This window comes from Myxosarcina sp. GI1(2024), assembly GCF_053543375.1.
Map to the genome: position 1 here is coordinate 56,866 of NZ_JBKGTY010000010.1, position 115,343 is coordinate 172,208.

100 protein-coding genes, 1 tRNA gene, 6 pseudogenes and 1 riboswitch (2 of these 108 only partly in view) are annotated in these 115,343 nt (G+C 41.8%); of the genes and pseudogenes, 55 read left to right on the forward strand and 52 right to left on the reverse strand.

All coding sequences use genetic code 11. The features are described from left to right. From ACLFKQ_RS25475 to ACLFKQ_RS25490, 4 genes are all read right to left on the reverse strand, one after another. A protein-coding gene (locus ACLFKQ_RS25475) for a TonB-dependent siderophore receptor (protein ID WP_449002481.1) crosses the window boundary here: on the reverse strand, positions 1–704 show its 5' portion. It extends 586 nt beyond the left edge of the window; the window shows 704 of its 1,290 coding nt (coding positions 1–704); the start codon lies at positions 702–704; the stop codon falls past the left edge of the window. An 18-nt stretch (positions 705–722) separates the two neighbouring features. Beyond that, positions 723–1,364, reverse strand: coding sequence for an AMIN domain-containing protein (locus tag ACLFKQ_RS25480; protein WP_449002482.1), 642 nt, complete (start codon positions 1,362–1,364; stop codon positions 723–725). Between the two features lie 154 nt (positions 1,365–1,518). Continuing rightward, the gene (locus tag ACLFKQ_RS25485; protein ID WP_449002483.1) at positions 1,519–1,923 is read right to left on the reverse strand and encodes a helix-turn-helix transcriptional regulator; all 405 of its coding nucleotides are present in this window, start codon (positions 1,921–1,923) and stop codon (positions 1,519–1,521) included. Between the two features lie 57 nt (positions 1,924–1,980). Continuing rightward, complete coding sequence (locus ACLFKQ_RS25490) at positions 1,981–2,532, reverse strand: hypothetical protein (protein WP_449002484.1); 552 nt, start codon at positions 2,530–2,532, stop codon at positions 1,981–1,983. A 169-nt stretch (positions 2,533–2,701) separates the two neighbouring features. Here ACLFKQ_RS25490 and ACLFKQ_RS25495 point away from each other — a divergent pair, with 169 nt between their 5' ends. Together ACLFKQ_RS25495 and ACLFKQ_RS25500 are read left to right on the forward strand one after the other, a co-directional pair. Next, positions 2,702–3,748, forward strand: coding sequence for a FecCD family ABC transporter permease (locus ACLFKQ_RS25495; RefSeq protein WP_449002485.1), 1,047 nt, complete (start codon positions 2,702–2,704; stop codon positions 3,746–3,748). 113 nt (positions 3,749–3,861) lie between these two features. Beyond that, positions 3,862–4,737 (forward strand): ABC transporter ATP-binding protein, encoded by an 876-nt coding sequence (locus ACLFKQ_RS25500; RefSeq protein WP_449002486.1) that lies wholly within the window; start codon positions 3,862–3,864, stop codon positions 4,735–4,737. A 112-nt stretch (positions 4,738–4,849) separates the two neighbouring features. Here ACLFKQ_RS25500 and ACLFKQ_RS25505 read toward each other — a convergent pair whose 3' ends face one another. Continuing rightward, positions 4,850–5,173 (reverse strand): ATP-binding cassette domain-containing protein, encoded by a 324-nt coding sequence (locus tag ACLFKQ_RS25505; protein ID WP_449002583.1) that lies wholly within the window; start codon positions 5,171–5,173, stop codon positions 4,850–4,852. Between the two features lie 79 nt (positions 5,174–5,252). Beyond that, on the reverse strand, positions 5,253–6,320 hold the full coding sequence (locus ACLFKQ_RS25510; protein WP_449002487.1) for a DUF3616 domain-containing protein: 1,068 nt from the start codon (positions 6,318–6,320) through the stop codon (positions 5,253–5,255). 428 nt (positions 6,321–6,748) lie between these two features. Between ACLFKQ_RS25510 and ACLFKQ_RS25515 the strand changes: the two are divergent. From ACLFKQ_RS25515 to ACLFKQ_RS25530, 4 genes and pseudogenes are all read left to right on the forward strand, one after another. Further along, a pseudogene (locus tag ACLFKQ_RS25515) lies at positions 6,749–7,096 on the forward strand (transposase); the annotation flags it as partial. Positions 7,097–7,192: 96 nt separating this feature from the next. Then, positions 7,193–8,651, forward strand: a pseudogene (tnpC, locus tag ACLFKQ_RS25520) (IS66 family transposase). Positions 8,652–8,766: 115 nt separating this feature from the next. Further along, positions 8,767–9,447: an HAD-IA family hydrolase gene (locus ACLFKQ_RS25525; RefSeq protein ID WP_449002488.1), complete on the forward strand. Its 681-nt coding sequence runs from the start codon at positions 8,767–8,769 to the stop codon at positions 9,445–9,447. Between the two features lie 3 nt (positions 9,448–9,450). Beyond that, on the forward strand, positions 9,451–10,353 hold the full coding sequence (locus tag ACLFKQ_RS25530) for an alpha/beta fold hydrolase (protein WP_449002489.1): 903 nt from the start codon (positions 9,451–9,453) through the stop codon (positions 10,351–10,353). Positions 10,354–10,465: 112 nt separating this feature from the next. Here ACLFKQ_RS25530 and moeB read toward each other — a convergent pair whose 3' ends face one another. The 5 genes from moeB to ACLFKQ_RS25555 all read right to left on the reverse strand — a co-directional run bounded on the left by moeB (position 10,466) and on the right by ACLFKQ_RS25555 (position 17,144). Continuing rightward, positions 10,466–11,638: a molybdopterin-synthase adenylyltransferase MoeB gene (gene moeB, locus ACLFKQ_RS25535; RefSeq protein WP_449002490.1), complete on the reverse strand. Its 1,173-nt coding sequence runs from the start codon at positions 11,636–11,638 to the stop codon at positions 10,466–10,468. 366 nt (positions 11,639–12,004) lie between these two features. Further along, a complete protein-coding gene (locus tag ACLFKQ_RS25540) occupies positions 12,005–13,093 on the reverse strand; it encodes an ABC transporter substrate-binding protein (RefSeq protein WP_449002491.1) in 1,089 nt (362 codons plus the stop codon). A gap of 51 nt (positions 13,094–13,144) precedes the next feature. Further along, entirely contained in the window at positions 13,145–15,607 is a 2,463-nt protein-coding gene (locus ACLFKQ_RS25545; RefSeq protein ID WP_449002492.1) for a TonB-dependent siderophore receptor, read from the reverse strand. Between the two features lie 203 nt (positions 15,608–15,810). Then, positions 15,811–16,827 carry a helix-turn-helix transcriptional regulator gene (locus tag ACLFKQ_RS25550; RefSeq protein ID WP_449002493.1) on the reverse strand — a complete coding sequence of 339 codons (1,017 nt, stop codon included), beginning with the start codon at positions 16,825–16,827 and terminating at the stop codon, positions 15,811–15,813. 134 nt (positions 16,828–16,961) lie between these two features. Beyond that, positions 16,962–17,144, reverse strand: coding sequence for a hypothetical protein (locus ACLFKQ_RS25555; protein ID WP_449002494.1), 183 nt, complete (start codon positions 17,142–17,144; stop codon positions 16,962–16,964). Between the two features lie 302 nt (positions 17,145–17,446). Here ACLFKQ_RS25555 and ACLFKQ_RS25560 point away from each other — a divergent pair, with 302 nt between their 5' ends. Beyond that, entirely contained in the window at positions 17,447–19,240 is a 1,794-nt protein-coding gene (locus ACLFKQ_RS25560; protein ID WP_449002495.1) for an ABC transporter ATP-binding protein, read from the forward strand. Here ACLFKQ_RS25560 and ACLFKQ_RS25565 read toward each other — a convergent pair whose 3' ends face one another. Next, positions 19,241–19,828: a Uma2 family endonuclease gene (locus ACLFKQ_RS25565; RefSeq protein WP_449002496.1), complete on the reverse strand. Its 588-nt coding sequence runs from the start codon at positions 19,826–19,828 to the stop codon at positions 19,241–19,243. A 201-nt stretch (positions 19,829–20,029) separates the two neighbouring features. Here ACLFKQ_RS25565 and ACLFKQ_RS25570 point away from each other — a divergent pair, with 201 nt between their 5' ends. From ACLFKQ_RS25570 to ACLFKQ_RS25580, 3 genes are all read left to right on the forward strand, one after another. Continuing rightward, positions 20,030–21,025, forward strand: coding sequence for a helix-turn-helix transcriptional regulator (locus tag ACLFKQ_RS25570; RefSeq protein ID WP_449002497.1), 996 nt, complete (start codon positions 20,030–20,032; stop codon positions 21,023–21,025). 190 nt (positions 21,026–21,215) lie between these two features. Beyond that, the gene (locus tag ACLFKQ_RS25575; RefSeq protein ID WP_449002498.1) at positions 21,216–23,744 is read left to right on the forward strand and encodes a TonB-dependent siderophore receptor; all 2,529 of its coding nucleotides are present in this window, start codon (positions 21,216–21,218) and stop codon (positions 23,742–23,744) included. Positions 23,745–23,855: 111 nt separating this feature from the next. Then, entirely contained in the window at positions 23,856–24,869 is a 1,014-nt protein-coding gene (locus ACLFKQ_RS25580; protein WP_449002499.1) for an ABC transporter substrate-binding protein, read from the forward strand. Between the two features lie 58 nt (positions 24,870–24,927). On the opposite strand, the pseudogene ACLFKQ_RS25585 reads toward ACLFKQ_RS25580, so the two are convergent. Continuing rightward, positions 24,928–25,097, reverse strand: a pseudogene (locus ACLFKQ_RS25585) (DUF4351 domain-containing protein); the annotation flags it as partial. Between the two features lie 120 nt (positions 25,098–25,217). Here ACLFKQ_RS25585 and ACLFKQ_RS25590 point away from each other — a divergent pair. From ACLFKQ_RS25590 to ACLFKQ_RS25615, 6 genes and pseudogenes are all read left to right on the forward strand, one after another. Continuing rightward, positions 25,218–25,842, forward strand: a pseudogene (locus ACLFKQ_RS25590) (IS1 family transposase); the annotation flags it as partial. Positions 25,843–25,998: 156 nt separating this feature from the next. Beyond that, positions 25,999–27,030, forward strand: coding sequence for an AI-2E family transporter (locus tag ACLFKQ_RS25595; protein WP_449002500.1), 1,032 nt, complete (start codon positions 25,999–26,001; stop codon positions 27,028–27,030). Between the two features lie 308 nt (positions 27,031–27,338). Beyond that, a complete protein-coding gene (locus ACLFKQ_RS25600; RefSeq protein WP_449002501.1) occupies positions 27,339–27,842 on the forward strand; it encodes an HdeD family acid-resistance protein in 504 nt (167 codons plus the stop codon). A gap of 180 nt (positions 27,843–28,022) precedes the next feature. Further along, positions 28,023–30,026: a hypothetical protein gene (locus ACLFKQ_RS25605; protein WP_449002502.1), complete on the forward strand. Its 2,004-nt coding sequence runs from the start codon at positions 28,023–28,025 to the stop codon at positions 30,024–30,026. Further along, complete coding sequence (locus ACLFKQ_RS25610; RefSeq protein ID WP_449002503.1) at positions 30,023–31,693, forward strand: hypothetical protein; 1,671 nt, start codon at positions 30,023–30,025, stop codon at positions 31,691–31,693. The genes ACLFKQ_RS25605 and ACLFKQ_RS25610 overlap by 4 nt, the downstream gene beginning before the upstream one ends. Before the next feature lie 119 nt (positions 31,694–31,812). Beyond that, entirely contained in the window at positions 31,813–31,947 is a 135-nt protein-coding gene (locus ACLFKQ_RS25615) for a hypothetical protein (RefSeq protein ID WP_449002504.1), read from the forward strand. Positions 31,948–32,141: 194 nt separating this feature from the next. On the opposite strand, the gene ACLFKQ_RS25620 is transcribed toward ACLFKQ_RS25615, so the two are convergent. Next, positions 32,142–32,214 (reverse strand) — tRNA-His (locus ACLFKQ_RS25620). A gap of 295 nt (positions 32,215–32,509) precedes the next feature. On the opposite strand from ACLFKQ_RS25620, the gene ACLFKQ_RS25625 reads away from it, so the two are divergent. Together ACLFKQ_RS25625 and ACLFKQ_RS25630 are read left to right on the forward strand one after the other, a co-directional pair. After that, positions 32,510–32,881, forward strand: a complete 372-nt coding sequence (locus ACLFKQ_RS25625; RefSeq protein ID WP_449002505.1) for a DUF4359 domain-containing protein — start codon at positions 32,510–32,512, stop codon at positions 32,879–32,881. A 107-nt stretch (positions 32,882–32,988) separates the two neighbouring features. Next, positions 32,989–33,363 carry a phosphomannose isomerase type II C-terminal cupin domain gene (locus tag ACLFKQ_RS25630; protein WP_449002506.1) on the forward strand — a complete coding sequence of 125 codons (375 nt, stop codon included), beginning with the start codon at positions 32,989–32,991 and terminating at the stop codon, positions 33,361–33,363. Positions 33,364–33,381: 18 nt separating this feature from the next. On the opposite strand, the gene cutA is transcribed toward ACLFKQ_RS25630, so the two are convergent. Together cutA and ACLFKQ_RS25640 are read right to left on the reverse strand one after the other, a co-directional pair. Next, on the reverse strand, positions 33,382–33,708 hold the full coding sequence (gene cutA, locus ACLFKQ_RS25635; RefSeq protein WP_449002507.1) for a divalent-cation tolerance protein CutA: 327 nt from the start codon (positions 33,706–33,708) through the stop codon (positions 33,382–33,384). A 45-nt stretch (positions 33,709–33,753) separates the two neighbouring features. Further along, the gene (locus ACLFKQ_RS25640) at positions 33,754–34,692 is read right to left on the reverse strand and encodes a helix-turn-helix domain-containing protein (RefSeq protein ID WP_449002508.1); all 939 of its coding nucleotides are present in this window, start codon (positions 34,690–34,692) and stop codon (positions 33,754–33,756) included. A gap of 344 nt (positions 34,693–35,036) precedes the next feature. On the opposite strand from ACLFKQ_RS25640, the gene carA reads away from it, so the two are divergent. Beyond that, on the forward strand, positions 35,037–36,173 hold the full coding sequence (gene carA, locus ACLFKQ_RS25645) for a glutamine-hydrolyzing carbamoyl-phosphate synthase small subunit (protein WP_449002509.1): 1,137 nt from the start codon (positions 35,037–35,039) through the stop codon (positions 36,171–36,173). A 60-nt stretch (positions 36,174–36,233) separates the two neighbouring features. Here the strand turns inward: carA and ACLFKQ_RS25650 are convergent, their stop codons facing one another. After that, positions 36,234–37,106, reverse strand: a complete 873-nt coding sequence (locus tag ACLFKQ_RS25650; protein ID WP_449002510.1) for an AraC family transcriptional regulator — start codon at positions 37,104–37,106, stop codon at positions 36,234–36,236. A gap of 137 nt (positions 37,107–37,243) precedes the next feature. On the opposite strand from ACLFKQ_RS25650, the gene ACLFKQ_RS25655 reads away from it, so the two are divergent. Then, a complete protein-coding gene (locus ACLFKQ_RS25655) occupies positions 37,244–37,498 on the forward strand; it encodes a hypothetical protein (protein ID WP_449002511.1) in 255 nt (84 codons plus the stop codon). A gap of 235 nt (positions 37,499–37,733) precedes the next feature. Here ACLFKQ_RS25655 and ACLFKQ_RS25660 read toward each other — a convergent pair whose 3' ends face one another. Continuing rightward, the gene (locus ACLFKQ_RS25660; protein WP_448998174.1) at positions 37,734–39,059 is read right to left on the reverse strand and encodes an ISNCY family transposase; all 1,326 of its coding nucleotides are present in this window, start codon (positions 39,057–39,059) and stop codon (positions 37,734–37,736) included. 170 nt (positions 39,060–39,229) lie between these two features. Here ACLFKQ_RS25660 and ACLFKQ_RS25665 point away from each other — a divergent pair. The 4 genes and pseudogenes from ACLFKQ_RS25665 to ACLFKQ_RS25680 form a co-directional block, all read left to right on the forward strand. After that, a pseudogene (locus ACLFKQ_RS25665) lies at positions 39,230–40,372 on the forward strand (MATE family efflux transporter); the annotation flags it as partial. A 255-nt stretch (positions 40,373–40,627) separates the two neighbouring features. Next, entirely contained in the window at positions 40,628–41,140 is a 513-nt protein-coding gene (locus tag ACLFKQ_RS25670; RefSeq protein ID WP_449002512.1) for a GNAT family N-acetyltransferase, read from the forward strand. A 256-nt stretch (positions 41,141–41,396) separates the two neighbouring features. Further along, positions 41,397–41,717 carry a hypothetical protein gene (locus tag ACLFKQ_RS25675; protein WP_449002513.1) on the forward strand — a complete coding sequence of 107 codons (321 nt, stop codon included), beginning with the start codon at positions 41,397–41,399 and terminating at the stop codon, positions 41,715–41,717. 459 nt (positions 41,718–42,176) lie between these two features. Continuing rightward, a complete protein-coding gene (locus tag ACLFKQ_RS25680) occupies positions 42,177–42,506 on the forward strand; it encodes a hypothetical protein (RefSeq protein ID WP_449002514.1) in 330 nt (109 codons plus the stop codon). A gap of 218 nt (positions 42,507–42,724) precedes the next feature. On the opposite strand, the gene ACLFKQ_RS25685 is transcribed toward ACLFKQ_RS25680, so the two are convergent. After that, a complete protein-coding gene (locus ACLFKQ_RS25685; RefSeq protein ID WP_449002515.1) occupies positions 42,725–43,075 on the reverse strand; it encodes a GNAT family N-acetyltransferase in 351 nt (116 codons plus the stop codon). Between the two features lie 34 nt (positions 43,076–43,109). Beyond that, complete coding sequence (locus tag ACLFKQ_RS25690) at positions 43,110–43,742, reverse strand: alpha/beta hydrolase (RefSeq protein WP_449002516.1); 633 nt, start codon at positions 43,740–43,742, stop codon at positions 43,110–43,112. 249 nt (positions 43,743–43,991) lie between these two features. On the opposite strand from ACLFKQ_RS25690, the gene ACLFKQ_RS25695 reads away from it, so the two are divergent. Further along, on the forward strand, positions 43,992–44,888 hold the full coding sequence (locus ACLFKQ_RS25695; RefSeq protein ID WP_449002517.1) for a TIGR02587 family membrane protein: 897 nt from the start codon (positions 43,992–43,994) through the stop codon (positions 44,886–44,888). A gap of 5 nt (positions 44,889–44,893) precedes the next feature. Beyond that, the gene (locus ACLFKQ_RS25700) at positions 44,894–45,274 is read left to right on the forward strand and encodes a TIGR02588 family protein (protein WP_449002518.1); all 381 of its coding nucleotides are present in this window, start codon (positions 44,894–44,896) and stop codon (positions 45,272–45,274) included. A 26-nt stretch (positions 45,275–45,300) separates the two neighbouring features. Here ACLFKQ_RS25700 and ACLFKQ_RS25705 read toward each other — a convergent pair whose 3' ends face one another. Continuing rightward, positions 45,301–47,622, reverse strand: coding sequence for an IMS domain-containing protein (locus ACLFKQ_RS25705; RefSeq protein WP_449002519.1), 2,322 nt, complete (start codon positions 47,620–47,622; stop codon positions 45,301–45,303). A 333-nt stretch (positions 47,623–47,955) separates the two neighbouring features. On the opposite strand from ACLFKQ_RS25705, the gene ACLFKQ_RS25710 reads away from it, so the two are divergent. From ACLFKQ_RS25710 to minE, 4 genes are all read left to right on the forward strand, one after another. Beyond that, entirely contained in the window at positions 47,956–49,281 is a 1,326-nt protein-coding gene (locus ACLFKQ_RS25710; RefSeq protein WP_449002520.1) for a four-carbon acid sugar kinase family protein, read from the forward strand. Positions 49,282–49,422: 141 nt separating this feature from the next. Then, complete coding sequence (gene minC, locus ACLFKQ_RS25715; protein WP_449002521.1) at positions 49,423–50,376, forward strand: septum site-determining protein MinC; 954 nt, start codon at positions 49,423–49,425, stop codon at positions 50,374–50,376. 20 nt (positions 50,377–50,396) lie between these two features. Then, entirely contained in the window at positions 50,397–51,194 is a 798-nt protein-coding gene (gene minD / locus ACLFKQ_RS25720) for a septum site-determining protein MinD (protein WP_449002522.1), read from the forward strand. Between the two features lie 119 nt (positions 51,195–51,313). Continuing rightward, a complete protein-coding gene (gene minE, locus ACLFKQ_RS25725; RefSeq protein ID WP_449002523.1) occupies positions 51,314–51,688 on the forward strand; it encodes a cell division topological specificity factor MinE in 375 nt (124 codons plus the stop codon). A 206-nt stretch (positions 51,689–51,894) separates the two neighbouring features. Here minE and groL read toward each other — a convergent pair whose 3' ends face one another. Both groL and ACLFKQ_RS25735 read right to left on the reverse strand, forming a co-directional pair. Next, positions 51,895–53,571, reverse strand: a complete 1,677-nt coding sequence (gene groL, locus ACLFKQ_RS25730) for a chaperonin GroEL (RefSeq protein WP_449002524.1) — start codon at positions 53,569–53,571, stop codon at positions 51,895–51,897. Positions 53,572–53,746: 175 nt separating this feature from the next. Continuing rightward, positions 53,747–53,961 (reverse strand): annotated as a pseudogene (locus ACLFKQ_RS25735) (chloramphenicol acetyltransferase); the annotation flags it as partial. 172 nt (positions 53,962–54,133) lie between these two features. On the opposite strand from ACLFKQ_RS25735, the gene ACLFKQ_RS25740 reads away from it, so the two are divergent. Then, a complete protein-coding gene (locus ACLFKQ_RS25740; RefSeq protein ID WP_449002525.1) occupies positions 54,134–54,856 on the forward strand; it encodes an SIMPL domain-containing protein in 723 nt (240 codons plus the stop codon). On the opposite strand, the gene ACLFKQ_RS25745 is transcribed toward ACLFKQ_RS25740, so the two are convergent. Both ACLFKQ_RS25745 and ACLFKQ_RS25750 read right to left on the reverse strand, forming a co-directional pair. Beyond that, positions 54,853–55,986, reverse strand: a complete 1,134-nt coding sequence (locus ACLFKQ_RS25745; protein WP_449002526.1) for an aldo/keto reductase — start codon at positions 55,984–55,986, stop codon at positions 54,853–54,855. The genes ACLFKQ_RS25740 and ACLFKQ_RS25745 overlap by 4 nt on opposite strands. A 147-nt stretch (positions 55,987–56,133) precedes the next feature. Then, entirely contained in the window at positions 56,134–56,631 is a 498-nt protein-coding gene (locus tag ACLFKQ_RS25750; RefSeq protein WP_449002527.1) for a bifunctional nuclease family protein, read from the reverse strand. Positions 56,632–57,176: 545 nt separating this feature from the next. Here ACLFKQ_RS25750 and ribE point away from each other — a divergent pair. Beyond that, positions 57,177–57,893, forward strand: a complete 717-nt coding sequence (gene ribE, locus ACLFKQ_RS25755) for a riboflavin synthase (protein WP_449002528.1) — start codon at positions 57,177–57,179, stop codon at positions 57,891–57,893. Here the strand turns inward: ribE and ACLFKQ_RS25760 are convergent. The 9 genes from ACLFKQ_RS25760 to ACLFKQ_RS25800 form a co-directional block, all read right to left on the reverse strand. After that, positions 57,862–58,845, reverse strand: a complete 984-nt coding sequence (locus ACLFKQ_RS25760) for a DNA polymerase III subunit delta' (protein ID WP_449002529.1) — start codon at positions 58,843–58,845, stop codon at positions 57,862–57,864. The two genes, ribE and ACLFKQ_RS25760, sit on opposite strands and share 32 nt — an antisense overlap. Before the next feature lie 3 nt (positions 58,846–58,848). Beyond that, positions 58,849–59,292, reverse strand: a complete 444-nt coding sequence (locus ACLFKQ_RS25765; protein ID WP_449002530.1) for an FHA domain-containing protein — start codon at positions 59,290–59,292, stop codon at positions 58,849–58,851. Positions 59,293–59,500: 208 nt separating this feature from the next. Then, positions 59,501–61,888, reverse strand: coding sequence for a heavy metal translocating P-type ATPase (locus ACLFKQ_RS25770; RefSeq protein ID WP_449002531.1), 2,388 nt, complete (start codon positions 61,886–61,888; stop codon positions 59,501–59,503). Positions 61,889–62,215: 327 nt separating this feature from the next. Then, complete coding sequence (psbA, locus tag ACLFKQ_RS25775) at positions 62,216–63,298, reverse strand: photosystem II q(b) protein (protein ID WP_449001246.1); 1,083 nt, start codon at positions 63,296–63,298, stop codon at positions 62,216–62,218. Positions 63,299–63,500: 202 nt separating this feature from the next. Further along, on the reverse strand, positions 63,501–64,409 hold the full coding sequence (locus ACLFKQ_RS25780; protein ID WP_449002532.1) for a DMT family transporter: 909 nt from the start codon (positions 64,407–64,409) through the stop codon (positions 63,501–63,503). Between the two features lie 201 nt (positions 64,410–64,610). Then, complete coding sequence (locus tag ACLFKQ_RS25785) at positions 64,611–65,672, reverse strand: ATP-binding response regulator (protein WP_449002533.1); 1,062 nt, start codon at positions 65,670–65,672, stop codon at positions 64,611–64,613. Between the two features lie 67 nt (positions 65,673–65,739). Then, a complete protein-coding gene (locus ACLFKQ_RS25790) occupies positions 65,740–67,029 on the reverse strand; it encodes an ATP-binding response regulator (RefSeq protein ID WP_449002534.1) in 1,290 nt (429 codons plus the stop codon). Next, positions 67,016–67,447 carry a response regulator gene (locus tag ACLFKQ_RS25795; protein ID WP_449002535.1) on the reverse strand — a complete coding sequence of 144 codons (432 nt, stop codon included), beginning with the start codon at positions 67,445–67,447 and terminating at the stop codon, positions 67,016–67,018. Before ACLFKQ_RS25795 ends, ACLFKQ_RS25790 begins: the two co-directional genes overlap by 14 nt. A gap of 20 nt (positions 67,448–67,467) precedes the next feature. Continuing rightward, complete coding sequence (locus tag ACLFKQ_RS25800; RefSeq protein ID WP_449002536.1) at positions 67,468–70,299, reverse strand: PAS domain S-box protein; 2,832 nt, start codon at positions 70,297–70,299, stop codon at positions 67,468–67,470. A 652-nt stretch (positions 70,300–70,951) separates the two neighbouring features. Here ACLFKQ_RS25800 and ACLFKQ_RS25805 point away from each other — a divergent pair. After that, positions 70,952–71,800, forward strand: coding sequence for a DUF2267 domain-containing protein (locus ACLFKQ_RS25805; protein WP_449002537.1), 849 nt, complete (start codon positions 70,952–70,954; stop codon positions 71,798–71,800). 172 nt (positions 71,801–71,972) lie between these two features. On the opposite strand, the gene argJ is transcribed toward ACLFKQ_RS25805, so the two are convergent. Beyond that, positions 71,973–73,214, reverse strand: a complete 1,242-nt coding sequence (gene argJ, locus ACLFKQ_RS25810) for a bifunctional ornithine acetyltransferase/N-acetylglutamate synthase (protein WP_449002538.1) — start codon at positions 73,212–73,214, stop codon at positions 71,973–71,975. Between the two features lie 70 nt (positions 73,215–73,284). Next, positions 73,285–73,430: riboswitch (cobalamin riboswitch) on the forward strand. 31 nt (positions 73,431–73,461) lie between these two features. Here argJ and ACLFKQ_RS25815 point away from each other — a divergent pair. From ACLFKQ_RS25815 to ACLFKQ_RS25840, 6 genes are all read left to right on the forward strand, one after another. Then, positions 73,462–74,142 carry a HupE/UreJ family protein gene (locus tag ACLFKQ_RS25815; RefSeq protein ID WP_449002539.1) on the forward strand — a complete coding sequence of 227 codons (681 nt, stop codon included), beginning with the start codon at positions 73,462–73,464 and terminating at the stop codon, positions 74,140–74,142. A gap of 56 nt (positions 74,143–74,198) precedes the next feature. Beyond that, positions 74,199–75,233: a cobalamin biosynthesis protein CobW gene (cobW, locus tag ACLFKQ_RS25820; RefSeq protein WP_449002540.1), complete on the forward strand. Its 1,035-nt coding sequence runs from the start codon at positions 74,199–74,201 to the stop codon at positions 75,231–75,233. A gap of 116 nt (positions 75,234–75,349) precedes the next feature. Continuing rightward, positions 75,350–75,889 (forward strand): COP23 domain-containing protein, encoded by a 540-nt coding sequence (locus ACLFKQ_RS25825; protein WP_449002541.1) that lies wholly within the window; start codon positions 75,350–75,352, stop codon positions 75,887–75,889. A 55-nt stretch (positions 75,890–75,944) separates the two neighbouring features. Then, complete coding sequence (locus ACLFKQ_RS25830) at positions 75,945–76,979, forward strand: S1 family peptidase (protein ID WP_449002542.1); 1,035 nt, start codon at positions 75,945–75,947, stop codon at positions 76,977–76,979. 173 nt (positions 76,980–77,152) lie between these two features. Continuing rightward, entirely contained in the window at positions 77,153–79,033 is a 1,881-nt protein-coding gene (locus ACLFKQ_RS25835) for a GUN4 domain-containing protein (protein ID WP_449002543.1), read from the forward strand. 19 nt (positions 79,034–79,052) lie between these two features. Beyond that, positions 79,053–79,475 (forward strand): secondary thiamine-phosphate synthase enzyme YjbQ, encoded by a 423-nt coding sequence (locus ACLFKQ_RS25840; protein ID WP_449002544.1) that lies wholly within the window; start codon positions 79,053–79,055, stop codon positions 79,473–79,475. A 77-nt stretch (positions 79,476–79,552) separates the two neighbouring features. On the opposite strand, the gene ACLFKQ_RS25845 is transcribed toward ACLFKQ_RS25840, so the two are convergent. From ACLFKQ_RS25845 to ACLFKQ_RS25880, 8 genes are all read right to left on the reverse strand, one after another. Beyond that, positions 79,553–79,741, reverse strand: coding sequence for a hypothetical protein (locus ACLFKQ_RS25845; protein WP_449002545.1), 189 nt, complete (start codon positions 79,739–79,741; stop codon positions 79,553–79,555). Positions 79,742–80,026: 285 nt separating this feature from the next. Further along, positions 80,027–80,581, reverse strand: coding sequence for a sulfotransferase (locus tag ACLFKQ_RS25850; RefSeq protein WP_449002546.1), 555 nt, complete (start codon positions 80,579–80,581; stop codon positions 80,027–80,029). A gap of 66 nt (positions 80,582–80,647) precedes the next feature. Then, entirely contained in the window at positions 80,648–81,298 is a 651-nt protein-coding gene (locus ACLFKQ_RS25855; protein ID WP_449002547.1) for a glycosyltransferase, read from the reverse strand. Continuing rightward, a complete protein-coding gene (locus tag ACLFKQ_RS25860; RefSeq protein ID WP_449002548.1) occupies positions 81,258–81,485 on the reverse strand; it encodes a hypothetical protein in 228 nt (75 codons plus the stop codon). The genes ACLFKQ_RS25855 and ACLFKQ_RS25860 overlap by 41 nt, the downstream gene beginning before the upstream one ends. Further along, entirely contained in the window at positions 81,482–81,631 is a 150-nt protein-coding gene (locus tag ACLFKQ_RS25865; RefSeq protein WP_449002549.1) for a hypothetical protein, read from the reverse strand. Before ACLFKQ_RS25865 ends, ACLFKQ_RS25860 begins: the two co-directional genes overlap by 4 nt. 287 nt (positions 81,632–81,918) lie before the next feature. Beyond that, the gene (locus ACLFKQ_RS25870; protein WP_449002550.1) at positions 81,919–83,208 is read right to left on the reverse strand and encodes a polysaccharide pyruvyl transferase family protein; all 1,290 of its coding nucleotides are present in this window, start codon (positions 83,206–83,208) and stop codon (positions 81,919–81,921) included. Positions 83,209–83,222: 14 nt separating this feature from the next. Continuing rightward, positions 83,223–84,722 carry a lipopolysaccharide biosynthesis protein gene (locus ACLFKQ_RS25875; RefSeq protein WP_449002551.1) on the reverse strand — a complete coding sequence of 500 codons (1,500 nt, stop codon included), beginning with the start codon at positions 84,720–84,722 and terminating at the stop codon, positions 83,223–83,225. A gap of 245 nt (positions 84,723–84,967) precedes the next feature. After that, the gene (locus ACLFKQ_RS25880) at positions 84,968–86,236 is read right to left on the reverse strand and encodes a flavin monoamine oxidase family protein (protein ID WP_449002552.1); all 1,269 of its coding nucleotides are present in this window, start codon (positions 86,234–86,236) and stop codon (positions 84,968–84,970) included. Between the two features lie 396 nt (positions 86,237–86,632). Between ACLFKQ_RS25880 and ACLFKQ_RS25885 the strand changes: the two genes are divergently transcribed. Beyond that, positions 86,633–88,426, forward strand: a complete 1,794-nt coding sequence (locus ACLFKQ_RS25885) for a carbohydrate-binding protein (RefSeq protein WP_449002553.1) — start codon at positions 86,633–86,635, stop codon at positions 88,424–88,426. Positions 88,427–88,644: 218 nt separating this feature from the next. Here ACLFKQ_RS25885 and psb35 read toward each other — a convergent pair whose 3' ends face one another. Next, positions 88,645–88,830, reverse strand: a complete 186-nt coding sequence (gene psb35 / locus ACLFKQ_RS25890) for a photosystem II assembly protein Psb35 (RefSeq protein WP_449002554.1) — start codon at positions 88,828–88,830, stop codon at positions 88,645–88,647. Positions 88,831–89,166: 336 nt separating this feature from the next. Between psb35 and ahcY the strand changes: the two genes are divergently transcribed. The 3 genes from ahcY to ACLFKQ_RS25905 all read left to right on the forward strand — a co-directional run bounded on the left by ahcY (position 89,167) and on the right by ACLFKQ_RS25905 (position 92,803). After that, positions 89,167–90,444: an adenosylhomocysteinase gene (ahcY, locus tag ACLFKQ_RS25895; RefSeq protein WP_449002555.1), complete on the forward strand. Its 1,278-nt coding sequence runs from the start codon at positions 89,167–89,169 to the stop codon at positions 90,442–90,444. Between the two features lie 146 nt (positions 90,445–90,590). Further along, complete coding sequence (locus tag ACLFKQ_RS25900) at positions 90,591–91,217, forward strand: exopolysaccharide biosynthesis protein (protein WP_449002556.1); 627 nt, start codon at positions 90,591–90,593, stop codon at positions 91,215–91,217. Positions 91,218–91,312: 95 nt separating this feature from the next. Further along, a complete protein-coding gene (locus ACLFKQ_RS25905) occupies positions 91,313–92,803 on the forward strand; it encodes a DEAD/DEAH box helicase (RefSeq protein WP_449002557.1) in 1,491 nt (496 codons plus the stop codon). Between the two features lie 418 nt (positions 92,804–93,221). Here the strand turns inward: ACLFKQ_RS25905 and ACLFKQ_RS25910 are convergent, their stop codons facing one another. Beyond that, the gene (locus tag ACLFKQ_RS25910; protein ID WP_449002558.1) at positions 93,222–94,472 is read right to left on the reverse strand and encodes a pre-peptidase C-terminal domain-containing protein; all 1,251 of its coding nucleotides are present in this window, start codon (positions 94,470–94,472) and stop codon (positions 93,222–93,224) included. Between the two features lie 144 nt (positions 94,473–94,616). Between ACLFKQ_RS25910 and ACLFKQ_RS25915 the strand changes: the two genes are divergently transcribed. The 3 genes from ACLFKQ_RS25915 (at position 94,617) to ACLFKQ_RS25925 (ending at position 97,235) form a co-directional block, all read left to right on the forward strand. Then, entirely contained in the window at positions 94,617–95,309 is a 693-nt protein-coding gene (locus tag ACLFKQ_RS25915; protein WP_449002559.1) for a phosphate ABC transporter permease, read from the forward strand. Between the two features lie 100 nt (positions 95,310–95,409). Then, positions 95,410–96,813: an S-layer homology domain-containing protein gene (locus ACLFKQ_RS25920; RefSeq protein WP_449002560.1), complete on the forward strand. Its 1,404-nt coding sequence runs from the start codon at positions 95,410–95,412 to the stop codon at positions 96,811–96,813. Between the two features lie 20 nt (positions 96,814–96,833). Then, positions 96,834–97,235: an ExbD/TolR family protein gene (locus tag ACLFKQ_RS25925; protein WP_449002561.1), complete on the forward strand. Its 402-nt coding sequence runs from the start codon at positions 96,834–96,836 to the stop codon at positions 97,233–97,235. A 27-nt stretch (positions 97,236–97,262) separates the two neighbouring features. Here the strand turns inward: ACLFKQ_RS25925 and sbcC are convergent, their stop codons facing one another. Together sbcC and ACLFKQ_RS25935 are read right to left on the reverse strand one after the other, a co-directional pair. Next, positions 97,263–100,286 (reverse strand): exonuclease subunit SbcC, encoded by a 3,024-nt coding sequence (gene sbcC / locus ACLFKQ_RS25930; RefSeq protein WP_449002562.1) that lies wholly within the window; start codon positions 100,284–100,286, stop codon positions 97,263–97,265. Positions 100,287–100,430: 144 nt separating this feature from the next. After that, the gene (locus ACLFKQ_RS25935; RefSeq protein WP_449002563.1) at positions 100,431–100,751 is read right to left on the reverse strand and encodes an HTH domain-containing protein; all 321 of its coding nucleotides are present in this window, start codon (positions 100,749–100,751) and stop codon (positions 100,431–100,433) included. A gap of 281 nt (positions 100,752–101,032) precedes the next feature. Between ACLFKQ_RS25935 and ACLFKQ_RS25940 the strand changes: the two genes are divergently transcribed. Continuing rightward, positions 101,033–101,500: a DNA phosphorothioation-associated protein 4 gene (locus ACLFKQ_RS25940; RefSeq protein ID WP_449002584.1), complete on the forward strand. Its 468-nt coding sequence runs from the start codon at positions 101,033–101,035 to the stop codon at positions 101,498–101,500. A gap of 336 nt (positions 101,501–101,836) precedes the next feature. On the opposite strand, the gene ACLFKQ_RS25945 is transcribed toward ACLFKQ_RS25940, so the two are convergent. Both ACLFKQ_RS25945 and ACLFKQ_RS25950 read right to left on the reverse strand, forming a co-directional pair. Beyond that, positions 101,837–102,591 (reverse strand): IS5 family transposase gene (locus tag ACLFKQ_RS25945; protein ID WP_448998612.1). Its coding sequence is split into 2 segments (ribosomal slippage): positions 101,837–102,268 and positions 102,271–102,591, totalling 753 coding nucleotides; the frame shifts between segments, so codons are not numbered across the junction. A 326-nt stretch (positions 102,592–102,917) separates the two neighbouring features. Then, positions 102,918–103,730: a nuclear transport factor 2 family protein gene (locus tag ACLFKQ_RS25950; RefSeq protein ID WP_449002564.1), complete on the reverse strand. Its 813-nt coding sequence runs from the start codon at positions 103,728–103,730 to the stop codon at positions 102,918–102,920. A gap of 349 nt (positions 103,731–104,079) precedes the next feature. On the opposite strand from ACLFKQ_RS25950, the gene ACLFKQ_RS25955 reads away from it, so the two are divergent. Together ACLFKQ_RS25955 and glnT are read left to right on the forward strand one after the other, a co-directional pair. Next, complete coding sequence (locus ACLFKQ_RS25955; protein ID WP_449002565.1) at positions 104,080–105,408, forward strand: hypothetical protein; 1,329 nt, start codon at positions 104,080–104,082, stop codon at positions 105,406–105,408. A 231-nt stretch (positions 105,409–105,639) separates the two neighbouring features. Continuing rightward, positions 105,640–106,944, forward strand: coding sequence for a type III glutamate--ammonia ligase (gene glnT, locus ACLFKQ_RS25960; protein WP_449002566.1), 1,305 nt, complete (start codon positions 105,640–105,642; stop codon positions 106,942–106,944). 296 nt (positions 106,945–107,240) lie between these two features. Here the strand turns inward: glnT and ACLFKQ_RS25965 are convergent, their stop codons facing one another. The 3 genes from ACLFKQ_RS25965 to ACLFKQ_RS25975 all read right to left on the reverse strand — a co-directional run bounded on the left by ACLFKQ_RS25965 (position 107,241) and on the right by ACLFKQ_RS25975 (position 109,801). Beyond that, a complete protein-coding gene (locus ACLFKQ_RS25965; protein WP_449002567.1) occupies positions 107,241–108,374 on the reverse strand; it encodes a tetratricopeptide repeat protein in 1,134 nt (377 codons plus the stop codon). Between the two features lie 217 nt (positions 108,375–108,591). Further along, positions 108,592–109,251, reverse strand: coding sequence for a phycobilisome degradation protein NblB (nblB, locus tag ACLFKQ_RS25970; RefSeq protein ID WP_449002568.1), 660 nt, complete (start codon positions 109,249–109,251; stop codon positions 108,592–108,594). An 85-nt stretch (positions 109,252–109,336) separates the two neighbouring features. Beyond that, complete coding sequence (locus tag ACLFKQ_RS25975) at positions 109,337–109,801, reverse strand: CBS domain-containing protein (RefSeq protein WP_449002569.1); 465 nt, start codon at positions 109,799–109,801, stop codon at positions 109,337–109,339. Between the two features lie 378 nt (positions 109,802–110,179). Here ACLFKQ_RS25975 and ACLFKQ_RS25980 point away from each other — a divergent pair, with 378 nt between their 5' ends. From ACLFKQ_RS25980 to cysK, 6 genes are all read left to right on the forward strand, one after another. Beyond that, positions 110,180–110,311 (forward strand): hypothetical protein, encoded by a 132-nt coding sequence (locus ACLFKQ_RS25980; protein WP_449002570.1) that lies wholly within the window; start codon positions 110,180–110,182, stop codon positions 110,309–110,311. Positions 110,312–110,473: 162 nt separating this feature from the next. After that, the gene (locus tag ACLFKQ_RS25985; RefSeq protein WP_449002571.1) at positions 110,474–111,868 is read left to right on the forward strand and encodes a cobyrinate a,c-diamide synthase; all 1,395 of its coding nucleotides are present in this window, start codon (positions 110,474–110,476) and stop codon (positions 111,866–111,868) included. A gap of 581 nt (positions 111,869–112,449) precedes the next feature. Next, complete coding sequence (locus ACLFKQ_RS25990) at positions 112,450–112,842, forward strand: response regulator (protein ID WP_449002572.1); 393 nt, start codon at positions 112,450–112,452, stop codon at positions 112,840–112,842. Between the two features lie 88 nt (positions 112,843–112,930). Further along, on the forward strand, positions 112,931–113,617 hold the full coding sequence (locus ACLFKQ_RS25995) for a Crp/Fnr family transcriptional regulator (RefSeq protein WP_449002573.1): 687 nt from the start codon (positions 112,931–112,933) through the stop codon (positions 113,615–113,617). 410 nt (positions 113,618–114,027) lie between these two features. After that, a complete protein-coding gene (locus ACLFKQ_RS26000; protein WP_449002574.1) occupies positions 114,028–114,744 on the forward strand; it encodes a Crp/Fnr family transcriptional regulator in 717 nt (238 codons plus the stop codon). A gap of 90 nt (positions 114,745–114,834) precedes the next feature. Then, positions 114,835–115,343: the 5' portion of a cysteine synthase A gene (cysK, locus tag ACLFKQ_RS26005; protein WP_449002575.1), read on the forward strand. It continues 460 nt past the right edge of the window; 509 of the gene's 969 nt are visible here — the first part of the coding sequence; the start codon lies at positions 114,835–114,837; its stop codon lies beyond the right edge, outside the window.

Here is a 115,343-nt window from a genome sequence, read left to right on the forward strand (position 1 = left end):
TGCTCTCTGGGGATTTCGCCGTTCGGATTATCTAAAGATGTACCTTCTGTACCCGCAGCAGGTAAACCAACTCTCTGAGGTGTTCGACTATCGAGATATTGCCCTTCAAAACTAAGTTTAGTTCTCTCGCCAATTTTCCAGCTAATAACTGGTGCGACAGCTAATTGAGTCACATCTACATCATCTACATCATCTACATCATCTACATCGAAAAAGGTATCGGAATAGTCAACAGAAGCATTAAGACGATAGCTAGCCGTCTCATTTTCATTGAGTGGACTCGAAAAATCTAATGCGCCTTCTACAGTATTAAAACTGCCATAGCTAGCGGATAATTCATAAAAAGGAAATGACAGAGGTTGTTTAGTGACAATATTGACAATGCCCCCTGGAGAAATTTGACCCCCAATTACCGAAGCAGGTCCCGATAAAACTTCTAGTCGCTCGATATTACTCAAATCTCTCGGTGGTGAGATGAAAAGCGATTCGGGAATTCCATTCCGCAAAAAGTTTGAAGAGACATTAAAACCACGAATAAATACATTGTTAAAGTTCGATCTCGGCGCACCATTACTAACTACACCTACGGCATTTCTGGATAGAGCCTCACGTAAGTTCACTACTCCCTGGTCTTCAAATATTTGACGGGGTATGACTTGAACTGTACCTGGTGTATCAATAATCGGCGTGTCGATACGAGTCACACCCGCATCGGGAACAAATTAATCACTGCCTTCTTCTGCTTGTCCTGTAGCAATGACTTCAATTTCTTGATCTGGCTCTTGTTCTGCCGTTGTCCCATCGGGAGTGATGCTTAATACCAAGTCATCTCTTCCTGGTACTATTTCTGCGCTTGGTGTCTGGTTTGCTCCTGTAATCCTGACTCGGATGCTATTTTCATCGGCTTTGTTAACTGTAATCTTGCTAATTCCTGGTGCGGGGTTAGTTTCTGTTACCCCATTCCTAATCGAGAATGCCAAAGTAGCATCGAGGATATCAATTACTAAATCATTTCCTTCTGACAAAATCAACGGTACTAACCGTTCACTTCCCGCTACTGTTTTTAGAACCAACTCTAATCCCGACTCGGTGGGATTAATCTGCACACTCGTAACCCGCGTCACCTCGCCTTGTGCCATTAAATCCGCAGCCGTACCCCTGAGAGGATTTTGCTCTGAGTTGACCAAAGATGGCTGAATGGGGGAATGGGGGAATGGGGGATTAGGGGATTTCTCTACCAGAGCCGTCCTCCTTGTCTCCCTTGTTCCCCTTGTCTCCACGTCCAGAGAAACCTCTGCACTAACGGGACAAATCCAAACCAAACTCGAAACACCCACAACAGATAACAATACCGATAATTTCATTCTTGCTCCTCAAACCAAGCGAATAACCGCCTTATTTAGAAATATTCTTAATAACTTGATGAGGAGTAATGTATTAAAATCGATTTTAGCCTGTCTATCCAAAAACGGGATTTTTTTTAACTAAACAGTCATCGTAACAATTATTAATTTATATTTATGGTAATTTTTCACCTGTCATACATTGACTAGGGGTGATGCCAAACTGATGTTTAAAAGCAGTACTAAAATAACTTAAATGAGAATAACCAACCAAATTAGCGACTTCGCAAATAGAATGTTTTCTCTCTCTTAACAGCAGTTTTGCTTGTTCCATCCGCAACGAAGTCAAATAGCCAATAACGGTCATGCCAAAAAGTTGCCGAAAACCACGGCGTAGGGTGCTTTCGCTCAGTCCGACTTGTTCGGCTAATTCTGAGATTGACGGTGGATTTTCTAATTGATTCGCCAAGATGTCTCTAGCTTGATAGATGCGATCGATACTTTGAGGTTTAAATGTTGTTTTGAGTTCATCTGGTTTTGATTCTGTCAATTGAGCTAGCTGCAACGCTAATAATTCCAAAACCTTACCTTCTAAATACATTCGAGCGATCGCACCTTGATAAGGATGATGGAATATCTATCCGACTATTGTTTGCATCTGGGACATTATGCCCCCTACATTCAAGTGAAATCGTGAGGGATTTTCGTCTTCTATTAACGATTGCAACTGTTTTGGTATAGTACTTAATTCTGTAACCAAGTTTCTAACAGTGCTTATATCTATTTCCATTCTAAGCATTTGTAAGTGATCGCCTTGCCAATACCGTTCGATCTCTTCAATGTCAGGTAAACAAAATAAATAGTTCCGCCCTTTTGTTTCCGCGTATTCTGGCGCAACACCATCAATACCAGGACAGATAACGCTATGATAACCGCTTAAATAAAATTTAGCGATGAGAATAGAGCGATCTCCGTGTTTTGTTAACTTATTACAATCAAGGAATATTTGTTCGTCTACAACCTCTAATTTAATTCCCGATAACAAATTTGCATCATACTGCTGCCCTTCATCCCACTGATTTCTAATAGCTTTAACTAGATCGAATCCGCGAATGTTGGTTTCTATCTGTTCGTAAGATAGAGTTTCTCTATAGAGGCGATCGTATTCTGCGTCGGTATATACTTTCATCTAGCTAAACTAAATCAAAACTTAATTATAAATCTTCTCATTAAACAGGTAAAATACGAAAGCAGTTGAGCAGAGGAAGCAGAGGAGACAAAAAATAATTAGTAATGAGTATATAGTAATGAACCATTAACAACGAACCATAAGCCAAGAGCTACAAGCAACTAACAAAATGACAAAACAATGGTTAATTATTCGCCCACCAGCATTACCAATATCGTTTCATCTAGATCGCCGAGTACCAGGAATTTTATTAATTCTCGCTCTAGTAACTATAGTTGCAATGATAATTAGCGTCGGCTATGGAGAGTATCCCGTTTCACCTCTAGATGTAGTTAAGACTTTATTGGGTTTGCCTACAGCGAATGGGGATTATGCCTTTATTATTAATATCCTGCGTTTACCAAGAACCATTGTCGCTTTTTTAGTCGGCGTAGGACTGGCGATCGCGGGAACGATTACCCAAGGCATTACTCGCAATCCTTTAGCAGCTCCTGGTATTATCGGAGTCAATGCAGGGGCGACTTTAGCTGCTGTTACCTTAATTATTTTAATGCCTAATGCTCCCCCATCTCTACTTCCTTTTGCTGCTTTAATAGGTGCGCTGACGGTTGCCATCTTAATCTATCTCTCGGCTTGGCAAGGTGGTAGTTCTCCCGTGCGGCTAATTTTGGTTGGTATTGGCTTTAGTTTAATTGCTAATGCCTTAACGAACATTATGATTACTTTTGGCGAGATAAATACGGTTTCTCAGGCTTTGGTTTGGTTGGCGGGTAGTGTTTACGGACGTACCTGGTCGCAAGTTTTGGCTTTGCTTCCCTGGATTGTTATTTTTGGTGTGATCGCTTTAGTTTTAGCCAGAGAATTAAATACTTTAAATTTGGGAGACGAAGTGGCACGCAGTTTGGGTAGTCGGGTCGAGTGGCAGCGAGGTTTATTGCTTTTGACCGGTGTAGCTCTAGCAGGAGCTTCGGTAGCTACCGCAGGTGCAGTTGGTTTTGTTGGCTTGATGTCACCTCATTTAGCAAGACAGTTAGTAGGAACTGCCCACCAAGGACTTTTGCCCGTGTCGGCAATGATGGGAGGAATGCTGGTAGTAATTGCCGATTTATTGGGAAGAGTATTGTTCGCACCTTTAGAGCTTCCCTGCGGGATTATTACCGCGGCTATCGGTGCGCCATATTTTGTATATCTATTAATCAGTAATCGAAAACAATGAATACTTAATGTGATCGGCAAAGCCAGCCTCCCTCAGAGCATTGATTTTCATTGATTGTTTTCAAACGTCGTTTGGCTCCTAATTTATCGGTAAAAATTTTATTTTCAAAACTTATGTATCGCGAGCGAAATAATAATTCCCAGTCTCCCAATCATCCCTTAGCAACCAAACAGCTTACCCTTGCCTATGATGGTGTGCCAATTATTCGAAACTTAAATTTAGCAATTCCCGCTCAGAAAATAACCGTACTGGTAGGTGCTAACGGTTGTGGTAAGTCTACCCTTTTACGAGGACTGGCAAGACTATTAAAACCAAAAGTAGGAAAGGTTTACTTAGATGGCAAAGCGATTTCTCAACTCTCGGTCAAAACTGTAGCCAAAAAGTTGGGAATGCTGCCTCAAAGTCCTATCGCTCCAGAAGGATTAACCGTAAGAGATTTGGTGGCAATGGGTCGCTATCCCTACCAAAACTGGTTGCAGCAGTGGTCTACTGAAGATGAAGCAAAAGTAGCAGAAGCCTTAAAAATTACTACCATGACCGAATTAGCAGACCGCAGTTTAGATAGCCTTTCTGGAGGACAAAGACAAAGAGCCTGGATTGCAATGGTGTTGGCTCAGGATACAGATCTTTTATTGCTAGACGAACCGACAACTTTCTTAGATTTATCTCATCAGGTAGAACTCTTAGATTTGCTGGACGAACTGCATAAAAGCCAAGGAAAAACTATCGTCATGATTTTGCACGATCTCAATCTCTCTTGTCGCTATGCCGATTATTTGGTAGCCGTAAGGGAAGGAAAAGTGTACGCTACGGGAACTCCAGAACGGGTAATGACAGAAGAGATGATAAGGGAGGTGTTTGACTTAGAATGTCGGATTGTCCCCGATCCTCTAACAGATACTCCTATGTGTATCCCAATGGGGCGTAGAATATTGAGAAAACAGAAGGGCAGCAAAGCTGAAGAGCAGAGGAGATCGAAAAGTATTTAGTTTAGTAGGAATTCGTTAAAGATTGAGATGGTTTTGGGAACGGAGTTGATTTTGCTAGGAACGTTATTGTTAGTGCAATAGTTCGTCAGATGGATTGATTTTATTAGTTAGATTAGAAAATAAGCGATCGCCACCAGTTTGTAACTCCCAATAACTCTAGCGTCGATAAAATCGCTGCATCCTCAATAGTAGAACCAAAAAAAGTCAGATTATCACGAATGCTGGCTTGAAAAAGCTGCACATTTTGAGTTACTATTGCTATCCGTTGACGCAACTCCGATATAGACATTCGAGCGATCGCCACATTTCCTAAATGGATCGTTCCTCGAGGGACATCATAAAATTTTAGCAAAAGCCGAGCTAGGGTAGTTTTTCCACTGCCAGTATGTCCTAGTAGTCCTAGTATTTTTTTATTTGATGGCTGCTTAATTTCAATCCTGTTTCAAAGTTCTACTCCAATTAAGTTGACTTTTCATCTTTTATTTCCTAACAAGTCTAATGTTTACCTGTCAAAATTACAGTTGGAAAACATCGACAAAGACACTTCGTTCTCCCCTAACTCTTTTCGGATTGGGAGAATCGTAAAAAATCATTAAGCTGTCTTTTTCCTCTAAATATGAATATAAAGCCAATCCTTCAGCGTGATCGTAGCCGATGGTAAAGGGTAGATCGAATAAAGGAATTAGTCCCTCTTCATCTTGGTGGTAAATCCCACTTTCAGAATATTGTAGAACGTCTTTCCAGCGAAATAGCTGCATTTCCCCTTCTAAATCCATAGTGGGACCCGCTAGAATAATCAAGTCTCGATCCTGAAAACATATTTCTCTGATGCCCAAACCGTTGAGGTCGAGAAAATGCTTTTTATATTTTGTGTCTTCGTCGCCAATGGTTTTAAATGTAAGAACTCCTGGTTCCCTTGACTCAAATTCCATCTCCAAAATAATTGCCCATCCTCGCAGTACGGGACCGCGCAAACCAACAAACAAGCGATCGCCTCTAACAGCTAGACCTTCTATGTCCAAACCATTGTCTTTAGAGGGAATACCTGCAGTAATAAACGATTTGAGATGAACGTCTTCTTGAAGAACTTCGAATAATAAGTTGCGGTTATCGATAGTTTGCAAACAAGCTGCGGTTAGAGGTTCGCCATCTTTTAAAGTACAGGATTTGACCAACTTCCCATTAATTACAGGAATTCTGGCAAAAATGAAGCGATTGAGGTCGGTAGTAACCGTTGCCAATCTTTCTAAGTCTGTATCTTTACCTTTTGGCTTTTTGCGCTTGGTGCTATGGGAACCAGTAATCCATAAATATCCTTCTGCAAAATCCATTCCTTCGATATCGATTTCATCATCGGTGTTGAACAGTTCTACATAATCTTGTAGTAAAAAACGTTGATGATTAACATAGCTATACCTGCCAACCGGCGAAAGACGTTCGATACCAATCATTTCATCAGAACCCACCCACAAATTACCATCGGGAGTAAAAGCCGCAGCGGAAACATCGCAGATAATATCTTCTGCTTTATCCTCGAAATTAAGTAAAATTCGGGTAAGTAAAAAAGCTTCTAATGAATTCATGACAATTGGTTCGACAAGTCAGTTTATCTTAAATATATAATTTAATAAAAATTTTCTTTAAATAAATCTATCTTGCAATATATAGTTAAAAAATATAAGCTTAATTTATCTTTTTAAAAGCTTTATCACTTAAAATTTAAGCTCGACCGTAAATCAACTCAAGCATAATTGGCAAACTATTGTAAGCCAAATTCCTAGGAATAATCGAATAGAATGAAGTATTTGCTTGACACTCATAGTTTACTTTGGACGATTTTTGAACCAGATAAACTCTCGGCAAAGGCTCAAGAAATAATGCTCGACCCAAGTAATATTATTTGTGTTAGTTTAGAGGTTATTTATAAAGTAAATATAAAAAGGTGTTGAAGTTAGGGATTATTGGTTTTAAATCAAACAGAGAGAGTGTATTGTAGTTTAGCCCTGTAGTGATGAAAAGCAGTTATCCGAGTGATTTAAGTGACGAGGAATCGAAGATTATTGCCCCTATGCTTCCCCCAGCCAAACCAGGAGGAAGACCTCGAACCACAGGCATAAGACAAGTGTGTGATGAAATTTATTATCATTTAAAAACCGGATGTCAGTGGGAATATCTTCCTCAGAATTTCCCTCCTGCTTCAACTGTATATAGCTATTATCGAAGATGGCAAAAGAAAGGAATTTGGGAAACCATCAACCAAAAAATGAGGGAATTAGTTAAAGAAAAAGAACATAAATCTCGACAGTCTACAGTAGCGATCGCTGACAGCCAATCCGTCAAAACGACGAAAAAAAAGGGCGGAGAAAGTTAATACTATTGAGGTTCTTAAAAAGCTGCGGTAAGGATTCAGGTATCAGGGTTGACAAAAAGGAAAAAGAGATTAAAGTAGCCAATAATGAGCGAAGCTAATCACCCCTTCAAAGCCGAAGAACTGCGCCAGTTGTCCAATGAGAAACTGGCAGAAATCGTGACTACCCAACAAAAGCTGATTGAGAAGCTAGAAAAAAGAATAGAACAACTGGAACAGAGCCTCAACCTCGACAGCCAAACCTCATCGAAACCCCCTTCAACTGACTTGCTGAAAAAAAGCGAGAGAAAACCAGAAGTAGGGTTGGAAGAAGCCAAAAAAGAGACAAAAAGAAAACCAGGAGGACAACCAGGACATCAAGGGAAGACGAGAAAAGGATTTGGGCGTGTAGACCGCTACGAAGTATTGAAACCGACCATCTGCTCCAACTGTGGAAATCAACAATGGAAGACTAAGGGGGTACGAGTAGATACTCAACAGGTAGCCCAGTTGGTGGCAAAACCGATACAAGTCGTAGAGTACCAACGTCATCACTGTCAATGCGGCAAGTGTGGAGCAATAGAGGCAGCTCGACGGTCTCCCACAATGATTCCAGGTCAAGACTTGGGAGTCAGACTACAGGGGTTACTTTCCTGGCTGGGAAACTATGCTCATATGTCCTATGCTAAACAGCAAGAACTGTTGTGGGAACTGGGAGCAATAGAAATTAGTAGGGGAACTTTAGTTGCCACCAATGAACGAACGAGTACAACAAGCGAGTATCAACAGTGTTGAAGGGTTGAAAAAGTCGATTAATTCAGAGCATCCTCCTCTACATTGTGACGAAACCCCCTGCTCAGTTAAAGGAGTCAAAGAATGGCTCTGGGTTTTAGCTGGGTCAGAGTTCTGCCTGTTTCATGCCGGCGATACTAGAAAACGCAGAGAATTGGAAGCTGTATTAGGAGTATTCTATGATGGAGTTTTGATTAGCGACGATTTTAGTGTCTACAACGGCTATTCAGTAGCAGGACAACAAAAGTGTTTGGCTCATCTACGTCGTCATTTTCAAAAACTGTTAAAGACTAAAGGGGTAGATAACCAAGAAATTGCTACCACCTTTCTGTCTCTAATTGATGAGGCATTTAAGCAACATCGGGTTTGGCGACAGACCCATCAGGAAAGCCACTATCGAGATTGGGCAGAGGATTTCCGAAGGCGAGTGACTAGCGCAATTAAGACTTGGCTCAAGAATGCTGGTCATGAAGCTGGAAAACTGCTACGTTCGCTGCGTGATAAGGCGGAGCAATGGTGGTATTTTCTGACACATCCTCAGATACCCCCCGACAATAATCTAGCTGAACGATGTTTGAGAACTGCTGTAACCAAGCGGAAAGTTTGTGGTGGCTCTCGTTCCATCGAACGGTTTCAACATACAGCCAACCTGCTGAGTGCAATTCAATCTTGTCGTTTGCAAGGACGTTCGGTGATTACTTTTTTTCAACAGACTTTACAAGCTACAGTTGGACATTGTTCTTATCCTTCTCTTATTCCTCATGCTTGCACCTGAATCCTTACATAAAAACTTAAACGCCAGCTCGAACTGTTTACAATACTAAGTATAATTATAATAAATTTATAAATCTTAGTTTACTTATCTCTTACCAAGATACCAATTATTTATAATGACTGGCAAGTTAGTTTTATTCGACTTTGATGGCACGATCGCCGATACCTATCAAGCAATTGCCGATATTATCAATCAACTATCTTCAGAATTTGGCTACAAGCCTGTAGATCGAGAAGAACTATTACTATTAAAAAATCTCAGTTCTCGAGAAATAGTTAAAAAAACTGAAGTTTCTTTATTTAAAATACCTTTTTTAGTCAAGCGAGTCCGCAGAGAATTAGCTAAAGAAATCGCAGAACTCAAGCCGATTGTAGGAATCGATACAGTTTTATTCCAATTAAAAGCTTGTGGTTACCGTTTGGGCATAGTTACTTCCAACGATAGAGACAACGTTGAAATATTTTTAGCTAAAAACAATTTAAGTTCTTTATTCGATCTTATTTATTCGAGTACATCCATTTTTGGCAAACATCGAGTCATCAATCGCATTACCAAGCAAAATAAATTAACTAGAAATGAAATTATTTATGTAGGAGATGAAACCCGAGATATCAGAGCCGCAAGAAAAAGCCGTATTGGTATTATTGCAGTAACCTGGGGATTTAACTCTGGCGAAATATTAGCCGAATTTCAACCAGACTTTTTAGTCAATCGACCGCCAGAAATCGTCGATATTCTCGCTGCTTGTCATCGCTCCAAACAGGAGCGAATTTCTTTAAAAGTTCCAGTCAACTAAAATATGAGTTTAGGAGATAACCATCCTGATTTTTTTTTACTATTCGCTCAACATGGCTGGGCAGATACTGGCAGAGATATCGGACAACTGGCACAGACTCTAGCTACTAATAAAACTCGCACGATCGTTCCTAGTTTAAATTGGTGGCAAACTTCGATTAGAATCGAGCCATTAATTAAAAGTGTCGAAAAAATTGCTGCTGGCGAGCTCGATAAATATCTGCAAACTCCAATTAGAATCATCGGTCATTCGATGGGAGGTTTGATTTGGCTAGAAGTATTAAAACGCCATCCAGAATGGCACCATCGAGTACATTCTCTAGTGGTTATGGGTTCCCCTATTAGTGGTGCAGACTTGGCGCGTACGATCGATCCTTTTGGGATTGGAATTGCCATTGCTGGAGATTTAGGCAGAAATCGCCGCGCTGTCGCCGAACAAATTGCTTGCCAGATTCCTACTCTCTCCATAGCTAGCGATCTGGGTTGGGGACATGATGGTATGGTAGCTATCGAAAGCAGCAAATTCGCCTACTCTAAATTCGTGCTGTTGTCGGGAATCGGTCATGCCGCTCTTAAATGTCATTCCGCAGTAGTACCAATTATTCAGGAATTTTGGGCTAATCCCCAGGTATCGCCATCGCCATCAGATAATTTGGTTAACAAGATTATCCATCGTTTACGCTTAGTTCCGGGAATGACCGATGCTAGCTATCAAGACTTCGGGCGATCGCAAGTTGCGCTCTCTTTTGGCGATGACATTACGATTCGCACTTGGAAAAATCTCCTCGGCATCAACCATGTCTATGTTGCTCGGGGTGAGAAATGTCTGTATGCAGGTTATGTTGGTTGGATAGAAGCTAGTATTTTACGCCAGACAATAGATCGCATAGAGCGAGAATTAGCTTGAGGTGGCTGTACTGAAGTAATCACAAAAACCAGAAAAGGAGGCGATCGCGGCAACTGCGTCCGCAAGCCTCCTTTCTTGACTAATTAAATTAATTTAATAATTGAATATTGCGTTAATATTGCGGAATGCTAGGGTCGATTTCCTGACTCCAGGCGGTAATACCACCTTTGACATTGGTCCCTTCGATACCTGCTTGTTTGAGAATATTAAGAGCTTTTGCCGATCGCCCTCCTAGCTTGCAATGAGCTACTAAATGATGACCGTTAACTAGTTCTTTGATTTTGGGGATACCGCTACCGTCTTCGATTTCCGATAGGGGAATTAAAACCGAACCAGCAATTCGTGCAATTTCGTATTCGTTGGGGTTGCGTACGTCCAATAAAACAAAATCGTTACTGCCGCTATCTATCAGTTGTTTTAACTCCCGTACGGTCATTTCGGGAATTGCCGTTTGTTCCTTGGCGGCAGCAGCTTGTGCTTGAGGAATACCGCAGAACTGTTGATAGTCGATCAGCTTCTCAATAACCGGACGATCGGGATTGGGACGCAGTCTCAGTTCGCGAAATTTCATCTCCCAAGCATTGTAAAGCAGCAATCTGCCACTGAGAGTATTTTCCGCACCTAGAATAATTTTAATAGCTTCTGTGGCTTGAATCGTGCCGATAATGCCGCAGAGAACTCCTAAAACTCCGCCTTCAGCACAGGAGGGAACCATTCCCGGTGGTGGTGGTTCGGGATACAAATCCCGATAGTTAGGACCTTCTCGATAGTTAAAGACGGTTGCCTGCCCTTCAAAACGAAAAATCGAGCCGTAGACGTTGGGTTTATTTAGTAAAACGCAAGCATCGTTAGTTAAATAGCGGGTAGGGAAATTATCCGTACCATCAACTATAACGTCGTATGGTTCGAGAATATCGAGAGCGTTAGCAGAAGTTAGGGCAGTTTCGTATAAGTCTACCTGACAGCTAGGATTAATACCTAAAATCCGCTCTTTTGCCGATTGAATTTTAGGTTTACCTACCCAAGCAGTGTTGTGAATGATTTGTCGTTGTAAATTGGAACTATCGACAATATCGAAGTCAATGATACCAATTCTGCCAATTCCTGCTGCGGCAAGATACAACAGTAGAGGAGAACCCAATCCTCCCGTACCAATACACAAAACACTGGCGGCTTTGAGACGTTTTTGTCCTTCTAAGCCTACCTCCGGCAAAATGATATGGCGAGAGTATCTCTGATAGTCCTCTTTGGTAAGTTCGATTGCTTCCAAATTGGGATTGAGCATAATTAATGATGAGAAAATGCGATCGCTGTTTGATTAACTAACGACGAACTGTTTAGCGCGATCGATTAGAGTAATCGATTTTTGTTCGCCGCTTGATATACTCAGACCGATTTTACACCGAGTAAGTCCCTAATTATATAAAATTTCTGCCAACGTCTGACAACGTTTTAGAAAATTTTTTATGTCGCACAGTTGCGATCGCATTTTGACTGTATGGTGTTTTTTCGTTGCCGCTCTAAATATAGCTAGATTCTGAATTGCCTGTGAAGAGAATTTTAGGGTAGTGCTAGACAAATAATCATGCATTGTAATTGTGTATAAAATATCAAATCGCACCGATATGATTCTCCAATGACCACATTACCACTAATTTAATAACTGTTCTTGCAGGCGATCTAGAAAAATTTCTGCACCAATAGGTCCTGATAAGGCTCGGCAGAGATAGGTACTGGTAAAATAGATGCGATCGCTTTTACTGGCTGGTAGAGATTGAGCGATCGCATTACTGTGCCACTGCTGTTTAATCGCAGCTATTTGATGGTTGACTAAATCCCCTTCTACATTACTAAAGTCTCGGTTATATCCTTGCACGATAATCAGATCGGCAGCTAATTGTGGTAACATTTCCAGTGATACTTTACCCCCTTGAGCTTCTCGTCTTGAGGAGTTAGGAGGAAAGACGATTTGAAAGCCGATGTCTGCCAGTAACGCGCTACAGTAGCTGTCGTGATTATAGGGATCGATCTGCACTCCTTGTTCTAATTTTTCCGAACCTAATAGTAAGACTTTAGGATATTTAGTGACAATGGGTTGTAAGGCTTGCTTTGCTCGAGCAATTTTTTCTGAATGTTCTTTAATTACTCGTTCTGCCTGTTTCGACTTATCCACGGCCAGAGCGATCGCTCTTATTTGTTCCTGCCATTCGTCATCTACTGCATAGGTAAAGAGCAAAGTCGGTGCAATCTGGGAAAGCAGCTCGTATTCGTCTTGGTTTGAAGACACGCCTCCTAAAATTAAATCTGGTTGTAGTTGGGCGATAGTTTCCAAAGCAGGATCGTCGGTCGAACCAGTATTTACAGGCTGGTTGGTAATTTTTTTACCCAAAAGGTTGGTAATTTTTTTACCCAAAAAAGGAATTTGTTGACTGGTGCGATCGAATTTACTTGCAGGTAAAGAAAAATAATCGGCATAACCTACCGGCTGTATCCCTAAAGCTAATAGTAGCTCTAACATATTAGGACCGAGCGCGACAATTTTCTGAGGGCGATCGCAGATTTTAGTTATGCCGCGATCGTGTTGTACGGTTTGACAATTAGTCGAAGAGGATTTTACAGCAGAATTGGTATTGCTACAGGCTAGAGTAAAGCAAGTGGCGATCGCGCTCAGGATCTTTAGTTTCAATACCTGCTTCAATCTTGCTTTCCACCAACTGCTGGAATTAAAGTTAGCTATCATACTAAATCTGTTCAAAGGTTTTAAATATCTTCTCGTCTTCAACTGCTCAAGTTAAAACTCAATCGAAATCGAACCCAACACGGTAAACGGCTCGCCGCGGTCGTTCCCTCTAACTCTTACGGTAGAAGCACCTGCTATATAGTTCACATCGAATATATTTTTAAAATTAAGTGCCGCACGCCAATTATTGCGCTCGTAAAACACAGCCGCATTGGTCAGAAAGTAACTATCTAACTCAAAAGAATTATCTAAATCCCCCTGTCTTTCCCCAACAAAATTAAAACCCAATCCCAAACCGAGTCCTTGAAGATTGCCTCGTTGAATTTCATAGGTCGTCCACAAACTACCACTATGTTCGGGTGCGTTATTAAGTTGATTGCCGACTTCAAAAACATTGTCCTCGGTAACTTTGGCATCTATATAAGCATAGGAAGCAATAACATTCCATCCAGGCAGAATTTCGCCAACCACATCTAGTTCGATTCCCTGGCTTTGTTGTTCTCCTACTGGGACAAAAGAAAAAGGATCGTTAGGATCTTCAGTCGCTACATTTTGCTTAGTAATGTTGAAATAAGCTAAAGTCGCGAATAAATTGCCTTCCAAAAACTCAGACTTGATTCCCACTTCAAAGCCTTTGCCTTCTTCAGGCTCTAGAGGCTCTCCCTCGCTATTAGTTTCAGGGTTAGGGAGAAAAGATTGTGAGTAGCTGGCGTAGAGCGAGAGTGTTTCAATGGGTTTGTAAACTATTCCCACGCGAGGAGTAAGAGCATCATTGTTATCGCTAATTTCCGTTAGTTCTAAATTGTCCGTAACGATTTGCTCTACGGTGTCGTAACGCAACCCTGCTAAAAGAAAGAAATTATCGCTAAAAGAGACTCGATCTCGAGCAAAAATTCCCAGTCGGCGCGTTTCGGTTTCGCGATCGCTAATTAGAGGTAAGGTATCGAAGTCTGGTCTGGGGAAAGTGCCGTATACGGGATTAAACAAATCTAATTCTAAAGAAGTCTCTGCATCTAGTCTAATTAGATCGTTGTAGTTATCTTCGGTTAAATTAAGATCTAAGCCAAATAATACCTCGTGGTTAACTATTCCCGTGGCAAACTCTCCCTCGGCACTGGTTTGTAAAGAATAACTCTCTCCTTCTTGGGGTTGGGTAGCCCAAAAGCGAAATACAGTAGCCGTTTCTTCGTCGATTTCAACAGGAAAAGCCACTTCTAATAGGGCATTTTGTTGAGTATAGCTAAAAGCGTTGCGCAATTTCCACTTATCGTTAAACCGATGCTCTAAGTCATATCCAGCACTGAGAAACTCTTCCTCGCCAAAATCATCGGGTTCGTTGGTAATGCGATCGAAGCGAATATCGGCAATTTCGTTACCAATAGCAGGAATACCAAAACTGGGTGGGCGAGTTTCGTCAAAGTATACTAACTCAAAATCGATCTCGGTGCGATCGCCAATTTTCCAAGTCACTACGGGTGAAATAAAAAACCGTTCGATATCTTCGTCAACATCCTGAATATCGTCACTGCTACGATATAGGGCATTAAGACGATAAAGCAGGTTGCCATCTTCCGTCAACGGTCCCGAAAAATCGATACTGGGACTGAAAAAATCGCGGTTACCAAACTGCGTTTGAATTTCATAAAAAGGCTCGGATGTGGGTTTCTCGGTCACAATGTTTATCAAACCCCCAGGTTCGATCTCGCCATACAAAACTGAGGCTGGTCCTTTTAATACTTCCACCCGTTCTAAGTTTGCCGTCTCTGGAACGACATCCGCACCGAACTGCCTGAAACCGTTACGCAAAATTGGAGCCTCATCAAAACCGCGAATACTAAACTGCAAATTTCTTCCTAAATCCGTACCGCCAAAAGTAACTCCACTAACGTTACGCAGGGCTTCATCGAGGCGAATAACCTGTTGGTCTTCTAATACTTCTTGGGGAACTACCTGAATCGATTGCGGGGTATTGAGTCTGGAGGTATTGATTCGCGTAGCAGAAGTGACATCGGGGACAAAATAACTCTCGTCCTCTCCTTCACCCGTAGCGATAACCTCAATTTCTTCATCCGCTTCGGTTAGTGTGATACTTGCTTCTGGAGTGACGCTCAATACTAAATTTTCCTGGGATGGTGTGACTTCAGCAGCAGGTACTCGATCTTTTCCAGTAATAGTTATCCGAATGTTGTTGTCATCTATTTGCCTAGCGCTAATTCCTGTAATTCCAGGTGCGGGGTTAGTTTCTCTAAAATTATTTCCAGTTGCTAAATCTAGCTCTGCGTCTGTAAGTTCGATAACTAAATTATTTCCTTCTGTCAGTATCAAAGGTATTAATTGTCGCTTGGAATCATTTTCTACGATTAGCCGTAAACCATTGTCGGTATTGTTTAGCCTGATGTTGGTAATTTTGAGATTATTGTTTTGAACCAGTAAATCTGGATTCATAACTGCTGGTTTATTGTTTCGAGCTGCCGATTGCGCGATCGGCTCTGCCGCTTCGCTTCGCGAAATCACCCTCTGAGACCACAAACAAACAATTAAAACGATTGATAAGCTAAAATTAAACTTATTTTGGAGCAATTTCCCTCTCCTGACCGATAAAAAATAATTGCTAAAAATTCTCATTTTCAACCATAGAGAGGAGTCTACGTATTTTTAGCGAATTAAATCTACCCCAAGAGGACAAGTTTCAACCCCTGAAGGACAAAACCCAAAGTTTACAGGCTTGAATTTCCCAAACTACAGGCTTTTGGCGTAATGCCAAATTTTTGTTTGAAGGCTGCTGCAAAATGACTTGCATTGGCATAACCTACAGCAGAAGCTACCGATAATACATTTAATTTACCTTCTAGCAATAAGTCACGCCCCACCTCCATCCGATAGTCACGTAAATAAGCAAATGGTGTAGTACCGAACAATTGTCGGAAGCCCTGCTTGAGTTTCATATGATGGAGTCCTACTTGCCGTGCCAGATCAATTAAAGACGGTGGTTCGGCGATATTATTAATTAGAATTTCTTTTGCTTGGTAAATCTTGTCAATTTCACCAGCTTTTAAGTTAGTAACTGCCATTCTATTGGTTTCAGTTTCTAAAAGCTGAGCTAGCTGTAAAACCAATAGTTCCAAAGTTTTGCTTTCTAAATACATTCGCTGCAACATTCCTCGGTATGGCGTTAATGTAATTTGTCGCAAAACTGTTTGCATTGCTGGTGAAATTTTTCCTACAGGCAAATGAAAAATATCAGACTTACTTTTTTCGAGCAAAGATTTGAGGATTAAGGGTGCGGTTTTTAAATCCCGACAAAAATTACTTAAAAAAGAAATATTAATATAAATAGTAATTAGATCGATCGCTTTATCTGGAAAATATTGTTCGATTTCTACAATATTTGGCAAATAAAATAAATAGTTGTACCCTTCAATTTCGGCGTAGTTTTCTGCTACTCCTTTTAGTTTAGGACAGATTACTCGTTGCTTGCCAGAGAGATAAAATTTAGAGGCTAAAAAATTAAAATCGCTGTGATCTACTTCACAATTAATTTGCCTCAAACAAGTAGCATTAGTAATTTTTAAAAATAGTCCTTGACTCAGTTGTATTTCTTTATTTATACATTGATAAGAACTATGTTGCAGCTTGTCAATGCGATCGAATCCATCAATTTTATCTCTTGTTTCTCTTTTTCCTCCCGTATTTAAAGTTTGCTCTAATAGTTGCTCTTCTGTAATTATTTTCATTTGTTAGCAATAGATAATAACCTCTTAAAGTTTAAGCCCTGGCTCTATTAGCATTTAATTTTAAAATTAAATGCAAAATTTTAGCAACAAATTTCTTTGAGAAAAGTAAATACCGAAAATAACTTGACTGGTCGCTAGTAGTGCATTACACAAGCATAGCCTGGGATAGAATACTGGCGATCGGGAGCGAGTGCCATAGCTAATTCTAAAATAGAAGGAGGATTTTCTAATCGCGATCGCTTCTGCGATTTCCAATACTCAACTCCACCCCAGGTAACAATTCCATAAGGTGGATATATCCATATTGCCCTAGGCATTTTAGTGGTTCGAGCAGGATTTCGTAATTATCGAGGACTAAATTACAGTTACGGGATTGGCAGTTTTCTTGGCAAAAAGATAATATTCTGCATCAGAAATAGTAAAAGTCATAGAAAAGCGATTAATTTAACAGCAAGCTATTGAGATAAATATTTAATAATTATAAGATGTACTCGCTCTCGAAATTTTCAAACTTTTATGGAAGATAAATTATTGGTTGCTAACCGACTACCTCACCGATAAAACCAGACAATCCTCACCCCTAGCTATAGAATTCATTGTTAATGCTTCTACACTCATCGTGAATTTTTCTATTTGGCATACTATTTGGCATCTAATTCGCTATGCCCAACGGCTGTATTGGGTAGATACGATTCTGTGGCTATTCATCGCCGGATTGCCAGCTATTCCAGGGATTATTATTCGCGAATTCTTCAATACTCTTACTGCAAAATCTGCGGGTTTACTTTCGGTTTGGGAATGGATTGCCTTATTTCTAGCCATTGGATTAGCTCACATTGTGGCTATCTTTACAGGGCGCATTACTAAGACTCAGCATCGTTTTATCATGAGTGCTCTCGTTCGGCACAACTTGCTCAGAGGATTGATGAAGCGTCCAGGAGCAGAGCCGTTAATGGATAATAAGGAGGGTAATAGCTCTGTTTCCCCAGGGGCTATAATCAGCTTTTTTCGGGATGATGCTCAACAGCTTGAAAATAACGTGGTGGGGACAAATGAAATTGCTGGCGAGGGAATATTTGCTTTTGGTTCGCTGATACTGTTATTTAGTGTTAACGCCAGGATTACTTTTTTGGTATTTTTGCCTTTAACACTAATCGTAATTATCCTCCAGCGTATTGGCGATCGCCTCAAACGCTATCGTCGTGACAGCCGTCAGGCAACACAACAGGTTACTAGCATGTTGGGAGAGATGTTTTCAGCCGTACAAGCGATTAAAGTAGCTAATGCAGAAACGAGCGTTTTGAATCGTTTGCGCCAAACCTGCGATCGCCGTCGACAGTTAACGATCCGCGATCGCTTACTAACGGCAATTTTAGAATCGAGCTTTGAGAATCTAGTCAGTATCGGTACTGGAGTAATTCTGTTATTTGCAACCCAATCGATGGAATCTCCTAATGATAGTTTCAGGGTTGGTGACTTGGCTTTATTTGTTTATTATCTCTCCTACATCACTAATTTCTTCGCCTTTGGAGGAGAATTTTTCACCCAAACCAAACAAAGTGAAGTGTCCGTAGAACGCCTGGCAGGATTAATCGCTCGCGAAGCCTCAGACATTTCTGCCCACCATCCTCTTTATATCAAACCTATTGTCGGAAGAACTCCAAAACTACCTCAGATCGAATCTTCGACAACTTCAGAGTCAGATCGTTTACAAAATCTCACGGCACTAAACCTAACCTATTACTATCCAGGAACAGATCGAGGCATCACCGATGTTTCACTGCAACTCGAACGGGGTAGTTTTACGGTTATTACGGGACAAGTTGGTTCTGGCAAAACTACTTTATTGCGAGTGCTAATGGGATTGTTGCCCAGTCAGTCGGGAGAAATCTACTGGAATGGACAGCAGGTGGATAACCCCGATCGCTTTTTTGTCCCGCCTCGTAGTGCCTATACGCCTCAAGTACCACAGCTATTTAGTAACACGCTGCGAGAAAACATTTTACTAGGACTAGAAACAAGTCATGAGCAATTAGAACGGGCGATCGCTCTTGGCGTCTTTGAAGAAGATCTTGCCGCTATGCCCAATGGACTCAATACCCCCATTGGCGTAAAAGGGATGCGTCTTTCGGGTGGACAACTACAACGGGCTGCCACTGCCCGAATGTTAATTCGCCAACCTGACCTACTGGTATTCGACGACCTTTCTAGTGCTTTAGATGTGGAAACCGAACAAAAACTCTGGTCGCGCCTCTTCTCAATTCACTCATCTAACCCTAACTGGACTCCAACCTATCTCGTCGTCTCTCACCGCCCTACAGTCTTGGAAAGAAGCGATCGCATTATTTTACTCGATCGCGGTAGGATTGAGATGACGGGTACTTTTGAGGATTTACCAGCAGCATATTTTTAATTAGTAAGCAATCTCTCCTCCTCGAAGAATTTGCTCTGCGGTTATTTTCAGAGTCGGAAAGGTTTTTGAAGTCAAGTGTTCATCTCTTTGATAAACTGCTTCCTCATACAACCCATTTACCAGAGTCAAAACTACTACCTGAGAGCGTTCTGGATCGACAATCCAATATTCAGCAATTCCTCGTGCTGCATATTCCGATCGCTTGTATCTATAGTCTCGGTCTTCGTTTTCTTTCCCAGATGAGACTACTTCCACCACCAATACAGGGGGCAACATATCTAAGGTAATTGTTCCCCGTCGCGATTGTCGCAATGCCAGGCGTAATTCTTCGCTCAACACCATTAAGTCGGGAACTCTGGTTGTTGCTCGAACTCCACTCACAACTATTTCAATTCCCTTGCAGCGAATGAGACGACTAGAAACCACCTTCAACAATTCTGCAAATAAATATGAGGCAATCTGGTTATTAAAATCCCACTCAGGTGGCATTTCTCTAATTTCTCCATTGACCAACTCATAACACCGATCGCTGCTGTCACTGTAGTTAAGATATTCTTCTAGGGTGAACTGCCGACTGGTTGTGGTCATTTTATATTTTTATTCCCAGATATACTTGTCAACAATTTTAGCGTATGGACAGAGGTTATCTTTACAGCAGATAGACCTCAGCTTATTGGCGGGCGATCGCCTTGCCAATCATGCGCTCTTTTTGAGTATATTGATAATTATTAGCAATTTAAAGTACTGTCGAAAAAGTGTTGCTATTTGCTACTTAAATTTATCGCTCTTATGACAATTACAATATATGGTTCGGATTATGACGCGCTTTGGCAGGAGGCAAATCCATCTTCTCAAAACATAAAGTCTGCGGATTTTTCCGAAACATTACAGTTAGTTCCAGAATGTCTAGGACAAGGGTATATTCAGTCGATTAATTTGCACGGCATCGAGCTATCACTCTTCAACTATCAGCTTCATGAGGATCTATTCATAATCAGGAAAGATGAAAATGAATCCGATATCACCCGTGAGTTTGGCTTTCATTTATCGGGCGATCGCTATGGCAAGCGTACGGGAGAAAACTTTGTTCAGTGGGGAAGTTTTGACGAACCAGATGAATACGTGCTGATTACATATGCTAACGATCCTTTACTAAAGGTGGATATTCATTTAGAGTCTGCTAATGAGTTGGTTCAATCAGTCGCGGAAATTTTGGAAGAATTGCCAGCAAAAACCCGCCAGCGGATTGGCGATCGCAACAGTTTATGTGAAATCGGTCACATTACTCCTGCCATGCAATCCGCATTGAGGCAAATTTTTAATTGCCCATTTCAGGGAAAAACCAAACAAATTTATCTAGAGAGTAAGTGTCTGGAACTGATTACTTTAAAATTAGAGCAGCTTAAACAAAGCGATCGCTCAACACAAAAGTTATCTTCCCTCAAATCAGACGATATCGATCGCATTCATTGGGCAAAAGCCATTCTCACCGCTAACTTTGATAATCCACCATCACTAATCGAATTAGCGCGACAGGTAGGATTAAACGATTGCACCCTTAAACGAGGATTTCGCGAAGTATTTGGCACTACTGCCTTTGGCTACCTACACGACTATCGCCTAGAACAAGCCTTACAGCTTGTAAGAGAACGTCGTCTGAAGATCTCAGAAATTGCCCACAGCGTGGGTTTTGCAAGCTATACCTCTCTCTCTAAAGGGTTTCGCAAAAAGTACGGCGTTTCCCCCAAACAATATCAAATGGGATGTGCGCTTGAGGAAAATTAACCTGCATTTTAGCCTATATGCGCCACCAGAACCCACGCTGAATAATAATTACCTTTGGGTCATATTTTAATTCCGTTTGGGCTACATTTAGTGTTTTGACCTAACTCCCCTTCTGATACGATTTCTCTATTAAGAATTTATAGCAATAGATGGAAAAGGTTTTGCCTTTACGTAGAAGGTGTGTGGAGTTATGGTGAATCGACTGCAACGGTTATTTGTATTGACGGGTTTATTATCGCTGGTTGCAATGCCAGCAGTAGGGGCAGAGGCGGTAGGGGCGAACGGTCGTTCGTCCTTACAGGAGGATAGGGATAAGGATCTGGTTGCCCAAGGGGTGACACGGGTTACGGGGGTAGAACTTAATCAAACTGAGTCAGGATTGGAGTTAGTCTTAGAAACGGTGGCGGGAAGTGAGAGATTAGTGCCGTTGATTCTGCCTCAAGGGAATGATTTGGTAATCGATATTCTCGATGCGACTTTGGCTTTTTCGATTAGGAATGGCGTAACCGAACTCAATCCCGCTCCAGGGATTAGAAGGATTACGGTCAATAATGCCGAGGAAAATAGTATTCGAGTTAGGATGACGGGAGAGAACCAAGCACCAAGCGCGGAAGTAGTACCAGGAAGAGACGATCTAGTTTTAAGCGTCACACCTGATGAGACGACGGCAGAGCAAGAACCAGATGAGGAGATTGAAGTTATTGCCACGGGTGAAGCAGAAGATGATGATTATTATGTTCCCGATGCCACAACTGCCACGCGAACTGATACACTGCTACGGGATATTCCTCAATCGATTCAGATCGTACCCCAAGAGGTCATTGAAGACCAAAATATAACTCGGATTGGTGATGCTTTACGTAACGTATCGGGGGTGACACCTCAAAGAGATTTTGGCAATATAACCGATCGCTTTAGTATTCGCGGGTTTGATGATTCTATAACCCTGAGAAACGGATTTAGATCGGGATTACGAAGTGGTGGTTTTACAGCAGTTACCATTCCTCCTAGTACAGTAGAAAGGATTGAAGTTCTTAAGGGTCCTGCTTCGGTATTATACGGTCAGGTAGAACCAGGAGGAATTATTAATTTTGTTACTAAAAAGCCTCTGCGAGATCCATTCTATAATTTGAAATTTACTGCGGGGAGTTTTGGTTTTATCGAACCAGCCATCGACCTCGCGGGACCTTTGACTGAAGACGAAAAGCTAGCTTATCGTTTTAACTTTTCCTATCAAAATGGCGGTAGTTTCCGAGATTTTGTCGATTCGGAAATTTTAGCTATTGCCCCTGTTATTAACTATGACTTCAACGATGCTACCAGCTTAACCTTTGAATATAATTATATAGAGTCCAATCAAACTTTTGATGATGGTTTACCTATCGATCCTGTTGTGTTTGAACTACCTAGAGAACGATTTTTAGGCGAACCAGATGATTTTTTTGATACTACTACCCACAGTTTCTATCTAACTTTAAACCATAGATTTAACGAGAATATCCAGCTGCGTAGTGGCTTTGCTGCGGAAATCACAGACAGTTCCTTAACTGCTTTTCGCCCCAATGAATTCGACCCAGAAAGCGATCGGCTCACGAGATTTTTCTCCGATCGTGAGACCTTTAGCGATAACCTTTCCTGGCAAACAGATTTAATTAGTGAATTTAAGACTGGTTCGGTGGAACATCAGCTATTAGCAGGATTTGAGCTAGCCCAGATTAATTTTGGTACTGATAACGCTGATCTTTTCGACCCCGAAAATCAACCTTTTGCGATTAATGTGTTCGACCCGCAATATGGCGCACCAATCCCTAGCCCCGATAGTCGTAATGACCTTTTCGACCGCGACCGTACAGCTAGTAACTTGGGTTTTTATCTGCAAGACCAAGTTACGTTGTTGCCCAATCTCAAACTTTTAGCAGGTGGTAGATTTGATTTTGTCACCGATGAAAATGAACTTGATTCAGTATTTGATGGCGAACCTTTTATTGAAGAGAGCGAATTTGACAGTGAAGCCTTTTCTCCTCGTGTGGGTTTAGTCTATCAACCCATCGAACCAATTTCTCTCTATGGCAGTTTCAGTCGTTCCTTTATTCCCAATGCCGATATAACTAGCGATGGGGAAACAATCGAGCCAGAACGGGGTACGCAGTATGAAGTAGGGATTAAAGGAGAATTTGGCGATTTTTCTACTACCCTAGCTGCTTACGAAATTACTAAGACTAATATTACCCGAACCGATCCTGACAATCCCGATTTTTCCATTCCCATTGGAGAAGTCAAAAGTCGCGGAATTGAATTAGACGTGGCAGGAGAACCTGTAAGTGGCTGGAATATTATTGCTTCTTTATTCTTTAACGACGCTTTTATCTCTGAGGGAGATGAAGATAATCCTGAAGATGACACTTTAATCAATGCTCCTGGTAGCGGTGCTAGTTTGTGGACGACTTATGAAATTCAACAGGGTAGTCTACAAGGTTTGGGTTTTGGTGCGGGTTTATTTTATGTAGGGGATGTAGAAGCAGAAATCCCCAATGATTTTGTCGTACCTTCCTATGTACGCGCCGATGCCAGTCTTTTCTACGATCGCGATAACTGGCGAGTTCAACTTAATTTTAAGAATCTGTTTGACAAGGAATATTTTGAATCCTCACAGAATACTAGTTTAATCTATCCTGGTGTGCCGTTTACGGTCTTGGGTACAGTGTCAATAGAGTTTTAATCAAAGTCTATAAGCTTTAAGCACAGCGCGTACGCGCAGATCGTCGTAAGACGACTGGGACGCGAATGCGTCCGTGGCTATAAGCTTCCCATCACCCCGTCTCCTCTGCTCATGTCTAAGCTATACCGTTTATTAATTATAGGAATCTGTACCGTCATCTTAATTGTGGTTTGCGATCGCCCTCCAAACTCTCCTACCAGCAATCCTATTACATCTGTTAGTTCAGAATCCTGTCGTTTGGTCAAGCATGAGATGGGAGAAACAGAAATCTGCGGTCAACCACAGAAAGTAGCAGCTCTCAGCCCTCATATTTTAGATAGTATGTTGGCACTAGGAGTACAGCCTGCTGCCTATGCCGAAGCCAAGGATGTAAAAATTCAAACTTACGATAATCCCACAGAACAAATTCCCTATCTTGGCAAATGGGTAACTACACAGCCATTAGGTGTCGGCGATCGCTATTCTCCTTCTCTCGAACGTCTTACTCTTGTCCAACCAGATTTAATCTTGGGAGAAAAGTGGGCTAATGAGGACGAGTATTCCTTACTGACTCGAATTGCCCCCACTTTACTATTTAGCGACCAAAGTGCAGATGGACAATATTCTTGGCAGCACGATATCAAAGGAATTGCTAAAGCTTTAGGAAAAGAAGCCCAGGTAGAAGAATTGTTAGTAGCATTCGAGCGGCAAATCGCTCAAGCCCGTGCAGCATTACAACCCGTGTTGCAAGCCTATCCTCGTGTATTTTTAATTAGTTCTAATTTGACTACTTATATCAACTCACAACCAGAAAGCACTACAGCCAGATTATTACAAGAAATTGGTTTTGAAGTAGTTGCGCCAGAGGGTACACAAGGTGAGACTGAAATCTCTCTGGAGATGTTACCTAAGATTGAAACTGATATCATCATTGTTCTGTCTTGGAGTGATGAAAGTTTTTATAATCCTGAATCTGTCTTACGAAAAAAATGGGCGAAAAATCCTTTACTTAACTCCATGCAAATTTTTCAGCAAGGTCGAGTATTTTTTGTAGACTTTTACCTCTGGGGTAGTGTTACTCGTGGACCTTTGACTGACCGACTAATTTTAGAAGCATTGCCAGATTTGCTGTTGGATAGCAAGTAGCAACAGTTAGAGCAATAGCTTGATAGAGATTCGTACTGTCCCAACTGTTTTCACTGTCCTAACTGACTTCCCTCAACCAAGCTTCTAGATCTGCCATCTCTTGAAAATCCAACAAAGCTTCACCGAGATTTTCTATTTGTTCTAAGGAGAGATTTTTTCAATTTGCGCGATCGCATCTGATGGTAATTCTCCTATCTTTCGAGTTAAGAGACGTAGAATGAGCGATCGCAATTCTGTAAGTCTTATTTATTTTATCTATTGCGGTTTTGGTAAATACTTTCTCTTAATTGCATCGTCTGAATAATGGATATATAAAATTAGATTTAAAGGCATAGGGACTATTGCTATTTGCTCTTAGAGAAGATTCCGTTAGCTGGTATTGCTCGTGTTCTCAAGATTTCCGAACCTTGGCTACAAAACCATATGAATGGGAAATATGACGCTGTTCCTAGACAAGTGGCAGTACAACCCAAGCCAAAAGGGCGTCTAACCGTTCAGATGGATGAACACTGGTCATTTGTGAATGATAAGGGCAATGAACAATGGGTGTGGCTTGCTCTGGATGTCGTCACTCGTGAAATTGTAGGTTGTTACATTGGCGAGCGCTCTAGAGAATCAGCGCCAGCTCTTTGGCGAGCGCTACCTGCTGTTTATCGACAGTGTGCAGTATTTTATTTTATAGTGATTTCTGGGTTTCTTATCCTGTAGCTTTTCCCAGCAATCGTCATCGAGCAGTAGGAAAAGCGAAACAATCGCTCATGGGGGAAACCCCCATGAGCGATTGTTTCAAGAAGAAACTGGCTTAACAAGCTATATAGAGCGATTAAACTGCACTTTACGACAACGGGTATCACGACTGGTCAGAAAAACTCTATCTTTCTCTAAGAAGCTAGAAAATTACATTAGTGCAATCTGGTATATTATTCATCATTACAATGCTTCTTTACCTGTGCATTCATCCTTTCCTTTTTAGGACTACCAATATTTATTTAAGGTAAGAAACAGCTCTATATAATCACTTCATACCGTACTGTAAAAATAATCTACTTGCTCATTCGAGCAAATTTCAACTCACTTCAACAATCTGACCGGCAAAGTTCAATTACCAGAAAAATAAGGATATCGTGGCATGAAGTTTAATGATTGGCTTGGATTGCTTAGTCTAGTTGCTTCCATAATCATTCTTTGGCAGTTTCGACAAATTTTGTTGTTAATCTTTACAGCAGTCGTTCTGGCAACAGCTCTGAATAGTTTAGTGCGATTGCTGGTGAGAAAGTTTAATTTAAGTAGGAATAATAGTATTCTTGCTACTTTAGTTTTAGTATTTGTAATCTCTATACTTTTAATTATTTTTATCATTCCGCCTTTTGTCGGTCAGTTTCAGGAACTGATTCAATTAATTCCCATTGGATTTAGACAACTGTTGCAGTGGGGTAACAGCTTTAAAGAAAATCCACCCCTATGGTTTCCGGAGTTTGATTCAGAATTGCTACCAAACTTTTCTGAAATTGCTCAACAACTACGCTCTCTAGCTCCAAAAGTATTCAGCAATTTTTTAAGTCTCTTTTCTAATTCAACTGCGGTTATCTTGCAATTATTGCTGGTTTTGGTACTAACGATAATGTTTTTAGTCGAACCCTTGGCGTATCGTAATTTACTGTTGCAGTTGTTACCTGCTTCTTATCGAGAACGAGCACGGGAAATTATCAGCATGAGTGAAGTCGGTCTGCTGGCTTGGCTCAAAGGAGTGGGAATTAAATCACTCTTTGTTGCTGTCCTGTGTGGCTTCGGATTGTTGTTCCTGAGAATTCCCTTCGTCTTTGCCCATACAATCTTAGCTGGAATTTTTAATTTTATTCCCAACATTGGACCAACACTCAGTGCAGTGTTTCCCATTGCGGTCGCCCTGCTCAGTTCACCAGGTCAAGCCCTCGCGGTGCTAGTCTGGTATACTATCATTCAACAGGTGGAAACTTACTGGTTGGGTCCGATAGTGATGAAAAAACAGGTAGACTTGTTACCAGCAGCCACACTTATTGTCCAAATTTTTTTTACTACCTTTTTCGGTTTTCTAGGTTTGGCTTTGGCTCTTCCGCTATCAATTGTAATCAAAACTTGGTTTCAAGAAGCCTTAATTAAGGATTTTTTAAACAATAAGTAAAAACTCAACTGTCAGACACATTTTTTTAGTGAGAATGCGCTCTTATAGATTAAGTTAATCCGATCTGATGCACGAGGACGAAGTGCAAGTGTAGCTACTATTAATCAAACCCTCTTTTCTGTATAATTTTGCAAACTTATAGTCGTTCTAATTAATTTCCATATGTTTTCGAAAAAATTGAACAACTATGATAGATAAATGATGAATGGTTAAAAATACTACTAATAAACCTATGGTTTCTATTTGGAATAACAGCTTATAACCTATTTTTTGTCTGGTAAAGTGAAACAATTCACCCATAAGCACTCATGAATAATCCCAATAATCGACCAGTTGAAGATTTCACAACCTGGATTTTTATCCTTGGGGTTTTGCTGATTCTGTTGGGGTTAGGAGCCATTGTCCTACCGTTGTTAGCACCAGAGGCTGTAGGATTAATCCTAGCCTGGGTCTTTCTTATTAGTGGTTTGATTCGCATTGTCTATGCATTTCAATCGCGTCCAAGTCCCGGATTATGGCTTAAACTCAGCACTGGTATTCTGAACGAGGTTGCTAGTCTCTTGCTCTTCACTAAGCTAATACAGCCATACCTCTCTTTATCAATGTTACTGGGGATTATTATTCTCGCCAAGGGACTGCTGGAAGTAGCTATGGTTTCTAGTTTGCGCCCCGGCTCTGCCCGCAATTGGATGCTGATGAGCGGAGTGATTTCGATTGGCTTAGGAACTCTTTTTATTGTTAATCGAAAATTGGGTGCAGCTTGGTTATTGGGTCTGTTAGTTGGGGCAAGTTTAATAGTCAGTGGAATCTGATTCATTATATTACCACTGGAGTTTCGGCATTCTAGATCTCGTAACCATAAGCGAAGAAGCTGATGAATCGGTTCTCATGACTTTTGTTCCAATACTAGATAAAATTAGCGATTTTAAAATTTTGAAGCAAAATAATCTCAGCATAATGACTATAGTGTATAGTGGCACTCGTGAGAGAAGATGATAGAAAACTTTTTTCAGCAGTTTTGGCATTCGATCGCAGAGGTGCTTACTCTCAATCCAGAGATTTATACTAAACTTACCGAATCACCTTTTAGCAGAACCATAGCATTGCTTATCGTCCTGGCGGCTGGTCTATCTCAAGCGATCGGTCAGAGCTTTGTTTTGTTCGTTAATCGCGTTAAGCCACTGCGGTTTTTCCTCTGTTTGGGGGTTGCTGCGTTTCTGTTTGCTTTTACCTATATCTTTTGGGCGTGGAGTGTTTGGTTGGTCGGACACTTCATTTTTAGAGCCCAGTTGCAGTTGCTTAGCGTTATGAGTTGGGTGGCACTCAGCTATGTCCCACAGTTGTTTGGTTTTCTGGTCGCCCTGCCCTACTTAGGTATTCCCATCTCAGTAGTGATTTCCATCTGGAGTCTGCTGAGTCTGGTTGTCGGCTTGCAAAATCTTGGCAGCCTGTCTCTCTGGATGGCATTCGCCTGTTCTGGTTTAGGTTGGGTGGTACTGCAGCTTTTACAGCGGACAGCAGGTCGCCCGCTAATGGCTATGGGACGTTCGCTGAAGCACCTGTTTGCGGGTACGAATTTGGTTGTCGAGCGGCAAAGTTTGGCTGAAGTGATTAGAGCTGGAAATCCACAAGTAGCAGAGTTGATGGACTGGGATTGGGTTAATGCAGCAGCGACTCAGTTACACTCGAAACCCACTCGCCACATTCTTAAGTTTTTGGCGATCGCCGCGATCGCGTTTATCGTTATTGGGTCGATCTTCACTTCTCAGGGATGGTTGACATTTTGGTTCGAGGCAATGTCTAGAACGGTTCGATTGACGCTAAACTTAGTTGCAATTAGTCTGATTGCCCTGCTGATCTCGATTCTTTTGACTCCCCTAGAAGCATTGAGCTGGTGGGCGGGTTGGAAAGAACCAGGACCCCTCAACCCGGGTATTCCCGTACGATCGCCCTTGCCAGATACTGAGATCGCCTGCTACGTAATTTATCTCGATGGCATTAACCAGGGAGCCTATGCCTGTTTACCAGAAGTCGATCGCTTCTTGGACGAGCTAGTGGAGACATTGCCGCCCAATGTGTTGGTGGTCAAAGGCATCATGCCATATTCGGTGAGCAATCGACCACTTTCTCAAGCTCGTCCTTCTGGCTTTTTGTGGCGAATTGTAGAATCATTAACGCAGAAAAACCCCAATAACCCCATCGGATTCGCGATCAATCTTCGCAATGTGTTTGCCGTTGCGGTTTCTGCCGACCGCCGTTACGGTCCCCTGAATAATCTAGGACTCGCTCGAGTATTGCTTAACAGTCTCGTACATCACGGATACCAGACGGGAAGTCAAACACCAATTACCCTAATTGGCAACAGTGGAGGAGGACAGATGGCAATGGGCGCCGTAACCTATTTGCGAGAGGCGACCCAGACTTCGATTGAGGTCATTTCCATTAGTGGCGTGATCGCCGGTAACACGGGAGTGATGGAAACCGAACATTTATACCATTTGGTCGGAGCTAAAGATCTGGTCGAAAAGCTAGGATCGATTTGTTTTCGGTCTCGGTGGGCACTTGCCCTTTCTTCGAACTGGAACCAAGCCAAGCGACGAGGTAAAATCAGCATCATTCCTTTAGGACTGGTGGGTCACAATGGTCAGTCTGGTCCCTTAGGAGCTGATGCCTATTTAGAAGATGGTCGCAGTCACTTACAGCAAACACTCAATCTAGTTACCGGAATTTTGCTCAAGGATTGGGCTCTTAGTGGACTCAATCCTGCCGATATCTTTCGAGTCAGTAACTATGAGAGATATCAAGCCGCTCCATTTAATCGACCTGAATACTATCCCATTCGACAATCTATCTCCTCGGAACTGTACTGCCCTACCCATACTTGGCTGGGTCGGCTGATTTTACCTAGACTTGAGGAGCGTCATCAGGGACAGGGGTGCGTCTGGAATTCTATCACGCTCCTCAGAACTACAATGCCTTGGTGGGGCGAGTTGTGAACCTACGGTGGAGTGACGACCCTAAGGTGCAGTCCTACGTTCAGTTAGTCACCTACGACGTACATTTTGAAAGTCAAGTGCGTCTCAGTCAGCGACAGGGAAACATTCACCCAGAGCGACTCAACCACTGGCAAAAAGTAGACCCTCTAGAATCTCTTGCCGGGGCTCATCCTCAAGATGACGTTGTGGTGGCACTCAAAGAACCTATAGAGGTGCTAGATCGCAAGTTGAATGAACCGACACTGCTCATTCGTTCCGATCCCCTTCAAATTTCAGGACGGTATTACGGATTAGTAAAAATACGAGAGCCTCTGGGAGAGGAACGGTTTCGGGTACAGCACTACTGTCGAGAGTCTCAGGAATTTGATGGAGCATTGTCAGTGGTTTACCTTCCCACCGCGATCGCCAATCGTGATGGCATCTTACCGGCTTCCAACAATCGGCTCGAGCAGTCTCCTGCCAATGAGTCCGGATGGTATATTTTTGGTGCCCAAAATGTTGACGGCGAATTTGTGGTACAAGCTCTCGCCCCCTATCGGCTCTTTGCTCTACAACCAGATCTGGTGATTTGCGGCAAGAAAGCAACCCTCAGATACATCAACTTTGACTACTGGAAAAATGTGGTAGCTCAAAAAGGAAAGCTGACGACGGCACTGTTGTTACCGAATGCAGAAAAACGAGCTACAGTTCCTTCTAATTTAACCCAACCCAATTCATCACAGCCGAGTAAAGAGGGCTGGTCTGAGGATGTGAGTCAAATTTTTCCAGAGGGAACGCGCACTCTGCTAATGCATGTTTATGGTGGAATTGGCGGTGAGAAACGAGAACCGGCAGCGGTGACTCCTATTTTCTTTGGTCACTTTTCCTATGGAATTGCGCGCGTCGTGAGAGAACCGTTAACAGAACCGTTAACAGATAAGTTGCGTTTCGAGATTGAATACCGTCAGATCTATACTCACAACACCGATGGAATTATTTCTGGAGCCAATTGCTGGACGCGCTATATGGGCGATCGCCAGTTTGGGTGGTTGGGCACGCGTCCGATTTCCGAGATTGCGATTGCATTTCCCCCTTTGACTGAAGACTACAATTTTGATGGAGTAGTCTTTTCTCCATTCGAGTATTTGATTCGCGAGTTAGATGTGATGGCGGCTCGATATCGGATTGGTGACGGTACGGGGACAACCATTGTAAGTCCTGTCAATTCCTGCGTGCAAGATTCGAGTCAGGCACTTTACAGCTCTCTCAAGCGGATGATCGCTGAGTTTCAACTCAACCCCCTAATGTTGAGGTGGCTACGAGAGCATCCTAACCACGAACAGACCCACCGCTTTCAGTTATTGTCCAATCTAGTCAGTACACTTGAAGCTAATCTGGTTCCTTTTGGATTAATCCGTCGTGATTGGAAGTATGGGGATCTAAACCTAGGAAGATTTCCTGGAGAAACTCCAGGTAAAACGATGATTAATGCTTTGGCCAGTTGGCGAACCCTATTGCCGCGTCTGACCAACGACGTAATCGCCACGATCTTCTTGCAGCTGGGAGCGACCCTGTGGGTAATTCGTACCAATCAAGTAGGCGGATACGATCGAGAGATAGAACCTATTGCACCTACTGATTTTGGATTTCGGATACCTAATGTTGTTTCTAGATCTATCCTTAAATAGGGCTGGAAAGGCAGAATAACTTAAAATACAAAAAAATTAAATCACCTTTAGAAAGATGCTGCCAAAAAACTAACGGGCTCGATAAAGAGGATTTTTATGGTAAACTGACCGAAGATTATTTGAGTAGCTCACCACGTAAAGCAGAAACTGAATTAGGATGGTCGAGAAAGGCGAGCGTTACTAGACTAAAAGAATTAGAAATTGACATAGTTTGTGTAGATAACTATCAAGCAAGAGGAAGAAAAAAAACCTAGTAATTACTACCCCAATTAGAAAAAGATATTTCTGTAGCTAATAGACAATCATTCTCAGGCAGACCCCAAATTCAAGTCAACTCGTCACTACCACTTCAATGACAACAATGTCTCTCCAAGAATACAATTTGGCTCGATGACAATAGTTTGTCTCTAATGATATTTAATGTGTCACTGTACAGGAAGAAACTTAGGGCGAACGATGGGACTTGAACCCACGAATGGTGGGACCACAACCCACTGCCTTAACCACTTGGCTACGTCCGCCGCGTTACTGAGTTATTATAACATAACTTAAGGCAGTAAATTCAGGTATTGGCGAGCACAGTCAAGAATTTATCAGTCGTTTTGTTCTGGCTTGGGCACAGTGAACCAATGGTTATAAAAGGACGCGATTTTGGGTTGTGGAGCAAGTCCAGAGGACTTGGCTTCTTCCGACAGCAGCCCGCGAAGCGGGCAAGCGTCGCTACGCTAGAACAGTCTTCGAATAGGGCAACGCCTTTGTACAGAGTAATCATTAACTTAGTTTAAAATTGTAGGTAAAAATTTCGAACTTATATAGATGAATTCACGGTTAATTAGTATTGCTGGAATTGTTAGCATTGGGCTTGGCGCGATCGCATTTTTAACTAATCCACAACAACAAGATTACCGAGAATATGCCGCTCATACTCTCAATGCCCATCTTAAAGAATTTTGCCAACAACCTAACAATGTAGCTGGAGAATGGTTGCAAAATCATTGTTATACCTTAGTAGATACAGCCCGTCCCTATTTAGCTGCAACCATCGATACTCACACTTTAAGACATAATTTTTTCTTATTTAGTATTTATCAAACTAACTTACCAATACCCGCACCTATAACCAGTTATCAAGTTGAGACTATCGGTATATTTAATAATTTTTATGTCTACAAAGCAGAAGAACTGTAAGTTTCCAATCGGTCGCAAGGGATTTTTAAAATCAAACAAAAATAAGATTAGACTGGGTATAAAAGAACCAACTTAAAAATTCATATCACTATTTTTTAAAACCGATTATGAGCGAACAAAGCAGCGTTCAAAACGAGCCCTCTACTGCCAAAACCGAACGTACGCGTACTCCACCTTGGGGAAAAGTTACGATGTTAGAACAAGGAGAATACTATCGAATTAACCGTATCGAAGTGAATCCAGGACAGCACATGAGTACCCAAATGCACTACCATCGTAGCGAACACTGGGTAGTAGTATCTGGTACTGCCAAAGTAACCTGCGATGGTAAAGAAAAGTTGTTGATGCAGAAACAGTCGACTTATGTTCCCATGAATACCCGTCATCGGGTAGAAAATCCCGGGGTTATTCCTTTAGTGATGATTGAGGTGCAAAACGGGGAATACTTAGGAGATGACGATATTATTCGGTTTTCTGAATAAACCAGATTAACGATAGGTTTAGGTAAGACTATTTGTTATCCATTCGAGATAAGGTTGCGAACCAACTATTATCGGTACGGCAATTATTTCAGGCACTTCATAAGAATGAAGTGTTTTTATTTTAGTTTCTAGCTCATCGAAAACGGCTAAATTAGTTTTGATAGTTAATTGCCATTCGCGATCGCGCTCGATTTTTCCCTGCCAAGTATAGATAGAATCGATGGGAAAGATATTGACACAGGCGGCTAATTTTTCAGCTAATAAAGTGCGAGCGATTGTTTCTCCTTCTTCAGGAGAACTAACTGTAACTAGGACTATGCCGTATTGGGGAGAGTTAGAGGACATGGGTTAACTTAGCCGTTGATAGCTACCGAACATTGATTGGTAAGATTACAAAGCGTAAATTTGTCCGTCGAATAACAGGCGAGTAATTCCTTTAGCCTGCAACTGATGAGAAGTTTTCTGGAACATTTTGCCATCGGGAACCTTAATCACCCGTTCGCGACGATGGGAAAAACGCTTGGCGATGCGATGATTGTCAAATATGGGCAGAGTTTTTTGTCGAACTTCAGTTTCGGGAATCGAGCCTAAATCGCCAAAGTCTTCTAATGGTTTGACGATTAATTCCGCAGCGCGATCGATTACTAAATAGCAGATTTTGGGAAAAGCAGCCTCAGTCAGCGGTAAGATTTCTAATTCTAGTCCAGATTTAGCTGGGCGATAGGGAAGCTCGTCGTCTAGATTGTCTTCTTCATCCTCATCTTCTTCATCTTCATCTTCATCTTCTTCGATATCAATTAGTTCTTCACCAATCATTTCGCTGAGTGCAGCCACATCTACACCATCATCTTCATCATCGTCTTCAACTTGCTGACTTTTAAGCACGAGGAGATCGCTAGCTTTTGCCGATATTCTCTCTGGTTCTGGAATTACTTTGACTGGAGTTTCTTTTTCGGCAACCTCCTTGGCAACTGCTGAAGAGCGACGACGTTTGGTTTTATCTGTACCCAATTCCGATGCTGAATCTTCTGCAACCTTTACTTTCTGAGATGAGCTGAGATCGGCAACAACTTCTGATGGAGAGTCTCTAATTTCAGCTGCTTTTTTAGCAGCAGTACTGGATTTATCACCTCTAGGAGTACGCGCCAACCGTTTTTGTTGAATTAGTTCTTCGTATTCGGATTTAGATAATTTGTTTTTCAGAAAGCGACTGATAGTAGAGCTGCTTACCCCAAATCGATCTGCCAAAGTAGAAGTAGTGGCTTGAGAATCTCGATAAAGCTGAAGAATTTCTTGCTTATCATCTTCTGTTAGTTTTCTGGGACTCATGCTTTCTCTATCAACCTATCCGTTTATTATGCCAGCTATAATCTCCTCAGTTGAGGAAGCGCAGTCTAGTTACTCACCCAGTAAGCGATTTTACCTAGATAATTTTTGGCACTATTTTATATTTTATCTTGTCAAACTAAGGTTGGTAACTTCAAATACAGTCAAAACTATAATTTTGTTGCTAATTTTATAAATCGTTGTCAGACTTCAGCCAATAACTGATAAATTGTTCTCTGGTTGAATAAATCTAGCTTTACCTATCTATCGGGGAAAATAGACCGCGCTTGCCGTGGCTGCCGAACCCGAAGTCAACTACGTACACTATCACTATTTGATATTTCACTATGCTTCAAGGCAAAGCCAAGCCAGCAATACTAGTCTTAGCCGATGGCACAGTTTATCGAGGTCGGTCTTTTGGTGCCAAAGGAACGGCAATTGGAGAAGTAGTGTTTAACACGGGAATGACCGGATATCAGGAAGTCATGACCGATCCGAGTTATTCTGGGCAAATCGTGATTTTTACCTATCCCGAATTAGGCAATACGGGAGTAAATCCGGAAGATGAAGAATCAAACGGGGTTCAAGTCAAGGGGGTAATCGCCCGTAATGTTACTTATCGTCCGAGTAACTGGCGTTCTACCCAGTCTCTACCTGACTATCTCGTAGGACAAAATATTCCTGGCATTTACGGGATTGATACTCGTGCTTTGACTCTTAAAATTCGTTCTTCAGGGGCGATGAATGGCGGAATCTCTACAGAAATTTTAGAACCAGACCGCTTACTGGAACGGGTAATGGCAGCACCAGACATGAAGGGGCTAAATTTGGTTCAACATGTCACCACCAAAGATATCTACGAGTGGTCGGAAACTACTGATGCTAGTTGGGAATTTGCTCCTAAAGATCCCAGGGACACGCTGTTAACTGTAGTGGCGATCGACTTTGGCATCAAACGCAATATTCTACGCCGTCTGGCTAGTTATGGTTGTCGCATAATAGTGGTTCCAGCTAACACCCCTGTTGACAAAGTACTCGCTTATAATCCCGATGGAGTTTTTCTTTCTAACGGTCCCGGCGATCCAGCCGCAGTCAGTGACGGTATTGCTACTACCAAAGAATTATTAAAGGCGGGTAAACCTACTTTTGGCATCTGTATGGGACATCAAATTTTAGGTTTATCTTTGGGTGCAGAAACTTTTAAATTAAAATTCGGTCATCGGGGTTTAAATCAACCCGCAGGTTTGGAAAGACAGGTAGAAATTACCAGCCAAAATCACGGATTTGCGATCGCTTCTGAGTCTTTAGGTGCAGACGTAGAAATTACTCATCTCAATCTTAACGACAAAACCGTAGCTGGTCTGCGTCACAAAACTCTGCCTTTTTTCTCGGTACAGTACCATCCAGAAGCGAGTCCTGGTCCTCACGATGCGGACTATTTATTCGAGCGGTTTGTTAAGCTGATGCGGGAAAATAGCAAGTAAATGCCGTTAGTCCTTATGAGGTTATTAGACAGCTTATTCACTGACCCGTGGTGCGACCGCTTAGTTCGTGCGGTAGGCTTTTGGGGTTACTCCTGTAGCTTGTCGAAATTGTCTGGTGAAGTGACTCTGGCTAACGAAACCGCAAGCTAGAGCAATCTCAACTAGAGATTGGTTTGTCTTCTTCAATAGCTGCTTTGCCCGTTCAACCCGCTGTTGTAGCAGATATTGATAAGGCGATAACCCCATCGATTGCTTAAATAAACGACTGAAATGGGACTGGCTCATTTCAACTAATTGGGCAAGATCGGCAAGCTTAATGTCTTGGTCTAAAGTGTCATCAATGTAGCGTATAACCTGAAGCAACTTGCGATCGCCCAGTCCTCCCTTGAACTGAACAATATGAAGGGAAGTAGTAGAGTAATCCTGAAGCAAATTTATCACCAGAGCATTTGCTAATGACTCAAAGTAAAGTTGCCCCATCCGTCCACCCTGATGCATTTCAATTTGCAGTAATCGCAAAAGTTTCTCTAATTGTGGATCTCGAACTTGAAACACAGGTATCATTTCTACTCTATCTCGGTTTAATTTGAAATTCTCTTCAGCAATTTTTTGAAGAAAGGATGCGGAAATTTGTACATATAAATAGTGATGTCTATCTTCAGCGAAATAGCTGCTGGGGATACTCGCTGGTGTAATGCAAAGATCACTCTGATAATACATTCCAACATGGTGATTCTCGCCCATAGTCTCATGGGTTCGATGAGGTTTTGTAGTAAGGATTAAAACAACAACTGGATCGACTTCTGCTTGAAATTTCATGCCTCCAGATGGTTGCTGATACTCCTTAACAACAAGTGACTCCCAGCCCAAGTTTTGACTAGAAGCAACTGGTAAGTTTAGATGCTGGTCGTTTGCAGAATGAGAAGCTGACATCAGAAGATCGCCTTCTACAGAACTGAGAGCAGGATTTTGAAAATTTCAGAAGATTTTGATATCCCAAACTGTTAGGTGTCCTTAATCTGTAAGGAGAATAGATGAATTACAGATTATAGTAACGGAGTTTTTTGAGTATGACTATTCCCAATGCTCAGCAAATGGGCATTCGCACAGAAGTGAAAGCATTTCTACAACTGGCAGTACCCCTAGCCAGTGCTCAAGTGGCTCAGATCGCAACGGGAGTTGCCGATACCGTGATGATGGGGCGCTTGGGGCGCGAAATTTTAGCGGCTGGAGCATTATCCTCAATTACCTTCTTCTCAATCGTTGTAGCGACAAGTGGGATATTAATGGGTGTCACTCCCAGCAATTCTCATTTTGAAACCTGAACGGAAGAAAATAGAGGGTAAAAGATAAAAATTGGGAACTTGTTCGCGAAACTTTTTCGCGAACAAAGTCGAAGAGTTAATTGATTGTGAGTCAAAGTAAGCTCCGGAGCAGCTATCATCCCTGAGCAAGTTCGTTTTGAGCCATGAAAAAGCCAAGTAATACTTGGAACAACCAGCTATTACTTTGTAGAGCTATAAGGGGCGCGAATTGGTTCAGGTTCAACAGTCGCGAAATTTAGCTAGAGTTAACCCCGTCAGGTGCTTTTCCCTCCCTCAGCATAAACTCGAACAAAGTCTGCCAACTCTCAAACCATAAATATCTGGTCAGTGCCCGAAGCTCGTTGAAGAAGGTTTGGCGAGTAACCAACATGGAGCGAACGGCACGATAAGTGATGTGGATTAAATCCAGAGTGGTGTGGAAGAGATAGGCTAATAAATTAAGGCAAAATAGAAGTTCTGCCTGGTGGTTTTGACCGTGACCAAAATTATGTTCGAGATGATAAACCTTAGTTTTGAGAATATTATTCCCTTCATTTTCTACCTTCCAGCGTGCACGAGCAGCAGTGACAATCTCGGACACATTCTGGGCATGAATTTCATGGCAAGTAGCAAAGGCATTGTAGTATAGAGTTTTCTGGTTGCTGGTATCTGTTACCGTCACCTCACACCAGTTTACGTCCAGGGCTGGTTGGGTGGCTCTGAGGGGAATTTTATTCACAAAACGATAGTGATCAGACAAACGCTTTCGTCCATGGAACTCAATCTCGGTCAGAGTTTGCACTTCACCGACTCGTTCGAGGTAATCCACCCAGTCATAAACTTCTGGATGGGAGCTTCGCTTACAGACGAAGATAAAATGATAGCCATGGTTCAAAGCCTTTTCACAGATGGGTTGGTTACAGTAGAGGTCATCCCCAAGTAAAGTTACAGGCGGGTCTTGTGGCTCACAGGCATGGGCAGCAATCCAACGCTTGGCAGCAGCGTTTTCACAATCTTGTTTGTCGTGACCATCTTGGGGAGTGATGAATTCAGGTTCTAAACTGATGACCTGTGGTCGTCCTGGAGCCACTAATACTGGTGTTACAGCAGCGTGAAAATAGGTGGTGCTGCCGTTTTTATGTGTCTGATGGCAACAGTGACAGCAGTGAATCTTCTTGGACGAGAAATATTCAGTGCCATCGAGAGTCAGTAAAAATTCTCCACCAAAGCACTGATAGGGCTTGAGATTTCCCGTTTTTGACAAACCGTCATAGACGGAGCGAAAGACCCCAAACACCGTTGAAGCTGGCACCGGGTCGAGCAGGGTACGAATCTGATTATCACAGGGGATGCGCTCGATCCCAAACAGACTAGCCGCATTATCTCTCCCTTTCTGGGTTTTCATCAAGCGTTGATGGTCTAAAAATGACCTCGATTGCATGAAAAAGACCGAAAAAGCACTTTTTATCGCTTCTTCAACCCTATATTTGGTGTTATTGCCCTGTTTTCTTTCATCGGGCAGCTCATCTAACTCGTCGGTTAGCATCGATAATAATTCAGGCATCCCTATTGCTAAACCCATGTTGCCACTCCAGCGAAGGTTAATGCCTTTTACTTTAAGCTAATTGCCCCTTCTTGTTTTAGTTCTCTATGTTGAATAGAGAACTAATTCCCAATTCTTCTGCTTGTAACGATTCTGGACTGGGTTTCAATGTCATGAAATCTTAAAATGAGAATTGCTGTGTCACTCCGTTAGTGGCAGCAGCATATGGTGCAGGTAACAAGGCTCGTATTGAACAAATTACTCGGCAGGGGTTGTGGCTATCACTGCTTTTGGCAATTCCAATGATGATTGCAATTGCCCATTTTGATAATCTAATGAGCCGACTAGGGTTAGATGCAACTACAGTAGACCTGGTAACCACATACCTTGATATCGTACTTTGGGGGCTATTTCCAGCTTTAGGCTTCGCTATGTTGCGAGGTGTAGTTTCAGCCCTGTCTCAAGCACGTCCCATTTTCTGGATTGTAGCCGTAGGAACAGGCTTTAATGTTTTAGGCAACTATGTTTTGGGCTTTGGTGAATTCGGATTTCCCCGCTTAGAGTTGACAGGGCTGGCTTTGGCTACTGCTTTGACCTGGTGGGGAATGTTTGGTGCACTAATTCTATGTCTTTTGGTTAGTCAGTACTTCAAAACCTATCAATTCTTCTCATGTTTGAATCAGGTTAAGCCTCAAATGCTTTGGCAGATAGTCAACCTCGGATTGCCTATTGGAGTTTTTTCTGCTCTGGAAATTGGTGTATATACAGCCGTGAGTTATCTGATGGCAGCCTTTGGGACTGATGGATTAGCCGCGCATCAAATTGTCTTTCAAACCATCAATTTAATTTATATGGTGCCACTGGGTATGTCGTTTGCAGCAACGGCTCGAGTTGGTCAGTGGTTTGGACAACAGCACGTATCAGGCATCCGTCAAGCCGGGCTTGTGAGTCTTGGGACTGGAACTGTGTGGATCATTGCGATTGTGGCTGTGCTTTTACTATTCCCACGACAAATCATTGGGTTATATATTGATGTGGCTGCACCAGAAAACGCTTCTATCGTATCGCTCGCTGTTTCCATAATGCGCATTGCAGCGATCTCCCATCTCTTTGATGGAATGCAAAAAATCGCGTATGGCGCGTTGCAAGGTTTACAAGATACCCGTGTGCCAATGGTATTTAGTTTCCTGTCCTACTGGTGTATAGCTTATTGGTTGGCATTTAGATGGAATTTGGGTGCTGTTGGTTTGTGGCTGGGACTCTTCATTGCAGTGGCGATCGCGGCAGTGGTTTTTATTTGGCGATTTCAAACGCTAACATTGAATCGAAGCCGAACCGAGTGTCTTCGTTAGGTAAAGTGCGATCGCCGATTTTGTAGGGTGGTTCCCCACTACAACTCCTAATTACTCCGCCGACAAACTCCTAGGAACGCACAGATTTCTGGACTTTAAGTAAGCGACGCAGTCTAACGTTATGTTGCAAGGTTATCAGTAGGGGCATTGTTAAAAAGTTACTTGCTAGTGCTTCGGATCAATCTAGCGAAAGTTTTGGATAAGACTGCTCTTTGAATTCGTATATTGGTATTCAACCTCTAACTCAAGTAACAAATGTTGTCTATTTCAGTGCGTCAAGCTACTCTAGAAGATATTTCACTGGTTTCAGAAATTCTGTGTGAAGTTGCTTTGTGGCTTGAACAGCAAAACATGGCGCTATGGGGAAAAGCAGAGGTGTCGCCAGAGGTTGTTTGTCAAGACATCGAAGCTGGTTTGTTCTACATCGCGTTTTATGAAAGCACTGCTGCTGGTGTTGTGAAGTTTCAGACAGAAGATCTATTATTTTGGTCAGACGTTCCACAAGGAGATTCAGCTTTTATTCATCGTCTAGCTGTGCGGCGAAGCTTTGCAGTTGGTTTAGTTTCAACGGCATTAATGAAGTGGGCGGTCGATCATAGCCGAAAACTGGGCAAGCGATACTTACGTCTAGATTGTGCAGCAGATCGTTCGCGTTTACGCTTGGTATATGAAAGATTTGGGTTTCGACATCACAGCGATCGACAAGTTGGGCGTTACTACTCAGATCTTGCACCTCATCAGAGAAAAATCAAAACCAAGTTCATTTAACCAGGGTCTAACTACCTCTAACTGATTCAAAAGAGAGAGAAGTAAAATATGAGGTAGCAGTAAAATTAATGCTTGTTGTGCTGAGGAGAACCAGTCTAAATTATCATAATCTCCTAAATATAAATATATCCAGTATGATAATAAATAGGAAACAAAAGAAAGAATTAACCAGCGATAAACTCCAAGTAAAGTCTTTTGTCCAAAACGATAGCGAGCAGAACGGATTCAAAGCACAATTGCTCTGTTACGGGAACAATTGTCAAAAATTGAAGCAGAGGGGGTTGTCGCACCACCTGGATGTTATGTGGCACGATATCAAGCTAAAGGAGCTAAACATTATTATTGGTATTATCAACTCAAAGCAACTACCACCATTTTCCCCAAAACTAATAAAAAGAATGAATATTCTCAGTTTCAACACTTAGGAAAAGCAGGAAGTCAAGCACACATAGATGGCGTTTTAGCCGTAGTTAGATGGGTTCAAATTGATGAATTGACTAAAGCCATAGATGGACTAAATGAAAGTTGGTCAGATTTATATAGCAATGAAGAAAAAGTTGGTCATCGGGTTGAATAAATCATCCTTGCTTCAGAGTTTTTATTAATCTTTGAGCTAAGTTCTCTTGTTTTAGTAGAGAACTAGCTGCTATCCCCTCTAAACAACAACTTCAGCTATCCATTTTCCTACCAACTTTTTTTGGTGCAAGATCTGAGTACTACATTGCGCGTTACGAGTACGAGGTTTGAATTGCCCTGTTAGTTGTTGCAACATAATGGGAGCGTTATAATGAATGTTTTAAATTATTTCTAATTCCCATAATCTCACTCCTCGATATTACATCCAAAACCTATACTAATAAGGGGTTTAAGGAAAATACGACCTTTTAATTCGCGAATCGTTGCCATACCCCTCGTTACGTCAATTTCAACCCGACATACTCTAAGATGAAGATGTCATTACCATTGATGGCAATAGAGTCTGCCAATTTAAATAAGATTGCTATATGATGCGATATAGTTTGAAATTCTTCATTGTATGAAATTTTATTCAGTAATATCATTGACGGCGATCGCGGCTAGTAGTTTGTTGGTAGGGCAAAATCCTCCCGATCCTAGTTTTGTCGAGCAATATCCTCCCGAATTTATTAGAAATTATTCCCAAGAGTGCGTTCGCACCTCAATAGCAGAAGGTTTAGAAGAAGCCGAAGCCAACAAGTTGTGTGACTGTACCCTCGACAAATTTCAACAGCAGTATACTCTCGAAGAATTTAAAGAACTGACTATCGCTTCCAATACAGACCAAGTCTCTCAAGATGCTCTAATCGAAACAGGACAGGTTTGTTTTGAAGAACTTTTGTATGAATGAGCCATAATTACTAAATAGTCTGTCAAATTTAAATTGCTAGATTAAAACAAGTAAAACAAGCAGAGGAAAAGAAAAAAATACTTATTAAATTTTGTCTCTCAATTAATTTTGACGCTCTAGTAGTAATCTAAAACTACTATTCTTTAGCAGTATCAATGTCGCTGTCATCATAGATCCACATTGCTCTGACACCTCTTGAATGCTTAAAACCAAGTTTTTCATAAAATGGAACGGCACTTTACTATTGCTAGCAAGATTTGCTGATGAAAATCAACATAGCGGCTTTGAAGGCGTTTTACGATTTCTGTTCCTATGCCGTTATCTTGATATGAGGGCAAAATCAATAAGTGAGAATAATAAACAACTAATGCTCCATCTGAAATAGCGTTACCAAGCCCAATAAGCGAACTGTGATGCCATGCTGAGATGACTGTTTGAGAGTTTGAAAGAGCGAATAACAGTGCATCTGGCTTTTCTGCCGATGACCATCCACATTGGGAATAAAGATTAATTACCTGTTCGCGAGGCAATTCTGCTTCATCTCGATACTCAATTTCTTTAATAACCATTGATACTCATACAAAATCTTTTAAATCACTTTAACTACCTTTCGCCAATTTTTGACAGAATAAACTGCCGCACCAACTCAATAGCTGGAGGTTGTATTTCGTGTCCCATCTCGAATTCTCGATACTGAACGGAAACGCCAATTTTAGTCAATTTGTCTCTAGCTTGCTGGGCGGCAGACAAAGGCACTACAGGATCCTGTTTGCCATGTATTATCAAAACCGGAGGATAAGAAGCAGTAGTCGTGCCTTGCGGTTCGTAATGAAGATAACCGCTAAGACTGCAGATAGCAGCTAGAGGCAAGCTTAGACCTACATCTAAACTCATGGCTCCCCCTTGAGAAAAACCTGCCATAATCGTCCGATTTAAAGGAATATCAGTGGCATTTTCCAAAGACAACAACCACTGGCGTAACATTTGTCTGCTGTTTGCCAACCCGTCAAACTCTTCACTTTCCAAAGCATACCAGGCTCTACCACCTGGTACTAGTTCGTGCTTGTAGGGAGCATTGGCAAATAAATAGCCAAACCCAGGCAAGTTGAAAATTTGCGCTAAGGGAGCTAAATCGTGGTAATTCGCGCCCCAACCATGAAGCATTACTAATAGGTGGGTTAAATTGCCTTGAGGGGGCATTTGGGAAATGGCACTTAAGGTTTTTGTATCAGTCATATATCTTAGGTAAGAGCGATCTCAAAGCTCGGTACAAATAATGGCACAAATACCTTCTATCGAGTAGCCTATCTTGTATCATCTCCTTAACCTACGATAGTAACAACAGCAACACTTAGAATTAGAAGCAGTTTTTGTGAAGTTGGGCGGGATCGCGCTAGTCTGACGGTAGTTGAGATCGAACTAAGTTTAAATTACAATCAAAAATTAATAAATTAATCAAAATTTTATCAACCAACAAATAATTAAATGACATCAAAACGCCCCGACCAAATAAAACCTGCTGATGGTTGGTCGGAAGAATTGGGGGAATTAATTAGCGGCGCATCTGGGGGATTTTTGTTCGGCATTCCTCTAATTTATACAATGGAAGTCTGGTTTATTGGTTCTTATCTGCGACCGCCAATCTTATTGGGAATCATTTTGATTACCTTTGTGGTAATATTGTTACTCAATCAAGTTGAAGGTTTTCGCCGTTACCAACGCAATGGCAAGTTTTCGCCGGTCGCCGAAAGTATAGAGGCTCTGGCAATCGGTATTGTTTGTGCCACGATAATGTTAATCGTCTTACAACGTATCGATTTTACTACCTCACTAACTGAAGCATTAGGAAAAATTGTTTTTGAAGCAATGCCTTTTTCTCTGGGCGTAGTTCTGTCCCGTTCTATTTTGACTGGAGAGGTAACCAAAAATAACAATCAGAAATCTTCCGCCAAATCTAGCTCTAGCGATCGCCACAAATTGTCTTGGTTCGATACTCTAGCCGATCTTAGTGCCACGCTAATTGGAGCATTTATTATCGCTTTTAATATCGCTCCTACTGATGAAGTTCCCTTTCTAGCGGCTGCGGCTACTCCTTTTCGGTCGATTCTAATTATTTTTGTCTCTTTGTTAGTTTCCTATGGCATCGTGTTTGCTTCGGGTTTTACCAATCAAGCAGAAAGAAGACAACAACAGGGATTATTTCAAAAACCTCAGAGCGAAACAATTGTTTCTTATTTGGTTTCTTTACTAGCATCAGTAGTAATGCTCTGGTTTTTTCAAAGACTATCTTTTCAAGATCCTTGGACTCTATGGCTGCGCTACAGCATAATATTAGGCTTGCCTGCCAGTATTGGTGGGGCGGCGGGACGTTTAGCCATCTAAATTAAATGAAATCAATTAACTCTTTGCACCGTTCGACAGCCGAGAAAATTAGCTTTAGTATTGCTTTATTTGTTCTGAGCCTGGTTGTGGCTTTACTAATTTTTAGTTGGATAAATGGGGAAGACAATCCGCCAATTTTAGAAGTTAGCATCGGTACTCCAATTAGAGAGGTAAACCAGCAGTATTACGTTCCTTTTGAAGTTACCAATACAGGAGGACAAACGGCTGAATCGATAGAAATAATTGCCGAATTAGAGCGCGAAAGGGGTACGCAACAAATAGATTATTTATCCGGAGGAGAAATTCAGCAGGGTGCGTTTATTTTTACCAGTAACCCTCGACCAGGACAACTACAGATTAGAGTTGCCAGCTACAAGTTACCTTAAAGAACCAATGAGGTGATTAAATGAGATTAGAAAATCTCTAAGACCTCAGAACCTGCAATCATCCACTTGTTTCCTTGACGGACTAAATTGTAGCGCACTAAAAGGTCATCATCGTAAGACTGGGAGTCATCTAAATTTCCCTGGTAATAGTGTCGAGCTACTTCTTTAACTTCCGCTTCTATCGTTGCCCGATCGGGGTTATCACTATCGACAACCGCCGATTTTATCGTCACTTTATGGTCGTATTCTCGGTAGGTATTAGTTTGTTGATAGTTTAAAGCGCGATCGCGCCAAGTCGTTAATAGAGAACCGATGAGAACTTCATTTAATTTTTCGACTTGATGTGCCTCGCCAAAAGCTGCGGATTTACTATCTAACCATCTTTGGACTACCTGTTTCGCCTCATCGGCAAAAGTTAGCTTGGGTTGGGGCGAAGTAGGAGCATTAGTAGTTGCCTGGACTGGAGGTAACTCTAGTAAAGAACGATTGAGGCTAATAAATAATTGCGGTTCGGTTTCTACTCTTTGGGGAGTGCGATTTAAAAATAGTTTCATCGCAGCAAACCCCAGAGTTCCTAAGCCAAAGATTAAACCAAACAAAAACAGTAATTTCAATAAGGTCGGATCGATAGAACTACGGCGAGCGCCCCGTATTCTCTGACGTGATGGCTGATTTTTCTTAGTAGGGACGAAATTTTTCCGATACGGTGCTGTTGAGGCGGGAACGGTCGAACCTCTTCCTTTAGCTGGAGGAGATTGCCGAGCTTTTCTGCGCTGATGTCCCTTCGGTGTAGAATTGGTATTGTTATTGAAAGTATTTTTAGCGACACCAGGTACAGTAGTAGCCGCACTTACTAAAGGCTGGGTAAAGCGCTCGGCGTGAGGAGAGGGAGAGACTGCCAGCGCTTTAGTTTGTCTGACCTTGGCTTTTAGTTTTTTACCCCAGCGAGAGAAAAATCTCGAGCGCCGTGCTGCTGCCGCCGAGCTTGCCGATTTTGCTCTTGGCGTTTCCTTGGTTTCTTCGGTGGTGACTGCGGGTGCCAGTTTTTCTAAATAACTTTGCACTTGAGGGTCGGCAAAGTATTCTTTGAGAGTTATGGGGCTATTGGCTAAATCGCAAAACTGCATGAGCACCTCGCTTTTCAACCAATCTTCGCCGTAAACACATAGTCCTAACAGTAAGTCTTCAGAACCCTGGCAGTGTTGCTGAACCGCATTGAGTTTGCTGCGATCTTTAGTTCGTCTCATTAAACTGAGGGCGCGATCGCTCAACCCTAATAGTAGGGAACATATTGTTAGTTCCCAATACACATCTTGTCGCTGGCTCAAAGTTTCCAACATATTTTGAGCCCGCAAGATTGAGGCTGGTTGCTTGAGAGCATAGCCTCTAGCTAAAAGGGCATAAACCGCCAGATAATTACCTATAGCTGAAGAGTGCTGAGCTTCTCGAACGAACAATTCTTCTTGTTCTGCTGAGGTCAAATAAGTTCTAATTTGTTGAATAAAACAGAGAAATTGCTCGAAGCTAGGTTTAGAGTGGGCTTGACCGCGAGCTTCCATTTCCTGACGCTGGCGGAGTAGATTTGCCAAAAGCTGTAATCCTTTGTTTCGCTGGGGCGAATTTACTGGATTGTGAGCGATTAATTCTAAGATACGGTATGGTTGAAGCCTGTAGAGATCTATTTCTAGTTCTTGTTTGACTTGAGGAAATAAATTTTCTTTCGCCAAGAGCTTTAAACCCAACTTTCCCGACAGAGCTGCATTTTCATATTCTCGACGCTGCCATTGTTCTCTACCCAACTCTAAATACGATAGAGCCAAGGAAAGTATTATATCTTCCCGTTCTGCCAGAGCTTTGCCCTTGTTCTGGGGTGGTTGCGACTTAGCATACTCATGGCTATTGAGATAATTTATCCCCAATTTTAGAACCAATTGGTATTCTCCCATCTCATATAAAATCAGCAGGGCTCCCGACATTTGTTCGGTAGGAATTTCGATAGTGGGATGAACCGGGGTTGTTTCTAGTGAGGCCGAACTAAAAGTTGCGTTTTCAGATGCTGCACCTGTCTCTGCCAGCCGCCGTTCGGGTCTAAATTTACCAAAGAACTGAGAGTCATATTCTGCCCTACATTGTAAATCCGATAGAACTTCGTAAGCCGACTCAATTAACTGTTGTCGAGCGACGATCGCCCCCTCACCATATTCTCTGCGAGGTTTTTGTTGTAAGCGATCGCGATAAGCCTGCTGCAACTGTTCTTCAGTTGCCGTTACGGGAACGCTCAAGATCCGGTAGTAATCGAGAGGAATCTGTACTGTAGACTTCATTGTTAGGCTAGATTTGACTGCCATAGTAAGTAAAAATAAATATAAGAATACTAAATATAGAGGTTCCGAGATAATTCTCGTCCCATTTTAAGCTGGGTTTTGTCTGGCATTACTGAATAACTGCGGGTCAATCGCGCTTTACTAGGCAATTTAGACCAATTAAATTTGAAATTTCATTGCGAACGAACATTAAGTTTACGCCGTTATTCAGCTGATGCATCCGCCTCGACTCGAGTTTATCTAGCAAATCGCTAACTAATTTTTGCCAGCATTTTAGCGTAAATTTTTTAAATTGCAGAACATATTTCCAATTAATTTAGTAAAAATACCTTTCGTAGTTAACTTTTCTAAACAAATATGAATTCTTCTCAACCGAAAATTATCGTTCTCGATGACGATCCTACAGGTTCGCAAACCGTCCACAGTTGTTTGTTGCTAATGGTTTGGGATGTAGAAACTCTCAAGCAAGGACTACAAGATAGCGCTCCAATTCTGTTTATCTTGACCAATACTAGAGCCATGAGTCCCAAGGAGGCAGCAGTTACTACTAGAGAAGTTTGTCACAATTTACAAATCGCCCTCGCCGAATTGAAGATCGAGGATTTTCTCGTAGTTAGCCGTTCGGATTCGACGCTGCGGGGACACTATCCTGTAGAAACCAATATTATCGCCGAGGAATTGGGAGATTTTGACGCTCATTTTTTAACTCCAGCTTTTTTTGAAGGGGGTAGAGTTACCCTCGATAGCACTCACTATCTACTCGTAGACGATGTCAAAACTCCCGTAGCCGCAACCGAATTTGCCCGGGATTCCGTATTTGGCTACTCCCATAGCTATTTACCAGATTACGTAGCCGAAAAGACTCAGGGAAAAATTGCCGCAGCAAATGTAGAAAGATTATTATTAGCCGATCTGCGTGGCGATCGTCTGCAAGAACGTTTGTCAGAGTTTACTGACAATCAATGTGTAGTAGTGGATGGGGAAACTCAAGGGGACTTCGATCGCTTGGCGACAGCTATTTTAGGCGCGGCTGCCGCTGGCAAACGGTTTTTATTCCGCTCTGCAGCTAGTTGGCTGACTTCCCTAGCCAGATTGGGGAAACAGCCAATTGCGCCTACTGCTATGTCACAATACAAACCCACCCAAAAGCCAGGAGCGGTTTTAGTGGGTTCTCACGTCCGTAAAACCACCGAGCAGCTAGAGCGATTGCTAGAAGAACCTAAGGTCAAAGGTATCGAGGTAGATGTAGTCAGGTTGCGCGATCGCCCGGGAGAACGAGCCGAAATCTTGCAGTCTACCCTCGATCGGGTAGGACAAGTTTTTGCCAGCGAGCATACTCCAGTAATCTATACCAGTAGAGAAGAACTCAGTTTTGCCGATGTTCGCCAACGCCTCGAATTTGGAGCTAGCGTTTCTGCTCTATTAATGGACGTAGTCCAAAATCTGCCAGACCAAATCGGTTTTTTAATTAGTAAGGGAGGCATTACTTCTAATGATGTCTTGAGTACCGGTTTGAACTTAAAGACAGCTCGACTTTTGGGGCAAATTCTACCCGGCTGTTCTGTAGTGCGTACTCCGGAAACTCATCCTCGCTTTCCCAATTTGCCCGTGGTTCTGTTTCCTGGCAATGTGGGTGATCGCGACAGTTTGCTTCAAGTTTGGCAGCGTTTAACAAATTTCTAATTTTCGATCGATCGCCCATGACTTACGCTAATATGTGCAAGAGAAAATGACCTGCTAAGGCGAAATCCGTAATCCGCATAAGGTTTAAAAAATTTACGACCGGGAAATGGCTTTCGCTCGAGCGATAAATAGTATAATTGCATGAATCTAGAGCCTACTTTCTCCCTAGATGAACCCAATAATTCGTCGTTTTCACCTCTAATCGAGCGTTATTTGCCCATAGCTCTCAAACACGAGGGAGATAAACTGTTACTGGTCTTACCGGACCAACGGTCAGAGCAGCGACGTTCCCCCGATGAGGAAACCTCATCGAGGGAACGTCCGTCAAGTCAGGCTCCGTCGTCTTACAAGTCCGCGTCGCCTGGGGAACCCCCAGGCGTTTATGACGGACGTGACGGAGTAATCTCTGACTCAGAAGTACTGTGGTCGGAAATTTGGCAAGAACTAAAGCATTTACTGCAGGTAAAAGAGCGGTCATGGCAAGCAGGTGCGGCAGTTACTCTAATTGCTGGCGATCGCTTGCTCGATGCCAGACAGCTACAAACTATTGTCGAAATTCTAGGCGAAGTAGAATTGTGTTTGACTACGGTCAGCACCAGTCGCAGGCAAACGGCTGTGGCGGCAGCAACCAGTGGCTACTCGGTTCTCCAGGGCTCGGACGCGGACGAGTCCCTAAAGGAGACAACCGCAGTGGCATCAGCTTTGGCAGAGCCACTATATATTCAAACTACCGTGCGTTCGGGAGTTGAAATTCGCCACCCAGGTACGATAATTATTTTTGGGGATTTAAATCCAGGAGGAGTTGTGATCGCTGCAGGAGATATTTTTGTTTGGGGACGTTTGCGTGGTGTAGCTCATGCCGGCGCACAGGGCAATCGTCACTGTCGAATTTTTGCACTACAAATGGAATTCACCCAACTGCGCATCGCCGATGCCGTAGCCAGATCCCCAAAAGTCAGACCCAAGCAATTTACTTCTGAATTAGCTTTTATGACCGAGGAAGGAATGCGATTGGCGAAAACTTTAGAATTCAATAAATCCTATATTTTTTCGCCGTCAAGCAGCGTTTGGGTTGAGAAAGATCGAATTAAATAAATACAGCTATCAATCACAATATGACTCGTATAATTGTTGTTACTTCTGGCAAAGGAGGAGTGGGTAAAACCACGGTTACCTCTAACATAGGAGCTGCCCTGGCTAAATTAGACCGTAAAGTAGCTCTGGTGGATGCTGATTTTGGACTGAGAAACCTCGATCTGCTTTTGGGACTAGAAGAGCGTGTCGTTTACACGGCTTTAGATGTCTTGGCTGGAGACTGTCGTCTAACTCAGGCTCTGGTTAAAGATAAACGTCTTAAAAGCTTGGTTTTGTTACCTGCAGCGCAAAATCGTAACAAAGAATCGGTGCAGCCAGAACAAATGCAAAAAATAACTAGTTCTCTGGCAGAAGATTACGACTATATTATTTTAGATAGTCCGGCGGGAATCGAACTGGGCTTTCGCAATGCGATCGCTGCTGCCAAGGAAGCTTTGATTGTTACTACTCCCGAAATTGCTGCAGTACGTGATGCCGATCGCGTAATTGGTTTACTCGAAGCAGAAGGCATTCATAAGATCTATTTAATCGTCAACCGAGTCAAACCTGCCATGGTGCAGAGTAATAAGATGATGAGCGTTGAAGACGTGCTAGAGTTATTAGGAGTACCTTTACTTGGAGTCGTCCCCGATGACGAAAGAGTAATTGTTGCTACTAATAGGGGGGAGCCTCTAGTAATTGGAGAAGAAGATTCTTTGCCGGCAATAGCTGTTAATAATATTGCTCGGCGTTTAGAAGGCGAGAAAGTTCCATTTTTAGACTTAATGGCATATCACGAAAACCTACTATCGCGTTTACGCCGTATCTTCGGCGGTTAGACGGCAAGATCGAAAACTCCCTGGGTCAAGACAACGATATCAGCGTCTTTTCGCCTTTTCAATTTTCCTCAGCCAACGGACAGTCATGTTTCTCTTTTCCAATTTAGATAACTTTACTCATGATCGCAGAACTTCTAAAAATGCTTTTTCCCTGGAAAAATAACACTAATAGCCGCAATAATGCCAAAAACCGCCTCAAGCTAATTATAGCTCACGACCGCGCTTCGATAAACCCAGAAATGATGACTTCAATGCGCGAAGAAATCCTAGAAGTAGTAGCACGGTATGTGGACGTAGACCGCGAAGAAATGGAGTTTACTCTATCGAACGACCGCCGAACTACCGCTCTTACCGCCAATTTGCCAATTCGCCAAGTCAAAAGACCTGAAATGGTCTCGACGCAGGTTGAAGATTTAGAAAAACAGGTGCCTAGCACGGAATCTAGCCCTGGGGACAACAATAGCAATTACGATAACTCCGGTACTAACCAATAACTACCTGCAACAAAGATTGAAGAGATTGGAAAAAAGTCTGAGTTTGCTTGCCCGAATTCAGCTAGTCTGCAATCTGATTTTATTAATTACCGTTGGTTATTTAATTTTAGATAATTTAGTTTAGCCCACACTATCGAACGGGGCAGTTTAATTTAAACTGCCCCAAACTAACTATAGACGATATCGATCGCTTGGGGGATAGGGATCTACATCATACCCATACCACCCATACCGCCCATACCACCCATACCGCCCATGCCGCCCATGCCGCCCATGCCGCCACCAGGCGCGGCCGGAGCTTCGGGTTCTGGTTTTTCTACAACCAACGCTTCGGTAGTTAGGACCATACCGGCAATTGAAGCAGCATTTTGTACGGCAGAGCGTACTACTTTAGCGGGATCGATAATACCTGCAGCAATCATGTCGCCAAACTCCCCAGTCAGAGCATTGTAACCGACGTTAAAATCTGTATCCCTGACTTTTTCGACGATTATATAGCCTTCTACGCCAGCATTATTGGCAAGCTGAATCAAAGGATACTCCAGAGCTTTGGCAAAAATATCCACAGCCACTTGTTCTTCTGAGTTGCTGAGAGTAGTTTTAAAATCAGCCAGCTTTTGAGCCAGATGAATTAGGGTCGTACCGCCACCGGGAACTATACCTTCCTCTACTGCAGCTTTAGTAGCGTTGAGCGCGTCTTCAATGCGTAATTTGCGGTCTTTAAGCTCAGTTTCGGTAGCGGCTCCCACTTTGATCACAGCGACTCCACCAGCTAACTTGGCGATGCGCTCCTGAATTTTTTCGCTGTCGTATTCAGAGTCAGTTTCTTCTAGCTGCTTGCGTAGCTGCTCGACTCGTTTTTTGATATCGTTGGTGTTGCCCGCACCAGAGACAATAGTAGTATTTTCCTTGTCGATGGTTACTTTTTCAGCGGTTCCTAGCATATCCATCGAAACGGTTTCTAGACTTAAGCCCACCTCTTCAGAAATTACTTGACCGCCGGTTAATACGGCAATATCCTGCAACATCTGTTTGCGGCGATCGCCAAATCCAGGAGCTTTAATTGCGGCTGCATTGAGCACCCCTCTAGCTTTATTAACTACTAAGGTAGCTAGAGCTTCGCCCTCTAAATCTTCGGCAATAATTAACAAGGGCTTGCTTTCGCGAGCGACTTTTTCCAACACGGGAACTAAATCGGCGATCGCGCCAATTTTTTTATCGGTAATCAAAACCGCCGCGTTATCGAACTCTACTACCTGTCTTTCTTGATCGGTAACGAAGTAGGGAGAAATATAGCCGCGATCGATCTGCATTCCTTCAACTACATCTAGTTCTGTAGCCAACGATTTAGACTCTTCTACGGTAATTACCCCATCGGTAGTTACTCTTTTCATCGCTTCAGAAATCATCACGCCGACTTCTTCATCGTTACCCGCCGAGATAGTAGCCACTTGAGCGATCGCTTCTCCCTCTACGGGTTTGGCTACAGCCTCAATTTCTTTGACCAAAAAAGCGGTGGTTTTTTCCAAACCTCTTCTCAAAGCGACAGGGTTGGCACCTGCAGCAACATTTTTCAAGCCCTCCTTAATCAGTGCTTGAGCCATAATTGTTGCTGTAGTCGTACCGTCTCCCGCGATGTCTTTGGTTTTAGAAGCAACTTCCTGAATTAACTTCGCACCAGTATTTTCCAACGGGTCTTCTAATTCAATTTCTTTGGCGACGGTAATACCATCATTGACAATTTGGGGTGCGCCAAATTGCTTTTCTAACAAAACATTCCGTCCTTTCGGACCGAGTGTGATTTTTACCGCATCCGCAAGAGAGTTAACTCCTCTTTCTAATGCTTTTCTTGACTTTTCATCAAACGAAACGATTTTTGCCATAGTCTTCTGCTTTGAGTTCCGTTATGTATTCCATATGCAAATTTAGCACTCTTAAGCTGAGAGTGCTAAATCTTATCATACCAATTTCAAAACTTACCGCTATGGGGAAATCTCTACCAACCCTAAAAGGTTTACTATACTATATATTCATAAGTTGCCTGTAATCTTGTCAATCATTGTTGAAAATCTGAAATAGATAGCTCGAAAACCCATCCAATTTTATGATTCTCGGCATTCATAATAAATTTTACACCTCTTGCCAAAGAGCAGAACTTACCGATAATTAAGCGATCGCCGATAAAGGGAAAATGATACAGGACGTTACGCTCGAAGTCTTCTGAGACTTGCAGTAAGTGTAAATCTTCAATAATGATTCCGAATGAAGCAGATTTAGGGAAATCCCTTCATTGGATGTTTATCTTTTGGAGCGGCTCCGTACAAAATAGTCTCCGCTTGGGGAAATATCTGAGATCTGAATTATGGTTGTTACTTTAATATGCAACTAAATAGTCGTCGATTCAGTCAATAAATTTAAATATTGAGCAAAAATCAATCATAATCGATGAATAGACTCGCTTTACCATATCGACGTTTTGGCATTTTTCTGGCTATTTTTAGTCTGGTCAACTTAATTTCAGTTAAGCCAGCTATGACAGAGGAAAAACTCTTGCGAACGTTGACAGTAACGGGACAGGGAACGGAAAAAATTCCCACAACTTTAACCCAAGTAGAACTAGGAGTAGAAATTCGGGGTAAAACAGCAGTAGAAGTACAGCAGGAAGTGGCTAGGCGCACCTCAGCAGTAGTAGATTTTTTACGTTCTGCCGAAGTCGAACAGTTACAAACCACTGGCATTCGGCTACAGCCAAATTATGATTACAGCAACGATCGAAGAAACCTAATCGGCTATATCGGTACTAACACAGTCAGCTTTCGCTCCGAAACAGAGGAAGTTGTTAGTTTATTAGATGAAGTAGTACAGGCAGGAGCTACCCGCATTGATGGCGTAAGTTTTATGGCAACTGAAGCAGCTATTTCTGCCGCCCAAAAAGAAGCTCTCCGTCAAGCAACTACTGATGCGCGCGCGCAGGCAGATGCCGTATTAGAAACGCTTAATTTTAGTCCAGAGGAAATTATCAGCATTCAAATTAATGGAGCTAATGTTCCTCAACCACAACTCATTCAGGCAGAGCGACTTATGAGTGCAGATGCTCGAGCTAATACACCTGTAATTGGTGTAGAACAATCCGTTCGGGCTTCTGTTACCTTACAAATTAGCTATTAATTTTCTTCCCACAAGCGACGGCGAGCAGAACCATTTAGTTGCTGATGAGTATCTTTAACTAAAGCGGGTATGTCTAAATTTTCTGGACAGCGAGGCAAACAGTCACCACAATCAGTACAACGGTTGCCTTTAGTACCTGGAAACCAATGTCCGGCATTTTCTAGCATTCGATAGCGGTATTTGCCGTAATCTTTCATATCGTAGGCTACAGCAAGATTGCGGAGTCTTAATATTTCCGGAATATTAATTCGTTCGGGACAGGGAAGACAGCGATCGCATTGCCGACAGAACTCCCCTGCTAAAGCCCGTTCTGAGTGTCTTTCTAATCTCTCAAAGATCTCTAGTTCTCGAGGGCTAAGGGGGTAATCTCTATCGGCAACCTGCAAAGGAACCGACAATTCTTCTGGGTTTGCCGCACCAACGCTTAAAGTAGTGATGCGGCGATCGCTCAATAAAAAACGATAGGTTAATTCTAAGGGGGAGAAAGGACTGCATAAGCGCTGTAATTTTTCGGGAGGGGTGTAGAGCTTCCCTCCTTTGTCGGCAGGAGAGATAATAAATATTCCCATGTCTTTACTAGCAGCAAGAGCGACCGCGGCTCGGTTGCGCTGTGAGAAGTAATAATAGTGAAGATTGATAAATTCAAATAAATCTGTCTCAATCGCTGCCAAGATTAAATCCAAACTGCCATGGGTAGAAAAGCCTAAATGCCTTATTTTACCATCGGCGATCGCGGCTTCAATTGCCCTACGACAGCCTGAAGAATTTGTTACCCAGTCTAAATGTTGTCTGGTGTTAATCCCATGAATTGCCAAGCAATCTAGATACTCTAAACCCAATCTTGCCAGCGACTCGTCGATCCAGCAACTCATCTGTTTCTCGTCTGACGTGGGCGGTAACTTGGTGGTAATATGTATTTGCGATCGCGGTATTTTTAGCTGAAATAAAGCTTTTCCCACATAGGTTTCGCTGTTGCCGTAGCCTCTAGCGGTTTCTAAATGATTTATTCCTAGCGCGATCGCTCTGGCGATTGTATCGATGGCTAAATCTAGAGAAGCTAAACAGCGCATCGTTCCCAGAGAAAACACCGACAAGTCGAGCTTAGTTTTGCCAAATCTTCGCTGACGCATGAATAAAAAAATTTGTCCGTGACGAGCAAACGCGATCGACTATATAACAAAATCCCACACCATTTATGGGTGGGATGAGCTTAAGTTTATTTTCCCAAAATATCTAGATAAAAACTATGGTTTTTAACATAGACGTAGTCTAATTGCCTAACTTTGCTTGTAACCGCCTCGTTTGATCAATTCCTCTGGACTGAGATCTGAGACGAATTCCTTGAAAGCTTCTCGTTCGGCATCATCAGCGTCTCGATCTACGGGTATTGAAGCATCAGCAATAACTTCTTCCATTACCCAAATTGGACTATTAGTGCGCAAAGCAATAGCAACTGCGTCGCTGGGACGACAGTCGATTTCTTTTTTCACTTCCCCTTTTTGAAGACAGAGAACCGCATAAAAAGTATTATCTCTTAGAGAGTGAATGATGACTTTTTCTAACTTCAAATCCCAAGAGTCAAAAATATTAGTAATCAGATCGTGGGTTAGAGGACGAGGAGGATAGTGCCTTTCTAAAGCGCCAATAATCGATCTAGCCTGATCCTGTCCGATAAAAATAGGTAGTGCTCGACGTTCTGAACTATCTTTGAGTAGTATAAATGGACTACGGCTAGCGGCTTCTAGTGCGATGCCAGCAACTTTCATTTCAATCATGGATTTAGCCTCTGAAGAAGTAAGGATATATCTCGGCAGTAATTAAGAGCTAAAACAAGCAAGAAATCTCAATAGCGATCGCTCTTTCTGCTTTAGTCGAAGGTACTCCGCTTTAAAAGTGGCGAGTCCTCGGAAAGGAGGTAGTGACTAGCGAAGTCTCCTCGCCAGCTCGAGACTGTAGCGTCTTTTTCAAAGACGGACTCGTCGAATGACGATAAGACGGAGCCTGCTTCAACTTGATGACGTTTAATCACAGTATGCCTTAATTTATTGACGTTGACCAAGCGCTGAAAAAGTTAAAATAATTGGTAAAAAGTATGCTAAGTAAAAAACGTCATTGCCTTTTTTAGTAGATGAGAAACTTCTTTAAGTGTAAACTAACCGCTTGCCACCAGTCTCCCAGTATTTAGTCTTTAATCTAGGGGTAATTAGTTCCCTGAAAATTAGTATTTCTATAAGTTCTACAGCGTAACTAGATAATTTTTATTGTATTCCAAAAACCGCTGCTGTCTTTATCATAGGATTGAATTTTTTCTATCAATACCATGTTTACCGGTTTAGTACAGTCTTTAGGTTCGATTAATTTTCAAGATCGAAGTCGCCTGCAAATTTTTCCCACTGAGGATAAGGCAACCCTAATTGTTTCCGAGCTAGCAATTGGGGACAGCGTTGCAGTAGATGGAGCTTGTTTGACGGTAGAAACTATTTCTCACCAAAGTTTTATCGCCAGTATTTCTCCGGAAACCCTAGATCGAACTACTTTAGGGGTTCGCGAGCGCACTGCTCAATATGCCAACTTAGAAACTTCTTTAAAAGCCGGAAGTAAAATTGGCGGACATTTCGTTACGGGACACATTGACGGTATCGGCTGTTTGCTGGAGTCTCAAGCCACAGATAATGCCTGGTTGATGCGTTTTGGTACTCCTCCCGATACAGACCAACTCTGGCGCGATCGCATCGCTCGTTACTTAATTGCTAAAGGCAGTATTGCTGTCAATGGTGTTAGCTTGACCATCGCCGAACTGGCTGGCGATCGCAGTTGGTTTAGCTGTGCCGTCATTCCCCATACCCATGCTGAAACCAATCTACGTTACCTACAAAGGGGAGATTTGGTCAATTTAGAGAGCGATATTTTGGGTAAATACGTCGAGCAAGCGGTGCGGCTGAATCTGAGAGGTTTCTCTAATGGTAATTTGTCAGAGGGACAAGGGCAACCAGATGAGATTAGCCTCAATTTTTTAACTGAGAACGGCTATTTATAGCCAGCTTTTGGTCGATTAAAGATAACAGCAGACACTCCCAGACCAAACGCGGTTGAACGTGAGCGAGAAGATACTGACGGCTGGTTTCCCAAGTTTTAATAGTTTCCCCCGATACTCCCTGTTGCCAATAGTAGTTTTGCAAATAGTCTATCAGCCAAAGTTGCTCGGTTAGATCTAACTGGTCGTTAATGGTTCGAGCCAGGCTGATAGCTTCTAGAGGAGTTTGAGGTAATTGTAATAACTGCCGGAGTAAATCCGGAGAAATTGCTTGTAAGATCTGCCAAGACGCGATCGCAGCTCCTGGACTTCCTTGGGCGATCTGAATTAGTTGGGGATTGTCTAAAATTTCTGAATGACCTTCCCTTTGTAAGATTGTTGCCAAATCGTCTTGAGATAGGCGGTGAAATTGGATTTGCTGACAGCGAGAAACCAAAGTAGGTAGTAGCAAATCTTTATCGAGTGCCAGTAAAATTAGGGTGGCGTTTCCTGGTTCTTCTAAAGTTTTAAGTAGAGCATTAGCTGCAGCTTCTACCAAGGTTTGAGTTTCTTCAATGACTACGACTTGACGGGATGCTTCTAATGGATGACGAGTTAAAAAATGAGTAATCTCTCTAATTTGTTCGATGCGAATTTTAGGGGAGGTTTTAAATTTTAAATCTCGTTCTGCGGCTCGTTCGACTGAAATTAGTTCTCCTTTATGAAGATAAGTAGGCTGCACCCACAGCAAGTCGGGATGATTGCGAGATTTAATTTTTTTAATGGTTCGAAGTTGTCTTGCTAATGGCAAATTAGCAGTGAGCAAGAGTTCGGCAAAATTTCTGGCGGCTATGCTGCGACCAATACCAGCAGCACCGTAAAATAAATAAGCTGGTGCGACTTGGTTTAGTGCCATAGCTTGCCGTAAGAGTTTAACTGCCCTGTCTTGACCGATTAAATCGGCAAAATAATCCATCGGTTAATTTTCTAGATCGACCGATACATCGAGGTTTGAAGGATCGATTAGAGTAATGTCAAAAGGATCGTCTGGAGGAATAGTAGGAAAAATGTCATATTGTCGATATTGATATATCGCATGAACCTGCGGTCCAAAAATTACCTTATCACCATCTTTAAGATCGTGAAAGCGAACTTTACGACCTTCAATTAGCAAACCGTTAACGCTAACTTTTCCTTCAGAGTCTCCATCGATAATTCGATAATAATAGCTACCATCTTCTCGCAAACGCCTAACTAAAGTAGCATGATGGCGTGAGACGAACTGTGATTGCAACACGATACTGCATTGACTTCCCCTTCCCAAAGAATAGATTTCTTCCCTGAGTAAAATTTCTTTTCTTCCTTTGCCATCGGTGACAATTAATACGTGTTCTTCGCGATGTTGTGCGGGTTTTCCAGCCATTAACAAGTCCAAATGGGCAGATAATTTTTTTGGGTCGCCAATTACTCCGCGCCCTTAACGACCGAAACGAAACGTAACTTTAGCTCCTAAAAATCCAACCTGATTACTCCATGCCCCTAAAAACTGAGATAGTTACGCTACCATCGGTGCAGTAATAATTTTTTATTTTTTATCTATTATTATTTTTTATCTATTATTTTTACATAAATTATCGTTTATCCAGGGAAAAATTAAGATTTAGTAAAAGTGAATTACCAACCACAATTAACGAACTAGCTGCCATCGCCGCTGCTGCCAAGCCTGGAGATAAGAGTAAGCCATATTGTGGTAACAATATTCCTGCCGCGATGGGAATTGCCAGTACATTGTAAGCTAAAGCCCAGAACAAATTTTGCCGGATCTTATTGACAGTCACTCGACTGAGTTGTATCGAGGCGATCGCATCTCTGAGCTTATTTTGCATGAGGACGATATCGGCAGTTTCAATGGCGACATCCGTACTTTCTTGTAACGATATGCCTACATCAGCTACTGCTAGAGCTGGCGCATCATTAATACCATCGCCGATAATTGCTACCTGATGAGATTTTTGTAGCTCTTTAATCGCATTTGCTTTTTGCTCGGGTTTGACCTCAGCTAACACTCGTTTGACATTGAGTTGTCGGGCTATGGCTTGAGCCACTTCTTGGCGATCGCCGGTTAATAAAACCACTTCTAAACCCATTGACTGTAGTTCTCTAACGGTTTGACCAGCATCGGGGCGGAGGCTATCTTCTAAAGTAATTAATCCGCCCAATTGCTCCCCAATTCCTACATAAATTAAGGTTTTTCCCGACTGAGAGAGAGATGCGGCTAAGCAATCGCTTTCATCATCGAGATAAATATCATGCTGAGATAACCATTCTCGATTACCTAAATAAATTTTTTCTCCTGCCACTATCGCCGCAATTCCCAAACCCAACTCACTGTGAAAATCTGTTGCTTTGAGGCGAGAAAGCTCTTTTTCTTGAGACTTACTAATAATTGCCTTAGCTAATGGATGATTGCTACCACTTTCTACCGCAGCAGCTAATTGCAAGAGGCGATCGCCCTTAGCGGTATGCGGAGCATAATCGCCCTCGAGTTCGACTAATGGGATAGAATCGGTAACTTGAGGATAACCGCTAGTTAGAGTACCAGTTTTATCAAAGACGACCGTATCTATTTGACAGACTCGTTCTAAAATATCGCCACCTTTAATCAAAATCCCTCGTTCCGCACCAATACTGGTACCGACTAGAATCGCGGTGGGAGTAGCCAAACCGAGGGCACAAGGACAGGCAATAACCAGTACGGCGATCGCCAGTTTGAGGCTTAGCAATAAAGGCGAAGTACTCGTAGTCATTCCTGCCATCGAGTGAGAAGTAGTAACTAAAACCTCCGTCCAAACTTTAGTACCGATAAAATACCAAAAAAGAAACGTCACCGTAGCGATCGCCATTACCCCGTAAGCAAAATACCCCGCAATGGTATCGGCTAATTTCTGTACGGGGGCTTTATGGGTTTGGGCATCTTCAACCAAACTAATAATTTTAGCTAGAGTCGTATTGTTCCCGATGCCCTTAACTTTTATAGTGATGACTCCAGATTGATTAATCGTACCCGCACGCACTAAATCTCCCAACTTTTTACTAACGGGAAGCGATTCTCCCGTCAGCATCGACTCGTCAACAGCGGTTTCTCCTAAAACTATTTCTCCATCTACGGGAATTTTTTCTCCTGGTAGAACTCGCAGCCATTCCCCCACCTTGACTTGCCCTACGGGTAGCTCGATTTCTGCCGTTTCCGCATCATCTTTACTAACTAGACGGGCAACTGGTGGTTGCATCGAGACTAATTTTTCTAACGCCTGAGAAGCACGATTTCTAGCTTTTCCCTCCAGAGTACGTCCCAATAAAATAAAGCCCAACAGCATCACTGGTTCGTCAAAAAAGCACTCCCAGCCCAATTGGGGAAATACTAAAGCCACACAACTAGCGAGATAAGCACTAACCGTACCCAAACCAACTAGTGTATTCATATTGGGCATACCATGAACCAAACCGCGCCAGCCATCGACTAGTAGCGATCGCCCTGGAATTAATAAGGCTAAAGTCGCCAATCCCCAATGAAACCAAATATTACTCAGTACGGGAATATAGGGCAAGCCGAAGTGATTGAGATGTCCAATACCAGAAAAAACTAACAAGATCGCGGCAGTAATTAATTGCCGAATTTGCTGTTGCTGCTGTTGACGTTTGGAACGGTTATCGATAGCAACCTGATAAATGCCGCGATCGCTCTGGCGCAGTTGGGAAGGAAACCCGGTTTGCGTCAATTTTTCCGCTAGGGTTTCTGGATTTACTGTTTGAGTTTCATATTCAACTACTGCCACTTCCGTAATTAAGTTTACCTTGGCTGAGATCACTCCAGAATTTTGCTCGAGCTGTCTTTCTATTGCCTTGACACAGCCCGCACACTTCATGCCTCCTACATCTAAAGTAATTTTTTCGGTAGCTGAAGAGTGATTATTAGAAGAATTGTGAGTTGGTTGGGAAATTTGGGGAGATTTGATCATAAGGGACGAGATGATAAATCGAATTGCCAACATAGGATCTACTTACTGTTTAAGATCTTAGTTTAAATTCTGATTACATAATCTAAGCAGCAACGAACAGCTCATCACATTAAAATCTCTTCAACACGCGATCGCTGCCTTAGATCGAGCTAAGATCGCAGTACGTTAATTGGTTAGGACAAGTTTAGTTACTAGTTCGTAAATAATGAGTAAGAAGTGTCCTAATAACAGTACGTATTGCTATAAAAAAATGCCCACCATTTCTGGAGAGCATTTTTGATTTAGTTAAGTTTTAAGTCAACTTACATTGACCATCAACTGATTAATTTAGCCGTTGATACTAGGAGCAGTTAAGGCTACAGGAGCTGTCTCACCACTTGCCAAGTCTAAGGGGAAGTTGTGAGCGTTGCGCTCGTGCATGACCTCAAATCCAAGGTTAGCTCGGTTGAGTACGTCTGCCCAAGTGTTGACGACACGTCCTTGAGAATCCAAGATCGACTGGTTGAAGTTAAATCCGTTGAGGTTGAACGCCATGGTGGAAATTCCCATTGCGGTGAACCAGATTCCAATTACCGGCCATGCTCCTAAGAAGAAGTGCAAGGAACGGCTGTTGTTGAAAGACGCGTATTGGAAGATCAAACGACCGAAGTAACCGTGTGCGGCTACGATGTTGTAAGTTTCTTCCTCTTGTCCGAATTTGTAACCGTAGTTTTGAGATTCGGTTTCAGTGGTTTCACGGACTAAGCTAGAAGTTACCAAGCTTCCGTGCATAGCGCTGAATAGTGCGCCCCCGAATACACCTGCTACACCCAACATGTGGAAGGGATGCATTAAGATGTTGTGCTCGGCTTGGAAGACGAACATGAAGTTGAACGTACCGCTAATTCCTAAGGGCATTCCGTCGGAGAAGCTTCCTTGTCCTAAGGGATAGATTAAGAAGACTGCAGTCGCTGCAGATACTGGTGCCGAGTAGGCTACACAGATCCAAGGACGCATTCCTAGTCTATAGCTCAGTTCCCACTGACGACCTAAGTAGGAGAAAACTCCGATCAGGAAGTGGAAGACGATCAGCTGGTAAGGACCACCGTTGTAGAGCCATTCGTCTAGGGATGCTGCCTCCCAAATGGGATAAAAGTGTAGTCCGATGGCGTTAGAGCTCGGTACTACTGCTCCAGAGACGATGTTGTTGCCGTAAAGCAAAGAACCGGCTACTGGTTCTCTGATGCCGTCGATGTCTACAGGTGGTGCTGCGACGAAGGCAATTAGGAAACAGGTGGTTGCCGCTAGGAGGGTGGGGATCATCAATACACCGAACCAACCGACGTAGATGCGGTTGTTGGTGCTAGTTACCCACTGACAAAAATTCTCCCAAGCGCTGCGATTTTCGCTTCTGCTTAGTGTAGTTGTCATAGTGCTTATAATTGCGTTATTTAAGTTTTCAAGGTTCGATTATTTGAACTGGATGGGAAACGAGATAAAAATATAATGTGTTTTCTCATCCACATTTAAACCTTAACTAATAATTTGATTTCTGTCAAGTTTTGTAACGAGCTTCTTGACGGTTTTGGTCGCTAGACATAGCTAAACCTGATTGTGGTGATCGCCTGTCGAGCTAAATCACGTCTACAAATAAAAATGCCACCCCTGCTAATGAAACCAGCACTCCCAAAATGGCACGCAGGCTAACTTTTTCCCCCATTAATGCTACGAGGGGCAAAATAAATAGAGGACTAGTGGCTAAGAGAGTTTGAGCGATACCTGTAGGTGAAAATTTCAACGAGATTTGCTGTAGCCAGATACCTAAATAAGTACCGCCAAAGGCGGCGATCGCCACTGCGCTCCAGTTACGTTGGGATAGTTGCGGCTGAGGGGAATGATTTTGTTTGCTCTCGGTAGCTAGTAAGAGCAACCAGACGACTGCAGTACCGGCTATTAAACGTATTGTCGCGCTGCTCAAGGGACTGATATTGGAATATAACAGGGCAAAACGAGAAATAACAGCACCGAAGGCTTGAGTGATCGCCGCTAAAACTGCCCAGATAATTCCCAACCGTAGCCGAGTATGCTGCTGAAAAGTAAGGGGGATACGTTCGCTAATTACCCAAATAATACCGCCAAGGGTAAGCAGAATGCCACACCAGGCACTAACCGTTAGCCGTTCGCCAATAAAAACTAAGGCTAAAAGTGCCCCTATGGGAGGGGACAGGGTTTCGAGTAATAAAGTACGTCTCGCGCCCAAATTATTTAGAGCGGCAAAATAAGCAGTATCTCCCAAACCAATGCCAATTATGCCACTAAGGGATAACATGACCGTGGGATATAAAGCTAGCTGGTTAATGGTGGCTTTTTGCCAGAACAGAGTCAGGATTAACAGTGCGATCGCGATAACACCTTTATAAGCGTTAAGTCGTAGTGGTGAAATCTTCGCTCCCAAGCGGGTATAAACTATCGAAGCAACTGCCCATAAAAAAGCAGCACTCAATGCTGCTAACTCTCCAATAAATTCCGGAACAAAAGTCATAAATGTTGTCGATCGTCAAAGTTTTCAATTGAGGCGTTGCTAAGTTAAATTTAACGCACGAATCAGAATAGATTTCATAGATTCGATCGACAACAGAGCCATGTCATGTTCGAAGTGCCTCTAAACAGCTAACCAAAAGACCTCGATACTATGACGCTCGAAACTGAGTACTTTTATGATGGTTGTTTACATTGACGATGACTATTTTAAAGGTAGTTTAATCGTAAAGATAGTTCCTCGACCGACTTCTGATTCGACTTCAATACTTCCTTCATGGGAATTAACAATCTGCTCGCATAAATATAAACCCAAACCCTTACCAGAACGGCGATGGTTGCCCTGATGAAAACGCTGAAAAATAGACTTTTGTTCGCTTTGAGGAATGCCGATTCCCGTATCTTCTACTTCCAAAATCGCTCTTTCGTCACTCTTTCGTAAGCGTATCGCGACAAAGCCACTGTCGGTAAACTTAATTGCATTACTAATAAAATTAGATAGAACGCGACGCAATTCTAAGCGATCGCCTTTGACAGTCACGTCGGGTAGAACCTCTAGTTTCAACTCCAAGCCTTTTTCTTCTGCCAGAGGTTTGAGTTCTGTTGTTACTTCCTCAACCAATTCTGAGAGCTCGAATTCGATAAAGCTCAGAATTTTTCTCCCTACTTCATAGTGATGTACTTCCAGCATCGTATTTAACATTTTGAGCAAATTGTCATTGCTACTATTAATGTTAGAAATTGCTTCTTTCATTTCATCGGAAATAGTTCCGAAAACTTCCTGCTGCATTAAAGTCAACATCCTATTAGCTGCAACTAGAGGGGTGCGCAGGTCATGAGTCAGACAAGATACGAAATTTTCCCGTTGATCGATAGTTTGCTTGAGTCGCAGCAGCGAACGAACCCTAGCTTGCAATTCCTCAATTTGAATCGGTTTGCGAATAAATTCGTCTGCCCCTGCGTCCAAACCATGAATAACGCTAGACTCCTGATAGGCACTAATTAATAAAATCGGAATAAAAGGTAAACTGCGATCCTGGCGAATTTGCTTAGTTACTTCATAACCGTTAATTCCAGGCATCATTACATCCAAGAGAATTAAATCGGGCGGAGATTGTTTGATCTTTTCGAGAGCTTTTTTGCCATCGTCAATTAAACAAACTTCGTAACCTTCTTGTTCTAGAGCTAATTGAAATAAAAATAAGTTATCGGGGGTATCATCTACAGCAAGAATCCGGTCTTTTTTTAAAGCTATAGCGGACGACATAGAAAAATAAATTTTTTATAAAGGGATGATTATATCTATCTAATAATTTTAAAATAATGTTCTAGCTTCAAATATAAGCCTTACGAGGGATTTTGACGCAAAAAACCGAACCTACTCCCACTTCACTTTCTACGTTTATCGTGCCCTGAAGCATCTTAATCAAAGAATCAGTAATTGCCAATCCCAAGCCAGTACCAGTATGAGAGCGTGAGATAGATTGATCTGCTTGGCGAAAAGCTTCAAAAATTCGCTTGTAATCCTCTTTTTTAATGCCAATCCCCGTATCTTCAACCGAAATTACTATATCGTCTCCATGCTCCCATACTTTAACTTTGACGCGACCGCGTTCGGTAAATTTAATCGCATTAGATAAAAGGTTGACCAGAATTCTTTTCAAACAACTATAGTCCTGAAATATGGTGGGATTTTGTAGAGTGATTTCTGTGGTTAGCTCGATTTTTTTTTGTTCTGCAAGCGATCGCAGTTCTTCAACGGTGAGATAAACTAATCGGTCTAGTTCCAATTGGCGAAAGTTAAGTTCGAATTTGCCTGCCTCGATTTTAGAAAAATCTAATAGTTCGTTAATCATTTCTAAGAGACTTTGGCTATTGTTAAAAATTCGACTGACAATATTTAACTGTTGCTCGGTTAAAGGATCGGGATACTGACGCAATAACAGTTGCGAAAACCCCATAATGGCGTTCATTGGAGTTCGCAGTTCGTGGGACATAGTTGCCAAAAACTCAGATTTGAGACGAGAGGCTTCCTGTAACTGAATGTTTTGTAATTTAATTTGCTGCTGCTGTAGTTTTAATTCGCGGTTTTTTTGCATCAGCAGTTCATTAGTCGCTCGTAATCGCTGATTTGCTATTGCTGCCGCTTTCTCAGCACGGTTGACGCGAATCGCACTAGAAATAGTTTGAATCAAGTTTTGCGGAGAAACTCGTGATTTAGATAGATAATCGGCGGCTCCTGCTTTCATAATTTCTACAGCGATTTCTTCATCTCCTTGACCCGTAAGCACGATTAAAGGTACTGCGACCTCTAAATTATTCAGCTGCTCGATCAGGCTCAAACCGTTACTATCTGGTAAATAGTAATCGAGTAAAATTACGTCAAAATCGTGGCGATTTGAGTTAAAACATAACTGTTCTAAAGCTGCAGCACTATTTTCCGCTTCGCTGAAAATTACTTTCAAACCGCCTTTTTGCAAAGCGCGTTTTACCGCCATACGGTCTACTTCATCATCATCTACTATCAAAATCCTTAAGGTTTCATCCATTACTAAAGTCGGGCATTCTGAATTATTTGCTTGGAGGTCGAGACTTAAATAGCTATCGGCTCTAAGGCATTTCACATAGAGTCCAGTATTTATTTAAAGCAATCATGACTTCGGCAAAATTACCAAAGGTAACGGGTTTGAGAATATAGCCTGCTACATTGAGATTGTATGCCTCGACGCGATCGCGATCTTCGTCAGACGTAGTTAAAACTATCACTGGGGTTAACTTGAGTTCGGGATGTTCCCTCAATTTGTGGAGAAATTCCAAACCATTCATCTTAGGCATATTAAGGTCGAGTAAAACTAAGCGGCGACTCGCGGGAATAACCTCTTGGTTACCCTCGATCGCTCCAAGCTTTTCTAAAGCTTCAATTCCATTGCTAGCAGTAAATAGAGGATTATAGATGTTGTGTTTTTTGAATGCCCTTTTGACATTCATAATATCGACTTCATCGTCTTCTACCAGCAAAATATTAATAATTCGTTCTTCCATAATCCAATATATGTTACTTACTAAACTGATTTGCGCCAGGTAAAGTAAAAAGTCGTACCTTTACCTGGTTCGGATTCCATTTCAATGTTCCCTCCTCGTTCTTCAACTGCTTTTTTAACGATTGAGAGACCAATTCCCGTACCTTCTTTGCGATCGCGAGCCTGAAGGGTTTGAAAGATCGTGAAAATCTTTTGATGATAATCTGGATTAATCCCAGGTCCGTCATCGCTGATGCTAAAGCGATAAAATTCACCGCAATCGGTAGCGGCGATCGACACCGTGCCGTCTGAGCGGTCGTGATGGACGATGGCATTGCCAATCAGATTGGTAAAAACTTGCTGTAGGGGCAAAGGTTCGGAAACTACAGTGGGCATATTATTGCCTATTTCAATTGTAAAGCGATCGGGAACATCTAAAAGCTGAATAATCTCTTGCAGTAGACTTCCGATATCGACGTTTTCTGGTTCGGCTCTCAATCTACCGACACGAGAATAGGCAAGCAAACCATTAATCAGATTTTCCATGCGCTGAATTCTGCCCCGCAACAAATCCATTTGATAGCGAGTCTCATCGGTTAATTTGTCTTCTAGGTCTTCTTCAATCCATTCAGATAAATTAGAAATCGCTCTTAGGGGCGCTCTGAGATCGTGAGAAGCAACATAGGCAAACTGATCTAATTCTTGATTGCGTTTTTCTAGCTGCGCTGTAGTTGTCAAAAGCATGGTATTTAACTTACTTAGTTCTGTGGCTCTAGTTTCCAGCATTATTTCCGATTGTTTGCGCTGGGTAATATCTTCTAAAGTCAAACCAACCAAGCGTCCTGGTAGGGGAAAAGCCTGGACATTAAAAATTGAATCCCTGACGCGATCGCTTAAATGGGCTACTTCTCCCAAATATCGCACTTGTTGAGTTTGAATGACTTCGATGTAGGCTCGAGCAACTTGCAGTTCGACCAACCCTGGAAAACAGGCTGACATCGAACGGTCTTTTAACTGCCGTACGTCGCAGTCAGCCAACCGCTCGGCAGCGGGATTGACATCGACTGGTTTAAAACTATCGGAGTTTTCTGGATTTTTCCATTGACAGACGATAATTCCAATCTGAATATTTTTGACGATATCGGCATAAAGCTCGATTTTTTGCTGTGCTGCTTCTGCTTTGGTTCGTGCTTCTCGCTCTTTATCTAGTAATAAATTTCTGTGGCGGTCTACTGCTTCTAGTTGTGCGGTGCGTCGTTTGACTCGTGCTTCTAACTGTTCGTTAAGCTCGGTAATTGCCGCTTCAGCTCGTTTGCGATCGCTGATATTACGGGATACGGAGACAATCTCGGCAATGGATTTTCCATCTGGTTGATAGAGGTTGCGGTTGGTAGTTTCTAACCAGATATAGCTACCGTCTCGGTGACGAACTCGATAGGTGTGGGTATAAATGTCGGGCTGTTTTTGGTTCTGGCTGATATTTGCTTGGAATGCCAGCGCGTCTTCGGGATGAAGAAAGTCAAAGAGAGATTTTCCGACCGTCGCTTCGGGTTGATAGCCTAAAATTTCTACTATTGCAGGAGAAACATATAGATAAATTCCTTCTGAAGACTGAATGGAAATTAAATCGCTGGAGTTTTCGGCAATCAAACGATAGCGTTTCTCGCTTTCTTCTAATGCCTGAAGAGTATGTTTGATTCTGGTAATATCCTGAAATAACGATACGAAATAGAGCGGTTCATCTTTTTCGTCGCGCATTATCGAAGTACTGATGTTGAGCCATACCGGATAACCCTCCTGGTGAATATAGCGTTTTTCTATAGTAACGCTATCAATTTCTCCGTCGATTAACTGCCGAGTCAATTCTAAATCGCGCGGTAGGTCTTCGGGATGAGTGATAGCTTGGAAAGTAGTACGATTTAATTCTTCTGAAGTGTAACCGATAATCTTACACAGAGCGGGATTGACCTCTAGCCAGCGACCTTCTAAAGATAATATTGCCATGCCGACTGCGGCTTGTTGGAATGCGCCGTTAAACCGAGTTTGACTATCTTTTAAAGCCCGTTCTACGGCAATGCGATCGCTAATGTCTCGCATTACTGTTACTGCGCCTAATTTTTCTCCTGTAGGGGTAACGATCGCCTCGCCGCTGGCCAAAAGATGACGCATTTTAGCGTTTTGAGGTTTGATTACCATTTCGACATTGTGCACTGATTCTCCTTGCAAAGCCCGAAATAGAGGAATATCTTCTTGCCTCATCAAAGTTTCCCCGTCGGCATAGTACAAATCGTAGTGCTTACTCCAATCGGCAGCCGCGATCGCTTTTTGCGGCAGCCCGTGAAATTCTTGAGTAGCGCGATTGAATAAAGTCAGTACCCCTTGGCGATCGCAAGCGACGATTCCTTCTGCAAGATTGTCTAACAGTGCGCGTATGAATTCTCGTTCGGCAGTTAATTCGCGAGCCAATTGTGGCGATGCTTCAATCTTGTTGCCGACTCCCATCCATTCAACGATGCGTTCTTGGCGATCGCGAATCGGCTTGACTTCAAAGCAAAAGCTCTGATACTCGCCAAATTTATCTCTCAACCGCAGTGTAGTTTGCCAGCCACTGCTGAGATGGTCTATTCGGGCGAGCTGAGTTTGAAAACCGTCTCGTTCTTCTGGCAGCAGCGACTCTAGAAAACAGCGATCGAGCGCTTCCGTAATTTCTAACCCCGTGTATTCTCGCCAATTAGAATTTACGTAAGTAATAATTCCCGGCGATTCTGCCAGCCAAACAATATCTTTGCTAGCGGCGAGCAAGCGATCGTAGCGCGAGCGATAAATTGCCAGTTCTTGTTTTAATTTTTCTATTTCTTGCTGACATGATTGCATTTTTGTTCTAATGGTTGAGTTTTAGTTTTTCTCAGTTTTTGCTTTGTCTTTAATAACTACCAATAGACCCAAGTTTACTAAAATTTATATTTTCAACAACTGTTCTACGTTTTATCACCTTAAATAAAACCGTTTCACTGTTTCCTCTAGCGGAGGAAAGAATTTGAATTGTCAATTAAATCTAAGAATACTGTGCTGTTAGCAACAAGGTATGAAGTAAAAATTATAAAATATTATTTTATTTATAGTTTTAAGTAGTGGCAACTGCTTGAATGTTTATTTCTGTTGAAAATAAGAATTCAAAACTTCTAGACCAGTAATCCTTCAGTAGTTTTCTGTACTATATTATTAATGAGTAGCTGGTGCGATCGCCAATGGCAAAGGATATTAGATTGGTTACAGACTACAAAAAGTCTTCTCTATCTTCAAGCCAATCGTCATCTCCGAGCGAACCAAAGTTCAAAATAAATCTATTTCTTTTAGTAGATGTTAAATAAAAAAAGTATTGTAAAACAGAAGTATAAATCGATCCGAGACTGGAATCGAGCGGTTTCTCAATAAATATAAATAAATATTAACTCAGTTCGACTATTGCCAAGAGGCTCAATTTAGCAAAAAATAAATACAGAATTCATAAAAGAAAAGAAAAAATATGCCTATTAATTTAAGAGAGGACATTATGTACATCCTGCTACAAAAAATCAAAGCAGGAGAAAACACTGGTCACACGGTAGATTTTAAAAGTACGGATTTTACTGGTAGAAATCTGACCATCTCGGATTTTCTAGGACATTTAGATTATCTCAATCAAAAAGAGTATATCGATGCCGATTTTACGGGTAATGCCTACGCCAATCAAGAAGACGTACCCGATGTAATCGATTCTAAAGAAGTAGATTTTCGCGTTGCCAATACTTTAGGTGCTCCCGATGGACCCCTACCTCATTTAATTCGGTTCAAACGAGCCGCATTGACCGATAGAGGAGAAAAAATGCTCGAGCGCATGCAAGAAAGCCCCCCGTCAGCATTGGATGAGGGTCCCGTAACTACAATTGTCGGCAAAGATACACCTTTTCTAGAAGAAGTTGCTCTCAAAGCCGAACTTCCCGATATCTTTGATGCCAGAGATTTAGTCACCGTAGTCTATCGCACGATGCGAGATTTAATGAGTACCGAGGCAGCAGAAAAAGTCGAATCAGAATTACATCGACCTGCCGAACCTACCGATAAAAAGAGACTACAGGAAGAAATTGCCCAACTGTGGAAAGATGAAAATCCCATCGTGTCTTGGTTGAGTAAAGTTCGTCCTCCGTTAAAATTTGACGATGAAACTTTTCTCTTTCGCATTAAACAGGAAGGAGGGTTGCCCAAAGGTACCAATGCCGAAAAAGTAGTCAAAGCAATTTTCTCGGCGACCAAAGATGAATTATCATCCGAAAGAGTCGCCGAAATTGGAGAATTTCTGCCAGGAAAAATCAAACAACTCTGGCAGGAAGCTTAATTACTCGAAGACACAGATAGATGTTCAATGGATTAAGGGACGAAGTTACGGCTACTGTGCCTTAAAGAAGAATCTGCTTTGACATTGAGACTATTTAGACTCACTAAGAGTAAAGGGTAAATATTTATGCTATTACCCTTTCTTTTTTTTATTTATTTCTATTCCCTCTCTTCTAAGTCGTGTATTCTGCATTGATTTCGACATATTTATAGGTCAGATCGCAACCCCAAGCGACGCTGCTTCCCTTACCTACGCCGATAGAAACCGTAATTAATACCGTGTCGTTCTGTAAGTATTCTCCTGCGGCTGCCCGAGCGAGATAATCACTAGCAGCAGTGCGATCGAAAGGAAGGGGCTGTCCATTTTGCATCAGTTGAATATCCCCCAAGGTAATATTTAACTCATCCTGATGAAACTTAACCCCTGCTCTACCTGCGGCAGCAGCAATTCTGCCCCAGTTAGGATCGCTCCCAAAAACTGCCGATTTGACTAGAGACGAACCAGCAATGGTTTTAGCTACTACTGAAGCTGCCCGGTCGTCAATCGCTCCCGATACTCGTACTTCAATCAGACAAGTAGCTCCTTCGCCATCACGGGCAACCGCTTTGGCTAAATGTTGGCAGACTGCGGTTAACATTGCCTCTAGCTTTTCAGAGTTTTTGCTATTATCCACGATCGCCGAAGTACGGGATTGTCCGTTAGCCAGAGCTAGTAGAGTATCGTTAGTACTGGTGTCGCCATCGACGGTAATTTGATTGAAACTGCGGTTGGTAGCTCGCCTGAGCATTTCTTGCCATAGCTGAGTGGAAACCGCCGCGTCGCAGGTAACAAACGCCAGCATGGTTGCCATATTAGGATGAATCATTCCCGAACCCTTAGCAATACCGCCAATTCTAACGGGACGACCTTCAATAGTAGTTTCTAAAGCAATTTCCTTGGTAACCAAATCGGTAGTAATAATGGCTTTAGCAGCATCTTTACCCCCCTCAACAGAAACTGCGGCAACTAATTGAGGTATTCCTCGTCGCAAAGCATCCATTTTAATTCTCTGACCGATGACACCTGTAGAAGCCAGTAGAATTGAATCTTTAGCAATATTTAATTCTCTACCCAATAACTCAGCACAGTCCAGAGCATCTTGCCACCCTGATTCTCCCGTAGCGGCATTAGCTTGTCCGGCATTGCAAAGAATCGCCCTAGCGCTAGCTTTAGCTTGGAGACGTTGACGGCAGTAATCGACACAAGCAGCCCGCACCTGACTGATGGTAAATACTCCTGCAGCGATCGCCTCAGATTCGGATAAAATTAATGCCAAATCCTTGGCACCCGAAGCCTTCAATCCTGCCCTGATTCCAGCCGCTTTAAATCCTTTGGGTGCAGTTATACCACCGCTTACTACCTGCCAGTCTGCCATTATGCTCAACGATTTATATATTTTTTGATTTTTAGCTGATTATACCAATCTTGTGGTAGATTAAAACTTATCTGCATCTGCAACATCGGTTTTGATGGGGATCAGCCATCAGACGCAAGGGGGAAAGTTCAGTGCAAATCTGACGCTGTCCCGCAACTGTAAGGAGTAACTCTAGATGCTCTAAGTCAGGATGCCCGCCGCTGGTAGCTTTAAAACTTGAATCACATTTATCTGCGAGGTACGGATAATGTCTGCTCTATCGCTTCAGTTGCGATCGCTGAAAAAATCTCAGGCGATCGTCCCACTATTATTTGGTTGTTTGCTGCTGTTTATCTGGTTTATTGGCATCGAACCAGCCCATGCCCATCATCCTTTTGGCGGTCAAGTTCCCAGTAATTTTATTGAAGGATTTTTATCTGGTTTGGGTCATCCAGTTATCGGTATCGACCATCTGTCCTTCACCATTGCTGTCGGTTTACTAGCAGCTTTAAACTCTAGATGGGGAATGATAATTCCAGTAAGTTTTATTGTTGCTACAGCTTTAGGAACTGGAATACATCTACTCGGTGTCGAATTACCTCTAACAGAACTAATTATTGCTGCTTCGGTTTTGCTTATTGGGATTTACCTAGCACGACAAGAACATAATAAGTCAGTTTTATATCTTGTTTTGGCAGCTGTAGCGGGAATTTTCCACGGCTATGCCTATGGAGAAGCAATTTTTGGTGCGGAAATGACTCCTCTCGGTGCTTATTTACTGGGTTTTTGTCTAATTCAATTAGTAATTAGCGCGATCGCTTTTTTTGTGGGCAAGTTAATTATCGCTCGCTCTCTGTCGGACAATAAGGCTAATTTGAATTTGCGCTTTGTGGGTTTTACCGTTTTTGGTTTGGGTTTGGCTTTCTTCACTAATACGCTCATCGGTTGAGAAAAAATTCAGGCAAAAGACAATTAACCATCAACTATTAACAATCGACAAAATCAATGCATAAAATACCGGTAACCGTAATTTCTGGTTTTCTCGGCGCGGGAAAAACAACTTTAGTGCGCCATTTGTTACAAAATAATCGAGGCAGACGAATTGCCGTTCTGGTCAACGAATTTGGCGAGGTGGGAATAGACGGCGAATTATTGAGGTCTTGTCAGGTGTGTGATGAAGTAGAAACTGCCGAGAGCAATATTATCGAATTAACTAACGGTTGTTTGTGCTGCACGGTACAGGAAGAGTTTTATCCGACCATGCAAGAATTACTCAAGCGGAGAGATAAGATCGACTGTTTGCTAATCGAAACTTCAGGACTGGCATTACCCAAACCCCTAGTGCAAGCCTTTCGCTGGCCGGCAATTCGCAATAGTGCCACGGTAGACGGAGTAGTTACCGTAGTAGATTGTCAGGCATTAGCTAACGGTGCGATTGTTGGAGATTTGGAGGCGTTAGAAGCCCAGCGTCAAGCCGATCCCAATTTAGAACACGAAACACCCCTAGAAGAACTATTTGAAGACCAGCTAGCCTGTGCGGATTTGGTGCTATTAACCAAAACCGATCTAGTAAATTCCGCCGATAGAGAAAAGATCGAAACTTGGCTCCGAAGTGAATTGTCTCCCGGGGTAAAAATTGCAGTCGTCAGTAAAGGAGAAATCGCACCAGAGCTGTTACTGGGTTTTAATGCTGCTGTCGAAGACGATTTGAGCAACCGTCATTCCCATCACGATGATGAACCAGACCACGAACACGACGATGAAATTAATTCGATCGAAATCGTTTGCGATCGCGCTTTTGAACCAGAAACTCTCATCGCACAGTTACAAAAGCTATTACAACAGCATGAGATTTACCGCATTAAAGGTTTCGTCAATGTAAAGGCAAAGCCAATGCGGTTGGTATTACAAGGAGTAGGTAATCGTTTCGATCGCTTTTACGACCGCTTTTGGCAGCCTGAGGAACTGCGACAAACTCGCTTGGTTGCGATTGGACGTAATTTAGATAAAAAGCTGGTAGAAGCGGCAATTTTAAAATAAATCCCATACTCGTACTACTTGGAATATAAGTAAAATATATCGCTTTATACTGCATACTAAGTATAGCTTCGTCGTATTATAAACTTAAATATATTTATTTATAGAGAGCGAAAGCTATGAAACTAAGATCGCTAGTCGGAATGCTTGCTGGAATGAGCTTCGTCTTAGGAGGAGCGATCGTTTCTCCTTTAGCCAGTCTAGCTAGAGTCAACAATAACACTTATTATTGCGCCCAACTTAACGGCAAATGGAACACTTTTGTCAATACTCCTAGAGGCAGAGTAACTCTAATTGAGTGGGCAAATTCGTTTTCCGATCGATGGACGCCAAAAACGAGATGCTTGGAAATCTCTCGCCGTTTTCAACAGTTTTTGGATAAAGGTAACTTAAAGTATATTCGTACGGGAAGTGTCAACCAACAGCCAGTAATTTGTGTTGCTGAAGCTCGCAATGGTCAATGTCCCGACCCCAATGTGTTGATTACTCTGAAGCAGGGAACCGACCCAGAAGTAATCTTGGTCAGATTGGTTGATTTTCGTCGTAGCGTCAGCGGTCAGACCCTGACCTTAAGTGCAGACGATCCTGGTTTTTATAGCGATGGTGAATTTTATGTCGATCTCGAAAGATTTCTCGAAAAAGTTCCCGTTAATGAGTAAAACTAGGCAAAATAAACAGTAAAGATAAACCGCTAGAGCGAGCTAGTGAACCAAGTTGCTCAAACAGAATGAAAAACATAAGCGTCGTTTAAATTCCTCCCCGAATAGACGCTATCTAACTTTAAAGCCGCGCACAGCCAAACTAATTATTGTTTTGGCTGGCATCGGCATATTTTTATCTGGTAGTACGCTGCAATTAACCAGTAAAACCTTAGCGTTGTTATTTTCCAACGACCTAAATGCTAAAGTCGATCTTGCTGCCAGTAAAATTACCGTTAAAATTTTGGGCTCGGGTTTTTTGGGTTCGGGGTTTGTCATCCAACAACAAGGAAGCACTTATACGGTTATTACCAATCAACACGTATTGAGAGGAGGAAAAGCTCCCTACTCCATTCAAACGCCAGATGGGAAAATTCATTCTGCCCAATTGTCTGAACTAGCCTCGAATAAATACGATTTGGCATTACTACAGTTTACTAGTGCCGAGGAATATGCTGAGGCGAATATTGGTAGTTCCTCATCTTTAGAAGTAGGAGAACCAACATTTGCGGCTGGTTTTGCCTTAGAAAATAGCACGATAACTAACAATTCCAAAGCAATTGGAGATTCTAAAAACTCCGTATTACCCGGCTATATCTTCAAGTCAGGAAGAATCAAAGTCATTTTAGAGCGACCATTAGAAGAAGGCTATCGCATTGGATATAGCAATGACGTTAAAAGAGGTATGAGCGGCGGTCCTTTGCTCGATCGCCATGGAAAAGTCATTGGAGTTAATGGCAAACACGCCTACCCATTGTGGGAAGCACCCGATCTTTATGCTGATGGCTCTCAACCTTGTCCCCCGATGCAAGAATTGATTACTCGCTCTAGTCTGGCGATTCCCATCGAAACGGGAATTAGCCTAACCCCAAGGCTCAAATCTCTCAAGCCCGATACTTCCGAACTAGCTGAAGATTCCAACTGGACGTCAATCGTTTTAGATTCCGACGGCAATGACAATCCCGCAGAATTAATTCCTCGCATGAAAGCCATAGCCGAAGCAACTAAGAACTGCGAAGATTTACCAGAATCAGCCCAACAATTCCCTTAAGCTTTGCTGGAGCTAACACGATAACCAGCATGTTAGTTAGCTACAGCCCTAGCTGATATTAACGATAAAATAAATTAAATAACTAAGCGAGTTACTCAATAAGAATACGCGCTTGGATAAATCTAAATCTTAATTTGAGCCGGCGGTCAGACTTACTGGAGGCAAAATCAAGAATGAACTTTTTTCAAACAATCCCGATCTTATTTATTGGAAGTGCGATCGCCGCAACCATGGAGCCAGCTTTAAGTCAGAGATTACTGCGGAAACAAGTGAGTCCTACTCGCGAGGCGAGAAGCTACGCAACGGACTTGCTCCGCAACCCGCAGCCTGACGGGCGGCATAAACATCTGAGGTTGCCTCAGATGACGCGCCCTCCTCTGACCGTTGGTGAAATCACTGCATTCCGGACGGCTGAAATACAGCGAAACCTGAGTGAGACTTCTCGGTCAACCCGACCTACAGAAGCACGGCTAAAACTCGCTCAAGCACTGGCACCAGAACAAATCAATCTTCGCGCCAAACAAATTACAGTGCGTATCGACGGTGCCAATCTCGGTTCGGGAGTGATAATTGAGGAGTCAAATAATGTTTATATCGTATTGACTAACTGGCACGTAATGCAATATCCAGGACAATACACGGTACAAACTATTGATGGTAGGCAGCATCAAGTCAATCCTACGAGTATCAGACAGATAAAAGGATTGGATTTAGCTATTGTCAAATTTGACAGCGAGCAAAATTATCAAGTGGCAGAAGTTGGTGATTCGAGCAACTTAGTAGAAGGACAAAGTATTTACTTTTCTGGTTACCCTGGAGAGCTGAGAGAAGAAGACAGTCGCTATTATCGCTTTTTTGCTGCCAACTTGGTAGGTATCCTACCCAATTCCACCGCCAATGGCTACTCCTTGATTTACAATGGCGAAGCTTTCCCAGGAATGAGCGGCGGTCCCGTACTAGATCGCTATGGCAATTTAATCGGCATTCATGGGGAAGCTAATATTAATGCCGTTACTGGAGGGACCTCCAACTATGCAATCCCGATCGCTGCCTATCAACAGGCGATCGCTCGAGGTGAATCTCCTCTTACAAATTCCAATTCAAATCCCAACTTAGAAGTACCAGAAGTACCAGAAATAATTCTCGAAACTCAGCCTACAGAAGAAGATAATTCTCCATCTGAACCAGTAACATCTAATTCTAACCAAACTGCCGATAGTAATACCCCATCTCAAAACGATACTGCTACAGCAACTGCTACTTCCTCCGAAACAGACCTTGAAGAAGAACAGTCAGCTTCACCAGAATCTGGTATTTCCTCCATACCGACGTTTTCTGATGACAATGTCGAAGACGTTCCAGAGATCGAACATAACGCTACCGAAGAATCCTCAACTCCGCTCGATGCTTCTGAAAATAGGGATAATAATTCTACAACCTCAGAGGAAGTCGCATTGAGAGAACCGGGAGTCCGACAAAATTTAGTTTCTACTAAAACTAGTATCGACTACAAGCCCTTACGAGAACTTCTCAAAGCCAAACAATGGGAAGAAGCCGATCGCCAAACCTATCAATTAATCGATCGCATTATCGAATCTGCCAAACAACAAAACCAAAACATCTTTATCGAACTAAAAACCATTGCTGAATTTTCCTGCACCGATATCAGAACTATCGATAGTCTGTGGCAAAAATATAGCGGCGAACAATTTGGCTTTACTCCGCAACAAAAAGTTTGGCAAAATGTCAATCAAGAAGGGGATTTTTCAACCGAAACTTGGCGGCGTTTCGCCACTAAAGTTGGCTGGAAGCAGGGTGAAGTTGCCAGTGCCGGAGGTTACCTACTCTACGACCAATTAAACTTCAATCCAGAGCAAGCACCAGAGGGACATCTTCCCTGGTGGTTCGCACTCCCTGAAGAACAGCAAAACGTAATCAAACACTTGTTTGCTCGGTGTAACTTAGATCCTGCTTCTGCCGAAGCTAATTCCTCCAATTCCCCAAACAACGCCGATAATTCCCCTGCTTCTCAAAGCGAGAGTCAACCAGAGTAAACCAAACTATAATTTCCATATGAAACAGTACCAAAAAGCCTTTCGAGTCAAAACTACCGGTAAATCGCTTCACAAAGTTACCAGTAAAATCGAACAAATTGTAGGTGAATCGGGAATTAGTACGGGTTTGTGTCTGGTTTTCGTCAGACACACTTCAGCATCTTTGGTAATTCAAGAGAATGCCGATCCCGACGTACTGCAAGACTTGTCTAACTTTTTTGCCAAGTTAGTACCCGAAGATCCCACGCGCTACATCCATAACGCCGAAGGTGCTGATGATATGCCAGCTCATATTCGCTCGGCACTCACCCATACTTCCGAACAAATTCCCATTGCCGGAGGTAGACTGGCGTTAGGTACTTGGCAGGGAATATACCTTTGGGAACATCGTCAACGCTCTCATCAGCGAGAGTTAGTCGTCCATATCAACGGCGATCGCTAAAAAATACCAGCTCGATCAGTTACAGAGCTAATTTCTAGTTGAGCCAGGTACGGAACTTCAGGCAGGCGATACCAAATCTAGTAATCAAAATACTTCATGCGATCGGCACAAATAGTCTCAATTCGTCGCAGATTATCGATGCCAAAAAATTCTACCAGGTTAACATTGCGAGCACCGCGCGGCTGATACTGTACGTTTACCTGAGCTGAGATATCGTCTATGCACTCGCAGCCAATTCGTTCGGCTAAATTGGCGATCGCTGTCACCTTATTTTTTAGCGGGACTTTGACAATTTTTACCTATCAAAAAGGGGTGAAAGCCTCACCAGACGGCGATTTTACCTCGACGAGGTAAAATCGCCTGAAACCCAGATATATTAAGAATTTAGCTGTTTTGAGGTTAAATAATTGATATATCAGGCTTTCACCCCTTTTTGATAGGTAAAAATTGTCAAAGTCCCGTTAGAAAATCTTCATATCGAATCAAAACTATATTTTCCCTGTGAGCCATGTAGATATCTGTTGCTAAATTCCAGCGATAAGCTAGTTTCTCTATTCTATATAGTTATTACCGGGAACTAGGGGGAATTGACCTTCTAAGACTAATTTCCACGCACTCTTATGGGGCAGCTCATCTAGATAACAGCTGTCTAAAACTTCAAGGTTACCAGGAATTTTTAAGCGGTTGAGAATACTGCGAATATTATCACGAGGTTCGCGGCTAATATAAATTACTTTTGCTTGGGGAAAGCATTCCAAAAATTCTTCATAGATAAAAATTAAATAGGGATCTTTAATAATTTCTGGAGCAAAATAATATTTATGCTTTTGGATAAAATCTCGAAATGTAAGTTCTTTTGTTTGTATCTTTTGCCTCAAATTGACACTATTTTCGATTCGATAGAATGGATCGATAATCACTTCCTTACCAGTTGCTTTGCCTAGAAGTGAGGCGATCGCAGTCGTACCAGATTTGGGATTGCCAAGAATGACGATCGGTTCAGGATGAATCCGGGCAGTTCGGTTGAGATATGCTGTTTTAAGTAGTTTTGAAGCTTTATTGACGACTTTCACTGGTTGTTTGATGAAGCTCGAGCTAACTGGCATAATTTTCAATTGCTTTCCAAAAAAGAATTAGATAAATTGCTAACGAGTTTGTCAAATAGCGAAGCGTTACGAGGCACTCAAATCTTGATAGATTTCTACTAAGCGATTATTTAATTTGTCGATATTGTAATTTTGTGTGACTATTTCTCTACCAGCCTTACCCATCTCAGTCCATACTTCTGGATGTTCGAGGAAATATTCCAATTTTTCGGCTATGGCATCGCTATCTCGTTCTGGCACTAGAAAACCGGAAACACCATGCTCTACCAATTCGGGGATACCGCTATGTAAAGTGCTAATTACGGGAAGTCCCATTGCCATTGCCTCCATTAAGGCTACCGGAATCCCTTCGCGATCGCCATTTCGAGCGGTTACGCTAGGAGCCAAGAGAAGATCGGAATTATTCAGCAGATCGATGACTTCGGTTTTTTGTTTCCAACCCAGTAGCTTGATGCGATCGCCAATATTTAATTCGGTAATTAATTCTTGCAGCTTTGGCTTTAACTCTCCATCACCGACGATATTGTATTCGATGTTGCGCCTGCTTCGGGCTAACTTGGCAACGGCACGGATAGCATACTCTATGCCCTTCTTCTCGACCAATCGACAAACGCTAACTAATTTGGTACTACTATCAGCAGTCGGTTCACGAGGAATGAAAGCAAAATCGTCGCAGTTAATCCCCATGTGATGAACGATAATTTTTTTTTTCGTCACAACCCAGCTCAATCAGCTTGTGTTTCCAATGTTCGCTGATTGGTAGAAAGAGATCTCCTGTTTCAAATAGTTTATCGAATATGCGATCGCCTTTCTCTTCAAGGTCTCTTGACATACTCACACCATGAAAAGTTACAATCAACTTGCCTTTAAGAACGCCGAGCTCTCTTAATAGTTGAACTTTCAAACCGTTAAAACCAAAATGACAATGAATACATATGGTTGTTTTCCCAGATAGGGAATGACCCGATATGCTAGAAATAGAGATAATGCTTGCCTACCGTATTTAAATACATTCAAAGTGTTGAGGATAACCAGTGGCTCCTTAGCCAAGGTACCTAGTAATATACTGGGACTTCTCAGCAAACGCATCAAGAAACTTTTAGGCACTTTAGTAGGAAAATCATAATAAATACGACTCCACAGATCGTATTTCTCTACGTCTGGGTGGACTACGGTTTGATTTTCTGGCTCTTCTGCATAGATATCAACTTGATGTCCGCGATCTAGTAATTCGGTAATTTGGTTGATGATAAATGTCTTGGAAAGAGTGGGAAATACTCCACCAGCAAAAACAGCAATTAATTTTCATATAATACTCAATAATTGGTTTATTTTTTTTATTGGTTATTTACTTGCAGTTGTTTCCAGGCTTTTTTAATTAACGCATTTGATGTCCAAGCTCGTTCGTATTCTTTTTGAACTGCAGGAAAAAGCTTCTGGCGAATTTCATTTATTGAAGTGATAAATGAATCGATCGAGTTAATAATTAGTTGTCTATCAATCTCTTCAATATCTACAACTAAATTCTCTAGATCGAAGTTTTTAAATAATTCTTGGGTTTTAAATTCATAAGCTATAGGCAATACTGGGATACCAGCACCAAGAGATAGAATAGCCATGTGTAATCGGGTTGAAATTACTAAATCAAAAGTTTTGACTATTTTTGCAAGCTCTTGTGGACTATGAAAATTACGGTCTAAACTAACATAATTGGCGACATTGGGAAGCAAGTTTTTGGTAATTTCTAATGCTACTTTGGAGTCGTCAGTCCAATATTCCGATATTCCTTGGCACGTAGAAATAAAAGTAATTTTAGCACCATGATTTTTGACTAAATGCTCTATTCCAGCCTCTATAGATTTTAAATACTTTTTTCTGCCTAGATCGGGAGAAATAGTTTTGAAGTGTTGCCAATCTCTAACCGAGATGGCAATGTTTGGTACAGAAGGAAAACCTTCAATATTTTTTGCTGCTTCAATAGCGGAAGAATCGGCAAGGGCAAAAGCGGCATCGGCAGCGACATGAATATTCGCATTTTTAACGCCGAGATCTAGTATATTTTCTTTAGACTTGCGATCGCGTAGTAGAATCAACAGCGACTTCTCGAAAATATTCTTAAATCTTTTCCGATTTTTAGGATGTGTAAATGGACCCATAGACTGGGTAAAAAACATTAGTGGCTTATCTAGAAATAATGAGATTTTGTAATCGAATATTCTGGGCTTGAGTAAATAATTTTCCACTAAATACGTACCGCCACTGCTTACTATTAGAGAAGCAGAAATATATTCCAAAATACCTTGAAATTCTTCTTTATTTAAAATACTTTTTGCGATGAAAAACATTTGGTTTTTACAGCACCAGGTAGCAAAATAAAAGCGAGACAAATTTAAAAAACCTAGTATTCGTTTTAAAGGTTTACCAGTAAACCTTCTAGCCTTACTTAAGTCAAGCCATCTCCGAAATGTCAATTCTGGATAATACTTGGCAGCAATTTCGGGATTTTTATCGTAAACAATAAATTCTATCTCTTCATTAAACATATTACGGAAAATTTTAAGTATTCCTAGAAGAATTGCTGCATCACCAGTATTGAGCATTACTGTATTAGTAATTAATATTCTCATTTTTTTAGCAAATATTATTTTTTCTTAAAAGTTTTAGACAGTTTTAAAATACTTAAAAAAGTCTGCTTGCCATTAGGAAGAATTATCCAGATAGCGATGTAGAGCGAAGCGTAAAAAATAAAATTTATAAGTAAATTAACTAGTCGATTAATATCAATTGGAAACCAATAGTTAATTCCTGTTAATGCTATAGCTGCACCCAAAGAAGCTAAAGCTGGTTGCCAGATGTTACTAATTAAATTCTCTACCTTGAGAGGTGTTCCCTGGAAACAATAGATAAATCCAGCTACTAAAAAAATAGGACGGGATAAACCATAAGCAGCAGCTACACCAATTGCACCCCAACGAACGCCCAGTGCAAATAAGACTATATTGATAATAGAAGCAACTACTCCGTAACGAAATTGGCGAGCGACATGACCCAAAGATTGATAAGCCCACCCCAAACCTATGCCGATGGTGGCATTGAAAGCTGCTGGCAACAAAAATTTAAAAATAGTAACTGTACCTAGCCATTGCTCTCCTAGCATCAACAGAATTACCTTATCTGCCGCCAGAAATAAAAATCCAATTAGGGGCATTCCTAAGCTACTTATAAGCAACATTGCCTTGTAGTAGAACTGGCAATATTTTTTGGGTTCCGACTGCAAACTACTTAGGGCAGGCAGAGCAACACTACTAATGGGATTATTGATTTGGTTAATGGGCAACAATACTAATTGATAGGCTTTAGCATAAAGACCTAGCTGTTGAGATCCCCAGTAGCGACCAATGAGAACATTGTCTAAATTTCTTGAAAAATAATTAACGAGATTGAAACCCGTAATATTTCCTCCAAAAGCCAACATTGACCTAATTCCAGATTTTCTGACTGGGCTTCCAGGTCGCCAACCGCAAGCAATCCAAACACCTACAGCATTAACCACTGAAATCGCTATCCGCATTAACACTAATGCCCAGTATCCCAAGCCAAACCAAGCAGACACCATGGCAATTGCTATACCAGTTATCATCGAAGTAATTTCAATTTTGGCAAGACTAGTAAACTGCATCTGTCTTTGCAGTAATGCTTGGTGTTGAACGGTTAAACCCCCAAATACAAAGTTACTGGCAAGGGCGAGAGTAATCCAAGTCAGGCGCGGCTCATTATAAAACCAAGCAACCAAGGGTGACATAGCTGCAACTGCCAGGGCGGTCAACCAGCTAATACTCAAGTTAATCCAGAATAAAGTACTAACCTGTTGATGATTGATTTCAGCCTTTTGAATCGTTGCTTTTGAAAGACCCAGATCTTTGAATAACTGGGCAAAACCAATGAAAACTGTCACCATCCCAATCAGACCGTAATCTTCAGGAACGAGTAACCTGGCAAGCACCGCAGTCGAACCCGTCTGTAAGATGAATTTACCGGCTTGAGCTAAGATTGTGACTGCACCACCACGAACCGAACGTTGCTTGAGCTCTGATTTTAAGCGAGCAGTACGAAAAAATCGCTCGTTGTTTGAATCAGCCAATTTATTGGGTATGAATTTCGACACTTAAATTACTTCAATTATCGCCCGTGACTTTACTGAATCGAGCGATCGCTTCTCGATTGAGAAAACGACTAAGCTCGAACAAACAGCTTATTATTGCTTGAGTTATTGCTCAGCAAAATATTATGCGAAAAATTGATTTTTGACGCAATTTGTTAAGCTTTACTTCACAAACACTTGACAATTCAGTAATTTCACTGTCATTTTTGCCAAAATTATCTCGTTCAGCTTAAAATTCGCTTGGCTTCTCTGATGCCCGAAAGATAAGCACCGTGAACTGTAGCGGGATAATTGAGTTCGGTAGCCTCCCCGGCAAAAAATAGACAATTGTCTACAGGTTCGGCTAAATCTTTGATGGTTTTACCGCTCGACCCTGGAGTCATAAACGAATAGGAACCACAGGCATAGTGATCGCTCAGCCAGCGGGTAATTTGATAGTCTTGAGGTTCTGGTATACTTTCACCATAGATAGTCCGCAGCACTCTCATCATTGAAGCGACTATTCGCTCGTCGCTCCAGGCTTCAATCTTACTTCCGTAGCGTCCCGCGTTGTAGCCTAATAATGTGGGAACCCCAGAGTATTTGTAGATATTGACAAACTCCATCCATTCTCCTTGGCGATCGCCAATATAGCCAATTAAATCGGTGTCATCTGTCCAAAAACTCTGAGAAAAGCGCAGATAAGTTTTATTCAAACTACCAAATCCCAGTAAGGCAATTGCTTCTCGTTTAGGTGAAGGTAAAGGGGGTGAAAAAGTTACCGTTTGATTTTTTAAAATTCCTAATGGTAGAGTGACAATTACTTTATCAGCATTAAATTCTCCTTGCTCGGTACTGACGGTAACTCGTTGAGAATTGTAAGATATTTTATTTACCTGATGTTTGAGGCGAATATCTAATCCTCGTGCCAGAATCTCGATAACTCGAGCATAACCATCGGGAAAAAATACATCATCTCCCTTAAATTCGCGATCGCGATCCCAGTTAAACACCGACAGTTCGCTAATGTCTGCACCATATTCGTGTTCGATTTCAGTATTGATCAAGTAATTTAACTGGCGTAATTCAATCTTCGATAGAGCTTTTTTGGCTAAAATCTCATCTAAAGCAGTTTGCAGACAGCCATCTTGATGCCAATGTTTCCGAGCAGTTTTTACGGCTCGTCGCAAGATTTTGGCGTATTTGTCCCAATTAAATTCAGTAACTCGTTTACCTTCACAGTCAAAAAGAGCAATACTGTCATAGTCGGTCACTGTAGTGGCAAGCTCATATTGTCTGGCTAAATGCTCGATAGGATTGCCCTCGATACCATGAATCCAAGAGGCACCCAAGTCTACCGGCAAATCCAACCAGCGATCGCTCGTATGAATTCGTCCTCCCAGGCGATCGCGAGCCTCTAATATGATAACTCCTATCCCTCTTTGCTGAAGATGCCAAGCGGCACTCAAACCCGCAATACCAGCTCCAATAACGATAATTTTGCTGTTAGTCAAAACTAATAAATATCTAGATTTTACTCAATTTTATGCCTTAAATTGAGATTAATTCAGCCTAGTTTTCAATTGCCAACTAAAGCTTGCTTTGTCCCCATTGAGTGAAACAAAACAAATTATTAAGGTAAGGCAATTTATTAAGTTGATGTAGAGCGAAGTGTAAAAAATCAAATCTATAAGTAAATTAACTAGTGGATTAATTATCGAGCAGCTAAACCAAACCAATTGCACCTCAACGAACGCCAACTGCAAATAGGATTATCATGATGACAGAGGCAACTACTCCGTAACCAAAGCTGATATTGTTACTAGAAAACAGTTTGGCTTGATTTAACCGCTCGTTTTGTTATGATTCAGTAGACCGAGTCGCATATCTATATCTAAGTAATAACTATTATGGTAGTCGATTCTTCAGCAGATTTACTACAAACTTCCTTCCATGAAGATCCATTTCTAATTGGCGATAACAATCAGCTTCTTCAGGCAGAACATTTCGATCTGGGCGGTCAAGGAGTAGCTTATCATGACATCGATTCCATTAATAGAGGCAAAGACTATCGGATAAATGAGAGCGTAGACATTCAGACAACTCAAGATGTTAATGGTAACTATAATCTTGGCTGGCTGAGAAGCGGAGAATGGATCGAGTATACTACGGATGTTATTCAAGGAACCTATGATATTAACTTGAGAGTTGCCTCATTAATTGACTCCCCTGGTTCTTTGAGCATCAAGCTAGACGATGAATTGCTTAGTAAAGTAACTATTACAGGTACCGATGGCTGGCAAAATTGGCAGACTGTCAGCATAGAAAATGTCCGACTATCTGGGGGCGAAGATAGAGTGTTGCGTTTGGAAGTAAATGATGGTGGCAAATTTAATCTCAATTGGTTAGAGTTTCAAAACCACTTTACTCCAATAAACGAAGTCGCAGCTCGCAACAGCACTTATAATTTAGATGATTTAGAGAACCGCTCTACCCCGATAAACGAGGTTGTAGCTCGCAGCACTGATGATTTTATTGACTCGATAGGAGTGATAGTCCAAGTAGGACATACTAAAACTGCCTACGGTCAGTTTGATGAAATCGTCAAGCCTAGGCTAGAAGAGTTAGGTGTTCGACACCTTAGAACTAACATCAATCCTAATGAAAAGAAAAACGTTGCTAAGCTAGAAGAACTGGCAGAACTAGGAATTGAGTTCAATTTCGTGATGGATCCCAACCGACTCAGTCTCAGTGAATCAGTCGAGCTTGTTGAAATGTTTGGGGACTCGGTAGAGTCAGTAGAAGGTCCAAATGAATGGAATCATAGTAGAACACAAACCTATCAAGGTCAAAATTTTCCCGAAGGACTTAGCAATTATCAATCAGATCTCTACCAAGCCATAAAAAGCGATCCCGATACCGCTCACATTCCAGTTATCGCTCCCTCGATGTCAAATGGCGTTGATGTAAAATCCCACATACCGGAATTGGGTACGGTAGATGCCGATTTTAATAACGCCCATCACTATCCGTTTGGAAAACATCCATATAAAGACGCTCTTTTTTCGCATTTATCCTTCTATGAGGGGCTTGCCGGTCCGGAAAAACCGCTTATTATAACCGAAACTGGTTACACCAATACGCCGACCTACGAGCGAGGCGTATCCGAAGAAGCTGCCGGTATATATTTACCGAGATTGTTAATGGTATATTTTAATCTTGGTATCGAGCGCACCTACATGTACGAACTGTTAAACGAGCGTTTTGACCCTACCAACAGAACTCTTAACTTTGGGCTTTTAAGGGCAGATGGTTCTAAAAAACCTAGTTTTGTGGCGGTTGAGAATTTAATTGATATTTTAGATAGTTCTGACGTTGCCGCTACCTCGGCAGTAGTACCTCTCGGCTCTTTAGATTACAGTATTGAAGGAAATACTAAAAATATTCATCAAACGCTTCTGCAAAAAAAAGATGGACGATTTTATCTAATTGTATGGCAAGAAGTACTTAGTTTCGATCTCGAAACCAAAACAAGGATTGAAAGAGCGTCGAGAAACTTAACTATCAATTTTGGCGATTTAGTTGAGAAAGTGGCTATATACCAGCCTCACCTCGATAACAAATCTCAAAAAACACAGCGCAAGTCCAATTCGATAGATTTAGAAGTAACAGATAGAATCACGATAGTGGAAATAACTCCTTAAACTTTCGGATGCCATACCTTATCTCAAGGTAAGTTCGATGAAGTTAAAAAATGGGAGTAGCTAGAGGCGTTAAGTCTTGTAGCTTTAAATCGAGGAAGCCTCATCTAACAAGATGGTTTCGTTCCCATTGAGTGAAACAAAACAAATTATTATGATGTAAGGCGATTTATCAAGTTAATGACAAATCGCTATAACTTATTATTACTTGAAAATATGTTTTATTTATCGATGTCGGGCACTATGTCGGGACGCTCTTTATCTTCCCATCCTGCAGGGCGTTTGGAATTATACCAGGCGATCGAACCGATAGTTACTGCAGCAATAAAGCCAAGACCTAAAACTGCAGTTGCAGCATAGGGAAAATGGGGTTCTTGAGCGGCAACAGCTAAAAGTAAGTTCGTCATATTTACTTTCCTTTTTTATCTTATCTAGTGTTAGATTTTAACTTACCGTCTTTATCTTCACGCGATATTTTTTCGCTTTTAAATCAGATAGAATGATTTCGATAAGCAATTATTAATCAATAATTAACTTATCGAGCGAGCCGAGCGCATCTTTCTATAGTCTCTACTAATCGATATTTTCCCTCTATCTTTAGATTGATTTAAGTAAATATATCCTAATTCAACTGTCTTAATAGCCTGACAGACTGGTAGAAATAATTAGTTTTACAGCAAACTTAGACTTAATTCAGTTAAAATCTCTATGCAACAACGTATAGAAATTTATTTTTGATAACTATGGTCGCAACTTCCTCTAAACTAAAATACGAAGTCAAAGATTTAGCTCTAGCTTCAGCAGGCAAACAAAGAATTGAATGGGCGGGTAGAGAAATGCCCGTTCTCAAACAAATTAAAGAGCGTTTTGCCCAAGAGAAGCCTTTTGCTGGAGTGCGGTTGGTAGCTTGTTCTCATATTACTACCGAAACAGCCAACTTAGCGATCGCTCTACAAGCTGGTGGTGCGGATGCACTACTGATCGCTAGTAATCCTCTTTCTACTCAAGATGACGTTGCGGCTTGTTTGGTTGCAGAGTATGGTATTCCCGTATTTGCCATTAAAGGAGAGGATAACGAAACCTATCACCGTCACGTTCAAATCGCTTTAGACCACAAGCCCAATATCATTATCGACGATGGTAGTGATGTAGTAGCAACCATGGTTCAAGAGCGCCAGCATCAAATTGAAGATATCATTGGTACTACAGAAGAAACTACTACTGGAATCGTGCGTCTGCGAGCGATGTTTAAAGATGGAGTACTCAGCTTCCCCGCGATGAACGTCAACGATGCCGAAACCAAGCATTTCTTCGATAATCGCTACGGTACTGGTCAGTCTACCCTAGATGGTATTATTCGTGCTACCAACGTTCTTTTGGCTGGTAAAACCGTGGTAGTTGCTGGTTATGGCTGGTGTGGTAAAGGAGTTGCCATGCGTGCTAAAGGACTGGGTGCTAACGTAATCGTGACGGAAATCAATCCCGTACGGGCGATCGAAGCCAAAATGGACGGTTTCCGCGTCATGCCGATGATCGAAGCCGCTCCTCAAGGAGATCTCTTCGTTACTCTCACTGGTAACAAGCACGTCATTCGTTCCGAACACTTTGAAGTGATGAAAAATGGCGCAATGGTTTCTAATTCGGGACACTTCGATCTCGAAATCGATCTTAAGTCTTTAAAAGAGTCTGCTACTGAAGTTAAAGAAGTTCGTAACTTTACTCAAGAGTACAAATTATCCAGCGGTAAATCGATTGTCGTTTTAGGTGAAGGTAGACTGATCAACCTGGCTGCTGCTGAAGGACATCCCAGTGCAGTTATGGATATGAGCTTTGCTAACCAAGCCTTAGCGTGTGAATATTTGGTCAAAAATAAAGGTAATTTGGAGCCTAAAGTACACTCTATTCCCGAAGAAATCGACCAAAATATCGCTGCCTTAAAACTCAAAGGTATGGGAGTCGAAATCGATACTCTGACTGAAGAGCAAGTCAAATACATTAACTCTTGGAATGAAGGTACTTAAGTTTATCTAGTTAGATTAGTTAGATAGTAGGGATGTTTTTAGGAACGTCCCAATTTTTTGGCTTGTATTTTGCCAACGAAAGGGTTTTAATTATAGAGTTTATCTTTGAATACTCTCGCTGGCGATCGCTATTCCTACACTTACTTATGGCTAAACTTTCTGTCGAACTCAATCGCTATTTTTTTGAAGAAGCCAGAATTGAAAAAGAAGTAACGTTAGAAGACATCTTGGCTTTAGCTGAAGAGCGCATATTTGGTTTTTTGTGCGTAATTTTAGCTTTACCCTCTGCTTTGCCGGTACCCGCTCCTGGTTACTCAATTCCTTTTGGCATTGCGATATTTTTCTTGGCCATACAGCTAATCGTAGGTCGCGATCGCCCCTGGTTGCCAGAGAAAATTAGCAAGGGTTCGATGCCATTAACTACGGTACAGAAATTCGTTAGCAAGGGCATTCCTTGGTTGAGGAGAATTGAAGCTCTAACCAAACCTCGTCTCAGCTATATTTGCACTAGTTTCAGTGGTAAAGTACTGATCGGTATCGCGATCGCGCTAATGTCGATTTCGATGATGATTCCCATTCCCGGCACCAACACTTTACCTGCAATGGGCATTTTTGTAACTGGTTTGGGTTTGTTTGAGGATGATGGCATCATTAGCTTGATTGGTTTGCTAATTTGTGCTTTGGGTGCGACTCTTTCGATTTCGATTCTAATTGGGTTTGTTTGGGGTGGTTCGAGTCTACTCGACTTAATAAGAGAGTCATTAGCAAAGTAAACTGTTTATCGCTGCTATAGATCGAAGATATCCTATCGCTTTAACCGAAGACGTGATATTGATAATTAAATAGTCAATATAATCGTCTCGCCGATATGCCGCGATCCCCAAAACTAAAATTTGACCGAGGAACCTTACTATTGCATCCACCGCCAAGAGGTAAAGCTTGGTTGGATTTTGCCACTTGGGACGATCGCGTCGAAAAGTTTCGCATTCCAGCAATTTACTATCGTCCCCTAGTAGAAGCCTTGCAAGCAGATAAAAAAGAATTTATCGACGAGGCTAGAGAATTTTACAATTTACAACTCGATTCTCAAACTAATTTAGAACCCTATCCCCACCAGCAAGAAGCTTTAGCAGCGTGGAAACGTGAAGGTAGAAAAGGGGTGGTAGTTTTACCGACAGCAGCAGGGAAAACCTATTTAGCTCAGTTGGCGATGGAGGCGACTCCCCGCACTACGTTAATTTTGGTTCCTACTTTAGATCTCATGCATCAGTGGTACGCTCAAATAGAAGCTGCCTTTCCCCGTGCCGAAGTTGGTTTGTTGGGAGGTGGTTCTCGCGATCGCACGCCAATTTTAATTGCCACTTATAACAGTGCGGCGATCCATGCCGAAACTTTGGGCAATCGCTACGCCTTACAAATCTTTGACGAATGCCATCATTTACCTACCGACTTTTTTAAAGTCATCGCCGAATATGCGATCGCCCCCTATCGTCTGGGTTTGACGGCGACTCCAGAACGCAGCGATGGTAGCCACCGACTTCTGGATACTCTGATCGGTAAAGTCGTCTATCGTAAAACTGCCGAAGAACTTTCGGGACGTGCCTTGGCGCAACATAAAATAGTTCAAATTAGAGTACAGTTAGCTGACGATGAGAGAATCAAATACGACACGGCGATCGCCATCCGTAATAGTTTTTTAGGTCAATCAAATATCTCTTTAGGCAGTCTCGAAGGTTGGCAACTATTCGTCCAAGCCAGCGCGCGATCGCCACAAGGTAGAAAAGCCATGCTGGCACATCGAGAAGCTAAGGAAATTGCTTTGGGTACGGAGGCTAAACTAAGAGTACTGAACGATTTAATCGCAAAACACGATCCAGAACCGATTTTAATTTTCACTAACGACAACGCCACTGTCTATCGCATCTCGCAAGAGTTTCTCATTCCCGCCATTACTTATCAAACTGGCGTAAAAGAACGTCATCAGATCCTACAGGGTTTTAAACGAGGAGAATATAAAACCTTGGTTGCATCTCACGTACTGAATGAAGGTGTTGACGTACCCGATGCCAGAATAGCGATCGTTTTATCGGGAACGGGTTCGACACGAGAATACATTCAAAGACTCGGTAGGGTATTGCGCAAAGGAAAAACTAGAAACAAACAGGCAATTCTCTATGAAGTAGTTACCGAAAATACCAGCGAAGAACGAACTTCTCAACGTCGTCGGGGGGAGACTCAAGATAAATCTGCATATCGACAATTAGAAATTGTACCCAGTGTTAATAAACCCAAACCTAGCAACAAGAGACGACTAAAAGCAGCAGAAAAGTCGAGCAAATGGAACGATGAGCTAAAATAATTCTCGTGCAAAGGCGCAAAGGCGCAAAGGAGTTAGTCTGCTTTAGTGCATTTTTCTAAAATTGGTATAGGCATTAAATTTCAATTAGACCAATAACAAATTTTGGTTTTTGCTTATGCTAAGTTTAGTTCTCCTAAGCGATCGGAAAATATTGGTTCGCCATAGTCTTCTTCAAGTTTTTCAATAATGCTTGAGTAAAGAACGAGATATCTTATTAGAGGATTTCCAATATGGAATATAAAGCTTTTTGTATCGGAATTACTATATACGATTGAGCTAATTGGTGAGTACGAATATAAAAGAGAAATTTACTTGTTTTTTATACTTTCGATACAATATGATTTTGCGATCGCGTTACTCGATGCGCGACTAATAACTATTGTTGAAATCCTCTTCTATCCGAAGCCGTTAGAGTTTTTCAACGACTTATAGTTAAAACATAGCTGCCCGTTCCGCCCTTATCGTAGGCATTGACGATTACACTATAAATTCCGTTGTCGGGAAGCGTTACTCGTAAGCGAGAGTTGCTATTATCGTCACTGATGTCATCGTTTTGTTCTAAAATATTGCCCTCTGCATCCAAAACGGCGACAAAAGTATCGAATTCATCGCTTTCTAGGCTGATAACAAACGAATCACCTGCTTGACCTTCGAGAGGATAAGAATCATAAAAACTGCCATCGTCGGGAATTGTGTTGTCTCCAGCTTCTAAAGTTCCTCGTTCTACTTTTTCTAATAATTGGGAGTAATTTTGGGTTGCGGTGACTTCGGGTGGCACGCGATCGCTCGCACTGTCTTCTGTATTTCGATCGGTCTCGTCTAAACTGGGAACGGTTGCCACAGGTGGTACGGCAGTTTCTACACCAGCTTCAGAATTAGAAGGTGGAATCGTTTCCCCAGTAGGAAGACTAGTATTTTGAGAATTATCTGTAGTCGTCTCCTCAGAGTTTCTAGGCTGAGTCGGTTGGGGTAGGGTTTGATTATTGCTAGCAGTTTCTACGATCTCTGGAACTGCATCTGGAGAAGTCTCAGCAGCGATCGCGCCTGTTTCTGGTTGGTAGGCGATCGCGCACATATTACCATAGCGTTCGTCGGATTGACAGACGATTCCGGTTTGCTCTAACTGGGTGGCAAATAAGCTACGACGACGGCGGCGGTCGGGAAAGCGATCGTCAACAATTAACTGCATGACAATCGCCTGAGGAGTAACCATTCCGTAGCTAATGTTATTGATACTAATATTATTAGCTGTGGGAAAATTACTGATGGTTTCTAACTGAGTTTTTGCCGTAGCAGCAAGAGCTTCCGAACTGGTTAGAGGAGGTAGGGGTTGTTGTTGGCGTAAAAAAGCGATCGCCTCTTGTAAGGCTTTAAATCCACGGTTGGTTCTGATAGTTGTTTCTCCTGGAAGTCTCAACAAAGCGCCTTCGTAGTATTGCTTTTGTTCTTCTAACCAGTCTGCATAGGCTTGGGGATCGGTTCTAGCTCGATTGATTTCCGCCAAGATTTCAGGTTCAATCACCTTGGATTGAGCTCGAGCGAGTAATTGCGTCGTCAACGCCTTGGTGGCTACGGTCGGAGTGACAGTTGCGATCGCGGCTGGTAAAAGAAAAGAGGAAAGAGAGATTACAATAGCTTTATTAAAGCCAAATGTATTGAGATCGAACATAATTATTTTCTGCCCATATCAGCCTGGTTAATCATACCAACTGCAAACTTTGTGGCATTGCTAATTGGATATGTCAACATAGACAACACAACTATTAAACTTGTTTCTCAAATCTCCAGTCTTTAACAGTCACTGTAATATTTTATGTTAGTACCTTTGACACGAGAAAAATTAGAACAGTTAATTCCTTTAATAGCAACCGGTCAGCAGTACTCTTACTACTGGGGGAAGTGGCAAAATTTACTCAACCGTTTGCTGGTATCGGTAGTGTCAATAGTAGTCGTGTTAATTATAGATTTGGTGGTTGGCGAAGCAGGACAAGCATTGTTTCTATTATTAGGCGCGATCGCTGGTCTTTATTGGCTGTGGTCTCCGGTGTATTCGGCAAGTGTCCGTAACTCTACCGCTCGTCGCTTCAAGTATGGCGGTTTTTGGCAGGGAAAAATACTCGAAATATATCTAACCGAAGAATTAATTGGGGAAGAGCAAACGGTCAACAAACGCGGCGAATTAGTAATTATTGAAAACCGCGAACGCTGGCTTAATTTGATTTTAGTAGACGAGACTGGTTTCGAACTAGAAGTAAAAACGCCTCTCAAGCGAATTCACAAAGCGATCGCCCCCGGTCGCATTGCAGAATTAGTAGTATTGTCCAATCGCCCGGATCTATCTACAGTCGATAAAATTACCGATGCTTACATTCCCGACTACAATCTCTGGATCGGACAGTATCCCTGGCTACAGCGAGATGTATTTTTAGAAGTCAGCCGAGAGCTTGGAGGAATAGCTGCAGCTAAACCCCAATATCGCCGTCGCATCAAACGCAGTCGATTTTAAATTCGGTAACTTGGTAAAATTAAATAACCTAGACTTTTAGCGAGCGAACGTGTTATTCAATCGATCGATCAAGACAATAACATTTCAGACTATATCCACTTTGTTGTTAGCTTTGCTGGCTAGCTGTAATAACAGTAGTGCAATTGAAAATTTAGTCAGTGCCGATCCTCAATTAAGCAAGAATGCCAATGACAGCGAAGAGATAGAAGGTGCTGAAACTGCTACACCACAAACAGAACGTAGCAATAATTCTGCAGATAGTTTTCTAGAATCAAAAGCTACCTCAGAAACCCAACCCGAAGCTAAAGCTAACTTAGCTCGATTTCCCGATTTTATCCCTGTTTATCGTCCAGCAGAGCTAGACCAAGCCGAATTAGAAGCAACTGATGAGAAGGGAACGGCAGTGTGGCGATCGCCAGATGAAATCGATCGCATAGCTGGCTACTATCAAGAACGACTGCGAAGCGAACGCTGGGAAATTATTCAACCATTCAATCTCGCTCCCGAAATCGAAACCTCTGAAGCAATAGCTACTAAGAATAATTTGGAAATTACCGTTTCTCTCGAACAATTGTCTTCAAACGAGGCTACGGATACCGCTAACACTCAGTTAACTATTTCCTATCAACCTACCAAATCAGGAGCGAATTCAGAAATTCTCACCCAGGCAACCCCAGAAGAACTGCGCTCTGCTCCTTCAGATACTGCCGTTGCCGAAGAGCTGGAAAATACAACAAATGATACTTTAGATAACTCAGAGCCAGTAGAAACCGAAGCAAAAGCTGCTCCGGTTAAGACTTTAACCGAGGTAAATTTTACCGATCTCGATGAAGTTCCCGAACAACTCCAACAGTACGTACGAGACGTAGCCAAATTGGGAATTTTGACTCCTTATACTCAAGGAGGAAATGTAGCAATGAACGAGTTTGCTCCGAACCAACCAATAACCCGGAGTGAATATGCTCGCTGGTTAATTGCTGCTAATAACGAATATTATCGAGATTCACCCAGTCAAAAAATTTATGAAACCAAAAATCCAGAAAAACCTGCTTTTAATGATGTAAATTTCGATCACCCTGATTTTAGTGCAATTCAGGGTTTGGCAGAAGCTGGTTTGATTCCCTCAATTCTAACTGACGATAGCAGCAACCTACTATTTCAACCCAATGCTCCTCTAACTAGAGAAGATTTAGTAACTTGGAAAGTACCATTGGATACGCGCAAAGCTCTACCTCAAGCAGATATCGAAGCAATTAAGGAAACTTGGGGATTTCAAGATACGGCTGATATCGACTCTATTGCTTTAAAAGCTTTATTTGCCGATTTTCAAAATCGCGATCGCTCTAATATCGGACGCAGTTTTGGTTACACCACTTTATTCCAACCTCAAAAACCCGTAACTCGTGCCGAAGCAGCAGCTTCTCTTTGGTATTTTGGTTTTCAGGGTGAAGGGATCAGCGCTCCTGAAGCGAGCGAAAATTTTCAGTCGACTGAAACCGAATAAGTATAAATAAATAAGAGAATATGCGTCCCCTAGATGAACCAGACAATAATTTTCAAATCAATCTCGTCCCGATGATTGATGTCATCTTTTCAATTCTGGCTTTTTTCATTATTTCTTCACTGTTTCTGACGCGATCGCAAGGTTTACCGGTAGATTTACCTGCAGCACAAACAGCAGAACCCAAGCAGACGGTACAGATAAATATTACCATCGAACCCGACGGAGATTTGTTTTTAGACCGTCAACCAATAGAACTAGATAAGTTAAAACCTGCTGTGACTGAGAAGATCGAGCCGAATTCCGAATCTGTAGTAATTATCAACGCCGATAAACAAGTCACTCACGGAACCGTAGTTGAGGTTATGGATCTTCTGCGCCAAGTGGAGGGAGCGAGGCTGGCGATCGCTACCACCAAAGAGTAAACCCGATCTGCTTAATTCGAACCTAGCTTAGTTAGATACTTGTAATTGAGAGCCGCGATCGCCTTTGTAAACTTCGATTCTGGTTTGAAATGCTTCTTTAAATTGAGGCATATGGGTAACGGTAAGAATGCAGGCAAAATCCGAGGCGATCGCGTTAATGGCAGCCACTAAACGTTCGCAACCTTCGGCATCTTGGGTACCGAAACCTTCATCGACAATTAACATTTGTAAGGCTGTTCCCGCTCTTTGAGCTAGAAGTTTGGCTAATGCCAATCTAACGGAAAAATTAATTCGAAAAGCTTCCCCTCCAGAGTAGGTTTCATAAGGGCGAGTTCCTCCGGCATCGGCAATTAAAATATCTAAGGTATCGATCAATTTGGTTTTTTTCTTGGAACGATTTTTACTAGCTTTTTGGGTAAGAAACTGAATGTGAAATTGATTTCCCGTCAGTCTGGCTAAAATTTGATTGGCTTCTGCTTCGAGCTGCGGCAAGACATTTTCAATTGTCAGAGCTTGAATGCCATTTTTACCGAAGGCTTGGGTCAATTCTTGATGGATCCGATACTGTTTTTTATATTCGGTTAATTGCTTTTCCCCTTCTTCATATTGAGTTGCCAAGCGATCGATTTGAGCGAGAGATTGCTGGAGACTACCTCTTTGAGAAATTAGTTCGTCTAATTCCTGACGGCGTTGATAGATCGTGCGATCGAGATTTTGAATATCGTTACGATAATCTTCTATTTGGTTTTTTTGAGCGATGTAATTATCTAACTGCTGCTTAGTGTTAGCTTTATCTTGTAGGCGTAAGTCTAACAATCGATCTAATTCTTGCAGTTTTGACTGTAATTGAGGATATTCTCGTTTGGCTTGCTCTAATTCTCGATATTTGAGTTGCCAAGTTTGTGCCTGACGTAATGATTTTAAAATATTTTGATGAGTGGTGCGATCGTAACCTAATGTTTGTATTTGTCGTTCTACACTATCGATCTGTTGTTGAATTTCCGAATCGATAGCTAAGCGTTCTAATTTCTTTTGTAAATCGGTAATTTCTTGTAGTAGCTGTGGTTTTTGTCGATTTAATTTTCCTTGACGCGAGCGGGCATCTTCGATTTTTGCCTGTTTAATCTCTGCCCATCTAAGGTTATTTACTTCTCCTCTAATTAAGGCATGAGTCTGCTCGTCATAATTTAATTGCTGAATCTTAGTATCTAATTGTTTAATTTCTGATTGAAACTTGACTGCATAATTGCCGTTTCGTAGAGAATTTTCTAATCTATCTTTTTCTTCTTGAGTAGCTTGTAAACGATCGTATATTTCTTCGGTTGCTTCTAACTGCGCTTCGAGTTGTCCTAATTGTTGTTGCAAAGAGTCATAATCGATTATTTCCCGAGATATCTGTTGATATTCTTGGCGCAGTAGCTGTAATTCTCGATCGCTGGTGGTTAATTGTTCTCGAATTACCCACATTTGTTCTTCGATTTCTCGTTGCTGTTTGCGGGTTTTATCGATGACGCGATCGCGATGGTGTTGGTCTAGTTCTTGTTGGCACAAAGGGCAAGCTGCATCGGGAATTGCCAGCATTTCTAATTTTTGCTGGAGTTCGTGTTTTTGCCGTTCGTATAAACGGTGGTTTTCCTGTAGTTTTAAACGAAATTCTTTTCTTTCATTGCCTTTTTCTTCAACTCGTTTTTGATAGACTTTTTTCTTATCTAAATCTTCAATACGAGCATCTACTGTCAACAGGCGATCGCGTTTTTCCGGTACTTTTTGAATGTCTGAGGCGAGCTGTTTGGCTGAGGTTTGCAACCGTTCTAAGCGTTCGTAAAGTCGAGCTTCTTCTCTTTCTATTTTGGTCTGCAAACTGTTTCTTTGTTGCAAAAGTGGTGAGACATATTGTTGAATTTTGTCTAATTCTTGCAGTTTTTGACGGTATTTATCTAGCTTGGCTACTGCTTCTGCTACTTCTGCCGCCTGCGATATAGTTTTTTGGATTTCTACTTCCTGTTGTTGGATAGTTTCTAAGCGAGTTTGAATCTGGCCGAGCTGCAGGTTGAGCTCATTTTTCTCCTGGACTAATTGTCTTTCTAACTGTTGTTTTTGCTGCTGTGCTTGTTGATGTGCATCTAATTTTGCCGATAAATCTGTTTCTGCTGTTTGCCAGCTAAGCAGACGTTCGTAGCCGCTAATAATTTCTGGTTCTTCCTCGATTAAGCTAGCTAGTTGCTCTAGTTTAGTTTGTAAGTCGGCAATATCCCTAGTGGCGCGATCGCAGTCTCTGACCAAATTTTGATATTGTTTCTGTTGAATACTGATTTGTTGTTCCCAATTTTGCCGTTGATATTCTAATACCTGTAGTTGCTGTAGGCGAGTGCGATCGCCTTCTTGTAGTTGCTGTAGCTGAGTTAACTGCTGTTTTACTCCTTCTAGTTGAGCTTCAATTGTTTGCCTTTTTTCCAACTCTATTGCTAAGGGAGCTAGACTTTGCTTGAGTTGGTCGATTTTAACTTTATAATCTCTGGCAATTTCTTTAGCTTGAGTGGATAATTGCTCGTAACGGTCTAATTTTAGTAAATCTGCTAAGATTTGCTTGCGTTCGTTTGGGCGACGCAACATAAATTCGTCCGCTCTTCCCTGACGCAGATAAGCTGAGTTGGTAAAAGTATCGTAGTCTAATTTCAAGCAGGCATTAATTTCATCTTGGGTTGCTTTTAGTCCTTTGGCAGTAAGAGAACGAAATCTACCAGACTCGCTTGCTACCTGAAATTCTAAAGAACTACTTTTCCCCCGCGGACGGGAGCGAATAATTTTGTAGCTGCGATCGTTATAAATAAATTCAAAATCGACGCGGACGTTGTTTTCTCCACCATGAATAACGTCATCTTCGGTTGCAGCACGACTTTTTCCCCAAATCGTCCAGGTAATTGCTTCTAATAGGGACGATTTTCCCGCGCCATTGGCACCACAAATACAAGCAGTATGCAATCCTCGAAAGTTCAAGGTTGCATTACGATAACTTAAAAAGTTTTTTAGGGTAAGCTGCAGCGGAATCATGCTTTAGGCAATTTCTCGAACGAGATCGAGGTTTATAAGTATATTTGACCTGTTTTCTAGTTTATTGCCGTGTTTATTAGGTTTTCCGCTTTTTAGCTATATAGTTTATAAAAATTTACAATTGCTAGATAGTATTTGCAGCCTCTATTTTGTGTCAGACTTTGAATTTTGGAACATTTTATAGTAGGGAATACTTTTTTGTACCGAGTAATCTATTTTGGACGAATAAAAATTTCCTTGTCGATCGTAAAAAGCCCAAGTGGTAGGAAAACGCACGATCGCACCTATAGTTAGAGGAACTCCTGATTCTTTAAGAACTTTAATTCTTCTATGTAGAGTGCTTCTCGATAAACCCGTCTCTGCGATCAGTTGCTTATAGGTATATTTTTTGCCGTCGATTAACATCTTTGCTACTTTTTGTGTCAGAAGTTTAATTATGGCACAAAGATCTTTGGCGTCATCCAAATCATTAAAGATGCGATCGCTAAAATAAACTACATCTACTTTGAAAACTCTATTTTTTAATTTTTCTAGTTCTAGGTTAAAGAGATTTAGCTGAAACTCCAGTTTTCTATCTGAAAGCGGTTTAATTCTCGAGCTCTTTTATCCCCGCGTTACTTCATAAGCATTTTTCTTAAGGACAACAATAGTTTCAGAATGCTGTTTATTTTCATTTGTGTCATATTTAAATTTATGACACATTAAATCAGGAGTTAAGCTATAGATAAATAATGGGAATTTCAATCATGGCATTACCCAGAATCAAAATAGCCAAAGATAAAGCCGAATTGGTACGAAATCTTATCGATGCTAAAGGTTCTACCGCACCATTTCAAACCTACGCTGATGTGGTGGCGTTTGCTGCTAGCTTAGGAGCAAAGCATCAATATCGCGTACCTATTAAAGAAGTATCCCATAACGAACCCGCACCCATTAGCTTAGAAGTATTTATCTCTCGTGGTTACGAAAGTTTAATTAAACTACTGGCGATCGCCGAAACTCAAGATTTAAACATTATTGGAACTCACGATTTAATAGCAGAAGCCCAAAGAATCGCGATCTTTGAAGAGTATGCTAATGGTGGACTGGAAAAATTAAGAGAGGAGTTACGGGGTGCGGTAGATTATACCGAAAGACTGTTACTGATTCTCAATGGAGAGAGATTTAAAGTAGAAACTACTGACGAAGAGTTTGACTTGAGTCGGTTTTTATAAAATGTCGCTCGCTCTAAAAACTATAGTTTCATTCTTGGTTACTTTAAATCTTATCAATTACGGTACATTTTTGAGCCACTTAAATTAACCACAGGCAAGTCCGATGAGAACCCTAGGCGCATAATATACTCATTGTCATTCAACAGCAATCGTGTACGGATACGATGTGTGGTGAAAAGTTCGAGTCACGAGTGAGGATAAATTTAGATGGTGAAACCTTTACCAGCTGTAGACGAAAACTTAGCTAACATTCTGTAGAACCTCTGTGAAAAATCGCTTCTTTAAAAAAAATGTGTCATATTTTTAATTTTGATACATTAGGTTCTGTTGACACAATTAACGCAACCAAATTAAAGCCGAAGCAAATTCGGCAAATCCCAAATAACATTCGTCAGTTTTGTCAAAACGGCTGAAAACGCGACGATAGTATTTAAGTTTGTTAAAAAAGCACTCAACTAGATGTCGCTCCTTGTACAGATGTGAATCGTAATCTCTAGGGTTGAGGCGACCAGAACGAGGCGGAATCACGCCTTGAGCACCAGTTTCCTCAATCAAGACCACAAAAGCATCACAATCATAGCCTTTATCGGCAATTACCTGTTGAGCTCGATAACCAGCCACCAATGCCTCTCCTTGACTGATATCGGCGGTTTGCCCTGGAGTCAGAAGCAACCGCAGCGGATTGCCCAACGCATCTACCACAGCATGTAACTTGGTACTAAATCCGCCACAAGAACCTCCTAAAGAGTGTTTTTCTGACCCCCTTTTGCTCCTGCTGCACAGGGATGAGCACGAATCATGGTGCTATCGGGAATTAAACTTTCTAAGTCAGCAGAGTGGGACATTTCTTGCAAGAGACGATGCCAAACTCCCTTCTGACACCAACGCCGATATCGTTTGTAGAGGCTGTTCCAGTTGCCAAAACGTTTGGGTAATTCACGCCATTGAGCACCTGTGCGAGTAATCCAGAGAACCGCATTCAGAAAACGACGACAAGCTTTGGGGTCTTTGATACGGATGTCTTGTTGGTGGCTCAGAACAACGAAAATTTGCTGCCAAGCAGAATCGTCCAACTTAACACGAGATTTCATGAAGAATTTTTTGACTAAAATCAGCAACTTCAGGTACTTTCTCATCTTTGCCTCTTTACGTCAACAGAACCTAAACATTGCTGCAGTTTATAGATTAATTTAGTCGTGCCGCTTGTCGATCGATCGACCGTACAGATTTTTTCTCTCTCCTGGCGATCGCTTTCTCTAGTAGCTTAAACAAGCTAATTTATATCATATTTTTAATTTTGACACAAATTCCAAAAAAAAGCCTCAAGTGACCTAGGTTTAATCTTTGAGACTTGAGGTTATTAAATTATTGAAAAGCCAGTTATCGACTAGCCTAGCCAGCGAAAGCTACGATGTAATTACTCCGTAGCACGCTTTTTTACTCTAACTCGGCGAGTAACCATAGTAATACCATCACCACGCACCAAAATAGCAGATAGCCAATTATTATCTGGAAGTAATGGTGCAGTGACTAACTTATAAATTCCTCCTGCTGGCAGAGGCTGTAATTCTAAACTAGTAGGGTTAAGATAGCGATCGCTTCCCGTTCTTTCTTCCTCAACTGCACCCAAAAGTACATCTTCTCCGAGAGGTTCGGTAACGACAACATCAAAATTGTATCTCTCGCCCGACTCTACAACTTCGGGAACGTAAACTTCAACTTGCGGCGGATTTTGTCCTGAAGTCAATTTAGTTCGTTCTGATAAAATTTCTTGACGGATTAATTTATTGTCTTGAAAATACTGGCGCGATCGCACAGTAGACTCGAGACGGAGTTCTCTTCCCTGGTTGTTTTGAATTCCGCTAATGTTAGTTATGGTTTCGGCTACTAGCTCATCACCATTATCTTCCCAAGATTCTATGGTCGTAGAATAACGAATACGGGGATAGTCCTTCCACATTTCCCTTAAAGCTTGAGAAAGAGAATTACGAGTTAAGCCATCGGTATTACTGTATTCGGGACTATAGTACTGCATGACCTCTGGGAGATCTTGGCTATTAGCGGCTGCTTGTATTTCGGCAATAACTGTTTGTAGCTCTTCCGGTATATTTTCAGCAGTTTGCGCCCGGACTAAGTTAGTAAAACCGCCCAAAATACCCAAGCTAAGCAGAAAACCAAGGGACAGGCTACATCTAAAAGTTAGATTTTTACACGCAGCTAAAATTTTCATAGATTTCGTTTTTATTAAAATAAGTACAGTACAAAATAGTTCGTGGTGAACTTAATTTTTCTCAACAATTTAGCACAAACACTTCACTAAATCTTCAATTTATCAGATTTAATCTTTATTCAATCTTTAATATTGGCATTTTTAAAACTCTCACAATAAAATAGTAAGTAAATTAAGTAATTTATTGGTCTGAAAGTAATTCGAGCGCCAATTACATAAATATCTGGCAAGTTTATAACTTAAATCTTTTTTACTACCAAACCGCAGAAAATTTACGGTGTGGTTTTTTTCGACAAAAAGATCGAACACCAATTATTGTCTCTTGCACACGCCTAAATAATTAAAATGAATGAAACCCATTGTAGCAAATCTACTGATCGCTATTTTTTTTTGTGGTTCTTTTGCTAATTATCCTGCCTTAGCTGATTCTCAACTAGAGAAACCGTCAAGAGCGTCAGATGCTGCTGTTTCAGCCAATCTGCTTACCTACGATAAATTACCGACTTTTTTTCCTGCTGTCAATATCTATCAGATTATTTCGATTGATAAGTTGCAAGCCGTAGATTTTGACAGCTTCAATTTAATTACGATTAGCGACTGGAACTTAAGATTAAATCAACAGCCTTTTACCTATCAGTATGAAAAAGAAGATTTAATTCTTGGTTTTCAAAACACTTTTTGGTCTAGTCAAAATCGGAGATATTGGGGTGTAACTACTGTCGAGTATTTGAGAGAAAATCGGGTTAAGAAGCAACTAAACTTAACTCAACTTAATTACACTAATGAAGCTCCCCTGTTAACTCCAAGGAAAGCTGTATTGACTATTTCTGGCGGCGGAGAGCGAAATTCAGTTAATAATCATTCTAATAATTTTTTAGGAAAATTTGAAGATTTTAGAGGTGGAGTTACCTATCATCAAAGTTTGTCAGATGCTCTCACCTTTGGCATTGGTTTTGTTTACGAAGATTTATTGCAAAGTTTTAGTCAATTTACTTATCAAAGTAATTTTCTTCCTTTACGTACTACTGTCTCGTTGTTAACAGGAGATCGCGGATTAGAAGTTCATTCTCATCTTCGTTTTAAACCTTCAAATGATTTTGTAATTAATTACTATCACGAACGAGAGGAACAAAAATTTGATTTAAATTGGGCGATGCTTTCTGGTTTGAGTCTAACAGCAAAAGGAAATAGCCTACAAGAATCTTTAAGTGCGGGATTAAAAGTAGCGGTAAAAAGCCAATTCTTTTCTTTATTTGCTAGAGCAGAACTCGAGAATAACCAGAATTGGAATTGGCGCCTCGATTCTCAACTAGGTAGCTTACGATTAATTCACGCCGCTAATAGACTCAAATCTCAATCGGAAATTGATTTGAATATATTAGACTCATTACCTAATAATTTTGGCTGCTCGCTCTTTTTTAAATATGAAACTCGGCAGTCAGGGGGAGAACGAGAAACTCTTACCGTTTGGGGAGGTAGTTTACATTCTAAACTGAATCTCGAGAACAATGAATATCGATGGAAATTGGATTTAGGTTATGGCATTGGTTCTCAGGGAAATGGTGCGATCGCCTCTACCTCAATCGGATTAATGCCCAATTTATCTCTCAAGTTAATTTATGAAGAAGTATCTGCTCTATCCGACGATACTAATATTAAGTTGCAGCTAGCTCAATAAATAATAATTTTCTATCAATACTGCGATCGCTCTGTTACGGTGTTTCTGGCTTCATAATAGTGAGTGCTATGGTTCGAACCTCTGTGGAAAGCTAAAAACTTCTAATTCCGATAAGGGTAATTATCGGAATTAGAATTCCGAGTAACGCTTCAAACAGTATTTATAGCTACAAATAACTACAGGATTCCACTTTTAGTATGGATTAATTATTTAAAAGTATTGCTAATTAAAATGCTCTTATCTCAACTTGCCCACGAGCGCGAAATTCGTTATTTTTTGATTTCCTTTACAGATTTATTTGGCGTAGCGAGAGCTAAACTCGTACCCGCTCGCAGCATCGATGAAATGGCAGACAATGGTGCGGGATTTGCCGGCTTTGCTGCCTGGTTAGATCTGTCTCCTGCCGACCCCGATGTTCTGGCAATACCAGACCGCGACAGTTTATTTCAATTACCTTGGCAAACCGAAGTGGCTTGGATGGCAGCGGATTTATATGGCACAGATGGAAAACCTCTAGCACAAACACCCAGGCTAGTATTAAAGCGAGTACTAGAACGAGCCGCAGAACGAGGATATCTAATCAAAACCGGAGTAGAATGCGAATATTTTCTCTTATCTGCCGATGGCGGCGAAATTTCCGACAGTCGCGATCGCGCTACTAAACCCTGTTACGATCAACAGGCACTGATGCGTCGCTTTGATGTGGTTAGCGAAATTTGTGATGCTATGTCGTTATTAGGCTGGCAACCCTATCAAAACGATCACGAAGATGCTAACGGACAGTTTGAAATGAACTGGACATATGATAATGCTCTGGTTACGGCAGACCGCCATGCCTTTTTTAAATACATGGTCAAAACCATTGCCGAAAAACACGGATTTCGTGCCTCCTTTATGCCTAAGCCTTTTGCCAATCTCACAGGCAACGGTTGTCATATCCATATTTCTATCTGGGATAGTTCGGGCAATAACAACTTATTTTTAGATTCACGAGGAGAATTGGGGCTTTCTACTTTAGCCTATCAATTTATCGCTGGAGTGCTCAATTCAGCTTCAGCTTTATGCGCTTTTGCCAATCCCTGCGTTAATTCCTATAAGCGGATTAATTCACCAGTAACCCGATCGGGAGCTACCTGGTCGCCCAATACTATTAGCTACAGTGGTAACAATCGTACCCATACTATTCGCATTCCCGAGCCAGGACGCTTTGAATTGCGACTGGCAGATGGTGCGGCAAATCCCTATCTTCTCCCCGCCGCTATTATTGCTGCGGGACTAGATGGTATAGAGCGTCAAATAAATCCAGGCGATCGCTCGGATAATAATAGCTACACCGAACCTTCATCTTCAAACCATCTCAAACGACTTCCTAGTAACCTGCTAGATGCACTGCGCTGTTTGGAAGGCAATACAGTCTTTTCAGAAGCTCTTGGTGCATCCTTTATGGCTTCCTATTTAAAGCTTAAATATCAACAGTGGAAAGAATACAGTAATCAGATTACTTCTTGGGAATTGGATCGCACCTTAGACTGTTGAAGTAGTAAGTAGGGGAAGATAGTTTTAATCACCTTTTCTAATTCTGCTGAAGTATGAGTATTAAAGATAGAGGGCTTAATAACCTGGGGGCTGGTTAAAACCATCAATCATTCGCTCGATTTCGCGAGCAATTGCTAGAAACTCCAAATCTCGCCCTGAGCGATTAAACAATCTCGTCTATTCAAAGCTTGCATATACTGAGAGAAGTCAACAGGAAAAGCTTTAAGAAATCCTCAGCCAGATTTCCCAACTCAGAAGTCCAACCAATGCGTAGAGATGATAGGGATTTTTAGAGTTTAATTATCGTTTTCCAGTTCTTCAATTAACAGAGCGACTCGTTCGGCTTGTTCGGTATTTTCAACTTCTTGGTACAATTCTAAAGCTCGATTGAGGGATGCGATCGCTTCATTATTTCGATTTCTAGCTTTTAAAGCCATACCCAAACCATAATAGCCAGCAGGGTTTTTTGGAGCAATTTCCGTCAAACGCCGATAGGCAACAACTGCTCGTAAATAGTCTTGCCGTGCCAAATAAATATTGCTAATTCCTTCTTGAGCTACGACCGAATCCGGCTCTAAAATAGAAGCCTGTTTGTATTCTGCTAGAGCAGCATCTAAATCCCCTTGCTGTAGTAAAACTTCTCCAGTTTTGAGATAGAGAGTAGAGTTCTGAGGATTTAATTTTTTTGCTACTTGTAGAGTCTGTAAACCTCGTGCGGTGTCACCCCGGTCTAATAAAGCCTTTGCTAACTCTAGCCTCAGCTCGTCAAACTGCTGATTTTGGGCGATCGCCTTTTGTAAGAGATTTATAGCTTCAGAATAACGTTGCCGCTCGATTAAAATTGTGGAAATAACTTGATATGCTTCTCGATTATCGGGAGCTAGAGAGAGAATGCGATAATAGGTGTCTAGGGCACGATCGTATTGTTGTTCTCTTAACTGCACTATACCCAAACCGATATAGTTTTGAACATTTTCTGGCTCGAGAGCGATGGCTCGTTGATAAGCTTGGGCGGCTCGAACATTTTTTCCCGCATTACCAAAGCTGTAGCCCAAAGCGTAGTAAAGTTCGGCATTGTCGGGTTCGAGAGCGATCGCTTTCTTATAAGCAGCGATCGCTAATTGATAATTTTGTTTCTGAGCTTGTAAATAGCCAATTCCCGAGAAAATTTGCGCATTATTAGCATCTAAAGTTGCCGCCCGTTCGTAAATCGCCAAAGCGCGATCGTAGTCTTTGGCTTCGACATATTCCTTTCCCTGAAGCAATAGCTCGTTTAACTCTGATTCGTTAGCCTGAACGATAATGGTAGACGGCTCATTTTTGCTAGACGATAAAATTAGAGGCTCTCTGGCACTCGCTCCTTCAATTTGAATCAGGGCGATGACACTCAATAATAACCAACAAGATTGCAAAAGGTTTGATTTTACCACGGTAAATTAGCTACACTCTTTTCACTTGGCATTGTAGTTGAGAAACTGACGGTAATTTTTCCCATGCCAAATTATGTAAATTATGCCTCGGGCTTGACAATAAATATTACTAAATAAATTTTCAATCACAGCGCAATATTCTAACTCAAACAGCCTTGAGAGGCAGAAACCGTTCGGGAAAACTAAGAAGATGTCGATTATTCTCGTTCGTAGATTTTTAATTGAGATTATTTTGGGCTTCTAAAGCTACCTGTTCTACTTCGTCTTCCTTCAGCTTGGCGATAGTAGCATGAGCTTCTTCTCCTCCCAATCTGCCTAAAGCCTGAACCAAACGATAGCGTATTTGCCAATCGTCATTATCGGCAAAAGGTATTAGTAAAGGGACGGCACGAACATCACCCAATTCTCCTAAAGAACCAATGGCTGCGGTTTGTAATAAATTATTGTCTGATTTTAAAGCTTCTTCTAACAGCTCGAAACCCCGACTATCTCCCATCTCTCCTAAAGCAGCCACAATACTAAATTGAATTAGCCATTCTGAAGTCTGGTGGTACATATTTGCTAAATCGTCAAAAGCCTCAACCAACTTCAAACCACCGATAGCATCCGCCGCCGCCGCTTGAACATCTGGTTCTGGATCGTTATGCAAGCGATCGCGCAATAATTCTAAGGCAGTCGAGCGGTGATTTTTACCTAACGTATCTAACTGACTGACTGCGGCATAGCGCACGCGAGTATTTTTGTCGGTTATCATCGGCTGAATCATCTCAAAAGCGACATTTGGATCGATTTGTCGCAACTGATTCAAACCTCGAATTCGCTCGCCAAAATTTTCTGAATTTAATAACTCTTTGATGGATTCTGGACTAATGCTCATGGTTTAAAATTTCTATCCGATTGCAAATTAAAAATCGATTGTCAATACTACTTACTAAGACAGATTAGATTTGCTCGATATTTAACTACTCTTCCAAAGACATCATGCGAATTACGTCGCTTTGAGTAATCATTCCTAAAACTAGTCGAGATGCTTTATCCACGACAGGCAAACGGCGCACTTTTTTTTCGTGCATAATTCGAGCCGCTTCTCTTACCGAGCGCTCTGGAGTAATCGTGATGGGATTTTCGTTCATTACTTCCCCTACAGTTTGCCCCAGTGCTTTATGAATCTCTTTGTTGTAGCGAGCGGGGTTTTGCAAGTAAATCACGCTATCGAGAAACATTACATAAGGCGGAGGTTCTACTCCCGTTTCTTGCCACATCAAATCGGATTCTGAAATTATTCCCACCAGCTTGCCTCGATCGTCCACTACTGGCAAACCAGTAACCTTCTTTTCTGCCAGAATTTGAATTGCTTCTTGTAGTGAGGTTTGAGGTTTGACAACGATCGGGTCGGATGTCATCACATCAGCGACAGTTTTATTCATGCTCTAGGTATCAAATAATTCTAATTTTTGCGTTTTATTATCGGTTTAACCAATGTAGCGCGATCGAGCCTTACTAAAAACAAACCGTTATTAAAATTAGCAACTAGGTTCAAATCATAAATCATATCTAATTTAAAGAAAGCTTTGCCCTATACTCCGCACCTCTCTGGTAGCTATTGACACTCAATCGAGCGAGAAAAAACAGCAATTACTGTCGGCTGTAAACTTCAGGCTCGTTCCATATCGTGAGATGATTGTCGATTGTTAGAGTTCCCTTTTCAAAAATACGGAGCTTCTTCTAGATCCGCAATCGCATTGTTGACTACGACGATATAGGTTCAGAGCGATCGTGCTTTTGGCGATAAGGGAGATGAAAGCTTGTTTGCTAGTAGAGGTAAAGATGTTCTGACTAGTAGTGTTGGTCGAGATAGTTTTTGCATGGTTACGGCAGAGTTACCTGAAAAGGTTAACACTATTACCGACTTTGAATTGGGAGTAGATAAAAGATGATGGTGATACCATAGTTAATGCCTTAGATCCAGATTTAGCAATTTTACGGGGTATTGAAGAGATTGAAGCTAGTGATTTTGTTTTTGCTTGAATTAAAAGATTAATAGCATATAGCTAAAGCTAAAATCGAATTTAACATTTCCAAGTTCGAGTTTCACAAACATGGCATTAGTTATAGCAGGCGATCGCTCTGGAACTGGGAAAACTACAGCTACCTTAGCGATCTTGTCTTTTTTAGCCCGAACTCATAAAGTGCAATCATTTAAAGTAGGACCCGATTACATCGATCCAATGTTTCACGCTGCGGTAACGGGACTCCCCTGTCGAAACCTAGACCCCGTATTAACTTCCGAGGCTTACGTTAAATCTTGTTTTGCCCGCCATGCTCAAAATGCCGATTGGGTCGTAGTTGAAGGAGTGATGGGTTTATTCGACGGTATTCGCTCTATAGGGGAAATTCGCGATTCATCTCTGCACGATTATGCCAGTACCGCTCATATTGCCAGATTATTAAACCTACCCGTTCTCTTAGTTTTGGACTGTTCTCGTATTTCGAGTTCCATCGCCGCCATCGCCTCCGGCTATGCCAATCTCGATCGCCAAGTCAAAATTGCAGGAGTCATTCTCAATCGCGTCGGTAGCGATCGCCACCTCGAATTACTTCAAGAAGCTCTCAATACTATCAATATGCCAATACTCGGAGTATTGCGCCGTAACCAAGTAGTTACCATACCAAATAGACATCTGGGCTTAATTCCCAGCGAAGAACTACCCCAGTTAACAACTATTTTTGCTCGACTCGCAGCCCTCGCCCAAACATGCTTCAACTGGGATAAACTTTACCCGCTTCTCAAACCCCAGCCTGCTTTCAATCTGAAAAACACACCCATGGTTACTACGATAACCTCAGACCCAGTAAAAATCGCTATAGCTCGTGATCGCGCTTTTAATTTCTACTATCAAGACAATTTCGATATCTTGAAAGATAGTGGTGCGGAACTAATTTTTTGGAGTCCCCTATCCGATTCAAAAGTACCTCAAGGTATTCATGGATTTTATTTTGGTGGTGGTTTTCCCGAAGTATTCGCCGCCGAATTAGCTGCCAATCACTTAATTTTACAACAACTGCGACAGCTAATTTTAGCAGGCATTCCCACCTATGCAGAATGTGGTGGTTTGATGTATTTATGCGATCGCCTAATCGATGTTGAAGGTCAAGAGCGATCGTTGGTGGGAGTAGTCCCCACTACGGCAGTCATGAAACCCAAACAACTAACTCTCGGCTATCGTCAGGCAACAGCGATGCAGGATAATCTTTTAATTTGCGCCAGACAAACCATACGCGGACATGAATTTCATCACTCCCAGCTAACCCAAGTTCCCGAAAAACCTCTATGGCAGTTAGAAAACTTTAATACCGATCGAAGTCGCACTACAGAAGGCTGGCAAATCGCCCGACTCCACGCCTCATATTTACATCTGCATTTTGGCGAATTTAAATTTCTCCCCCAAAAATTTATTGAATATTGTCGAAATTATCAAACTCAGTTATATTAACTAGAGATAAGTAATTATCGAAACACCGTTTAGGGATATAGGAGGTGATGCCCATGATAGATAGTAGTAGTAACATGGGTCTCCTAGTTGAAGTTAGCCGGCTGTGCGCCGGAGCCGCTCTCTAGCAGGCGATTGTTTTTTCTTCTCAGGAAGAAATTCAACTGCTATCTGTTGGAGTTCCTTCCGGCAGTTAGGTTTCAACTAAGAGATCCCCTAGACCGCTCTCACGACCCGATAGACGAATTAACAGTTTTCTGTTGGCTCAACTATCAATTTGTGAGAGCGGATAGTTTTTTGGAAATTTCATTCTGCTTCAAGGAAAATGGAGGTAATCTTGCTGCTGTATTGCGTATGAGTGCGTATGAGCTAGATCGGCAGAAAAAGTTACCTTGTTACCTTAACAATTGGGAAAAATTACAAAAGTTAAAGTATTTTAATCAAACGTTCCATTTCTTAGGCTTATGTAGGCTACCGTATAGTTCTAGCAGAAAAAATATGAGAAATTAATTATATAAAATTGCGGTCGATTGAATCGACAAAGGAGTTTAATTCAAATTAATCCACACAGCAGTGAATCACCAATGATTTCTCATAGCCTTTTACTGATAGATGATGACGATGATACGGTCGCACTGGTCAAATTTATTTTAGAAAGTGATACCGACTGGCAAATTTTCACGGCTTCAAGTGGCAAAGAAGGTATTGCCAAGGCAAGAGCGGAAACACCAGAGCTAATTTTACTGGATATAGCAATGCCGGAAATAGATGGACTAAATGTCTATCAGTCACTCAAATCCGATCCAACTACCAGTTCGATTCCGATTATGTTTATCACAGCTATGGTTGGGATCGAGGAAATAGTTAAATCGCGAATTACAGAAAATGTAGAAGTAATTACTAAGCCTTTCGACATTCTGGAATTATCAAATCGGATAAATAGAGTGTATGAAAGTTCTATGGTCCGCAGTAACTGAACTTAATTTAGAAATTTTTGTAAGAAGGTCGCTAGTAACAGGATTAAATTAGAATTTAATTCAGTAGGAAAAGAAAGTTTCCTTTATATTGAACCAACCAAAAAACAATCAAATATTATCAGCATTAACCCAACAAGAATATCAACGGTTTGGCAGCCGCCTCAAACCCGTACGACTTTCCCTGAATGAAATACTATTAGAACCCAATCAAAAGATTAGATCGCTATATTTTCCAACCAGAGGAGTGGTGTCTTTAATCTCAACGATGCAGGATGGCTCGTCTACAGAGATTGGTCTCGTCGGAAAAGAAGGAATGGTAGGGACACCACAATTTCTGGGAGATGGAGTATCTAATAGTTGTGCCATGGTACAGATTAAAGGGGCGGCAATGCAAATAGATGTGGAGGCGCTGCAAGAAGAATTCAATCGAAGCAAATTGCTACAAAAAATACTGCTGGGCTACGCCCTGCAATTATTCAATCAGGTAAGTCAATGTGCTGCCTGTAACAACCATCATACAGTCAAACAGCGAACCGCTCGCTGGTTGCTGATGCTCGACGATCGCACTAATAGTAACACGCTTGTAATAACCCAGCAATTAATCTCTCGGATGTTGGGGGTACGTCGTACCGGAGTATCGGAAATCGCCAAAGAAATTCAGCGGCAGGGAATCATTGACTATCAAAGAGGTAAGATTAAGATTCTAGACCGCGAAGCCCTCGAAGCAATTGCTTGTGAGTGTTATCAAATTGTCAAAATCAAGCCTCTTCTCTAGAGTTACTGCAGTATGCAGACCGATTAAACCGCATCTACAGACCTTAAATATGGTGATAGTAGAGAACTGATGCTGTGTTTAGAAGAAGTAAGTAAACTACTAGATTCCTATGCAGCAAGAATTGAGCAACGCAGATATTCTCCTGTCTCCTGACTCCTGATTCCTTCTCTCCTCCAAAGATACCGTAAAAAGTCAAGAATTGCCTCTCGTTTACAAGATGTATCTAATTTGACCGATAGTTGCCACAGCTTCAAAATGTTGAGTTTGTTGATTCAATGTCCGCTAGTGGACAGTAATCTAAGTATAATCAATACTACTTTAGATAGAGTTCGGTTGAATTTTAAAGAACTTGTCTTACTTGTCTCAATTCGGGCTGAGTGTGTAGTTAAATTTGAGATTTAAATAATAAATTGTCAGTTTCACAATCAGATTCGTCTAACCCAGTCAATCGGCTATTAGCCGCTTTACCGCAACAGGCATATCAACGTCTTGCGCCTCATTTGCAACCAGTGAAGCTTGCCCAACATCAAATTCTCTATCATGCGGGGGACAACTATGATTATGCTTACTTTCCCTCGCACTCAATTGTTTCTACTGTAGCGATTATGGAAAATGGCTCGACTACAGAAATTGGAGTCATTGGTAATGAGAGTATGGTAGGAATACCAATTATTTTAGAAACGGGTTATACCAACTCTACTGCCGTAGTTCAGGTAGGCGGAGATGGATATAGAATTGCTGCCCATAAGCTCCAAAAAGAAATACACCGTCAAGGAGAATTAAAGCGTCTGTTAATGCGCTACGTTCAAGCTCGAATCATCCAACTGGGACAAACTGCTGCTTGTAATCGCCACCATACTATCGAAAAGCGATTTGCTCGTTGGCTGTTAATGGTACGAGACAGCATCCAAAAAGATGAATTTAACTTAACTCAAGAGTTTATTTCTCAGATGCTAGGGGTGCGGCGTGCTGGAATAACAAATATTGCTATTGGTTATCAACAATCGGGCATTATTCAATATACACGAGGCTGGATAAAAATCATCTCTTCCAAACAACTAGAAGCTAGTACCTGTGAATGTTATCAGCTAATTGCTAGTGAGTTCGATTGCCTGCTGAAATTTTGAATATTCATCAATCGAGAGATTTTAAAAATAGAAATAGCTGGGTGACGATCTTGATAGCATAATAGATAACTCAAGCTATTTTTAGAGACTATGCGAATCGCTAATGATATTACCAAACTAATCGGCAGAACCCCCCTGGTCAGACTCAACCGCATTCCTCAAGCTGAAGGCTGCGTAGCAGAAATTTTAGTCAAGTTAGAAGGAATGAATCCCTCCGCCTCAGTTAAAGACCGCATTGGGGTCAATATGATTAATGCTGCCGAAGCAGAAGGTAAAATTAGTCCCGACCGAACTGTATTAGTCGAACCCACTTCTGGCAATACGGGGATCGCTCTAGCCATGGCAGCCGCTGCCAAAGGTTACAATCTAATTTTAACTATGCCCGAAACTATGAGCCAGGAAAGACGGGCAATGTTAAAAGCCTACGGGGCACAATTAGAATTAACCCCAGGACATGAAGGGATAAGCGGCTGTATTCGACGAGCGCAAGAAATACAGCAAACCACTCCCAATGCTTACATTTTGCAACAGTTTAATAACCCCGCCAACCCAGAGATCCACAGACGCACTACTGCTGAAGAGATTTGGGCAGATACCGA

What these genes read in the sequence shown, in the direction of transcription:
- ACLFKQ_RS25510 (WP_449002487.1), bottom strand. Translation starts at nt 6,320, where the DNA reads ATGAATTCATTAGAAGCTTTTTTACTTACCCGAATTTTACTTAATTTC.
- ACLFKQ_RS25850 (WP_449002546.1), bottom strand. Translation starts at nt 80,581, where the DNA reads ATGCCAGTTAGCTCGAGCTTCATCAAACAACCAGTGAAAGTCGTCAAT.
- ACLFKQ_RS25700 (WP_449002518.1), top strand. Translation starts at nt 44,894, where the DNA reads ATGAAATCAATTAACTCTTTGCACCGTTCGACAGCCGAGAAAATTAGC.
- ACLFKQ_RS25870 (WP_449002550.1), bottom strand. Translation starts at nt 83,208, where the DNA reads ATGAGAATATTAATTACTAATACAGTAATGCTCAATACTGGTGATGCA.
- ACLFKQ_RS25580 (WP_449002499.1), top strand. Translation starts at nt 23,856, where the DNA reads ATGTCTAAGCTATACCGTTTATTAATTATAGGAATCTGTACCGTCATC.
- ACLFKQ_RS25630 (WP_449002506.1), top strand. Translation starts at nt 32,989, where the DNA reads ATGAGCGAACAAAGCAGCGTTCAAAACGAGCCCTCTACTGCCAAAACC.
- cobW (WP_449002540.1), top strand. Translation starts at nt 74,199, where the DNA reads ATGCATAAAATACCGGTAACCGTAATTTCTGGTTTTCTCGGCGCGGGA.
- ACLFKQ_RS25950 (WP_449002564.1), bottom strand. Translation starts at nt 103,730, where the DNA reads ATGAAAATTTTAGCTGCGTGTAAAAATCTAACTTTTAGATGTAGCCTG.
- ACLFKQ_RS25555 (WP_449002494.1), bottom strand. Translation starts at nt 17,144, where the DNA reads ATGCCTAGGGCAATATGGATATATCCACCTTATGGAATTGTTACCTGG.
- ACLFKQ_RS25885 (WP_449002553.1), top strand. Translation starts at nt 86,633, where the DNA reads ATGGTAGTCGATTCTTCAGCAGATTTACTACAAACTTCCTTCCATGAA.
- ACLFKQ_RS25805 (WP_449002537.1), top strand. Translation starts at nt 70,952, where the DNA reads ATGCCTATTAATTTAAGAGAGGACATTATGTACATCCTGCTACAAAAA.
- ACLFKQ_RS25550 (WP_449002493.1), bottom strand. Translation starts at nt 16,827, where the DNA reads ATGAAAATAATTACAGAAGAGCAACTATTAGAGCAAACTTTAAATACG.
- ACLFKQ_RS25770 (WP_449002531.1), bottom strand. Translation starts at nt 61,888, where the DNA reads ATGATCAAATCTCCCCAAATTTCCCAACCAACTCACAATTCTTCTAAT.
- argJ (WP_449002538.1), bottom strand. Translation starts at nt 73,214, where the DNA reads ATGGCAGACTGGCAGGTAGTAAGCGGTGGTATAACTGCACCCAAAGGA.
- ACLFKQ_RS25710 (WP_449002520.1), top strand. Translation starts at nt 47,956, where the DNA reads ATGAATTCTTCTCAACCGAAAATTATCGTTCTCGATGACGATCCTACA.
- ACLFKQ_RS25745 (WP_449002526.1), bottom strand. Translation starts at nt 55,986, where the DNA reads ATGCGTCAGCGAAGATTTGGCAAAACTAAGCTCGACTTGTCGGTGTTT.
- minE (WP_449002523.1), top strand. Translation starts at nt 51,314, where the DNA reads ATGATCGCAGAACTTCTAAAAATGCTTTTTCCCTGGAAAAATAACACT.
- ACLFKQ_RS25905 (WP_449002557.1), top strand. Translation starts at nt 91,313, where the DNA reads ATGCCGCGATCCCCAAAACTAAAATTTGACCGAGGAACCTTACTATTG.
- ACLFKQ_RS25600 (WP_449002501.1), top strand. Translation starts at nt 27,339, where the DNA reads ATGAATAATCCCAATAATCGACCAGTTGAAGATTTCACAACCTGGATT.
- ACLFKQ_RS25765 (WP_449002530.1), bottom strand. Translation starts at nt 59,292, where the DNA reads ATGGCTGGAAAACCCGCACAACATCGCGAAGAACACGTATTAATTGTC.
- ACLFKQ_RS25975 (WP_449002569.1), bottom strand. Translation starts at nt 109,801, where the DNA reads ATGAATAAAACTGTCGCTGATGTGATGACATCCGACCCGATCGTTGTC.
- ACLFKQ_RS25480 (WP_449002482.1), bottom strand. Translation starts at nt 1,364, where the DNA reads ATGAAATTATCGGTATTGTTATCTGTTGTGGGTGTTTCGAGTTTGGTT.
- ACLFKQ_RS25530 (WP_449002489.1), top strand. Translation starts at nt 9,451, where the DNA reads ATGAGTTTAGGAGATAACCATCCTGATTTTTTTTTACTATTCGCTCAA.
- ACLFKQ_RS25915 (WP_449002559.1), top strand. Translation starts at nt 94,617, where the DNA reads ATGTTAGTACCTTTGACACGAGAAAAATTAGAACAGTTAATTCCTTTA.
- ACLFKQ_RS25670 (WP_449002512.1), top strand. Translation starts at nt 40,628, where the DNA reads ATGTTGTCTATTTCAGTGCGTCAAGCTACTCTAGAAGATATTTCACTG.
- ACLFKQ_RS25650 (WP_449002510.1), bottom strand. Translation starts at nt 37,106, where the DNA reads ATGTCAGCTTCTCATTCTGCAAACGACCAGCATCTAAACTTACCAGTT.
- ACLFKQ_RS25940 (WP_449002584.1), top strand. Translation starts at nt 101,033, where the DNA reads ATGGCATTACCCAGAATCAAAATAGCCAAAGATAAAGCCGAATTGGTA.
- carA (WP_449002509.1), top strand. Translation starts at nt 35,037, where the DNA reads ATGCTTCAAGGCAAAGCCAAGCCAGCAATACTAGTCTTAGCCGATGGC.
- ACLFKQ_RS25625 (WP_449002505.1), top strand. Translation starts at nt 32,510, where the DNA reads ATGAATTCACGGTTAATTAGTATTGCTGGAATTGTTAGCATTGGGCTT.
- ACLFKQ_RS25900 (WP_449002556.1), top strand. Translation starts at nt 90,591, where the DNA reads ATGGCTAAACTTTCTGTCGAACTCAATCGCTATTTTTTTGAAGAAGCC.
- ACLFKQ_RS25690 (WP_449002516.1), bottom strand. Translation starts at nt 43,742, where the DNA reads ATGACTGATACAAAAACCTTAAGTGCCATTTCCCAAATGCCCCCTCAA.
- ACLFKQ_RS25955 (WP_449002565.1), top strand. Translation starts at nt 104,080, where the DNA reads ATGAAACCCATTGTAGCAAATCTACTGATCGCTATTTTTTTTTGTGGT.
- ACLFKQ_RS25495 (WP_449002485.1), top strand. Translation starts at nt 2,702, where the DNA reads ATGACAAAACAATGGTTAATTATTCGCCCACCAGCATTACCAATATCG.
- ACLFKQ_RS25705 (WP_449002519.1), bottom strand. Translation starts at nt 47,622, where the DNA reads ATGGCAGTCAAATCTAGCCTAACAATGAAGTCTACAGTACAGATTCCT.
- ACLFKQ_RS25680 (WP_449002514.1), top strand. Translation starts at nt 42,177, where the DNA reads ATGAAATTTTATTCAGTAATATCATTGACGGCGATCGCGGCTAGTAGT.
- ACLFKQ_RS25490 (WP_449002484.1), bottom strand. Translation starts at nt 2,532, where the DNA reads ATGAAAGTATATACCGACGCAGAATACGATCGCCTCTATAGAGAAACT.
- psbA (WP_449001246.1), bottom strand. Translation starts at nt 63,298, where the DNA reads ATGACAACTACACTAAGCAGAAGCGAAAATCGCAGCGCTTGGGAGAAT.
- ACLFKQ_RS25840 (WP_449002544.1), top strand. Translation starts at nt 79,053, where the DNA reads ATGAAACAGTACCAAAAAGCCTTTCGAGTCAAAACTACCGGTAAATCG.
- ACLFKQ_RS25815 (WP_449002539.1), top strand. Translation starts at nt 73,462, where the DNA reads ATGTCTGCTCTATCGCTTCAGTTGCGATCGCTGAAAAAATCTCAGGCG.
- ACLFKQ_RS25985 (WP_449002571.1), top strand. Translation starts at nt 110,474, where the DNA reads ATGGCATTAGTTATAGCAGGCGATCGCTCTGGAACTGGGAAAACTACA.
- ACLFKQ_RS25575 (WP_449002498.1), top strand. Translation starts at nt 21,216, where the DNA reads ATGGTGAATCGACTGCAACGGTTATTTGTATTGACGGGTTTATTATCG.
- ribE (WP_449002528.1), top strand. Translation starts at nt 57,177, where the DNA reads ATGTTTACCGGTTTAGTACAGTCTTTAGGTTCGATTAATTTTCAAGAT.
- ACLFKQ_RS25640 (WP_449002508.1), bottom strand. Translation starts at nt 34,692, where the DNA reads ATGAGTCCCAGAAAACTAACAGAAGATGATAAGCAAGAAATTCTTCAG.
- ACLFKQ_RS25605 (WP_449002502.1), top strand. Translation starts at nt 28,023, where the DNA reads ATGATAGAAAACTTTTTTCAGCAGTTTTGGCATTCGATCGCAGAGGTG.
- ACLFKQ_RS25595 (WP_449002500.1), top strand. Translation starts at nt 25,999, where the DNA reads ATGAAGTTTAATGATTGGCTTGGATTGCTTAGTCTAGTTGCTTCCATA.
- ahcY (WP_449002555.1), top strand. Translation starts at nt 89,167, where the DNA reads ATGGTCGCAACTTCCTCTAAACTAAAATACGAAGTCAAAGATTTAGCT.
- groL (WP_449002524.1), bottom strand. Translation starts at nt 53,571, where the DNA reads ATGGCAAAAATCGTTTCGTTTGATGAAAAGTCAAGAAAAGCATTAGAA.
- ACLFKQ_RS25695 (WP_449002517.1), top strand. Translation starts at nt 43,992, where the DNA reads ATGACATCAAAACGCCCCGACCAAATAAAACCTGCTGATGGTTGGTCG.
- ACLFKQ_RS25540 (WP_449002491.1), bottom strand. Translation starts at nt 13,093, where the DNA reads ATGATAGCTAACTTTAATTCCAGCAGTTGGTGGAAAGCAAGATTGAAG.
- ACLFKQ_RS25740 (WP_449002525.1), top strand. Translation starts at nt 54,134, where the DNA reads ATGAATAGACTCGCTTTACCATATCGACGTTTTGGCATTTTTCTGGCT.
- ACLFKQ_RS25660 (WP_448998174.1), bottom strand. Translation starts at nt 39,059, where the DNA reads ATGGGTTTAGCAATAGGGATGCCTGAATTATTATCGATGCTAACCGAC.
- ACLFKQ_RS25795 (WP_449002535.1), bottom strand. Translation starts at nt 67,447, where the DNA reads ATGGAAGAACGAATTATTAATATTTTGCTGGTAGAAGACGATGAAGTC.
- ACLFKQ_RS25925 (WP_449002561.1), top strand. Translation starts at nt 96,834, where the DNA reads ATGCGTCCCCTAGATGAACCAGACAATAATTTTCAAATCAATCTCGTC.
- ACLFKQ_RS25525 (WP_449002488.1), top strand. Translation starts at nt 8,767, where the DNA reads ATGACTGGCAAGTTAGTTTTATTCGACTTTGATGGCACGATCGCCGAT.
- ACLFKQ_RS25570 (WP_449002497.1), top strand. Translation starts at nt 20,030, where the DNA reads ATGACAATTACAATATATGGTTCGGATTATGACGCGCTTTGGCAGGAG.
- ACLFKQ_RS25990 (WP_449002572.1), top strand. Translation starts at nt 112,450, where the DNA reads ATGATTTCTCATAGCCTTTTACTGATAGATGATGACGATGATACGGTC.
- minD (WP_449002522.1), top strand. Translation starts at nt 50,397, where the DNA reads ATGACTCGTATAATTGTTGTTACTTCTGGCAAAGGAGGAGTGGGTAAA.
- ACLFKQ_RS25800 (WP_449002536.1), bottom strand. Translation starts at nt 70,299, where the DNA reads ATGCAATCATGTCAGCAAGAAATAGAAAAATTAAAACAAGAACTGGCA.
- nblB (WP_449002568.1), bottom strand. Translation starts at nt 109,251, where the DNA reads ATGAGCATTAGTCCAGAATCCATCAAAGAGTTATTAAATTCAGAAAAT.
- ACLFKQ_RS25685 (WP_449002515.1), bottom strand. Translation starts at nt 43,075, where the DNA reads ATGGTTATTAAAGAAATTGAGTATCGAGATGAAGCAGAATTGCCTCGC.
- ACLFKQ_RS25825 (WP_449002541.1), top strand. Translation starts at nt 75,350, where the DNA reads ATGAAACTAAGATCGCTAGTCGGAATGCTTGCTGGAATGAGCTTCGTC.
- ACLFKQ_RS25565 (WP_449002496.1), bottom strand. Translation starts at nt 19,828, where the DNA reads ATGACCACAACCAGTCGGCAGTTCACCCTAGAAGAATATCTTAACTAC.
- minC (WP_449002521.1), top strand. Translation starts at nt 49,423, where the DNA reads ATGAATCTAGAGCCTACTTTCTCCCTAGATGAACCCAATAATTCGTCG.
- ACLFKQ_RS25760 (WP_449002529.1), bottom strand. Translation starts at nt 58,845, where the DNA reads ATGGATTATTTTGCCGATTTAATCGGTCAAGACAGGGCAGTTAAACTC.
- psb35 (WP_449002554.1), bottom strand. Translation starts at nt 88,830, where the DNA reads ATGACGAACTTACTTTTAGCTGTTGCCGCTCAAGAACCCCATTTTCCC.
- sbcC (WP_449002562.1), bottom strand. Translation starts at nt 100,286, where the DNA reads ATGATTCCGCTGCAGCTTACCCTAAAAAACTTTTTAAGTTATCGTAAT.
- glnT (WP_449002566.1), top strand. Translation starts at nt 105,640, where the DNA reads ATGCTCTTATCTCAACTTGCCCACGAGCGCGAAATTCGTTATTTTTTG.
- moeB (WP_449002490.1), bottom strand. Translation starts at nt 11,638, where the DNA reads ATGCTCAATCCCAATTTGGAAGCAATCGAACTTACCAAAGAGGACTAT.
- ACLFKQ_RS25655 (WP_449002511.1), top strand. Translation starts at nt 37,244, where the DNA reads ATGACTATTCCCAATGCTCAGCAAATGGGCATTCGCACAGAAGTGAAA.
- ACLFKQ_RS25750 (WP_449002527.1), bottom strand. Translation starts at nt 56,631, where the DNA reads ATGATTGAAATGAAAGTTGCTGGCATCGCACTAGAAGCCGCTAGCCGT.
- ACLFKQ_RS25835 (WP_449002543.1), top strand. Translation starts at nt 77,153, where the DNA reads ATGAACTTTTTTCAAACAATCCCGATCTTATTTATTGGAAGTGCGATC.
- ACLFKQ_RS25780 (WP_449002532.1), bottom strand. Translation starts at nt 64,409, where the DNA reads ATGACTTTTGTTCCGGAATTTATTGGAGAGTTAGCAGCATTGAGTGCT.
- ACLFKQ_RS25500 (WP_449002486.1), top strand. Translation starts at nt 3,862, where the DNA reads ATGTATCGCGAGCGAAATAATAATTCCCAGTCTCCCAATCATCCCTTA.
- ACLFKQ_RS25785 (WP_449002533.1), bottom strand. Translation starts at nt 65,672, where the DNA reads ATGTCGTCCGCTATAGCTTTAAAAAAAGACCGGATTCTTGCTGTAGAT.
- ACLFKQ_RS25910 (WP_449002558.1), bottom strand. Translation starts at nt 94,472, where the DNA reads ATGTTCGATCTCAATACATTTGGCTTTAATAAAGCTATTGTAATCTCT.
- cutA (WP_449002507.1), bottom strand. Translation starts at nt 33,708, where the DNA reads ATGTCCTCTAACTCTCCCCAATACGGCATAGTCCTAGTTACAGTTAGT.